This window comes from Wolbachia endosymbiont of Oryzaephilus surinamensis, assembly GCF_025617515.1.
Classification (GTDB): Bacteria; Pseudomonadota; Alphaproteobacteria; order Rickettsiales; family Anaplasmataceae; genus Wolbachia.
In genome coordinates this window covers 1,499,457-1,614,799 of the sequence record NZ_CP092526.1, presented here as the reverse complement: position 1 = coordinate 1,614,799, position 115,343 = coordinate 1,499,457, and the positions used below count along the sequence as shown (strand labels likewise).

At 34.1% G+C, this 115,343-nt stretch carries 97 protein-coding genes, 3 tRNA genes, 1 other RNA gene and 4 pseudogenes (2 of these 105 cut by a window edge); 51 read left to right on the top strand and 54 right to left on the bottom strand.

The window, feature by feature from the left end:
• Position 1, bottom strand: a 1-nt sliver of a protein-coding gene (locus tag MJ631_RS07480; RefSeq protein WP_006014603.1) for a polyprenyl synthetase family protein. It extends 782 nt beyond the left edge of the window; only 1 of the gene's 783 nt is visible here; its start codon straddles the left edge of the window (only 1 of its three bases is visible, at position 1); its stop codon lies beyond the left edge, outside the window.
• Positions 2–128: 127 nt separating this feature from the next.
• On the opposite strand from MJ631_RS07480, the gene acpP reads away from it, so the two are divergent.
• The 4 genes from acpP (at position 129) to thyX (ending at position 4,342) form a co-directional block, all read left to right on the top strand.
• Entirely contained in the window at positions 129–389 is a 261-nt protein-coding gene (gene acpP / locus MJ631_RS07475) for an acyl carrier protein (RefSeq protein WP_007302173.1), read from the top strand.
• Positions 390–395: 6 nt separating this feature from the next.
• Positions 396–1,658 (top strand): beta-ketoacyl-ACP synthase II, encoded by a 1,263-nt coding sequence (fabF, locus tag MJ631_RS07470; RefSeq protein ID WP_019236756.1) that lies wholly within the window; start codon positions 396–398, stop codon positions 1,656–1,658.
• Positions 1,659–2,212: 554 nt separating this feature from the next.
• On the top strand, positions 2,213–3,490 hold the full coding sequence (gene murA / locus MJ631_RS07465; RefSeq protein ID WP_214303196.1) for a UDP-N-acetylglucosamine 1-carboxyvinyltransferase: 1,278 nt from the start codon (positions 2,213–2,215) through the stop codon (positions 3,488–3,490).
• 9 nt (positions 3,491–3,499) lie between these two features.
• A complete protein-coding gene (gene thyX / locus MJ631_RS07460; protein WP_007302176.1) occupies positions 3,500–4,342 on the top strand; it encodes an FAD-dependent thymidylate synthase in 843 nt (280 codons plus the stop codon).
• A gap of 24 nt (positions 4,343–4,366) precedes the next feature.
• Here thyX and MJ631_RS07455 read toward each other — a convergent pair whose 3' ends face one another.
• The 6 genes from MJ631_RS07455 to MJ631_RS07430 all read right to left on the bottom strand — a co-directional run bounded on the left by MJ631_RS07455 (position 4,367) and on the right by MJ631_RS07430 (position 12,490).
• The gene (locus tag MJ631_RS07455; RefSeq protein ID WP_262986317.1) at positions 4,367–5,005 is read right to left on the bottom strand and encodes a hypothetical protein; all 639 of its coding nucleotides are present in this window, start codon (positions 5,003–5,005) and stop codon (positions 4,367–4,369) included.
• A 107-nt stretch (positions 5,006–5,112) separates the two neighbouring features.
• Positions 5,113–6,867, bottom strand: coding sequence for a reverse transcriptase domain-containing protein (locus MJ631_RS07450; RefSeq protein ID WP_214303292.1), 1,755 nt, complete (start codon positions 6,865–6,867; stop codon positions 5,113–5,115).
• A gap of 255 nt (positions 6,868–7,122) precedes the next feature.
• On the bottom strand, positions 7,123–7,254 hold the full coding sequence (locus MJ631_RS07445) for a hypothetical protein (protein WP_255521118.1): 132 nt from the start codon (positions 7,252–7,254) through the stop codon (positions 7,123–7,125).
• Between the two features lie 35 nt (positions 7,255–7,289).
• A complete protein-coding gene (locus tag MJ631_RS07440) occupies positions 7,290–7,838 on the bottom strand; it encodes a hypothetical protein (protein WP_262986316.1) in 549 nt (182 codons plus the stop codon).
• Positions 7,839–8,173: 335 nt separating this feature from the next.
• Positions 8,174–11,512 (bottom strand): ankyrin repeat domain-containing protein, encoded by a 3,339-nt coding sequence (locus MJ631_RS07435; RefSeq protein WP_262986315.1) that lies wholly within the window; start codon positions 11,510–11,512, stop codon positions 8,174–8,176.
• Between the two features lie 9 nt (positions 11,513–11,521).
• Positions 11,522–12,490 (bottom strand): hypothetical protein, encoded by a 969-nt coding sequence (locus tag MJ631_RS07430; protein WP_214303194.1) that lies wholly within the window; start codon positions 12,488–12,490, stop codon positions 11,522–11,524.
• A gap of 98 nt (positions 12,491–12,588) precedes the next feature.
• Between MJ631_RS07430 and priA the strand changes: the two genes are divergently transcribed.
• The 7 genes and pseudogenes from priA (at position 12,589) to MJ631_RS08180 (ending at position 22,908) form a co-directional block, all read left to right on the top strand.
• Positions 12,589–14,562 (top strand): replication restart helicase PriA, encoded by a 1,974-nt coding sequence (priA, locus tag MJ631_RS07425; protein WP_214303193.1) that lies wholly within the window; start codon positions 12,589–12,591, stop codon positions 14,560–14,562.
• 114 nt (positions 14,563–14,676) lie between these two features.
• On the top strand, positions 14,677–15,462 hold the full coding sequence (locus tag MJ631_RS07420) for an ankyrin repeat domain-containing protein (RefSeq protein ID WP_214303192.1): 786 nt from the start codon (positions 14,677–14,679) through the stop codon (positions 15,460–15,462).
• A gap of 559 nt (positions 15,463–16,021) precedes the next feature.
• Positions 16,022–17,410, top strand: coding sequence for an ankyrin repeat domain-containing protein (locus MJ631_RS07415; protein ID WP_007302183.1), 1,389 nt, complete (start codon positions 16,022–16,024; stop codon positions 17,408–17,410).
• Positions 17,411–17,542: 132 nt separating this feature from the next.
• Complete coding sequence (gene recR / locus MJ631_RS07410) at positions 17,543–18,130, top strand: recombination mediator RecR (RefSeq protein WP_180708353.1); 588 nt, start codon at positions 17,543–17,545, stop codon at positions 18,128–18,130.
• Positions 18,131–18,144: 14 nt separating this feature from the next.
• Positions 18,145–19,339, top strand: a pseudogene (locus MJ631_RS07405) (KAP family P-loop NTPase fold protein).
• A 158-nt stretch (positions 19,340–19,497) separates the two neighbouring features.
• The gene (htpG, locus tag MJ631_RS07400) at positions 19,498–21,402 is read left to right on the top strand and encodes a molecular chaperone HtpG (RefSeq protein WP_026097246.1); all 1,905 of its coding nucleotides are present in this window, start codon (positions 19,498–19,500) and stop codon (positions 21,400–21,402) included.
• A gap of 38 nt (positions 21,403–21,440) precedes the next feature.
• Positions 21,441–22,908, top strand: a pseudogene (locus tag MJ631_RS08180) (hypothetical protein).
• Positions 22,909–23,358: 450 nt separating this feature from the next.
• Here the strand turns inward: MJ631_RS08180 and MJ631_RS07385 are convergent.
• Positions 23,359–24,378 (bottom strand): IS110 family RNA-guided transposase, encoded by a 1,020-nt coding sequence (locus tag MJ631_RS07385; protein ID WP_214303242.1) that lies wholly within the window; start codon positions 24,376–24,378, stop codon positions 23,359–23,361.
• 224 nt (positions 24,379–24,602) lie between these two features.
• Between MJ631_RS07385 and MJ631_RS07380 the strand changes: the two genes are divergently transcribed.
• The 3 genes from MJ631_RS07380 to hemA all read left to right on the top strand — a co-directional run bounded on the left by MJ631_RS07380 (position 24,603) and on the right by hemA (position 29,511).
• A complete protein-coding gene (locus MJ631_RS07380) occupies positions 24,603–26,267 on the top strand; it encodes an ankyrin repeat domain-containing protein (RefSeq protein WP_399489208.1) in 1,665 nt (554 codons plus the stop codon).
• A gap of 150 nt (positions 26,268–26,417) precedes the next feature.
• On the top strand, positions 26,418–28,250 hold the full coding sequence (locus tag MJ631_RS07375; protein ID WP_262986312.1) for an ankyrin repeat domain-containing protein: 1,833 nt from the start codon (positions 26,418–26,420) through the stop codon (positions 28,248–28,250).
• Between the two features lie 64 nt (positions 28,251–28,314).
• A complete protein-coding gene (gene hemA, locus MJ631_RS07370; RefSeq protein WP_214303449.1) occupies positions 28,315–29,511 on the top strand; it encodes a 5-aminolevulinate synthase in 1,197 nt (398 codons plus the stop codon).
• A 321-nt stretch (positions 29,512–29,832) separates the two neighbouring features.
• Here hemA and MJ631_RS07365 read toward each other — a convergent pair whose 3' ends face one another.
• From MJ631_RS07365 to rimM, 3 genes are read right to left on the bottom strand one after another with little or no spacing between them, the layout of a single operon-like run.
• Entirely contained in the window at positions 29,833–30,525 is a 693-nt protein-coding gene (locus tag MJ631_RS07365; RefSeq protein WP_214303190.1) for an inositol monophosphatase family protein, read from the bottom strand.
• A complete protein-coding gene (gene efp / locus MJ631_RS07360) occupies positions 30,526–31,092 on the bottom strand; it encodes an elongation factor P (protein ID WP_214303189.1) in 567 nt (188 codons plus the stop codon).
• Positions 31,093–31,151: 59 nt separating this feature from the next.
• Complete coding sequence (rimM, locus tag MJ631_RS07355) at positions 31,152–31,652, bottom strand: ribosome maturation factor RimM (RefSeq protein WP_052264685.1); 501 nt, start codon at positions 31,650–31,652, stop codon at positions 31,152–31,154.
• A gap of 97 nt (positions 31,653–31,749) precedes the next feature.
• Here rimM and MJ631_RS07350 point away from each other — a divergent pair, with 97 nt between their 5' ends.
• A complete protein-coding gene (locus MJ631_RS07350; protein WP_214303187.1) occupies positions 31,750–35,400 on the top strand; it encodes a DEAD/DEAH box helicase in 3,651 nt (1,216 codons plus the stop codon).
• On the opposite strand, the gene MJ631_RS07345 is transcribed toward MJ631_RS07350, so the two are convergent.
• Positions 35,397–36,566: an aspartate aminotransferase family protein gene (locus tag MJ631_RS07345; RefSeq protein ID WP_052264687.1), complete on the bottom strand. Its 1,170-nt coding sequence runs from the start codon at positions 36,564–36,566 to the stop codon at positions 35,397–35,399. The two genes, MJ631_RS07350 and MJ631_RS07345, sit on opposite strands and share 4 nt — an antisense overlap.
• 64 nt (positions 36,567–36,630) lie before the next feature.
• On the opposite strand from MJ631_RS07345, the gene MJ631_RS07340 reads away from it, so the two are divergent.
• The 7 genes from MJ631_RS07340 (at position 36,631) to MJ631_RS07310 (ending at position 47,198) form a co-directional block, all read left to right on the top strand.
• On the top strand, positions 36,631–38,058 hold the full coding sequence (locus MJ631_RS07340; protein WP_010403276.1) for a sensor histidine kinase: 1,428 nt from the start codon (positions 36,631–36,633) through the stop codon (positions 38,056–38,058).
• Positions 38,059–38,234: 176 nt separating this feature from the next.
• Positions 38,235–38,972, top strand: coding sequence for a WD_0702 family putative metalloprotease (locus tag MJ631_RS07335; protein WP_012481913.1), 738 nt, complete (start codon positions 38,235–38,237; stop codon positions 38,970–38,972).
• A 72-nt stretch (positions 38,973–39,044) separates the two neighbouring features.
• The gene (gene tsaD / locus MJ631_RS07330; RefSeq protein ID WP_007302199.1) at positions 39,045–40,055 is read left to right on the top strand and encodes a tRNA (adenosine(37)-N6)-threonylcarbamoyltransferase complex transferase subunit TsaD; all 1,011 of its coding nucleotides are present in this window, start codon (positions 39,045–39,047) and stop codon (positions 40,053–40,055) included.
• A gap of 111 nt (positions 40,056–40,166) precedes the next feature.
• The gene (locus MJ631_RS07325) at positions 40,167–40,949 is read left to right on the top strand and encodes an ankyrin repeat domain-containing protein (protein ID WP_262986309.1); all 783 of its coding nucleotides are present in this window, start codon (positions 40,167–40,169) and stop codon (positions 40,947–40,949) included.
• Positions 40,950–41,155: 206 nt separating this feature from the next.
• Positions 41,156–42,103, top strand: a complete 948-nt coding sequence (locus MJ631_RS07320) for an IS110 family RNA-guided transposase (protein ID WP_262986230.1) — start codon at positions 41,156–41,158, stop codon at positions 42,101–42,103.
• Positions 42,104–42,261: 158 nt separating this feature from the next.
• A complete protein-coding gene (locus MJ631_RS07315) occupies positions 42,262–45,168 on the top strand; it encodes an ankyrin repeat domain-containing protein (RefSeq protein WP_262986308.1) in 2,907 nt (968 codons plus the stop codon).
• 284 nt (positions 45,169–45,452) lie between these two features.
• Positions 45,453–47,198 (top strand): type I secretion system permease/ATPase, encoded by a 1,746-nt coding sequence (locus MJ631_RS07310; RefSeq protein WP_262986307.1) that lies wholly within the window; start codon positions 45,453–45,455, stop codon positions 47,196–47,198.
• A gap of 99 nt (positions 47,199–47,297) precedes the next feature.
• On the opposite strand, the gene MJ631_RS07305 is transcribed toward MJ631_RS07310, so the two are convergent.
• The 5 genes from MJ631_RS07305 to MJ631_RS07285 all read right to left on the bottom strand — a co-directional run bounded on the left by MJ631_RS07305 (position 47,298) and on the right by MJ631_RS07285 (position 51,533).
• Positions 47,298–47,810, bottom strand: a complete 513-nt coding sequence (locus MJ631_RS07305; RefSeq protein WP_262986306.1) for a hypothetical protein — start codon at positions 47,808–47,810, stop codon at positions 47,298–47,300.
• Between the two features lie 198 nt (positions 47,811–48,008).
• Complete coding sequence (locus MJ631_RS07300; RefSeq protein WP_262986230.1) at positions 48,009–48,956, bottom strand: IS110 family RNA-guided transposase; 948 nt, start codon at positions 48,954–48,956, stop codon at positions 48,009–48,011.
• Positions 48,957–49,170: 214 nt separating this feature from the next.
• Positions 49,171–49,434, bottom strand: coding sequence for a hypothetical protein (locus MJ631_RS07295; RefSeq protein WP_262986305.1), 264 nt, complete (start codon positions 49,432–49,434; stop codon positions 49,171–49,173).
• A 57-nt stretch (positions 49,435–49,491) separates the two neighbouring features.
• Positions 49,492–50,754 carry a pyruvate dehydrogenase complex dihydrolipoamide acetyltransferase gene (locus MJ631_RS07290; protein ID WP_007302203.1) on the bottom strand — a complete coding sequence of 421 codons (1,263 nt, stop codon included), beginning with the start codon at positions 50,752–50,754 and terminating at the stop codon, positions 49,492–49,494.
• A 284-nt stretch (positions 50,755–51,038) separates the two neighbouring features.
• The gene (locus MJ631_RS07285) at positions 51,039–51,533 is read right to left on the bottom strand and encodes a WBM0748 family T4SS-associated protein (RefSeq protein WP_149168710.1); all 495 of its coding nucleotides are present in this window, start codon (positions 51,531–51,533) and stop codon (positions 51,039–51,041) included.
• Between the two features lie 236 nt (positions 51,534–51,769).
• Here MJ631_RS07285 and MJ631_RS07280 point away from each other — a divergent pair, with 236 nt between their 5' ends.
• Complete coding sequence (locus MJ631_RS07280; RefSeq protein WP_214303185.1) at positions 51,770–52,720, top strand: hypothetical protein; 951 nt, start codon at positions 51,770–51,772, stop codon at positions 52,718–52,720.
• Between the two features lie 124 nt (positions 52,721–52,844).
• Here MJ631_RS07280 and ftsH read toward each other — a convergent pair whose 3' ends face one another.
• The 3 genes and pseudogenes from ftsH to MJ631_RS07270 all read right to left on the bottom strand — a co-directional run bounded on the left by ftsH (position 52,845) and on the right by MJ631_RS07270 (position 55,203).
• Positions 52,845–54,674, bottom strand: coding sequence for an ATP-dependent zinc metalloprotease FtsH (gene ftsH / locus MJ631_RS07275; RefSeq protein WP_214303184.1), 1,830 nt, complete (start codon positions 54,672–54,674; stop codon positions 52,845–52,847).
• A 12-nt stretch (positions 54,675–54,686) separates the two neighbouring features.
• A pseudogene (locus tag MJ631_RS08175) lies at positions 54,687–54,849 on the bottom strand (tRNA lysidine(34) synthetase TilS); the annotation flags it as partial.
• A 42-nt stretch (positions 54,850–54,891) separates the two neighbouring features.
• Positions 54,892–55,203 (bottom strand): hypothetical protein, encoded by a 312-nt coding sequence (locus MJ631_RS07270; RefSeq protein WP_262986304.1) that lies wholly within the window; start codon positions 55,201–55,203, stop codon positions 54,892–54,894.
• A 142-nt stretch (positions 55,204–55,345) separates the two neighbouring features.
• Between MJ631_RS07270 and MJ631_RS07265 the strand changes: the two genes are divergently transcribed.
• Positions 55,346–56,138 (top strand): IS5 family transposase gene (locus tag MJ631_RS07265; protein WP_395460333.1). Its coding sequence is split into 2 segments (ribosomal slippage): positions 55,346–55,609 and positions 55,611–56,138, totalling 792 coding nucleotides; the frame shifts between segments, so codons are not numbered across the junction.
• Here the strand turns inward: MJ631_RS07265 and MJ631_RS08095 are convergent.
• The 3 genes from MJ631_RS08095 to MJ631_RS07250 form a co-directional block, all read right to left on the bottom strand.
• Complete coding sequence (locus MJ631_RS08095) at positions 56,133–56,771, bottom strand: AAA family ATPase (RefSeq protein WP_318032087.1); 639 nt, start codon at positions 56,769–56,771, stop codon at positions 56,133–56,135. The genes MJ631_RS07265 and MJ631_RS08095 overlap by 6 nt on opposite strands.
• A 129-nt stretch (positions 56,772–56,900) precedes the next feature.
• Positions 56,901–58,193 (bottom strand): tRNA lysidine(34) synthetase TilS, encoded by a 1,293-nt coding sequence (tilS, locus tag MJ631_RS07255; protein WP_214303182.1) that lies wholly within the window; start codon positions 58,191–58,193, stop codon positions 56,901–56,903.
• 142 nt (positions 58,194–58,335) lie between these two features.
• Entirely contained in the window at positions 58,336–58,815 is a 480-nt protein-coding gene (locus tag MJ631_RS07250) for an OmpA family protein (RefSeq protein ID WP_017532347.1), read from the bottom strand.
• Between the two features lie 272 nt (positions 58,816–59,087).
• Here MJ631_RS07250 and MJ631_RS07245 point away from each other — a divergent pair, with 272 nt between their 5' ends.
• Both MJ631_RS07245 and MJ631_RS07240 read left to right on the top strand, forming a co-directional pair.
• Positions 59,088–60,506: a gluzincin family metallopeptidase gene (locus MJ631_RS07245; RefSeq protein WP_214303181.1), complete on the top strand. Its 1,419-nt coding sequence runs from the start codon at positions 59,088–59,090 to the stop codon at positions 60,504–60,506.
• 20 nt (positions 60,507–60,526) lie between these two features.
• The gene (locus tag MJ631_RS07240) at positions 60,527–61,594 is read left to right on the top strand and encodes a rod shape-determining protein (protein ID WP_064085834.1); all 1,068 of its coding nucleotides are present in this window, start codon (positions 60,527–60,529) and stop codon (positions 61,592–61,594) included.
• A 658-nt stretch (positions 61,595–62,252) separates the two neighbouring features.
• Here MJ631_RS07240 and MJ631_RS07235 read toward each other — a convergent pair.
• Positions 62,253–63,272: an IS110 family RNA-guided transposase gene (locus MJ631_RS07235; protein WP_214303242.1), complete on the bottom strand. Its 1,020-nt coding sequence runs from the start codon at positions 63,270–63,272 to the stop codon at positions 62,253–62,255.
• Positions 63,273–63,356: 84 nt separating this feature from the next.
• Between MJ631_RS07235 and MJ631_RS07230 the strand changes: the two genes are divergently transcribed.
• Positions 63,357–63,935 carry a hypothetical protein gene (locus tag MJ631_RS07230; protein WP_262986303.1) on the top strand — a complete coding sequence of 193 codons (579 nt, stop codon included), beginning with the start codon at positions 63,357–63,359 and terminating at the stop codon, positions 63,933–63,935.
• A 157-nt stretch (positions 63,936–64,092) separates the two neighbouring features.
• Positions 64,093–64,441, top strand: an RNA gene (gene rnpB / locus MJ631_RS07225) — RNase P RNA component class A.
• A 326-nt stretch (positions 64,442–64,767) separates the two neighbouring features.
• Here rnpB and MJ631_RS07220 read toward each other — a convergent pair.
• Positions 64,768–65,538, bottom strand: a complete 771-nt coding sequence (locus tag MJ631_RS07220; protein ID WP_007302014.1) for a response regulator transcription factor — start codon at positions 65,536–65,538, stop codon at positions 64,768–64,770.
• 323 nt (positions 65,539–65,861) lie between these two features.
• On the opposite strand from MJ631_RS07220, the gene MJ631_RS07215 reads away from it, so the two are divergent.
• Genes MJ631_RS07215 through MJ631_RS07200 form a run of 4 tightly spaced genes read left to right on the top strand, consistent with a single transcriptional unit; the run spans position 65,862 to position 69,294 of the window.
• Positions 65,862–66,839, top strand: coding sequence for an NAD(P)H-dependent glycerol-3-phosphate dehydrogenase (locus MJ631_RS07215; protein ID WP_007302013.1), 978 nt, complete (start codon positions 65,862–65,864; stop codon positions 66,837–66,839).
• 19 nt (positions 66,840–66,858) lie between these two features.
• A complete protein-coding gene (locus tag MJ631_RS07210) occupies positions 66,859–67,341 on the top strand; it encodes a phosphatidylglycerophosphatase A family protein (RefSeq protein ID WP_012481861.1) in 483 nt (160 codons plus the stop codon).
• Positions 67,331–68,122 (top strand): GNAT family N-acetyltransferase, encoded by a 792-nt coding sequence (locus MJ631_RS07205; protein WP_262986302.1) that lies wholly within the window; start codon positions 67,331–67,333, stop codon positions 68,120–68,122. The genes MJ631_RS07210 and MJ631_RS07205 overlap by 11 nt, the downstream gene beginning before the upstream one ends.
• Positions 68,123–68,157: 35 nt before the next feature.
• A complete protein-coding gene (locus MJ631_RS07200) occupies positions 68,158–69,294 on the top strand; it encodes a hypothetical protein (RefSeq protein WP_052264787.1) in 1,137 nt (378 codons plus the stop codon).
• A gap of 3 nt (positions 69,295–69,297) precedes the next feature.
• On the opposite strand, the gene MJ631_RS07195 is transcribed toward MJ631_RS07200, so the two are convergent.
• The 7 genes from MJ631_RS07195 to MJ631_RS07165 all read right to left on the bottom strand — a co-directional run bounded on the left by MJ631_RS07195 (position 69,298) and on the right by MJ631_RS07165 (position 76,004).
• On the bottom strand, positions 69,298–70,086 hold the full coding sequence (locus tag MJ631_RS07195) for a succinate dehydrogenase iron-sulfur subunit (protein ID WP_019236657.1): 789 nt from the start codon (positions 70,084–70,086) through the stop codon (positions 69,298–69,300).
• A gap of 54 nt (positions 70,087–70,140) precedes the next feature.
• A complete protein-coding gene (ybeY, locus tag MJ631_RS07190) occupies positions 70,141–70,599 on the bottom strand; it encodes an rRNA maturation RNase YbeY (RefSeq protein WP_007302008.1) in 459 nt (152 codons plus the stop codon).
• Positions 70,593–70,991, bottom strand: a complete 399-nt coding sequence (locus MJ631_RS07185) for an EVE domain-containing protein (protein ID WP_019236656.1) — start codon at positions 70,989–70,991, stop codon at positions 70,593–70,595. Before MJ631_RS07185 ends, ybeY begins: the two co-directional genes overlap by 7 nt.
• Positions 70,991–72,175 (bottom strand): cell division protein FtsZ, encoded by a 1,185-nt coding sequence (gene ftsZ / locus MJ631_RS07180; protein ID WP_214303261.1) that lies wholly within the window; start codon positions 72,173–72,175, stop codon positions 70,991–70,993. Before ftsZ ends, MJ631_RS07185 begins: the two co-directional genes overlap by 1 nt.
• Before the next feature lie 245 nt (positions 72,176–72,420).
• The gene (locus MJ631_RS07175) at positions 72,421–72,909 is read right to left on the bottom strand and encodes a hypothetical protein (RefSeq protein ID WP_246485247.1); all 489 of its coding nucleotides are present in this window, start codon (positions 72,907–72,909) and stop codon (positions 72,421–72,423) included.
• Positions 72,910–72,985: 76 nt separating this feature from the next.
• Positions 72,986–74,443: a YifB family Mg chelatase-like AAA ATPase gene (locus MJ631_RS07170; RefSeq protein WP_246485246.1), complete on the bottom strand. Its 1,458-nt coding sequence runs from the start codon at positions 74,441–74,443 to the stop codon at positions 72,986–72,988.
• Positions 74,373–76,004: a recombinase family protein gene (locus MJ631_RS07165; protein WP_262986300.1), complete on the bottom strand. Its 1,632-nt coding sequence runs from the start codon at positions 76,002–76,004 to the stop codon at positions 74,373–74,375. Before MJ631_RS07165 ends, MJ631_RS07170 begins: the two co-directional genes overlap by 71 nt.
• 224 nt (positions 76,005–76,228) lie before the next feature.
• On the opposite strand from MJ631_RS07165, the gene MJ631_RS07160 reads away from it, so the two are divergent.
• Positions 76,229–77,641, top strand: coding sequence for an IS4-like element ISWosp2 family transposase (locus tag MJ631_RS07160; protein ID WP_214303148.1), 1,413 nt, complete (start codon positions 76,229–76,231; stop codon positions 77,639–77,641).
• On the opposite strand, the gene MJ631_RS07155 is transcribed toward MJ631_RS07160, so the two are convergent.
• From MJ631_RS07155 to MJ631_RS07140, 4 genes are all read right to left on the bottom strand, one after another.
• Positions 77,594–78,313: an ankyrin repeat domain-containing protein gene (locus MJ631_RS07155; RefSeq protein WP_262986299.1), complete on the bottom strand. Its 720-nt coding sequence runs from the start codon at positions 78,311–78,313 to the stop codon at positions 77,594–77,596. The genes MJ631_RS07160 and MJ631_RS07155 overlap by 48 nt on opposite strands.
• Positions 78,314–78,570: 257 nt before the next feature.
• Positions 78,571–79,626: an ankyrin repeat domain-containing protein gene (locus MJ631_RS07150; RefSeq protein WP_007302147.1), complete on the bottom strand. Its 1,056-nt coding sequence runs from the start codon at positions 79,624–79,626 to the stop codon at positions 78,571–78,573.
• A 247-nt stretch (positions 79,627–79,873) separates the two neighbouring features.
• Positions 79,874–80,956: an ankyrin repeat domain-containing protein gene (locus tag MJ631_RS07145; protein WP_007302146.1), complete on the bottom strand. Its 1,083-nt coding sequence runs from the start codon at positions 80,954–80,956 to the stop codon at positions 79,874–79,876.
• A 90-nt stretch (positions 80,957–81,046) separates the two neighbouring features.
• A complete protein-coding gene (locus tag MJ631_RS07140) occupies positions 81,047–81,325 on the bottom strand; it encodes a J domain-containing protein (protein WP_231834391.1) in 279 nt (92 codons plus the stop codon).
• Between the two features lie 142 nt (positions 81,326–81,467).
• Between MJ631_RS07140 and MJ631_RS07135 the strand changes: the two genes are divergently transcribed.
• On the top strand, positions 81,468–82,040 hold the full coding sequence (locus MJ631_RS07135; protein WP_006015115.1) for a NifU family protein: 573 nt from the start codon (positions 81,468–81,470) through the stop codon (positions 82,038–82,040).
• Complete coding sequence (hisS, locus tag MJ631_RS07130) at positions 82,037–83,260, top strand: histidine--tRNA ligase (protein WP_214303205.1); 1,224 nt, start codon at positions 82,037–82,039, stop codon at positions 83,258–83,260. Before MJ631_RS07135 ends, hisS begins: the two co-directional genes overlap by 4 nt.
• Here the strand turns inward: hisS and surE are convergent.
• Together surE and MJ631_RS07120 are read right to left on the bottom strand one after the other, a co-directional pair.
• A complete protein-coding gene (surE, locus tag MJ631_RS07125; protein ID WP_262986298.1) occupies positions 83,257–84,027 on the bottom strand; it encodes a 5'/3'-nucleotidase SurE in 771 nt (256 codons plus the stop codon). The two genes, hisS and surE, sit on opposite strands and share 4 nt — an antisense overlap.
• A 223-nt stretch (positions 84,028–84,250) precedes the next feature.
• Complete coding sequence (locus MJ631_RS07120) at positions 84,251–85,690, bottom strand: hypothetical protein (RefSeq protein WP_214303207.1); 1,440 nt, start codon at positions 85,688–85,690, stop codon at positions 84,251–84,253.
• Between the two features lie 145 nt (positions 85,691–85,835).
• Between MJ631_RS07120 and MJ631_RS07115 the strand changes: the two genes are divergently transcribed.
• Both MJ631_RS07115 and MJ631_RS07110 read left to right on the top strand, forming a co-directional pair.
• On the top strand, positions 85,836–87,110 hold the full coding sequence (locus MJ631_RS07115) for an APC family permease (protein WP_149168685.1): 1,275 nt from the start codon (positions 85,836–85,838) through the stop codon (positions 87,108–87,110).
• Positions 87,111–87,180: 70 nt separating this feature from the next.
• Positions 87,181–88,467: an APC family permease gene (locus MJ631_RS07110; RefSeq protein WP_019236733.1), complete on the top strand. Its 1,287-nt coding sequence runs from the start codon at positions 87,181–87,183 to the stop codon at positions 88,465–88,467.
• A gap of 28 nt (positions 88,468–88,495) precedes the next feature.
• On the opposite strand, the gene MJ631_RS07105 is transcribed toward MJ631_RS07110, so the two are convergent.
• Positions 88,496–88,921, bottom strand: coding sequence for a hypothetical protein (locus MJ631_RS07105; protein WP_019236732.1), 426 nt, complete (start codon positions 88,919–88,921; stop codon positions 88,496–88,498).
• A 138-nt stretch (positions 88,922–89,059) separates the two neighbouring features.
• On the opposite strand from MJ631_RS07105, the gene MJ631_RS07100 reads away from it, so the two are divergent.
• Positions 89,060–90,082, top strand: a complete 1,023-nt coding sequence (locus MJ631_RS07100; protein WP_052264832.1) for an aspartate-semialdehyde dehydrogenase — start codon at positions 89,060–89,062, stop codon at positions 90,080–90,082.
• Position 90,083: 1 nt separating this feature from the next.
• On the opposite strand, the gene MJ631_RS07095 is transcribed toward MJ631_RS07100, so the two are convergent.
• Complete coding sequence (locus MJ631_RS07095; protein ID WP_029237555.1) at positions 90,084–91,160, bottom strand: 5-(carboxyamino)imidazole ribonucleotide synthase; 1,077 nt, start codon at positions 91,158–91,160, stop codon at positions 90,084–90,086.
• A 106-nt stretch (positions 91,161–91,266) separates the two neighbouring features.
• On the opposite strand from MJ631_RS07095, the gene apaG reads away from it, so the two are divergent.
• Positions 91,267–91,671, top strand: a complete 405-nt coding sequence (gene apaG, locus MJ631_RS07090) for a Co2+/Mg2+ efflux protein ApaG (RefSeq protein ID WP_012481895.1) — start codon at positions 91,267–91,269, stop codon at positions 91,669–91,671.
• Positions 91,672–91,873: 202 nt separating this feature from the next.
• Here apaG and MJ631_RS07085 read toward each other — a convergent pair whose 3' ends face one another.
• Positions 91,874–93,472, bottom strand: a complete 1,599-nt coding sequence (locus tag MJ631_RS07085) for an ABC transporter permease (protein ID WP_052264833.1) — start codon at positions 93,470–93,472, stop codon at positions 91,874–91,876.
• A gap of 130 nt (positions 93,473–93,602) precedes the next feature.
• Between MJ631_RS07085 and trhO the strand changes: the two genes are divergently transcribed.
• On the top strand, positions 93,603–94,448 hold the full coding sequence (trhO, locus tag MJ631_RS07080) for an oxygen-dependent tRNA uridine(34) hydroxylase TrhO (RefSeq protein WP_012481894.1): 846 nt from the start codon (positions 93,603–93,605) through the stop codon (positions 94,446–94,448).
• Here the strand turns inward: trhO and MJ631_RS07075 are convergent.
• Positions 94,445–94,861, bottom strand: coding sequence for a hypothetical protein (locus tag MJ631_RS07075; RefSeq protein ID WP_214303209.1), 417 nt, complete (start codon positions 94,859–94,861; stop codon positions 94,445–94,447). The genes trhO and MJ631_RS07075 overlap by 4 nt on opposite strands.
• Before the next feature lie 137 nt (positions 94,862–94,998).
• Here MJ631_RS07075 and MJ631_RS07070 point away from each other — a divergent pair, with 137 nt between their 5' ends.
• Entirely contained in the window at positions 94,999–95,157 is a 159-nt protein-coding gene (locus MJ631_RS07070) for a type II toxin-antitoxin system RelE family toxin (RefSeq protein WP_019236727.1), read from the top strand.
• Between the two features lie 294 nt (positions 95,158–95,451).
• Here the strand turns inward: MJ631_RS07070 and MJ631_RS07065 are convergent, their stop codons facing one another.
• The 5 genes from MJ631_RS07065 to MJ631_RS07045 all read right to left on the bottom strand — a co-directional run bounded on the left by MJ631_RS07065 (position 95,452) and on the right by MJ631_RS07045 (position 99,644).
• Entirely contained in the window at positions 95,452–95,736 is a 285-nt protein-coding gene (locus MJ631_RS07065) for a type II toxin-antitoxin system RelE family toxin (RefSeq protein ID WP_250147194.1), read from the bottom strand.
• On the bottom strand, positions 95,717–95,926 hold the full coding sequence (locus MJ631_RS07060; RefSeq protein WP_007302130.1) for a DUF6290 family protein: 210 nt from the start codon (positions 95,924–95,926) through the stop codon (positions 95,717–95,719). Before MJ631_RS07060 ends, MJ631_RS07065 begins: the two co-directional genes overlap by 20 nt.
• Before the next feature lie 354 nt (positions 95,927–96,280).
• Positions 96,281–96,367: transfer RNA gene (locus MJ631_RS07055), tRNA-Ser, on the bottom strand.
• Positions 96,368–96,398: 31 nt separating this feature from the next.
• The gene (locus MJ631_RS07050; protein ID WP_213863801.1) at positions 96,399–97,196 is read right to left on the bottom strand and encodes a DUF2163 domain-containing protein; all 798 of its coding nucleotides are present in this window, start codon (positions 97,194–97,196) and stop codon (positions 96,399–96,401) included.
• 384 nt (positions 97,197–97,580) lie between these two features.
• Complete coding sequence (locus MJ631_RS07045; RefSeq protein WP_262986297.1) at positions 97,581–99,644, bottom strand: WD0745 family porin; 2,064 nt, start codon at positions 99,642–99,644, stop codon at positions 97,581–97,583.
• Between the two features lie 331 nt (positions 99,645–99,975).
• On the opposite strand from MJ631_RS07045, the gene MJ631_RS07040 reads away from it, so the two are divergent.
• A complete protein-coding gene (locus tag MJ631_RS07040) occupies positions 99,976–101,289 on the top strand; it encodes a lipase family protein (protein ID WP_007302125.1) in 1,314 nt (437 codons plus the stop codon).
• A 42-nt stretch (positions 101,290–101,331) separates the two neighbouring features.
• Here the strand turns inward: MJ631_RS07040 and MJ631_RS07035 are convergent, their stop codons facing one another.
• The 4 genes from MJ631_RS07035 to MJ631_RS07020 form a co-directional block, all read right to left on the bottom strand.
• Entirely contained in the window at positions 101,332–102,159 is an 828-nt protein-coding gene (locus tag MJ631_RS07035) for a 3'-5' exonuclease (protein WP_019236725.1), read from the bottom strand.
• A complete protein-coding gene (gene era / locus MJ631_RS07030) occupies positions 102,152–103,036 on the bottom strand; it encodes a GTPase Era (protein WP_052264868.1) in 885 nt (294 codons plus the stop codon). Before era ends, MJ631_RS07035 begins: the two co-directional genes overlap by 8 nt.
• Before the next feature lie 44 nt (positions 103,037–103,080).
• Positions 103,081–103,530 carry a hypothetical protein gene (locus MJ631_RS07025; protein ID WP_214303211.1) on the bottom strand — a complete coding sequence of 150 codons (450 nt, stop codon included), beginning with the start codon at positions 103,528–103,530 and terminating at the stop codon, positions 103,081–103,083.
• 102 nt (positions 103,531–103,632) lie between these two features.
• Positions 103,633–103,705: transfer RNA gene (locus MJ631_RS07020), tRNA-Gly, on the bottom strand.
• A gap of 159 nt (positions 103,706–103,864) precedes the next feature.
• Here MJ631_RS07020 and MJ631_RS07015 point away from each other — a divergent pair.
• From MJ631_RS07015 to MJ631_RS07005, 3 genes are all read left to right on the top strand, one after another.
• Positions 103,865–104,485: a ribonuclease D gene (locus MJ631_RS07015; RefSeq protein ID WP_213863798.1), complete on the top strand. Its 621-nt coding sequence runs from the start codon at positions 103,865–103,867 to the stop codon at positions 104,483–104,485.
• 79 nt (positions 104,486–104,564) lie between these two features.
• Positions 104,565–104,891, top strand: coding sequence for a thioredoxin (trxA, locus tag MJ631_RS07010; protein WP_007302120.1), 327 nt, complete (start codon positions 104,565–104,567; stop codon positions 104,889–104,891).
• A gap of 39 nt (positions 104,892–104,930) precedes the next feature.
• Positions 104,931–105,007: transfer RNA gene (locus MJ631_RS07005), tRNA-Ile, on the top strand.
• Between the two features lie 831 nt (positions 105,008–105,838).
• Here MJ631_RS07005 and MJ631_RS07000 read toward each other — a convergent pair.
• A complete protein-coding gene (locus MJ631_RS07000) occupies positions 105,839–106,960 on the bottom strand; it encodes an alpha/beta hydrolase family protein (protein ID WP_214303212.1) in 1,122 nt (373 codons plus the stop codon).
• A gap of 181 nt (positions 106,961–107,141) precedes the next feature.
• On the opposite strand from MJ631_RS07000, the gene MJ631_RS06995 reads away from it, so the two are divergent.
• The 4 genes from MJ631_RS06995 to MJ631_RS06980 are packed head-to-tail and all read left to right on the top strand — an operon-like array spanning position 107,142 to position 109,927.
• Positions 107,142–107,801: a CADD family putative folate metabolism protein gene (locus MJ631_RS06995; protein ID WP_149168679.1), complete on the top strand. Its 660-nt coding sequence runs from the start codon at positions 107,142–107,144 to the stop codon at positions 107,799–107,801.
• 22 nt (positions 107,802–107,823) lie between these two features.
• Positions 107,824–108,201: a dihydroneopterin aldolase gene (locus MJ631_RS06990; protein ID WP_007302114.1), complete on the top strand. Its 378-nt coding sequence runs from the start codon at positions 107,824–107,826 to the stop codon at positions 108,199–108,201.
• Complete coding sequence (gene folP, locus MJ631_RS06985) at positions 108,198–109,451, top strand: dihydropteroate synthase (protein WP_019236720.1); 1,254 nt, start codon at positions 108,198–108,200, stop codon at positions 109,449–109,451. The genes MJ631_RS06990 and folP overlap by 4 nt, the downstream gene beginning before the upstream one ends.
• On the top strand, positions 109,448–109,927 hold the full coding sequence (locus tag MJ631_RS06980; RefSeq protein WP_019236719.1) for a dihydrofolate reductase: 480 nt from the start codon (positions 109,448–109,450) through the stop codon (positions 109,925–109,927). Before folP ends, MJ631_RS06980 begins: the two co-directional genes overlap by 4 nt.
• Positions 109,928–110,206: 279 nt before the next feature.
• Here MJ631_RS06980 and MJ631_RS08265 read toward each other — a convergent pair whose 3' ends face one another.
• The gene (locus MJ631_RS08265; protein ID WP_458695374.1) at positions 110,207–111,118 is read right to left on the bottom strand and encodes an alpha/beta hydrolase family protein; all 912 of its coding nucleotides are present in this window, start codon (positions 111,116–111,118) and stop codon (positions 110,207–110,209) included.
• Positions 111,119–111,643: 525 nt separating this feature from the next.
• Entirely contained in the window at positions 111,644–112,900 is a 1,257-nt protein-coding gene (locus tag MJ631_RS06965) for an iron-containing alcohol dehydrogenase (RefSeq protein WP_052264778.1), read from the bottom strand.
• Positions 112,901–112,942: 42 nt separating this feature from the next.
• Here MJ631_RS06965 and dapE point away from each other — a divergent pair, with 42 nt between their 5' ends.
• Together dapE and MJ631_RS06955 are read left to right on the top strand one after the other, a co-directional pair.
• Positions 112,943–114,139: a succinyl-diaminopimelate desuccinylase gene (dapE, locus tag MJ631_RS06960; protein ID WP_019236715.1), complete on the top strand. Its 1,197-nt coding sequence runs from the start codon at positions 112,943–112,945 to the stop codon at positions 114,137–114,139.
• A gap of 355 nt (positions 114,140–114,494) precedes the next feature.
• A pseudogene (locus MJ631_RS06955) lies at positions 114,495–115,343 on the top strand (IS5 family transposase) (it continues 100 nt past the right edge of the window).

Here is a 115,343-nt window from a genome sequence, read left to right as displayed (position 1 = left end):
TTTTTAAATTTATTAACTATCGAGTGCTAAGAGATAGGAAGTTTTTAATAGTTTATATAATCATAAAAGCTATTGCAAACATCAAAATTTCTTATAACATCAGAGAATAGGTTATTTTTTAGTAAGAAATGAACGAATTGGCAAAAAGCACTAGAGAAGATATAGAAGAAAAAGTAAAGAAGATTATACTAGAGCACATCAGTAAGGATGTAGAGGGATTTAGTAGTTCTTCAAAGCTTTCAGACCATGGCACAGATAGTTTAGATGCAGTTGAAATAATCATGGCAGCTGAAGAAGAATTTGGTATAGAGATTCCTGATGAAGATGCGCAAAAAATGGAAACTATGGAACAGATAGTTGAATATGTAGTAAACAAAGCAAACAATTGATGTTGAATGAGCAAAAGAGTAGTAGTTACCGGTGTTGGCTTAATTACTCCACTAGCAGCAGATGTTAATAACACCTGGTTAAAGCTGAAAGAAGGTAAATCTGGCATAAAAGCAATCAGTACAGATAGGTTCAACTCTTCTGATCTTGCTTGCAGGGTTGCAGGACAGGTATCCTACAACGCTGAAAGCTGTTTTAATCCGCTAGATTATATTTCTGAAAAAGACCTAAAAAGAACAGATCGTTTTATTCACTACGGAATTGCAGCAGCTGTTCAGGCAGTAGAAGATTCACTAATTTTGGAAAATAAAAATATTAATAAAGAGCGAATAGGTGTAGCTATTGGTTCTGGTATAGGTGGTCTTCCATCAATTCAGGAAAATGTAATTACCATGCAGGAGAAGGGGCCTAGACGTGTTAGCCCATTTTTTGTTCCTGCAAGTCTAATAAATTTGATATCTGGTCATATTTCTATTAAATACGAATTTATAGGTCCAAATGACTCAGCGGTTACTGCATGTGCAACAGGTGCGCATGCGATTATAAACTCAGCAAGAGCTATAAAACTCGGTGAAGCTGACATTATGATTGCAGGCGGAGCAGAAAGTGCGTTATGCAGAGTTGGAATTGCAGGTTTTGCATCGATGAAGGCGCTATCAACTAAATTCAATGATAAGCCTGAAGAGGCCTCAAGGCCATGGGACGAAGAACGCGATGGATTTGTCATGGGCGAAGGGGCCGGTATATTAGTTCTGGAAGAATATGAACATGCAAAAAAAAGGGAAGCAAAAATATATGCAGAACTCACTGGATATGGACTCACAGGAGATGCGCACCACATTACAGCACCACATCCAGAAGGAAGAGGCGCACTTAAGGCAATGGAACTTGCTTTAAGGAGTGCACAAGTAAGCCCAAGTCAAATTGGGTATATCAATGCACATGGAACTTCAACAAAACTTGGGGATAAAGTTGAAGTAATAGCAATGAAGCAGTTATTCGGTGACTATGCCTATAAAATACCTGTTTCCTCGACTAAATCTTCTATAGGACATTTACTTGGTGCCGCAGGAAGTGTTGAAGCAATATTTAGTATCCTTGCATTAAACAATGGAATTGTTCCACCAACTTTAAACCTACACAAACCTTCAGAAGGGTGTGATTTAAATTTTGTACCACTTAAAGCTCAAGAGCATAAAATTCAATATGCGCTTTCTAATTCATTTGGTTTTGGTGGTACCAACGCGTCTCTCATCTTTGGAAAGGTGTAGTTAATTATGCTATTTTGAATCGACTACGAAAATGTCATTCGAGTAGCTGAAACTGGAATGGCTTTGTTGCATCGCTACCTATGAAAGGCTAACTATACAAGCAACTTATTGAAAATCTTATTTTTTTTGCAGTCAATCTGATCAAATTTAAGAATAGTAATTTATTGTTTGTATTAGTAAATTTAATTCTACTTAAAATAGCTAAAGCATTGAAATTCTTGAATTTTAGCTAGATTAGTGAATGGTAGTAAAATTTCTTTTACTCAAATTTAGATATTCACTGACCGTCCTTACTATAAATGCTAGAATAATAAGCTACTGATATTCTTCATCTTTTTTATCTTTAATCCGCCGTAGATAGCGATGCAACAAAGCCAACTGGAATCCAGTTAAATTGGTCAGCATAAAAGTAATGTTGAAATATAACATTTTGATGATGATGAAGAAATGGATCCCAGTGTCAGCTACTCGAATGACTGAAGAAGAAAAAGCAAAATTTTGCCTTTTACCGCTAACCTATTATACTTACTTGATAAGTTCTATCGCTTGATTAAATGCATAAAATATTAGTAAGAAGTAACCATAAGCCCTTGATTGGAAAAATCAAGATTAATGGTTCAAAGAATGCAGTCTTGCCAATAATGGCGGCAAGCTTGTTTAGTAATTCTTCAATAACTTTGCATAACGTACCTGATTTAATTGACGTGCATTTGATGTCTGAGCTGCTTAAGAGTCTTGGTGCAGAAGTAAATTTTATATGCAATAAAGACTATAAAGCAAATCATACTTTGGAAATTGACTGTAGCAATATCAATAACCATTTAATATCACATGAAATTGCAAGCAGACTGCGAGCATCTTTTTTAATGCTAGGTCCAATGCTCAGCAGATTTGGTAGAGTTTCAACAGTATTTCCTGGTGGATGTAATATTGGAAAACGTCCTGTTGACATTCATATCAAGGCACTTGAAGCAATGGGAGCTAAAATTGAAATTGATAGCTGTAATATAACTGCAACAACAAAGGGAAAATTGCAAGGCAAAGAAATAACATTTGAAAAAGTAAGTGTTGGCGCAACAGAAAACATAATCATGTCAGCAACACTTGCAGAAGGAGTAACAACAATAAACAATGCCGCAACGGAGCCGGAAGTTCTTGATTTAATAGAGTTTCTGAAGATTATGGGTGCCAATATTGAAGTTAATAATACAAAAATCACAATAGAAGGTGTTGAAGCATTAAATGGGTGTGAGCATAAAATAATACCAGATCGCATAGAGGCCGGTACTTATGCTTTGGCTGCTATCATTACCGACGGCGAGCTAAAGTTAGAAGGAGTAAGTTTGTCTGATATAGAATGTATTGCAAATGAATTGAAGACTATAGGAGCCAGAGTTGAGTTACATGATGATGGTATTATTATTTCTAGAAAAAATGGCTCTATTAAATCTGCTCACGTTGCAACAAATCCATATCCCAACTTTCCCAGTGATATGCAACCACAACTAATGTCTGCTATGTCAATTGCAGGTGGAATATCAATCATTGAAGAGAACGTTTTTGAAAGTAGATTTGCACATGCAAATGAGCTAAGAAAATTAGGTGCTAATATCAGCATCGAAAAAAATAAAGCTACTATAAGTGGAATAAAGAGCTTATCTGGAGCTAATCTGCATGCTAATGACTTAAGGTCAACAGCAGCTTTAATTCTCGCTTCTTTGGTAGCTAAAGGAGAAACTACAATAAATAACTCACATCATTTATGGAGAGGCTATGAAGCAATGGACGAAAAACTCAATTCATGCGGGGCTGATATTTTCGTTTCATCTTGAGGATATATTATGAATGAGACAACTAAGCGAACTACAGTAAAAGAAATAGATGACATTCTATACGAAGAACATAAAGTATTAGATCATGGATTTGTTCGAGTAATTGATTATATGGGCTCTGATAGCGCCATAGTTCAAGCTGCTCGCGTTTCTTATGGAAAGGGAACTAAACAGATAAATCAAGATGAGGCGCTTATAAAGTATTTGATGAGGCATCATCATACAACTCCATTTGAAATGTGTGAAATTAAGTTTCACGTGAAACTTCCAATTTTTATTGCAAGACAGTGGATAAGACATAGAACTGCAAATGTGAATGAATATTCCGGAAGGTATTCGATACTTGATAATGAATTTTATATACCAGAACAGGTTGCAAAACAATCTGATAATAATAAACAAGGCAGCGGTGAAGCTTTTGACTCAAGTACTTCAAAAGAAATAATAGATTCTCTAATAAATGATTCTAATTTAGTATATTCTCATTATGAGAAATTTATTGAACAGGGCCTTGCAAGGGAAATTGCCCGAACTAATCTAACACTTAATTACTATACTCAGTTTTATTGGAAAATAGATTTACACAACCTTCTTCACTTTTTAAGGCTTAGAGCTGATCAGCACGCCCAATATGAAATTAGAGTCTATGCAGAAGTTATGTTGGACATAGTAAAGAAATGGGTCCCGCTGGCCTATAATGCTTTCATTGAATACTCCTTAAAATCAGCCTGTATTTCAAAAACTGGTCTTGAAATAATTCGCAAGCTAATAAAAGGAGAAAATGTTGCGAGAGAAGAAAGTGGCATTGGTAAAAGAGAATGGAATGAGCTGATGTCTATACTTGGTAAATAGCCAAAAAGATCGAGTTATGTCCTTTCACAGACTTGCAGGTGTGAGCAACAATTTATTCATACCTTTATCAACTGATATATCAATTATTTTTGAATTTGTTCTTTCTGTTGTTTCATAAAGTTTTTCAGCTTTCTTTGAAATCAGTGTTGCATTTCTAAGTCCAATACGAACTTCGCAATAATCTGCAAAATTTTCAACATACATATCATATGAATAATGGTTTACAGCAAGTTCCATTACCCTACAAACTTCCTCTAATGTAAAATTAGCAGCTCCTGTATCAGGACAAAAGCCAACCGCTCCTTTATTAGGGTCAAAAAATATGTATTTATCATTCTCTGCTTTATACACCAACATAGAATGCCCCTCATCCTCAATGACATCTTCTTCATTACAAGCATAGCAAAAATAACTAAATTCTAAGTAGCATCCTATCTTCACATCATTTAAGAAACGTTTGATTTGTTCTTGGTTAGTATAGACCCATACTTTTGTTGAAGATAGATCGTTACATAATTGCTTATATATTATCTCATCATAATAAAATGGATCTCCTTCTCGCTTTTCAATGCTCTGAATATCAAGAATAGGTAAGAATTGCGATAAAAACTGCATCATTAATAACTTTTTCGTTTGTTCTTTTTTTCCATCAATATAATTCATAAAATCTTGTTCGTTATCTAAGTGGGAAAAGTCGCCTCTCCCCACTCGACTTCAGAACCGTACGTGAGACTTTCGCCTCATACGGCTCCTCTATAATTTGGTGCTTGTCATGCACACTTTCTATGTAATTCATCGTGACAATGTCCATGTAACAAGGATAAATTCTTTTTCATATTATTACGTCTGTTTCGGTCAATATGATGTGTTTCTAAGATATCATCATTTTTAAACCAAAGTTGACAATGACCACATTTACCTTGTTGTAACTTCAACAATTTTATTACTCTTGGTAGTTTATCTGGTATCTTCCTTAAACGATTACCCCAATAAACCCAATCGCCATCATATGGAGACTTGGTTCCTTTCACTTTGACATGCCTTTTAATAGCATGATCTCCGTGCTTAATAAGAAGAACTTTGTTATTTGTCATAAATCGCCAATTATCGTTTTTATACTTTTTAAAGTATTTATTTTTAATCCAGTATTTTCCTTTGGTTGGGTGCCTGTAGACTGCCCACTTCCAGATGTTTCTAAACATTACACTGTCAATAAACCTAAAGGTCTTGTTTGACACAACCGAAGAATAATATTTGCTCCACCCTCTAGTAATTGGGTTAAGCTGTCTTATTACTGTTTCTTGTGTTGATCCTCTTAATCCTCTAATCTTATGTTTTATAGTGAGTGTATGCTGTTTTCTGGATTCACGACTTGGTTTGACTAATAATTTATAACCCCTCTTATTATTTTTCGTAGAGTAATGCCTTATTGAGAAACCAAGAAAATTAAATCCTGGCTTTTCTCCATTTTGAGTATGAGAAATCTTTGTTTTTGAAGGTTTCAATTCTAGTCCAATGGTTTTGAGCCATTCTTCAACTATCATTTTTGCCTTCAGAATGATTTCCTTACTCTCATGTATGATGATAAAGTCATCTGCGTAGAAAATTACACTTAATGAGCTTTTTGCTTCTCTACTGCTTGCAACACCACATTTCATCTTCCTATATTGAAGAAGTTCACTCCATAACGTTTCTTTGATATATTGTTCTAATCCATTTAATGCAACACAAGCAAGTAACGGTGAGATCGTCCCTCCTTGAATTGTACCACGTTTTGTGGATTCAAATTTTCTGTTTTCCATTACTCCAGCTCTTAACCATCCTTTTATAATTCTTCTAAAGGTTGGTGTAGTGTTAAGTTTTTCCAACAGAGCATTTTGATTAATATTATCAAAACATCCAGAAATATCAGCATCTAAACAGTACGCTGTTTTCCAATTCAGTGAATTAAATATGGCTTCAATAGCATCATGACATGACCTACCAGGTCTAAAACCATACATGTTCGGTTCAAATCCTACCTCCCACTCTGGCTCTAGTGCCATTTTCATAAGTGTTTCTTTTGCCCTATCTGAGATAGTAAGTATACCAAGAGGGCGATATTCTATTGGTTTTCCAGGTTTTGGAATCCAAACACGTTTTGATGGTTTCGCTTTTTCTCTAACATTTAAAGAATATGCTAATTGCAATCTTTCTTTATGATTAAGATTTGCTTTTCCATCAATACCTGCAGTTTTCTTCCCTCTGTTATCTTGAGTTACTTTTCTGACAGCAAGTAGTTTTGCACTTATTGAATTGAGTAATAATCTTTGAAGTTTATGTACCTTCTTCTTATCATTACATATTGCAGCTTGGTAAATTCGCTTTTGTAGCTTAAATACAAATTTCTCAACTTTACGCCAAGGAATTGTATTCCATTCATACCTAACAAATTGTTGGTCTATAACATATTTACTACTATTCACAACTTTACCCTCCAAATTATAGTGTCCACGTCTGCATATCCCAAATATTACTTTGGGCATTAGCTTCTTGGACAATCCCTCCAATGTAAGTGCTTATGGCTGGCTGCCTACTTACATTCAAATGAATATAAGAGCACCTATATGGTTATCCCGTTTCACGATTTTGTTTCGTGTTAGACTTAGGTTCTTACTTTTTACCGGAAGCTGAGAACATCTATAATCAAAGACATCTAACTTTAATTCCTCGTATGCTTCATACCATTTTGGTCTATGCGTAAAACAACCTTAATTTCGCATATTCAATATAACGACAATTCAATCATAAGTTTCTCTTGTAACCATATCTAACTCTGTTTGCAGGAGTTTGCTATAAGGTTTAGCATTACCTGCTTTTATCTCATGCTTGCATCCTAAAGGTTGCCATTCTTTAAAATGTGAGACATACATTATCCCTGATGTCTAGGGAAGATGGAATCTAACCATCACAAAATCGCAACTTCGGGTCGCACAGATATAATATTATCAGACTCGAGAAATCCAACAAAATCTTGCCTATTCTCTAATTTTAGAAAAGTAACAAAGTAATTTAATGAGTGACATAACCCTCTTTCGAGAGAAAAACCTAAAATTTCTTCAAATCTATCTTTTAATTCTACAATTTTAGATATACTATCTGACATAAAAGTATTCAAATTAAATTGAATAGCTTTCTCACTTTCAAATAATTTATCATATTGTTCTTCAGCTGATAAATCCGGTGCTTTGTATACATATCTACCATTTTCTCTACGTATACCTTCTATATCTTTAATTATACCTTGTTCTACATTTTTACTGATAGAAATTTGGTGCTTTCCTTTATTGGCAAATTGATTTAAAAACTCCGCAATTTCCTGTTTTGAGAGTCTTGTTTCAACTTGTCCATCTTCTCTATCTTCAGTTTTACAAAACACTTTAACTCTAGGATGTTCCTTATCAGTATAGACTTTTAATACAATAGATTGAGCAATGCGATTAACATATTTTGGCATATTGATTATTAAGATATTAACTATATATCTTAATAATAGTATAACCCACGCCACCTGTCAATTAATAAATTAATATTATTTGTTATATAAAAAAGTAAATTGCATAGTAGATTCCAGTGCTTGACACTGGAATCTAGGAATTTTGATTCTAAATTGGGTATTGGTCTAAAATTAAAATAAACGTTTGTGATGAGATTATATGAACACTGGATCCCAGTGTCGGGGCACTGGGATGACAGGAGAAGGAAACGCCGGAATGGCAGGGGAAAGAAACACTGGGATGACAGTGAAAGATCTAATTCCTTATATCAATTAATTCTCATCCACCTTTTACATTACATAAACTCATCACTTTTATAGAACATCTCATTAAAATCATTCAAAATTCCAAAATCTTGATTTTTAATAAATAGATGCCCATCTGCAATATAGGACTCAGCAAGAGTAAATGGTTCATCATGATGCTGTGATGCTGGCCTAACAATTTCATTGTACAAAACCATTACTTGCTCATAATTGTATCCACTACCATCATGATATTTACCACGTATAGTGTCATAAAAATTTCTTACATCATCATACGTAACTTGCAGTTCTACCTTATATTTCCCTATTTCAACAGCCTCACCCACTTTGATTTTTAAAGGATGTTGTTTCACATTATCTATAACAATTGTTTCCTCTTGCTTCTCTTCGTCTCCTCTTATCGATCTTTTACTCCTTTCTTCACTCGCAGGTTGATCTGCTGGCATTTGGTCTATATCGTTAGATTCTTCTTCTTGCATAGTAATTTTTTTGAGATAGCTAAGCATATCCTTTCCAGCTTTTTCCCAAGTTGCAGCTTCTTTTGAAAGCTCACGATAATAAGAATCATTACCGCCTTTGCTATCTATTACATCTCTTGCTAGTCCTTTCTCTTCTGCCCATAACTCAGCATGTTCAACAAGTGTCCTGCCATCTTTGCCTACAACGTCAACGTCAGCTTTGTTTTTTATTAGATATTCTATTGTATCTAACTTTCCATGCCTCACTGCATGAACTAAAGGTGTCCAACCATCATTATCCTGAGCATTAATATTCGCACCTTTTTCAACTAACTGCTCTATCATCTTCTTATTCCCAAGATCAACAGCAAGATGCAAAGGTGTTAAGCCGTAGCTATCCTGAATATCAATATCCGCATTATGCTCTATGAGATATTTAACTACTTCCATATTTTTCATGTACATGGCAAAATGTAGTGGAGATTTACCAGAGCTAATATCACGGGTATCAACATCTATACCACGATCTATTAAGTATTTAGCAATTTCCGTATGTTTTAGCTCAATTGCATAGTGCAGCAGTGTTTGAGCTGACGTGTTTTTGATACCAAGATCTGCGCCATGCTCAATTAAACTCTTAACTATTTCCGCATTCCCTAGCTTAATAGCAGCAAGTAACGGAAAAGTATAATAACTTTTACTATTAGGATCTGCGTTATGATCTAATAGATACTTCACTATTTCTGTATTACCTGAATAAATAGCACTGTATAATGGCGTTTTGGAATAAGCATCTTGAATATTAGGATTTGCACCACGATCTATTAAGTATTTAGCTATCTCTATATTTCCAGACTCAATAGCATAGTGTAAAGGTGTCTTATAATACACATATTTAGTATTAGTTTTCTGATAATAATTGTCATGAACATTAAGATTTGCTCCATGATCAATAAGATATTTTGCTACTTCCGTATTTCCTGACTGAATGGCATAATGTAGTGGCGTTTGTCCATTATGGTCTCTTGTATCAGTATATGAATTGTGTTTTAGTAGCATTGCTACTTTGCTTAAATCTCCCAATGAAGCAGCAAAATGTAAACTCGTCGCACCTGTTACCTTATTTATCTCGTTTACTTTTCCTATAGTGTTTTCTACATTATTGTCATCAATATTCACCTTTAAGAAAGGCTGTTTATTATACTTCATAACTTTTGTTGTAACAGCTTTTCCTTGTTCGTCTTCACTCACTTTTTTAGCAGGTTGCATAGAATCTTCTCTACTGACACTTTCTATCTTGGTTTTATCACCACTTACATTATGTACTGGGCTATAACCATATAGACCCTTGCCTGCACTTTGTTGGCTTGTTGAACTTTCAACACTGTTAGATTCAACAACATTATATTCCATATGTTGTTCACCACTCAGCTCAGCCTTAACCCATTGTTTAAATTCTTGATCATAACCTTTCAGCTCAGTCAAAAAATCCTCAACTAATTTCTTACCTTGATCCCTATCATGATATCTCTTATAAGTGGAGAGGCTCTTTAGTAAATTATCAATTAAGTCCGGGTGTTTATTTTCAAGAAACTTTACTACTTGCTCTGCTTCTGAATAGTAGTGATTTCCTTGATAATCATTACGTAATATCTCATCTAGTTTAAGATTCTTATTTTTTATTGCAATTAAAGCTTCTTTATCTCCGTGATCATTAATGTGTTTGCCATTTTCTAAACCAGCAACATAGTTAGCAATAGCTTCGTGCATTGCTTTTGGCAAGATATAGCTTAGACCAAGATTTGCAAAGTGCATTGCATGCCCTATCTCGTGCTCTAACGTATGTTGATTTAAATTCCCTTTACTATCTAGGTAGACATAAACGTCAGCAGCATTTCCCTTATTTAGATCGATCATTCTTGTGTAGCCATTAACACCGTCGCCAGCATCGAATCCAACTTTTTTCAAGTACTCTTTAAACTCATTTTGAGTGTTGAATACATAAGTATTGATCCTTATATCATGGTCAGAGGTATTAAAAGCACCCTTAAAGTCTCGTACAGCATCTTTAATGCTTTTTTCTATTGTATCTAGCTTATTGGCAGCTAAGTCATACTTGATATTTATATTAGTGTTATCAAGGGATACAGTTTTGCTACGTGAAAGGTTTGACATTACACCATCCATGTAATTTACTATTTCCACTTGCCCTTGCTGTTTAGCATAAGTAAGAGGTGTACCATCGCATGCTCTTTTAATATAAAGATCAGCACCATTATCTATCAGACATTTCACCATATCTAAATTTCCACGTGTAATAGCTAGGTGTATCGGAGTGTAGTTATGAGTAAGATTTATATCTGCACCGTTTTTTATTAAATAATCTACTACTTCTGTATGACCTTTATTGACTTTTACATTTGCAGCAACATGAAGAGGAGTATCATTCCATTTATCTAAAACATCAAGCCTAGCACCTTTTTCTACTAAAAATTTCACTGCAGCTAAATTTCCATCTTCAGCAGCTTTATGCAGAAAGGTTCTGCCGATACTGTCTTGTCGGTTTATATCTGCACCTTTGTCTATCAAATATTCTGCTAATTCCATACGTCCAAGTGAAATAGCCATGCCAAGAGGATTATTATATTTACCCAGGTTAACATCGGCATTACCTATTTCGACTAGAAATTTTATCATTTTCTCATCATTATTCATAACAGCATAAAAAAGTGGAGTGAGCTTATGTTTATCTTCCACGTCCACTCTAGCGCCTTTATCTATTAACAGTTTGACCTCATCGAAACGCCTACTAAAAACAGCTTTATGTAGAGCAGCATAGCCTGCAGAGTCTTTAGCATCTAAATCTAAATTTTTTGATTTATCATATTCAGAATTTGTTTTAAATTTCATATTCACCTCTTAAAAATTTTCACTATAAATAAGTCTTGAGAAAAATGCGTTAACTGTAGATTCAGCCTTTACCTTGTTTTTGCATAACTGCTTAGATAGTTGATCATCGCGAAAAAGCAGATTCTTAGTATCGAGATATTTAGCATAGTTGCCAGCAGGTATTGAGTAGAAACCGCTTTCAAGTTCAAGATAAGAGCTGCTATTGAGAACAAAAAATAAATCGCTCTGGTCAAGCAGTATGTCATAACCAGAGCTCGTGCAATGTAAGTATTCATTGCCTTCATACTCTGCTATGTAGTACTTACTTGCATCAAGATCACCATCAAGCTGCAAAATTGCCGCTGAACGTCCATTCCCAATACTATGGCCTTTTATTACTTTAAGTACTTTAATCTCATCATTTTCTATGAGTTCCCTTAACTTTTCATTCTTTTTATTTAATTCTTCCTCTGCTTTTCTTCTGTCTTCTTCTAATTTTGTTTCTTTTTCAACAAGCTCATTTTGTATTTGCAAAAACATATCTTGAACGGTTAAGCCATTTAGAAAGTAATCCAATACACTTGATACAAACGGCTGCAATTCACCATTATCTTCAAAGCTCTTTTCCTGCTTTTTGTCATATTGAGTGGGGTTATAGATTGCATAGAGAGGATAAAAACCATAATTCACCTCGTCGAATGATAACTCTATCGAAAATCCGCTCTGATCAAGTGGAAGTTTAGTAGCTAAATATCTACCATTATTATCTCTGACATATAGCTCATCTCTACCATAGTGCCCAAAATATTTATTGTAATAAATGTAAAAATTTTCAGGATTAAGATTAAAGTAATCATCTAAATTGTTAAGTTTATCGAGCTTTTCACATAGAAGACTCTTGCTCTTATCTGTAAGTTTGATGCGTGTAGAGAAATAACACCGATCTATTCGGTCACCTTTTTCTATTTCAAAGTCTAGGACTATTTTATCGCTAAACATACAGAATTTCCTCACATTTCTAATATTTATGATTATAAATTGTGTACTATGAAAAAAGCATTAAGGCTTCTCTATGTATCTAAAAACAGCGCTAACTTATGACAAAAACAGTTGACGTATTACTACCACTTCCAATTGATCAGCTATTTTCATATGCAATTGAGAAAGATACTGAAACTTCAATTGGAGATTACGTAGTGGTACCATTTGGCAGAAAGCGTTTGATTGGAATAGTTTGGAAATATAGCGGCAAGAGTGATCGAGAATTAAAATGCATTGAACAAAAGATCGAGTTACCGAGTATCAGACCAAAACTGATCGAATTTGCAGAGTGGGTTGCGCAGTATAATGTAATACCTATCGGTATGCTTGCCAAAGTAATAATGGGAGGAGTATTAAAGGTAAATCAGATAGATAAGTTAGTTTTCACTAAGCAAAAGCAGGAAATAAGTGAAATAGATTACCAATTAAGCCCTGAGCAGCAAGCAGCTCGCGATAAGATAATAAGTAATTTGAATGAGTATTCAGTGACTTTGCTTGACGGTGAAACCGGGTCTGGAAAAACGGAAGTTTATCTCTCTGTGATTGCAAGGTTAATTGAAATCGTAAACGATGCACAAGTCCTGATCCTTCTGCCAGAAATTGTCCTAACTTCACAATTAGTAAATCGTGTTCACAGTCAGATATCTGGAAATATAGCTGAGTGGCATTCAGGACTTACTCCCAAAGCTCGCCGAAATAATTGGCTTAATATAGCAAATGGAAGTGCGCAGATAATTATTGGGGCAAGGTCATCACTTTTTTTGCCTTATAAGAACCTAAAATTGATCATCGTCGATGAAGAGCATGACTCATCCTTTAAACAGGAACAAGGAATTATATATAATGCTCGAGATATGGCAATTATCTTAGCCAAACTCGAAAATATTCCGATTATTTTATCATCCGCTACTCCGCTGCTTGAAACAATTTATCATGTTAAAAAAGGGAATTACAACCATGTAAAGCTAACCGAACGATTCGGTGGTGCAGAGTTGCCGCACATAAAAGTAGTGAATAATAAACAATGGATTTCAAATGAGCTTTTCGAAGGGATAAAACAAACCATAGAGAAAAAACAGCAAGTTATGCTCTTTCTAAACCGCAGGGGGTATGCGCAACTTGCAGTTTGTAAAAAATGTGGATATAAAATTTCCTGCTCAAATTGCACTGTATGGCTTACGTACCACAAGAAAAAGAACGTCCTTTTGTGTCACCATTGTTCTTACCAATCAAAACTTCCAGAAAAATGCTCGAATTGTCAAAGTCAGCAGTCATTATCCCTTTGTGGTATAGGAATTGAGAGGTTACTTGAAGAAATAGTAAAATTAATACCAAACGCAAAGACTGCGATTATTAGCAGCGACCAGAAGTCGCTTGGTAGCGTAATTGACTCAGTGCTCAAAGAAGAAGTGAATATTATAATCGGTACACAAGTGATTGCTAAAGGGCATAATTTCCCTAAGTTAACTTTGGTTGGAGTGATCAATGCAGATTTAGGACTTGAAAATTCTGATCTTAGGGCAGCAGAAAAGACATATCAATTATTGCATCAAGTTGCAGGAAGGTCGGGAAGGTTTAATGAAAAAGGAATGGTAATAGTGCAAACTAATAATCCTGAAAGTTTGATAATAAAAGCATTGCAGCAGCAAAAAAGGGATTTGTTTTATGAAATTGAACTTGAGTCAAGAAGCAAAGCTAAAATGCCCCCATTTAGTAGATTAATAGCGCTTATAGTTTGCGGTAAGGATCAATTTGCAACACAAAAAGCAGCAAATGAGATAACAAACTTTTTGCATAATCAATTTTCAACTACCTCTCAGCACTTGACATTGAAAGAATTTGAAATTTTTGGCCCATCACCAGCAGCAATAAATTTCTTAAATAATAAATATCGGTATAGAGTGCTACTCAAAATACACAATAAACATAGTTTATCTATAAAGAAAAAGCTAAAATATTGGATTAAAAATTACAACTTGAATTCAAATATTGCAGTAACAATAGATGTTGATCCTGTGAGTTTCTTTTGAATTTATTTGACATTTGTAGGAATTGCTAATAAGTTCTATTAATTTTTTAATTAAAAAACTTGACTTTTATTAGAATTTATTGTATTATTGATATAATTAGAATGGGTAAATAATATGACTACTTTACTTGAAATCGTCTGTAAGAAAGGGATAGGGTATGAAGACAAAACTAGAGAATTGAAGGGGTTTCTTGGTGAGAATAACGAAATATTAATTAACAAAGAGTTATTTAAATCAGCTTTATCTATAAAGGATGCTGTAGATATAAGAAAAAAGATGGTGTATCTTATTTTGCACCACTGCATTGAATACAATAGTGCAATATCTGAGAAAAAAGAGAAATTATCATTTCAAGACGTGATGAAGATTTTAGATGAAACTGTGAATAGGTTTATTACTCCTCAGTATTTCTACAAATTGATAAATTTTCAAGATCAAAGTAGTAAAAATACATTATTACACCAAGCTGTTATAAGTAATAACACTGAGGCAATAGAAGCCCTTTTAAAATATGGTGCAAATCCTTTGATAAAGAATGAAGAAGGTAACATTTCACTAGATTTAGCTCATGGAAAAACAAAAAAAGTACTCATCGAATGTATGAAAGACCAAGCTAAATCGAAAAAAGAAAGTGCTAGATGTAATAGTTTGATTGGCATTATACCTGGCGTTTTTCTTGGCATTGGACTCGGTGTTGGTAGTGCTTTAGTCCCTTCAATGACTATTATATTATGCACACTCGCAGTATCTGCTCTTGTTGCTGGAATAGCAGTTGGAGTGGCTATATATTTCCTAAGTCAAGACTATAAACAGGCTAAATCAATAGAAGAAGCTGTTAATCCTCAACTCTCTTCTGTCAAGTATGAAAAGACTGTAGATAATAAAGCAGTACTAGGATAACTGTGAGTTTTTTAACATTAGATTTCTTGCATAACTGGAATTCGAAAGTTCCAGCGCATTTTTCTTATTGGATCCCAGTGTCAAGCACTGGGATGACATCTTATTATGCAAGAAATCTATTCATTTAAAACTTATTTGAGAAAACGTAGCTATAAAAACCGCAGGTACCAGTTGGTTTTTATTAGCTAAATTAAAGGTCAAGTATCTGGAATTCTGAACATAAGATCCCCCTGTATAAAAAAGATTAGAAAAAATGCAGTGCACATACGACAGATATGCTCTGAAGAGGATACGCTACATTTTTAGTGAGTGTGATTTAAAAGTCTGCAGACCGAAGATAGATTTTTGAGCTCAATAAATATCTCTAACTGTAATTGTAATCAGATTTAAAATATGCGGAAGTAATTTTTTAGCTATAAAATCTTCTAAAAAATTAACACAGAAGTTAGTTTCATAAGTATTTTTATCAAAAACTATTTTAAAAAAATTTAAATAGAGTTGAAAAATTTTAAAGATGAGATACCCTACCTGAAATGCAATCCCTGTAAAATAAAGAAATATGAAAGGTGAAATAAACACTGCAGCAAATTTTCAAGCAGAAGACCTTGAGTCTAAAAATGCTACAGATCTTGATTGTTTAGCTAACTCTCTAAATTCTTTGAATGCAAAGAGTGCTGAGATTAAAGATAAAAGGAACGATGTGCCTTTTTCCAGTAGAAAAAGCAACTCGCATGTTTTAGAACTTTTTTCTAGTGAAAATGTTGAGATTAACATTCCAGATGAAACACCTTGTGCTGCTCGGAGTGAATCAGGTATAGCTGTAATATTTAGAGGTATAGCTGGGTTGTTTAAAGGTAGGAATAGTATGGACGTAACCCTTTATCAATCTAAAGTGCAACGTAGCTCTGCAATTGATTACAGTACTACAGAAAGTATAGGGTTACGGCTACTAAATATCTGTAAAGGAGAAGAAGATATCTCTTTTGATCAAGAGATTAATTTTTTATATAAAGAGGGTTATTTGTATGATGTCTTATTGTTGCAAGACGAGGAGAATCATGACACACCTTTACATGTAGCTATAAAAAGAAATCGTACTTGTTTTGTAGAAAAACTTTTGTGTATTCTTAAGGAACCATACTGTTCAAGTGAGTTTTACAAACGCAAATATTTTGAACATAAGCAAGAGAATGAAAAGCCGCTTTTCAAAGTTATTAATACTAATAACAAGGATGGAAAAGATGCAATTACTCTGGCTATTGAAAGCAATAATTCAGAATGCATTTCAGCTCTTTTTAACTACTTAACTCGTGAAAATATTAACAGAAGAAAAGATGTTGAAAATGAGTACACACCTCTACACGAAGCTATGCTTCTTAACAAAAATGAAGCAATCAAAGAGCTTCTCAAATCAAAGGATATAGATACTGAACTCATAGATAAGGAATCTTACAAAGCATATAATTATGCTAATAACAAAGAGGCCATAGAATTGTTTATTCAGCACTATAGTAGTAAAATTAGTGAGTTGCGTATAAAATTAGAAGATAATAATAAAAAACTAGCACGAATTAAGTGCGTCCTAAACAAAACAAAACTTACTTGTGTATGCTTAGCAGCCTTCGGCTCTTGTTTTAGAATGTATAGAAATTCCCATGACATAATAAATGAAGAAGTGAGTGAAGATATGTTATATTATTCTCTTGCATTGCTTGCCAACACTACAGGTCTAATATTATTTTTTAATTATTTGATCGATACAATACTTTCCAAGTATGAAGAAAAAAATTCTAGTTTGAATAAAGAGTCAGACAGTTATGTAGAAGAAAGAAATATGTTGAAAAATAAATTACGTCATTTTCAAAAAAGAAGTACCGTAGTAACTACGCAAATGTGTGAGATAATTTCAGTTATACCTGAATCAGAGTTAGGTTACAGTAGATTGTGATTACATTAATTTTTTCAAGACAGTTCTAAAAAAAGTGGGAAATCTTTTTCATAGCCAATCAAACTAAGCTTTCTTTACGAAAGGTTTGATGTTATCATTTTATAAACTATATCCTGAATTTGTTAAATGAACATTAATATAAAGAATTTAGTTCATGCTTTTTCTAAATTGCCAAGTTTAGGTCCATCATCATCACGAAGATTAGTTATACATTTGCTCCAAAATAAAGAGAAAGTCATGCTACCGCTTGCATCTTTGATTAGAGAGCTAGCGGATCTTATAATAGAGTGCAAAATTTGTGGAAACCTAGATACTAAATCGCCGTGTTCTATTTGTACTAACCCAAAGCGTGACACCAAGTTAATGTGTGTAGTAGAAGAATTGGGTGATCTATGGGCATTTGAAAAAGGGAATATATATTCAGGTATGTATCATGTTTTGGGTGGAAGGCTATCAGCAATAAATGGCATAGGTCCAAAAGAACTGAATCTTGATAACATTCCCAAAAGAGTTACAGAATTTAAAATTGAAGAGGTCATTATTGCAATCAATCCGACATTAGAAGGCCAAGTTACTGCGCAATATATAATTGAATTGCTAAAGAATTCGAATGTAAAAATATCGCGCCTTGCTTGTGGTATACCGATAGGTGGAGAAATTGACTACCTAGATGAAGGGACTCTGAAGATAGCGCTTACTTCAAGACAAGAGTATGAGTAAATACAAAAGAAGGTATGTGCTTAAAAAAACTTATATCGCTAATAACATTAAAAAAAAAAGAAGAGGAGCAATTGCCTAAGGTAACAACTTGGGAGAATGATTGCTTAGGCTATAAACAAGTTGCAAGTAAATTTAGTTCTATAATCAAGACAATTGGTAAGTCTTTTTCTATTGTATCCTTAGAAGGATATGATAAATGGGGTAAGACGTTTTTTTTGAAAGAATGGGTAAAGGATCTAGAGCAGCAAAATGAAATTGCAGCTTATTACAGCGCATGGGATATTAGTGCGCTAGATCAACCATTGCCTTCTTTTTTGCATTTCCTGTTTGAGGATCTATTCGCATCATACAAAGTAAAAAGGAGTGTTATACAGCAGTTCAAAAACATAAACCAAGAACTATTTTCTCTCAATACATTAGGAAAGCTAATCAGTAAATCTCCACTTGTTATGCTTTCAGTATTTCTCGATGCTGCAAAAGAGGCTGATAAGAAAGACATTGGTTTTGTCTTGGGTGAGTTAAATCTTCTCCAAAGGAGAAAAGAGAACATTAGAGATTTTAAAATACAACTAGCAGATGTGGTTAATAAAATCAGGAAAGACAAAAACATTTATATAATGGTGGATGATCTTGATATATGCCGCCCTAAATTCATTGTTGATTTTTTAGAATCCATAAAGTATATGCTCGATGTGGAAGGACTGGTTTTCATTATCTCTGTTAGTCAAGATAAAAGTAACGTGCAAAGAGCAATCAGCACAATACTTGGACCAAATTTTAGCCTAAAATCTTTTACTGATCTCTCTTTGCATTTGCCAAAACAGCCAACAGAGCAGTTTATAAGAAAACTGTTTGAAAGTTCTGAATTACCGAAAAAATCAAAGAGTTTAATAATAGATAGCTTTATATTTTACGCAGAAAGCTTCTCATTATCATTAAAAGCAATACAGTACTGCGTAAAGAAAATAAAGCTATGTTATGTGAAAGTTGATCCAAATTTATTTACATTTTTAGTAATACTACAGTCAGTAAACACTGATTTGTATGAGGAATTATATTCATCACCTCAGAAAGCACTGGAGAAGATTAAGAGCGCTTTGATTCTAAACAGTTCGAAAGAATGGGAAAAGCTTAAAACTTCTCTTGAAACTACTTTTAAAGAAAAAGAATCATAAATCTTTGAAGCAAATAAGAGATATTATATTCTAGCACTTTCTTTTTAATTTGCATGACACAATGATTGTACTTATTCCAGTTTAGCATTGGAACCATAAGTTGGCCCACATAAATTTTAGCATGTGTGACCTTGAAAGATCGCAGTGCAATACTTAAATTATTAGAGTAGTAGGCTAATAATGGAGCTCAAAATGCACAACATACAAGAAACTGAAAGTTTAAAATTTGACGCTGAAGTAGGCAAAGTACTAAATATAGTAATTCATTCACTTTATACTAATAAGGATATTTTCTTGCGTGAGTTAATATCAAATGCATCAGATGCATGTGATAAATTGCGCTATGAATCACAATTAAATGCTGATTTATTAGATTCAAGTGATGAGTTGAAGATTACTATTAGCTCCAATAAAGATAAGAATGAGCTGTATATAACCGATAATGGAATTGGAATGAACAGGCAAGATTTAATAGATAATCTTGGCACGATTGCAAGTTCTGGTACGCAAAAATTCTTGGATGCAATTAAGAATAATAAAGATTCGAGCCAAGCTGTAGAGCTGATTGGAAAGTTTGGTGTTGGTTTTTATTCAAGCTTCATGGTTGCTTCAGAAGTTATAGTAGAATCAAGGAAAGCCGGAGAAGAAGAGTCTTGGGTGTGGAAATCTAAAGGAGATGGAGAGTATTCAATCAGCAAATTAGATGGTCAAATCTCTCGTGGCACAAAAATTACGCTCATCATGCGTCCTGAAGAAAGCGAATTTTTAGACAAATTCCGTATTGAAAACATCGTTACTACTTACTCTGACCACATAAATTTTCCCGTTGAGTTTGTAAATGAAGAAGGAAAAAGTGAAAAATTAAATAGCAAAGCTGCAATTTGGACTAAGCCAAAAAATGACGTTACTCCAGAAGAGCACAACGACTTCTTCCGTGGTGTTGCACATGTGGGCGGTGAGCCTTGGATGATATTTCATAATAAAAATGAAGGTGCAATAGAGTATACGAACTTGCTTTATGTTCCTTCTATCAAGCCTTTTGATTTATTTCATCCAGATAGACGCTGCTCTGTAAAATTGTATGTAAATAAAGTGTTTATCACTGAAGATAATGTGCAGATTATACCGCAGTACTTGCGTTTTTTGAAAGGTGTGGTTGATTCACCGGATTTGCCTCTCAATATCAGCAGAGAAACACTGCAGAACAATCGCGTTGTTGAGCAGATTAGGAAATCTTTAACTAAGCGCATAATATCAGAGCTCGGCAAAAAAGCAAAAGAGAATTTAGAGGAATATACAAAATTCTGGGGCAATTTTGGTGCGGTGTTAAAAGAAGGTCTTTGCGAAGCTATGCCAACTGATGAAAGAGAAGCATTGCTTTCCATTTGCAGATTTCATAGCACCAGTGATGGTAAGCTAGTTAGCATTGATGATTATATAAGCAGAATGAAGCCTGAACAGGAACATATCTACTATCTCACAGGTAATAGTCTCGATTCAGTAAAAAACAGTCCACAACTTGAAGGATTCGTCAGCAAAGGATTGGAAGTGCTTCTATTTGTTGATCCAGTTGATGATTTCTGGACTAGCGTGATTCATGAATATAAAGATCAAAAATTTAAGTCTGTGACCCGCGCTGATGTTGATTTAGAAAAATTTTCTTCAGAAGAAGGCAAGAAAGATGAAGAAAATAAATCAGATGAAAACAAAAGCGAAGAAAACGCGGATTCTATACTCGAATACTTCACCAAGGTTCTTGGAAGCTTAGTAAAAAGTGTAAAGATCTCTAAGAAATTAACCGATAGTCCTGTGTGTCTAGCAGTTGATGAAGGAACTATGGATCTCCGTATGGAGCGTTTTTTACGTGAACAGAAGCAGCTAAATTACCGCACGCCAAAAGTACTTGAAATTAACATTAAGCATCCTTTGATAAGAAACATAATGGAATCTCACGCTAAAAATGGTGAAAATCCAACACTTGGAGATATGATTTACTTATTGTTCTATCAAGCTTGTATAGTGGAAGGTGAAGAGATGGAAGACGTAAGTCTATTTGCTAAAAGGCTCAATAACTTGCTTGGCAAAATTTCTATTTAATGCTATACTTAGTTTAGCTAATAATTAGGGGGTAAAACATGGGGTGGAATTTACTTGGTGGGCTCATGCCGCCAGCAGTAGATACTGCAGAAGAAAGGGAGCGTCGCCATTCCAGAGATTCAGGTGCTGAAGAAGAATTTGAAGTTTTAGAACAAGAAGAAATTAAGGAGCATCGTCATTCTGGAGATTCAGGCAATTGTTCAGAAGTTGAGGAAGGACAAAATACTAACGAGCAATTGAATTGGAATTTCAGCTAACACAATCTTTGCTAAGTCAAGTAAAGGCAGGTGAGAATAATAGGAATGCAAATTCTGGCAAGCAAGCACAACTTGATTTGGAAAGAATGGATTTTGTAATTAATGGGTAAACAATAAGCAAAGCGTATGTTCACGAGTCATATTGCCAGCACAATCACTTAATTTCGAGTGAAAATGCAAATTACCGCCTGTTTGCTAAGCAAGTTTTCACAGAAATGTTTAAATATGCTAAGGCAGAAACTCCAAATGACAATATATTAGAAGAGTTAATTACTAATTGCAATCAGGCTGGGTATGATGGCTCTTTGTTAATGCAGCTCTCTCCTATATTCTCTAAGCATAAACTAAGCTTGCCTCATGCCAACGATAGAAAGATAAGTATTGTATATAATAGCCAAGGTTCTCTCAATATTCAGTATTGTCCAAGTATGCCTGTTAGAGAACTTGATACAAATAAGGAAATATGCAGGTTTGATGCTATTTTAGAGTTCACCCTTAAGTTTCGAGATAGTAAGGTAGAGTATGAAAACGGCAAAGTAACACTTGCTATTCCTGAACAATTAGAGAATTACAAAGTTGATGGCAAAAGTTTGTTAGATGAAATAAATAGGCATTTCGAAGATGAGGATAATAGAATTACAGAGACTCTTGAGAAAAATATGAATGAAGGACCTAAGTCATTTGCTGCTGAAGACTTGTCTATTACTGAGAGTTCATCTGATAGTAGTGAAGTAGCAAACAAAGTAGTTACTGATCCAGGCATTTTAGGTAATGTTGCGAATGTATTGGTAGGTGTTGCAGAAGTTACAGCAGTTGTAGCAACAGAGTTATTTTGGCCTCAAGATCAGGTTAATATAGAACCAAGGCATAATGAAGAAGAATTTACCATTACCCCTAAAATTTAACCTTTGATGGATTAATAGACGTTATAAATAAAGCAAAAAATTATGGTGATTATGCAGATTTAGATAAAACTATAAATAATATAGAGGAAAGCGATAGATTTATTACTGATTTAAATTGTGGTAATTTGAAGGATTTTTGCTCTCAACAGCTTAATTTGACTGATCATATGCACAATGTGCTGTTGAATAATAGCTATGATGAAACAAATGGTTATTATAATTATTCAGTAAAAGAGCTTTCACTACTAGCCATTGCAGCTGATGACACACTTGTGGAAAGGTTCTCTAATTGCATAAAAGTCAACAATAATTTTTTGTATCATGAAAAATATTTTTTGATGTAAAATTCAGCTCTAATACAACCTTTTATTTATTATTGTATTATCTTATTCAATCAAAAGAGGTTTTATTGGCAATAAAAACATCAACACTAATTTCCAATTAATCTCTTTTAAACTATGTAGCCAATGAATATGTGGATAAATACGTCCACACAAACTTAAAGTATTTATCCACATATTCATTAAGCTTATAAAAACTAAGGTATCATTCTTTTCCTCTATAGTCTTAATGATTTTACATAAGTTAAAAGTAGCATGCTTCCATTGTTCTCTCCGCGGTCTAATATGGCTAATTCATATTGTAGCCAAGCCGCACTATACTTGTTAGGCGGAAGTGGACGGCAACATGTACGCCACGAAGTCTATGCTTCAACTTATCCTCTTGCTTATCCCTTCCATCGGCATTGCTATCTTTACTTTCAGTAAAATTATTGTTTTATACTTCTTTAGTGTTTATTGATAGCAAAACTCTTTTCTATCGATTAGCATCTTATGCATAATCACGGCTAATTTTCTTGCTACTGCAACAATTGCTTTTTTCATGCCCTTTTTCTTTTTAAGCTTCAATCCCCAGCTTCTTAATTTAAATGTCCTTTTACATTTTACCAGTAAGACCTGCGCGGCTTCATATAACATATTCCTACAGTCCACTGGTCCCATTTTTGATATACTTCCGTGTCGATCAATCTCACCAGAAGCGTACTGTCTTGGACTTAATCCCATATAGGCTCCAACTGTATAAGATGTTTCAAACCTATGCAGATCATCTATTGCAGCTTTATATGTCATTGCTACTATAATACCAACTCCTGGAACAGTAGTTAATAATTTACAATCCTCATCTTTTTTGCTTTGTTCTGAGAGCATTTTATCAAGTTTTCTTATTGATTCTTCTATTATTTCTAAACTATGTACTAATGATTCAATTGAGGTTTGGCTAATTTCATCTAGATTATTAACCATTTCTTGCACTTTTAAAGCAAAGTTTGCAGAACTAAGACGTTGATTAACTTTTATCCCGTATATTTTCAGTAATCCCCTTATTGTTCCCGCAATTTGCTCTCTGCAACGTATTAATTGTCTTCTGCTTCCAAGTATTATTTTAACCTGACAAGCTTCGTCTGATTTTACTAATACCTCCTTAAATAGCCCAACTCTCATCATTTGTGCTATGCCTCTTGCATCATTTTTATCATTCTTATTGATTCTCGCAGATAATGCTGCTGCCATATGCCTTGCATCTACACAAGTTACTGGTAATCCAAGATTCCTCAACTCTTTGCACATCGATATTGATAATTGCCCGCTTTCTATTCCTATGGACTCGTATTTTTTGTTTTGACCAAGCAGAAACTCAGCTATTGCACTGCTTTCACTTGCAACAACCCCTTCTTTAACAATTTTTCCTTTCTCATCAATGATACTAATAAAAGTTTCTTTGAGTGAGACATCTAACCCGCTATAATGTTTCATGAGACTACTCCTACTGTAAAAGTTTAAATTATTCTTGAAGAACTAATTCATTGAATTTGTTACTTCGTGCTAAAATAATGGAGTATGTCTCTCCATCATTCAATAGCAATTACAGTATGTATGCAGAAACGCATAAAAGTATATTATTTACGCAAGATGAAGGTCTCGATAGGCTACTTATTGGTGTTGGTGGACAGCGCTATACTAAGCTTTTATTAGAAGATTTGGAAAAAAATCGAAGTACTATTCTACCTTGGCATAGCATATGTGAAAAACTTCGAAGGGCGTTGTCTATTCGTAATCAAGAATGCGTGAAAGCGGTATTAGATAAATTTAAAGATACTGAAGCCAGGTCTAGAGTTTCTGATATGTCAGAAAAATTTTTGCACTATGCTATACAACAAGATTTTATAGATGTAGCAAAGACTATTATTAATCATAAAATTGCTGATATTAATAGTATAGACAATTCAGGGCATGCACCTTTGCATTGGGCTGTGGCACGTAATAATTTAGAATTAATGGGCTTGCTTATTGGAAATGGCGCTGAGATTGATATTCAAGATGAGAGGCATGGCAGAACAGCTTTACATTGGGCTGCTTACCATGATAAATTTGAAATAGTAAAATTACTTGTAAACAAGGGAGCTGATTGGAACATTCAAGATAGAGATGGCAAAACAGCTTTAGATCTGGTAGGAACGAAAAGTTTATATTTGGTAAGGGAAGAAAACAGGGAAAAATCTTCTAGTGAATCAAAAATCACAAAATTTCTTGAAGGTTTAGATGATAAAACACCTTTGCATTTAAATATTAAAAAAGATCCAGAATCCAAAAATATTGATAATCAACAGCCGCAAAGAAACATTGTTGATAAAGTAGAGAATATTATGAATAATGAAGAGGCTTCAATAGAAGAAGCTATAGGTAATAATTGTGAGGAGGGTAAAATGCCTGGAAATGAAAAAATTATAGGAGAAAAATTGTCTAATGCTGTCGATAGAATCAATCTTACTCGTTTGATACATTTATTAAAGAAATTAGAAGTCAGCACATATGAACCTACTGTACAGAAGCTCTTGGACCAAGCAAATGACAAAATTACAAATTTGGAAGAGGGTGAGCAAAAAGAGGCTCTTGAACAAATAATACTATTTCTTGAAAATGAGCTCAAGCACACTGCTGCTACATTACCAGTAGACAACAATGTAGAAGCTGCTGCAAGTAGCCAAGAAGCTCCTTTGGTAGAGTCTAAAGAAAGCTCACCATCACTGAGTTCTGAGGAGGATGATTTTTCTAAACTTGAAGGTAATAAAAGTGATTGCTCTGCCGGAACTTCCTCAGACTCTAATAGTAATTCTCCATTTGAAAAAATTAGTGAAGAAGGTCATGAAACAAGAATATCTGTAATTGACACAGTGGAAGCTGAAGCAACAGCTAATGGTACTGTTTCTAGTAATTCTGTTCCTTGTACTTTAAGAGTAGAATTAACAAGTGATGATGAAGATGAATTTCTTTCGATTGAAATTGAAGATGTTAATAATGATATTAACGTTAATCAACCTACTGAGCATGTAGAACAAGTTGCTAACGGAAATGGACAGCCAAAAACAGAATTGCCAAGAATTAATGAGCAAAGCAGCAAAAGTGGCCTCAAAAAAAATCCACAAAATACAAAGAAGTATGTTGTAGCTGCTTCTGCGCTTGCAATAGCCGGTATTGTTTCAGGGGTGGCTGTTGCAGTTTACTTGGAAATGTTAGCGGTAGGAATAGCAGTTGCAGCTTGTTGTCTTATTGCAGCTACAGTTACATACTGCTGTAGACCTAAAAGCTTAATTGAGAATGGTGAGCCTGCAGAGATTGTGTTCAAGGAAAGGTCTGTATACTAAATATAGTAGTCTATTATTTAATAATTTATTATAATTATATTGATTATTAATAGATAAAAACTTGGTAGACTACGAAGAGATGCTTGCTAAGTTGACAAAATTGCCATTTAATGCTACACTTAGCTTAGCTACTAATTAGTGAGGAAAAACATGTTAGGTTCAGATTTTGTATCACAGGAATCAAACAAAATTTTAAAGAAATCAGATTCTAGGGATTCGGGAACTGAAGAAGGGTTTGAAATTTTAGAACGAGAGGAAAAAGAGCGCCGTCGTTCTGAGGATTCAGGTAATGAAAGTCAAGAGGAATCTGGCGTTAATAATTCTGATACTAAATCTAGTGCAGTAACTACGTTAGAATTTCAGCTAACACAATCTCTGCTGGGTCAAGTAAAGGCAGATGAGAATAATGAAGATGTAAAGTCTGGTAACACAGCTTATCAAGACCTATATAGAACGGATTTTTTTGTAATCAATGATCGCACTATAGATAATAGTTTCATTAAAGGGTTATATGATAAATATAATGAGGGAGATGATAAACGTCTGTTTGCAAAGTATGTTTTTACGGAAATTTTTAAACATGCTAAAGCAGAGGTTCCAAATGACTATATACTGGAAGAGTTAATTACTAGTTGCAATCAAGCTGGGTATGATGGCTCTTTGTTAATGCAGCTCTCTCCTATATTCTCTAAGCATAAACTAATCTTGCCTCATGCCAATGATAGAAAGATAAGTATTGTATATAATAGCCAAGGTTCTCTCAATGTTCAGTATTGTCCAAGTATGCCTGTCAGGAAACTTGATACAAATAGGGAAATATGCAGGGTTGATGCTATTTTAGAGTTCACACTTAAATTTCATAATGGTGAAGTAGAGTATGAAAATGGTAAAGTAACACTTATCATTTCTGAGGAATTAAAAGCTGGTAGGGAAAGTTTACTAGACGATATTAATGAACGTTTCACAGATTATGATAATGATGGATTTATTCATTTACACGTTGCAGCACAAAAAGGTAATGTTGAGCTTGGCAGGCATTTACTAGAATGTGGTGCAAATATTGAGATTAAATCAAAAACAAAAGTAGGTGGTGACACTGCACTTCATTTAGCTGCCAAGAGTGGTCATAAAGATTTTGTGAAGCTTTTACTTGATAATGACGCAAATGTTAATTCAGTAAGCAGTACAGGCAGCAGAGTAACTCCTTTACATGAAGCAGCATATAGTGGACATTCAGATGTTGCAGAATTGCTAATAGAGCGTGGCGCAACAGTTGATGCTAAAGAACGATATAATCTTACTCCTTTGATGTATGCTTCTGCAGAAGGTAATTCGGCAATGGTGGAATTACTTTTAAAAAAAAAGGCAGATCTTTATTTACAACATCATAATGGTGAAACTGCATTGCACTTAGCTGCTGATAATGGTCATTCTGATGTAGTTGCCATTTTGATAGGTGCAGCAAAAGATAAAAAAAAGTATGTTAATACACAAAGTAGGGATATTGGTACTGCGCTACATGTTATAGCTTATAATCGAAAAATAAATGAAGGGCATAAAAAATCTGCAAAATTGCTAATAGACAATGGTACAAGCCCGTATTTAGAAAACGATCCAATTATTAATAAACCATCAGATACTCTTTTGAAAGGAAGCTCTTTAGATATGGCAAAAAAGCGAGGAAATAAGGGATTTTTGGAATTTATGTCATCTTTAGGCTATTCAGCAACCGTACCAAGCAATTCAAAGAATGATCCACAAAACACAAAAAAGTATGTCGTAGCTGCTTCTGCGCTTGCAATAACTGTTATTGCCTTAGGAGCAGCTGTTGCAGTTTACTTGGAAATGTTAGCAATAGGAATAGCAGTTGCAGTTTGTTGTCTTATTGCAGCTACAATTACGTACTGCTATAGGCCTAAAAGCTTAGTTGAGGATAATCAGGTCAAAAAGGTTATGCAGACAGAAGAATGTCAGTCTAAGTAATAAATATAGTAGTCTATCATTTAATAATTTATTATAATTATATTGATTGTTAATAGATAAAAACTTGGTAGACTACGAAAAAATATTCTTAAATAAAATCAAAGATATAAAAGAAGAAGGGCGCTATCGTGAATTTACGCATTTTGCGTCATTACCTGGCAAACTTCCCTATATTATGGATTATGAAAGAAATAGAGAGGTTATTGTCTGGTGCAGTAATAATTATCTGGGAATGTCACAAAACGATAGTGTCATTGCTGCTATTCAAAATTCATCTGTTGGTGCTGGAGGAACAAGAAATATATCAGGTACAACAAAGGAAGTTGTTGAGCTCGAGAAGTCTTTGGCTGACTTGCATCAAAAAGAAGCTGCTTTAACTTTTGCTTGTGGCTATCTTGCCAACCAAACTACACTTAGTACTTTATCGTCTGTTATTCCGGGCGTGGTAATTTTTTCAGATGAGAAAAACCATTCTTCAATGATAGAAGGTATAAAATCAGGAAAAAGACCGAAGCACATATTTAGGCATAATGATGTTGATCACTTAGAGCAGTTGCTAAAGTCTATAGATATAAAAACGCCGAAAATAATAGCACTTGAATCTGTATACTCAATGGATGGTGATGTAGCACCGCTTGAAGCGATATGTGATCTAGCAGATCAGTATAATGCAATCACCTATTTGGATGAGGTACACGCAGTTGGCATGTATGGACCGCGCGGTGGCGGAATTGCAGAAAGAGAAGGTTTGATGGATAGAATAACTGTTATTCAGGGTACATTATCAAAGGCTTTTGGAGTGATGGGTGGATATATAGCGTCTTCAAAGAGCTTGGTGGATGTAATAAGAAGTTCAGCCCCAGGATTTATTTTTACTACTGCTATGTCACCCGTTTTAGCAGCAGCAGCAAAGGCAAGCGTTGAGCATTTAAAATCGAGCAATGTTGAAAGAGAGAAGCAAAAGCAGTCTGTTGAAAAGGTAAAAGACTCACTGAGAAACGCAGGAGTGAATTTTATGCAAACAGAAACTCATATAATTCCAATCATAATTGGCGATCCTGAGTTGTCCAAAAAAGCATCAAAATTGTTATTTGATGAGTATGGAATATATGTACAACATATAAATTACCCAACAGTTTCAAAGGGGACTGAGCGCTTCCGTATTACTCCTACGCCTTACCATACAAATGAAATGATAGAGCATTTAACAAAATCTCTTGTAAAAGTTTTTGAGAAATTATCTGTTTGTGTCTGTTGTTGAGTTTAAAGTTGCCAAGAATAAGGTATCTATTTAAAAGCATAGTTAATGTACAAAATCAGTGCTTTATTTCTTATCATGAAAGTAGCTAACACTGGGATCTATAGCTCACACAGGTAAAGTTTACTCTTTTGTCATCCTATGGCTTGACCATAGGATCCAGTCTAAACAATCTGGATTCTAGTGTCACGTGCTGGAATGACAGCTATTTGTTCCTATAGTTGTCTTTTCTCGTCTATCTTATTTTGCCACCCTGCTGCAATGAGGGGTAGGTAAGACCATTTATTATTTTCACTACGTGACTTTTGCTCTTTTGAATGAACTTTAGTTTATATCTCCAGCAATGACAAGCGCGTTATCTTCCCTTAATCTCCCACCGCTTTCTTGTAGAAAAAGCCTACCGAGTGAAGTTTTATATTTATTAATTCCAGAGTAAATTATTCCATTGTATCTTCCGGCAGCAAGATATGCAAAACCTAGTACCGTTGAGCCAAGGGAGCGTAGATTATTATTGTCAAGTGGTAATTTATTTAACAAATTACCACTTATGTCTATTATTCCCCCTTCACGAGCTTTCATCCGCATTTTTACATGGCGAGATTTGAAATCTTCAAGAAAAGCTCCTTTCTTTTCCTCTGCCCAGAAAGTTTCTCTAAGGGCTGGAGCATCAATCACAGCTGCTACAACTCTGTTTTTATGAATGAGACAAACTGATACTGCAAAATAAACCATACAACTAAAAAGGTTTTCCTTGCCTTCTATAGGCATAATAAACCAAGTATAACCGCCGTCTTTTAGATCTTGGCCCACATCGTCTTCAAAAATAAAGTCATAGTTCTGGTTGTAGTTTTTCAAGCAATCGTACATAAGTTGCTTGGATTTCGAATAAGTTTTATTGATAAAGTCTGCTGACTTAACGCTTGAAATTTGCAATTCATTAAAATCACGTATAAGCTGCTTGGAGGCACTGCGTACAGAATCAAGCATCACATTGATTCGTGGTGATGAAATGGCCATTTACTCTTTTACTCTTTCGTAATAGCTGTTATCAGGAGTATGTACTACAATTTTATCCCCTTCTTTTATAAATTGAGGCACGTTAACACGTATTCCGTTTTCCAAAATTGCAGGCTTATAAGAAGCAGTAACAGTCTGCCCTTTGATAACAGACTCTGTTCCTTTTACAGTTAGTGTAACGTGATCAGGCACATGTGCAGAAATTATTTTATCTTGATAAGTTACTACTTTAATTTTCATATTATCTTGCAAATAAGCCTTCTTTTCCCCTAATAAGTCTAAATTTATAACAATCTGCTCGTAACTACTTGGATGCATAAGATTTACGATATTCCCTTCAGTAAAGAGATAAACATATTCCTCTTCATCTAAAATTGCCCTTCTGATTGTTGCATCAGAGCGGAATCTTTCATAGTGCTTTGCTCCAGTTTTGATATTTTTCATTTCAGCTTGTATGTAAGCACCACCTTTACCAGGTTGAGTATGCATAATACTTACAACCAAAAACAATCCACCGTTATGTTCTAGTACCTGACCTGGCCTGATATTATTAGCCCTTTCTGCCATAATTACACTTTTAATTTGGTCTGATTATTATAAATAACTTTATACAAATATCAAAATTTTTATCGGCCAATGAATTCTGGCATGTTGATTACTATATACCTTTCCTTCATGTTGATGTATGGAAATACTTCTTTAGTAAAAGATAACATAATGTTTTTTTTTGTGCTGATAACCAAAATTTCTAATATATCCCCTGAGCCGAAATTATTCACAGACTTCACATAGCCATATAATTCATTACTCTCTAGTCTTACTTCCATATTCACAAGATCATCTTGGTAAAATTCATCCTCATCATTTAACTGTGGTAGCTTATCTCTTTCTATATATAACTTTTTATTTCTTAAAAGCTCTGCTTCATTACGGGAATTCACACCGCTAATTGTTGCTATTACTAAATTATTACTGACAACAGACACCAAGCTTATTTTATAATTTTCACTTCCGATTATTAGTTCACCATATAGGAAAATATTTTCGGGCTTTTCAGTAAAGGTTTTTATTTTGACAGCTCCTTTGATTCCATGAGGAGAAGTAATTATTCCGAGGCATATATTCATATTAATATGATAGTTGAAATCAGCTTTTTGTCCATAGAATTGACAATTTACTGAATTAACATACAATTAATATTGTAATAATTATAGCGGGTAATGTGTGAGTTCTATCAGCAATCAAGAAAAGCAAAGTATTATAAGTAGCTTAGAAAAAATCAACTGCAAGCTAAAAGGTGAATCTATAAAACTTGATGATACAAAGAAATCTATAATAGTAGCACGTCGTAAACCTGTTGTTGAAGAGGCATTAGAACATTTACGCAACCCTTCTACTACTAACTGTAATGTTCTGATCGATGCAGAAACTGGGTTTGGCAAGACTTACGATATTGGAATGTGGAGCCATGTACTAGCCCAAGCAGGGTTTCATCATCTGGTTGCAGTACCAAACAGTGATCTAGTAAACCAAGCTAAAAAAATGATGAGTAGTGCATTTACTGTAAACATTAGGACACCCAAAACTGCTGAGGAAATTAAAAATGCACTGCAGGAAACTGAACCTACAATAATTATAATAACACATGACCTGCTATTACAGCAAGAAAATGATCGGAAATTAAAAGACCAAAATACCAAGTTGTGGATTAGTGTTGATGAAGCAGACAGTATTAATAAGCAGCAGGATTTTGAGAACATGTGCAAGCTTGATGAGAAATATCCTACGACTTACCTCACTGCAACACCAAAGAGAAGGATTTTAAATAGATGCGGAAAAGTTATCAGCCCGACAAGATTGAGTAGACGTTGTATTGCAAACGCCATCGAAACAGCAAGTGTTATTGCAAAAACCAATAGGAGAACAAATTTCACTCTAGCATTTGTAGTGAATATTGCTGTTACTATAATACCTATGATTACATTATTTCCTGTTATAAATAGTAATGTTGCTGCTGTAATTGGTCTAACTTCAGATTATTGGCTGTATTCTGCTTTGATTGGAAACTTATATTATACAATTTCTATGTTTATATTTGGTATAGTAATGTTGCCAATTTGGTGGGTACTAACTAAAGCAACTGGTGTAGAGTCAAAAGAACTGCTTTCTAGATTTCTTGCTAACGTGCGTAGCTTATTTACTAGAGAAAAATCGAGCCCAGCTTATGAATATGTTGAAGAGAGCGAAGAAGTTTTTAATTACAATAAGCTTGTTGATACCGATGATTTATTAACTTCTATAAGATGGAATGTGCAAAGCCCAATTGGAGAAAGTGCTCTGCTTTTAGCTGATGATGTAAATAGTATAGTTAATCTTAACTTTGCGTTGCAGGGTAGAGATAATTTAGTATATGAAGGTAGTACACGTTATGAAGTGTATAATAAATTTCAGCCTGAAGGGATTTCTTATCAAGACTATAGGCTCAAGTTACGCGAAGCGAACTTTATAAGCTGCGTTAAAAAGCAACATCCTAGTCTGACAGAAGAGCAGATATCTGAATTAAAAGAAAAGGTGGATTTCAGTAGTACTGCTGAATATCTAAAATATAGAGTAATGCATTCAATGATCGATCTTACTCTCTCATATTTAATGAAGTGTGATAATATTACTTTAGATAAAAAAAGAAGAGAAGGTTTGAGTGAATTGATAGAAGATGTTAAAAAGAATGTTAGCACCACTAATGATAACAATATTATAAGCTACCTAGAGAGAAAAGGCTTTAGTGAGCAATTTGCTAGAGATGAGCTCTTACTGCAAATAAAGACAGTAATTGAAGCACTGAGTAAAAGTGATAATGAGCAATGCAGCTTAATAGTTGATAATTGGCGCTTAAGCAAAGAGCTCCATGACCTCATGGAAAGAGAGGAAGGTATACTACATAGTCTCATTGATTTCTGCAAACAAAATAAATGTATCTTTGCAGGAATTGGGAAAAATGATCTTGGTATTGGAGAAAATAGACCCTTTTCAGCGATAATACGTAATCAAATAGGTAAATATCGAACTATTTATTGTGATTATGAAAAAAGAGATTTTGATTCATTGGCTAAATATGCGTTGACAACGGTTATAGATGGATCGAAAGGTCGTGGATTTGATAGTGAATATAATCATGTTGCATCAATATTTGCAGATTCGGTTAGTCAGTTCAATAATCCATCTGAAGCCCTACAGAATCTTGGAAGAAATAGAGAGCGTAATGAGAGCAGACAATCATGGTTTTTCGCTGCTGCAGGTGAAGAAGTTGAGCTATTTGTGAATAAGATCTTAGCAAATTTTAAAAAGGAACCACAGAAATTTTGTCAGAAAGTTTTGTTTCCAGCTACTAATAAATACAATAAGTTGCTAAAAAATAGAATGGGAGAAGAACTTGGAAGAAAAATAGAAATCTATATTAGTAAAAATATTGATGCATTAGGAAATATTGATGATTCAGCTCTGAAGAAGTTTTCTAGTGATTTGATAAAAGAAACGTATGAAAAAGTTCATGATATAAATGATTTTGATGTCAAAAAGACAGAACAAGATTTACATAGGATTTTAAAAAGTACAGAGGCATACCTTCGTTCATATGAGAACAGAATTAAAAACAACGGTAAATTATCTTGCACACGCTCAGCTTTATTTTCTGTGGGGAGTGCTATAACAAAGGTAATGTATTATCTTTGGGCAGGGTTTGACTATTTAGTCTTTTTGGCTAAAGCGTACAATATAGATAAATCTGGAGATACCAGTGCAAGAGCGTATGTACACATAATCAGAAACTGTCACTGTGAAAGTAGTGTGAAGGCGCAAAATGTATTGGTTCATGCATTAGAAATTGCCAAAGAACATGACAGCAGTTTCAAAAGAAATAGTTTGTACGAAGGCAATGAGGATAGATGTAAAGAAAAAATCATCTCATATTTTCAATCCAAGCAATATATACGTGCATTAGATAGAACAATTGCTCAAATTGAAAATGAACACTTAGCAGCAATTTTGAAAGCTGTAGGCTACAGAGGTGATACTGATAAAATGGCACAAGAAATTAAAGATTTTTTATCTGATTTAAAGAAATTAGACTGTGTGAAATTTAGAGAAAAGTATTATCAAGGAGATTTATATCAAGAAAGCAAATTATGCAAGATCAATGATCGAATTAGTATGGTAATTAATGAAGTTGTAAGGTGCCATAAGTGGCGTCATGGAATAGAGAACTTGGAGCTCAAATTAAAAAATGGCCATAATATTTTTGACGTAAGAGTCAATAATGATTTTTCTAAGTTACGTGAGAAAAACTTTAACAAACGCTCTAAAGAAAGGACATATCTAGGTAGAGCTATGTTACTTATTGGGTTTATAATTTCAATGGAGCTTATAGGTAGAATATCATCAGGTCAGACCATGCAATTGCCTTTACTTTGCGGTTTTATAGTATTTGGACCACTGGCACTCTTGTGTGGTGCATTGTTATATGAAATAACGACCTATTTAGTGAGAGGAGCATTTTTTATTTTTGGAGTGCCAATTCTTTTAGGAGAACTGTCTAAATGTGTTTTGAGAAACGGCTCAATGAAAAGTTTGTTAGATATGACATTATCGCTTGGTAACTCGGCTTTTCTCAATATTCCGAAAGACATCGTGCAATCGTTTATATTTGAGGATATAACAAAATTTGACTCACTAAGTGATATAAATGAGCTTACACTGATAAGAGAACAGGAAAAGGCAAAGTGTACAAATGAAGTAGCTGATAAAGTTGTATCTACTGCTTTATCTGCAATTTTGATACAGCCAACAACTAGTGAGCAGGAAGGTTTAGTTTTTAACTAGAACTTTTCAGATAAATACTGAGTGAGGATTTCAATGCCTTCATCAATCTCTTTTTCAGTGATAATGAGTGGAGGCAAGATTCTTACAACGTTATCTGATGTTACTCCAACAGTGAGTAAACCACGGTGACTTAGCTCTTCTGCAAATTTTTGGTTATTCATTTTTACTTTTATTCCTAGCATCAACCCTTTTCCTCTCACTTCTTCTATCATTGGAAACTTGCTTGCTAAGTCCTCTAGTTTGTTTTTTAAAGACTTACCTCTAACTTCAACATTTTCTAAGAAGCCAGGGCCGAGCAATTCATCCAATACAGCATTACCTACTGAAGTTGCAAGTGGATTACCACCAAAAGTAGAACCATGCATACCGACCGCCATGTACTTAGCAACCTTTTCAGTTGCAAGACAAGCCCCCAGAGGGAAACCTCCTCCTATTCCTTTTGCAAGAGCACATATGTCAGGCTTAATTCCTATGTGTTCAGATGCAAATAACTTTCCTGTCCTGCCAGCACCGCACTGAACGCAATCAAAAAATAGCAGTATGTCGTTTTCGTTACATAGTTCTCTTAGCTCTTTCATGAAGACTTCACTCATTACTTTAATACCACCTTGTCCCTGTATTGGTTCTATTAATATAACACCTATGCCATTAGAAATTGCTTTCTTTACACTCTCAATATTGGGCTCTATGTTATCACACCAGTCAATATAAGGATTCAGTAATTCAGAAAATTTCTGTCTATCGTTTGTTGCACAAGTTAAAAATGTCCTTCCATGAAATGCACCATGAAATGTTAGAATTCTATAGCGATTTTTATTACCTTTTCCATTTTGATAGGCCCTAGCGATTTTAAGTCCACATTCCACTGCTTCTGATCCAGAATTTGCAAAAAATACAGTATTAGCAAAGCTGTTGTTTATTAAATTTTCTGCAAATTTGTTGGCAGTAGATATATTATAGGTATTTGATATATGCCATAGTTTTTCTCCTTGTAATTTTAGGACATCAGTTAATCGTGGGTTGGCATGACCTAAACTGCTAACAGCTATTCCAGAGTGAAAATCTATATAGCGCTTATTATCGATATCATACAAGTAAATACCTTTGCCATAAGAAAAATTTATGTTAATAGGAGAATAAACTGGCAAGATAGGAGAAATTGTCATAAAAGTATGATATGCTAATTTTTTATTAATACCATAAAAGACGTTATTTCACAATGAGAAGAATATGTATAAATTAAGTAAATTAATTTTTACTACACTAAAAACAAATAGATATACAAAAATTATCTCGCTATTCTTATTAATTTTTGTGGTTTTATTGGGCACAATATACCGCAGTTATTCATTAAAGAATAATTTTCTTTCTTTTTACCGTAATTCAAATGCAAACTTAAAAGATCTATTGGAAAATAGTATAATAAAAAAATATCATTATTTACTAATAGAAAAACATCATATTAAATATAACAGTTTTGATTACATAAACCAGTTGGTAAAATTGCGTGCTGAATTGTTACAATCAGTAAGCAAAGTAAGAAATTTTAGCTTAATACTGTATGATCAAAATGCCAGAGTAATTTTCAGTAATTTTAATACTCAAGGTCATGACTATGAGCAGTTGCTTACAAATGATGAAATTGATAAATTGCTAAGCAATCAAGAAATATTTTACGCTACAGGAAATACATTAACTTCTACTTTCCCTATATTTCATGAAGATGACATTAAGCCTTCATTTTTTTTGAAGATCATTCAAAGCTATAATGACTCTTATATTATGGTATATAGTCTATTTTCAATATTAATGGGCTTATTACTGGTTATCTTAATACTAATAATGCTTTATTTGCACTTTTCCAATACCCAAATGCTAGCCAAGCAGCATAAAACTAATATTGAATTACAAAGGGTTAAAGAGGCATTAGAGCAAGAAAATGCAAATAAGATAAAATTTTTTGCAAGTGTTACACATGAGTTGCGTACACCTCTTAATGCTATTATTGGATTTGCAAAGTTGATCAAAAATGAAACTTTAGGTTCGGTAGATCACTCTAAATACAAGGAATACGTAGACGATATATATAATGCTGGTACACATTTACTTGCTTTGATTAATGATGTGCTCGATTTTTCTAAAGCTGAATCAAGTAGTTTAACAGTAGAGAAAGTGAAGTTTAATCTGAATAAGATAATAGATTCGTGCTTAAAAATGTTATCACCTAAACTAAAAGAAACAGGGATTAGTTTAAAGAAAGAGATATCTGATAAACAATTATTAGTTATCGCCGATCCCAAAAGAATGAAGCAAGTTATAATAAATTTGTTATCAAATGCAATCAAGTTCACTCCTCAAGGTGGTTTAATAAGAATGATTATTAAAGAGAATATAGAAAAAAATTTATTAACTATTGAGTTTCATGATAATGGAATAGGGATAATGCAGCAGGACATATATAAAGTTATGTCCGTTTTTGGCCAAGCAGATTCGGGATATAGAAACGAAGGCACAGGTATCGGATTACCTCTAAGCAAGAAATTAGTAGAGTTAATGGGTGGGACTTTCAACATTCAAAGTGAAGCAAAACTTGGTACTACGATAACATTGAGCTTCTTTTATGAAGAGCAAACATGTGAAAAGTTGATTGATTTTTAGTAAAATATATTTGATATTGCACTTTTATATCTAGTACATTCCTAAGTCATACTGACGTGATACCTCTTGGCTAATAATAAGTAGCGGAATGTAAGTAAATTAAACTTTTTTAGCTATACTTCCTGAAAACACTTTATAATTCTTGAGCATAAAGAAAATTCCTTTAATAATGAAGCATGCTAATCAGGAACTTAATAAAACAAGCAACTCAAGTAGGAAATAGTGAAAACGTAATACAATATGTCAAATATCTCTATCAATTTGAGAAGTTTAGAAATACATTAAACCTCACTTTGTCAATAATAAAGCAAACTAGACTCTCGTTTGAAATATATCAAGAAGGATTAGTGGATATGGAAGAGGGAGTGTGTAAGACAATTCGTTCTTCTGGTTTAAATAAGTATGTTATTGTGCTAAGAAGGTCAAATCCTTACATCATAGTACATGAACTTTCACATATGGTTGAAAATGAACTGAACTTAAGCTTAGAGCAAGAATTTCTCTATAAAGTTTATCAGGATATTGAGCAGAACTTAAAGCAGTCAAATATTCTGGTACAAAAAATTATTGGTCAAATTATATTTAAGGAGATACAAGTTTACCAAACTCCAAAATCACGTGCGTCTGAGTTATTCGCACGCTATTTTGAGCTGTTTGCTTGGGCTCAGGAAGTTTATCCTAAAGATAAAGAATATCTAATTCGCACTCAAGATTTAAACAGAGTATTTCTTGCTACTAACCAATGGAAAAAGAGCTACCTGGATCTACAAATAATGGAGAGAATAGATAAAGAAGTAAAGGAATATAGCGATAAAACTGCTTTTAAAGATATAAACAAAGTACAAAGCAGTTGGACTAATAAATTTTCTCCTGGAAGCAAAAAAATTGGTTCTATATTTGAAGATGATAATTAGCTCAGCAGAACAAAGTTCACTTCTTCAACATTTCAAGTTATAGTTCTCGCAATTTAAAGAGTTCAAATATATATGAAAACCATTTTAGCGATTGAAACAAGTTGCGATGAAACTGCAGTTGCGATTGTAAATAGTGATAAGCAAGTGCTTGCTAACGAAATTCTTTCTCAGGTAGAGCACAAAAAGTGCGGTGGAGTGATTCCTGAAATAGCATCACGTGCTCATATGAAGCATTTAAGTGGTTTAATAAAAAGTGCTATGGAAAAATCTAACCTTAACTTTTGTGATCTAGATGCAATTGCAGCAACATCAGGACCAGGACTCATAGGTGGATTAATAATTGGTACAATGATGGCTAAAGCAATTGCACACGTAACACAAAAACCGTTTATTGCAGTTAATCACTTAGAAGCACATGCGTTAGTTGTTAGGCTACTATATGAGGTTGAATTTCCGTTTTTAGTCCTGCTGATATCAGGTGGTCACTGCCAATTTTTAATTGCACAGGATGTAGGTAAATACATCAAACTTGGAGAAACGCTTGATGACTCATTAGGAGAAGCATTTGACAAAGTCGCTAAAACGCTGGGTCTAAGCTATCCGGGAGGTCCATTAATTGAAGAGTTAGCTAAAAAAGGTGATGGTATGAGATTTAAGCTGCCAAGAGCAATGATAAAACGTTCTGGATGTGACCTTTCATTTTCTGGAATTAAAACAGCGGTAAAAAACTTAGCACGAGAATTTGTAATGAGTGAACAGGATGTGTGTGATATGTGTGCTTCGTTTCAAGAGTGTATTAGCGACATATTACTCGATAGAGTCAGAAATGCTATTGGTATCGCTGTATCTTTAAATATTAAAATCAATGATTTTGTAATTACTGGTGGAGTTGCAGCAAATAATTTCCTGAAAGAGAGATTAAAAAAGCACATAGACTTGAACGTGCTTTCTCCTCCAAGCAATTTATGTACAGACAATGCAGTGATGGTTGGATGGACAGGAATTGAAAGGTTACAGAGAAGCTATGTAGACTCTCTTGACTTTGCACCAAGGCCAAAGTGGGAATTAGAAAAATATTACTAGCACAAAAAATTATCTACTATATAATGCGGCCGCTGGTGAATTTTTGTAGGCTTAAAAATTACAGTGGTATCTACTAAAGCCTTACCGGCATTATTATTTATGAGGTACAGTATGTTCAAAAATAAATTTGACACAGTTATTAGTGTTTTCAAAGCTAAATCTAGTACAAGCGCAAAGACACTCAGTTCAGGTTTATTTGTTGCGGGAAACGTTGTTATGGCCAGAGCAATTAGTGAGATAGACCTCTCTTCATTACAAGGCAATTCAGAAGATAAAGTCAATAAGCAAGACCTAATAATCATATATGATTATATTAATAAAGTAACTCAAGAAGAAAACTATAATATATGTACTAATAATCTTGATTGTATAAAAAGCAGGATTTTAGCAGAAAATATAAGTGATTCATTAGCTGAAAAATTTCGTCAAGATGGATGGAATATAATAAGTAATGATGGTTCTTCGCTATTAACAGTGGCTATTGAAAGAATTAGGAAAGAACAAAAGAAAAATAGGAATTATGATATTCATGTTGAAATAGCTGTATCTCTAATTCTTAGTATGGGCAGAGAATTGATTATAAAATTGGAGAATTTTGCAGATAGTAATGATAAAACACTTCTACATTATTTAGCTGAGTCGGGTAAAGAAGATATTTTATGTTTTGTGATAGAAAATTCTAATTTTGACATTAAAGAAGCAGTAAGGAATAAAGATAGAGATGGTAAAACACCACTACACTATGCGGCTAAATCTGGCAATAAAGAATGCTTGAAAATTCTCATAGAAAATGAAGCAGATTTTAGTTGCACTACCAATAATAAAACCGAGTTACACTATGCTGCCAGAAGCGGAAATCCTAACCTCCTAGAATATTGTAAGTTGAAAATGTGATATAAAAGAGGATAAGAGGGAAAGATAGCCCTACTCACTATAGGAATAGGACTATCATGGGCGTGTGCGACCGGAAGAATATTGGTACTACAACCGTTTAAATCAAGGTACACTAGCCCATCTCTCGATACGTTTGAATAGTTGCTTGGGACATATATATGCACCCGTTTACAATCTTAAATTAACTAAAACTATCGAGGTTTATTATGGTTACATCTTATCAAAATTTTATTGGCATTGACATCGGAAAATTTAAAAATGTCGTTGCAATTCACAAACAGAAGAACGCTGTCAAATTTGACAATGATTCTGATGGTTGGCAACAATTATTTCAAAAGTTTTCAGATATTCTACCTAATTCTTTAGTAACTTTGGAAAACACAGGAAAATATGAGCTTGGTTTGTCACATTTTCTTATTGACAAGAATATTGCAGTACATCGAGCTAATACTCGTAAAGTAAAAAGCTTTATCTTGTCTCACGGAACTGTAGCAAAGTCTGATAAATCAGATGCGAGGGCTCTTGCTCAATATGGATTTGAACGCCATAGAACTCTCTCTCTATTTGTACCTACATCAAAAGAACAATTAACCCTGGTTGCACTTTGTCAACGTCGTGATGACATTACGCAAATGAGAGCTCAGGAAAAGTGTAGACTGGAAGCTCCTGAAAATGATCATATAAAGAAAAGTTGTCAGAAGACCATTGAATTTTTCGATAGTCAAATAAACGAACTCAATGATACTATACAAAAAATTATTGATGGAAGCCATGAACTACAACAACGTCAAAAAATCCTTAAAACAGTTTCTGGAATAGGTAAAAAGTTATCACAAGATTTTCTGTGTTTAATGCCAGAGCTTGGTTACTTAAGTAGAAAAGAAGTAGCAAGTCTTGCCGGAGTTGCACCTCATCCTAGGGAAAGTGGTAAAACTGTTGGTTACCGAAGGATTATAGGAGGTAGAAGTAATGTTCGTTCAAAGCTCTTTACATCTGCCATGTCTGCTGCAAGGTCCAAATCTGCACTTGGCACCTTTTATTCTAAGCTTGTTGAAAGTGGTAAGAAGAAGATGGTAGCTATAACAGCTCTAATGCGTAAAATTATAGTAATTGCTAATGCAAGGCTTAAAGAGGCAATTAATTTGAATGTTTAAAAATTTACATAGCAGTAATTGAAATGAATATTGTGCATCCACATAAACTTAAAGTGCTTGTTCACATAGCTTAAACGAAAATTGTTGCAGTAGCTGTTTGATATAGAATTCTGTTTCTATGACAAACGGGTTTTTATTATCTATATGGTTGGGTAAAGTTGCAAAATTATACAAATGAAAAATTAAAAAAAAACATAGTTGATTTAAAAGAAATATTGACAGCAAAAGGAATTTTTGATAGGGAGAAAATTAAAACAGATAAATATGGAAATAACGCATTACACTATGCTGTGCAATCTGGAAATGCTGAGTGCATAAAATTCTTCATTGATAATCAAGTACAATTTTTAAAAAATAAATATAATGAGAATCCTTTTCATAAGATTGTAGGTAACTCAGAAACTCAAGAAAATGCCATAAATTTTCTTATAGAGCATCTAAAATTTTTAGGTAGACGAAAAAGTGAAATTAATCAAGAAAATGTAGATGGTAACACCCCATTGCATATAGCTGCAAAACATGGAAATAACCAGCTAATGAAATTGTTTACTCAATCAGGTGCAAAAATTGTTCAGAATAAACAAGGTAACACCCCCTTACATATTGCTATTATACATGGTAATTCATATTGTATAGACCTATTTTATGAAAATATAGGAAATAGCATACTTCAATCCAAAGGTGATTATGGAAGAGATCTTGTACATTTAGCTGCAATGTACGGGAAGTATGATTGTCTAACATCTTTACTCAAGAAATTTCCTGATTACGATTTAAGCACAGAAACACACAAAGGAAATATGGCCCTACACTTAGCTCTATCGAGTAATACAGAAACAGAACTAAGAAAAAAATGTGTGAGTCTATTAATAGACAGAAGCATGCAAGTAAATAAGAGTAATAATGAAGGAAACACCCCTTTACATTTTGCTGCCCAACTTGATTTATCGTTTTTAAGCATGATAGAAAAAAAGTTGGAAGAGAAGAAATTTGACGTTTATCAAGAGGTTTTGCGTGAGAATAGCAACGGTGACACCGTCTTTCATATGGCAGCACGTGTTGGTAATAAATCATGCCTTGAGCACCTTTTTAAAAAAGAGAGAGTGGGAGAAATATTAAGTAAGAAAAATAAGGATGGACAAACTTTACTACACTTATCTATCCTCAGTGGAAGAGTAGAATGCGTTAAGTATTTGGTAAAAAAAAGCCCAAAGGGTATTTTTTTAGAACAAAATACACAAAAAAAGTTGTTATTTGCAGCTATTTTGAGCGGCAATAAGGAATGTCTTGAATTTGTGTCAAAAGAACTTGTAGGTAAAAAGGTGGCTGCTAGCATCAAAGTGTTATATGATGAAAATGACAATACACCGTTACACATGGCTGCTCTTGCCAACGACATAGAATTCTCTCAGTATGTTATTGAAAGTATTGCTAAGTCAACTATTAGGAACACAGTACCACTTTTTAACACAAACAGTCAAGGGCTTATACCTCTACATTTAGCTGCCATGAGCCTTAATGCTGAGTTAATAGAATATTTTATGAAAGATAATCATTACCCCTATAATAAGAAAATGTTAAATGTTGTATCTAAATCTGGAAGAACAGCATTACACTATCTTGTAATGAGCGATAATGATTTTGAAAAAACTATAAATGAGGATTTTAAGCAAGGTCAATTTTTGAAAAAGTTAGTTTTAGAAAAGCGTAAACAAAATGAGCACTTAAGGGAAAAAGCTATTAAAGCCTTATTCTACCTAACAATCAGCACCGGAGAGAAAACTTTAAATGAAAAGATAAATTTTGATATAAAGGATAATGCAAAAAAAACAGCTTTAGATTATGCTTTTAAACATGGTGACACAAATATCTTGAGGTTATTTTTAGATTTCTTTTATGAAATAAGGGAAAACAAAAAAAGGAAATATGATAAACTTAACATGGAAGATCAAGAAAGAAGCAAAAAGCTTCTAGACTACTATAATCTGGCCATGTCAATATCAAGTGTGATTATTTCTGTTTGCATTAAGTATAATAATGCAGAATCTGAAAAGGAAGAAATTCCTACCTGGATTTCCATTGCATTTTCTTCGATATCATTTTTACTTATCTTATACAACTTAGTGATTGGCCTTCAAAAAGAACCTGTTAAACGTAAGATAGAAAACTATACTGAAAAAATGAACAGAATTGAAGAGGCTACAGGAAAGTTAGCTAAGACAAAAGTAGGGGATCATGATTTGGAGGAATACAACTCAATATTGGAACTATTAATAAAGAATGCAGAAGATATTTCACGATTGGAAAATGAACTTTACAAGTTTACGCATGAAACTAGATTAGAGAGTAAAGACAAACTCAATATTTCTCCTCAGAAAATGAGTAGGGGTGGTAGTGCACTACTATGTTCGAATAAGTCTTTAGAAGGTAAAAAAAGTTCACCTGTTTTGAATGATTTAACAGCAAAACTTAGTCTGTGTTCAAGACGCAACAGTAGAGTACAAAATACAATGGACAAGTTAGATAATCCATCATGTGTAATTACTATAAATGAGAATTCAGAAATTAAACCAAAAGCTCCGAAAAACAAATTCAAGAATGTTGCAACTAAGCTAAAAATAGGCAATATCTTTAGTAAGAAAAAAGAAGATCTTATCGCTTCATCAAGCTTATCAGAAGGTGCTAATCACGAGAATATTACAAAAATGAATGAAGAAAACTGTGGGTTGATAAAACGATTTGGTGATACCAATGGGTATTCAATATTTTCGACTCCTTTTAATCCAAGCAGTTCAACCTCAAGAGAAGAGTGTGGTAACAATCATAGTGCAGCGCGTCATGTGAGTTATGGTAGTGCAAATAATCCTGTGAGTGATAAGGAAGTTAGTAAATCTCCATCTCTAATACTTTCTAACTTTGAGGAGGGGATTACTGTTGACTGTTTTAAATTCGAAAGATATAGACCAAGGGTATATTCAAGTCCATCTTGTGTGAGAAAAAGAGCAATTACAGCTAGATCATTGGAATATGTAATACTTCCTGATCATATAGAAAGAGGAAAATAGATGCAGATTGTAGTCACTGACTCTGATAGCATCAACTTTCAGAGGAGTGATAGTAAGAACTGTCATTGAGTAGTAGATAAGAAAAACGTAGAACAATTGGCAAGGCTATCGTATAAGGTTATAGTAGAGAAGAAATTATATAGCCTTGCTAAATTTCCATGAAAAAGTTTATATTCGCATATCATTAATATTTTATTACATTAATGATATGGTAAGGCAATAACTGTTAATACTTTTGAAATAAAAACTATATATGGTACATATAATTAAATAAAAGGAAGATTGTGGAAATCACTCCGTCAATAAAAAAGGAATTAAAGCAAAGTATACTATATACTTGTCTAGAGAAGTGCAAGAGTGCGTTTTGGTTCATTTTCTGGTTTAGCTCAGGGATTAATGCGTTAATGTTATTTTTGCCACTTTATACCTCTCAGGTACTTGATCGAGTGATATCGAGCGAGAGTGTGTCAACACTAGTTATGCTGACGATTATTACTTTATCTGCGTTTGCATGTTCTGCAATGCTTGAAACTTGTCGATATTTAGCTATGGCTAAAATTGGTGATTGGATTGATAAAACTGCAACACCAGATCTAATAGTAAGGTCAATCAGGTTAACATCAGTACAAAGCTCAACTTCAAGTGGTGAAGCAATACGAGATCTTGGAGTAATAAAAAATTTCATTACAGGAAATGGTATATTTTCACTGTTCGATACTCCATGGTCGCTAATTTACCTTGTTGTGATCTTTATGATACATACCTCTACAGGGTTTATAGCTATTGCCGGAATTATTATATTAGTTTCAATGGCAGTATGGAATGAACTTGCTACTAAGCGTATATTGAGAGAAACCAATGAAGAAACTATACGTAATATTAATGCTATAGATGTTGCAACACGAAATGCAGAGGTGGTTGAAGCTATGGGTATGTCAGAATTTATAGTTTCTGATTGGTGTAAACGGAATGATCAAAATCGTGCAATGCAAGTTACAGCGCAGAATCGTTCTAATGTGATTACTGGGATTACTAAGTTTTTACGCTCGACTCTCCAAATTTCAGTAATTGGAACAGGTGCATTACTCGCAATCACAGCTCACAAAACTGCTGGTAGTATCATTGCTGCCTCAATTTTGATGGGTAGAGTATTGGCTCCATTTGATGCAGCAGTTCATACTTGGAAATTTTTAAATCAAGCCAAAATGTCATATGGCAGGCTGCAAAGACTTATCCTAACATCACCAAAAAGAGAGCAAACTATGGCTCTACCAGAGCCTGAAGGGAAGTTGGAATTTGATAGAGTATTCTTTACTCCTTATGGGAGTAATAAGCCAACAGTAAAAGGAATATCATTTTTAATAGAACCAGGGGATGTTGTTGGTGTTATTGGTGCAAGTGCTTCTGGTAAGTCGACCATTGCAAAACTAACCGTTGGTGTTTGGAAACCCATATCAGGTGTAGTCAGACTAGATGGCGCTGATGTATATACTTGGAATCGAGAGAACTTTGGTAATTATGTTGGTTACTTACCTCAAGATATTGAGTTATTTAACACGAGCGTTAAAGCTAATATTGCCCGCATGAGACCAGATCCAAATCCTGAAGAAATAATCAAAGCAGCAAAAATTGCAGGAATACATGAATTAATACTGAGCTTACCAAATGAGTATGATACAACAATAGGAGGACCTGGAGGAGTAATACTCTCTGGTGGCCAAAAACAGCTTCTTGGACTTGCAAGGGCTTTTTATGGTAATACTAAGCTTTTAGTGCTTGATGAACCGAATGCTAACTTAGACAGTAATGGAGAGGCGCGCTTGATTAATGCAATCAATGTTGCAAGAGAGCAAAATACTACCACTGTTATCATCACTCATAAGCTACAGCTACTATCTGTAGTCAATACAGTGATCGTCATGTCAGATGGGGTTATTTATGCTATGGGACCAAAAGATGAGATTTTGAGTAGATTAGTTGCTCCATCACCAGATGCCACAGAAGATAAACGTTCTTCAGCAAGTGGTTAAGAAAGAGAGAAGTTGTCACACCTCTCTTTCTCTTATAGAGTACTATATGCACAGTTTATAAAATCTTAAGCAATTGTTATTCGAAAAATCCAATAATGATTAGCCACGGAACCTATTTGCTAATTCTCTCACATTAACCTTAGACATTTCTGATGTAGGCTCTTGTGTATATGAGACATCAGATTTAACGCCTTTTTTGTCATGACCTTTAGTAATAGAACATACTACAGTATCAGCCTTTACATGCTTAACACTTGGATCTGATTGAAACCCATGCTTTCTTTCCATTTGTGCTTCAAGCTTACTGCTATCATGTGTAACCCTACACCTTTCTAGATTACGGTCACGTTTGTCAGGAGCTACATATCCATCTATATCACTACATAAGAACGGGCGCACTTTGAACCTGTCTGAACTAACACCATTTTCAACACTTGCAGAATTATGAGCTTTTCTATTATTGCGCATTTTATCTACAGCTTCCTTTATTTTTTCTTTTGATGGTTTTGGCAGCAGTGCTGGCTTATATGCACATGCTGGTAGTTCTGGAAATGAGTCCTCCTGAAACAGCAAATGACTTTGGTTTCTCTTACTATCTGATTCTTCAATCAACTATGTTTTTTTTTAATTTTTCATTTGTATAATTTTGCAACTTTACCCAACCATATAGATAATAAAAACCCGTTTGTCATAGAAACAGAATTCTATATCAAACAGCTACTGCAACAATTTTCGTTTAAGCTATGTGAACAAGCACTTTAAGTTTATGTGGATGCACAATATTCATTTCAATTACTGCTATGTAAATTTTTAAACATTCAAATTAATTGCCTCTTTAAGCCTTGCATTAGCAATTACTATAATTTTACGCATTAGAGCTGTTATAGCTACCATCTTCTTCTTACCACTTTCAACAAGCTTAGAATAAAAGGTGCCAAGTGCAGATTTGGACCTTGCAGCAGACATGGCAGATGTAAAGAGCTTTGAACGAACATTACTTCTACCTCCTATAATCCTTCGGTAACCAACAGTTTTACCACTTTCCCTAGGATGAGGTGCAACTCCGGCAAGACTTGCTACTTCTTTTCTACTTAAGTAACCAAGCTCTGGCATTAAACACAGAAAATCTTGTGATAACTTTTTACCTATTCCAGAAACTGTTTTAAGGATTTTTTGACGTTGTTGTAGTTCATGGCTTCCATCAATAATTTTTTGTATAGTATCATTGAGTTCGTTTATTTGACTATCGAAAAATTCAATGGTCTTCTGACAACTTTTCTTTATATGATCATTTTCAGGAGCTTCCAGTCTACACTTTTCCTGAGCTCTCATTTGCGTAATGTCATCACGACGTTGACAAAGTGCAACCAGGGTTAATTGTTCTTTTGATGTAGGTACAAATAGAGAGAGAGTTCTATGGCGTTCAAATCCATATTGAGCAAGAGCCCTCGCATCTGATTTATCAGACTTTGCTACAGTTCCGTGAGACAAGATAAAGCTTTTTACTTTACGAGTATTAGCTCGATGTACTGCAATATTCTTGTCAATAAGAAAATGTGACAAACCAAGCTCATATTTTCCTGTGTTTTCCAAAGTTACTAAAGAATTAGGTAGAATATCTGAAAACTTTTGAAATAATTGTTGCCAACCATCAGAATCATTGTCAAATTTGACAGCGTTCTTCTGTTTGTGAATTGCAACGACATTTTTAAATTTTCCGATGTCAATGCCAATAAAATTTTGATAAGATGTAACCATAATAAACCTCGATAGTTTTAGTTAATTTAAGATTGTAAACGGGTGCATATATATGTCCCAAGCAACTATTCAAACGTATCGAGAGATGGGCTAGTGTACCTTGATTTAAACGGTTGTAGTACCAATATTCTTCCGGTCGCACACGCCCATGATAGTCCTATTCCTATAGTGAGTAGGGCTATCTTTCCCTCTTATCCTCTTTTATATCACATTTTCAACTTACAATATTCTTTATTGGTGTCTTGAAAGAGTTTTCATTTTTCTTTCTTAGATCCAACTCATTTAATCCGCTTCCAACATTATTTTTTCTTGTTGTAGTGTGAATAACACCTGGAAGTTTCACTTCATACTTAAATTTTTTACCAATGGTATCTATTGACTCATTAGATGAGGAATCTATTTGAAACCTATCGTTTGAAAATTTTGATTTTGTAGCATCAAAAGATATACTACGTTTTTCTATCTTTTTATAAGTCATATTTTACCTCTAAACCTATTAACTAATAAAAGTATAAACTAAGAGGTATTAATTTTATTATAATAATAAAGGCTCAAGAAGCATCACCGTAGGGTTTTCTATATAGTACTTAAAGGCATTTAAAAATTTTGCTCCGAGTGCTCCATCAACTGCTCTGTGGTCAACAGAGAGAGTAACTGTCATTACCTCTGCTATCTCTATTTTTTCACTTATGACAACTGGTTGTTTTTTAGATGCGCCGACAGCCATAATGCAAGACTGTGGTGGATTGATTATAGCACTGAAAGTTTTTATACCAAACATGCCTAAATTAGAAATGGTAAACCCTCCTCCTTGAAATTCTTCAGGCCTTAATTTTCCAGATCTTGCTCTATTTACTAAATCTTTCACTTCTTTTGATATAGATAAAACACTTTTTTCATCAGCATTTTTTACTATAGGAGTAATCAGTCCATCCTCAAGCGCTACAGCAATTGAGATATCTATATTTGAGTATCTTACTATTTTAGTATCTATCCACGATGAGTTTATATCAGGAAATTTTTTCATGCTGAAAGCCACAGCTTTTATAATTAAGTCATTAATTGTTACTTTATTGTTCTCATTTGCTGAATTAACCTCATTTTTGAGCGATATTAGCTTATCAACGTGGCAGTCTACAGTTAAATAAAAGTGTGGAATATTTTGCTTAGATTCAACTAGGCGCTGCGCTATCACTTGGCGCATATTACTTACTTCAACTGTTGTATTTTCCTCAAATCTCTCATAGCTTTTAGTTTGATCTAAAAATTCTAATACATCAGCTTTGATGATACGACCATATGGACCTGTACCTTTTAATCGCTTTATATCAACACCTTCATTTTGAGCTATTTTTTTAGCTAAGGGGCTTACTTTTATTCTATTTTCTGTTGCTCTATCCTCTTTTTTAGATCCCAGTGTCACGCACTGGGATGACATTAAAGAGCTAGATGAAATCGAAGGGTTGGATGATACTGAAAAATCGGCTTCAACCTCCTTCTCAACCTTGGTATTGATGGCAGAAGCTAAATCAAGTGCGCTTTTATCTTCCCCTTCCTCTAACATTAGAGCTATCAGTTGATTTACAGGCACGCCACTTGTTCCTTCCGACACTAAAATTTTTGCCAAAACTCCTTCATCGACAGATTCAAACTCCATTATGGCTTTATCAGTCTCAATTTCAGCGATTACATCACCTATTTCAACTTTATCTTGTTCTTTTTTACACCACTTTACAATTTTTCCTCCAGTTTTACTCATTGTTGGGGAAAGAGCAGGCATCAATATTTCTATAGGCATTTATTCTGTATTAAAAGATCTATTTAACTTTTAATTTACTCTTTACCCTATGTCAATCTAATCGTAAATTATGATACTTATATCATCCTAGTACGTGATGCTGGAATCTTGGTTGACTACTGTTATCCTACTATTTCTATTGCTTAGTCCTAGACAGAGTACAAATAGTAAGATCATCATGAAAATAGACGAATCTGTTATAATGGAAATAGAAAAATGTAGTGCTTACTATCCTCTCACAAACATATAGCTTGGGTACAGAAAAAATTTATATGAGGAGCTGGTTAAATTGATAAAAGATCAGAATTAATAGTAGTTTCCGAATCTTCTGTAGCAGGCTCTTCATGTGAAGCAGAGGACAGACTAACTTCTTTATCCTCTGTTCTCTGTATAGAACTACCACAAAAACTCCTTAACATCTCTTCAGCAGATGAATTTAAAATCTGTATAATAGACTTTTCACTTTGTTCTTTCAGCGATTGATCCATTCTAGAAATCAACTCGGAAAATTCACTACCTTCTTTTCTAGCTTCACTTTCTATCTTATTTTTTATGCTTTCTATATTACTTTGGTTAATTTCTTCTTTCGTTATGTTAAATGAATTAGCAATACCTTGATACTTAATCTCACAATCGCCACAGCCAACTATGCAAAGAGCAATAGAATCGGATATTTCACCTGCAGCCGAATTATGGATAGTGTAAGCTAAGCAATTGTCATGATATTTAATGCCAAGCTGTTGCTCTATCAATTCAGAAATTTCATTTTTTAAAGACATAAAGTACCTCCTTCTTACATTACTGTACCTTCTGATTAAAGTACAACAGCTGCTCCTAAATAGCAATCCATATATGGTTTACTTTAATAAATTATTAAAGTAAGAAGCTTTTACATCCTAAAACATAACTGAGATAAGCCAATGTAAAAAAATTTTTAAACGAGAATTATTGTATATATATTACTTATTTGGTAAAATTATTTTGGCAAAATAGCATATAAAAGTTGAGGCTAATTATGAATATTAAAGAAGGAAAGGATTTACAACAGGAGTTATTAGGAATTGTTTTCAATATACTCATAGAAAGTGAAGATAGCGCCATAGAAGCTATGGAAACAAGAGCAGTAGAGATAATTAAAAAACTAAAGGAACACATTAATGATTATATAGAGTATGGTGGTCAAAAAAAGCCAATTTTAGATTGGGTTATTGTTTGTGATTCTCAGAATAATGTCAGACTAAATAACAAGTCGCTATTAAAATTTGAGAAGGCAATTAAGGATATTGGAGGAAGAGCAACGCTAAATGAAATAGAAAGTATAATAAGGTTGTTAGTAGAACAAGCACAGCTAAATCATGTTAGAATTAGAGGTGAAAGAGAAGTACCACTAAACTTCTTTGAGGAAAACATAATAATGAGAGAACGAAGAAGGGCAAGAGAACAACAAATGCGGCCAAATTTTGTTAGAGAAAGAGAAGCGTCATTGAATCTCTCTGGAAACAGGAGTGAAAATATAAGAAGACCAGGAGAACAAATGCAGCCAAGTAAAGTATCACTAAATCTCTCCGAAAATAGGGATGAATATACAATAATGAGAGAACGAAGAAGAGCGGGAAGGCGAATGCGGCCAAATTTTGTTAGACGTGAAAGAGAAGTACCACTTAGTTCAAAAATAGGACAATTAATTGGTGTAGTTTCATCCATAATTGTAGGTGCTTTCATTGGTATAATGGTTGGTATGGTCATTGCTGGTTTATGTATTGAGCTTTGTGTAATCACCACTGCAGAACCGATTCTTCTCATCATGGGTGCTACTGCTGTTATAGGAGCTATTGTAGCAGGAACTGCTCCTGTATTAAAGCTAATAGAGATGTTTAAAGGTCAAGAACCTAATCTTTCTCCTAGTAGCGGTCTGGAAAGCTCTAATACTGAACATACTTATTTAAATAGGCAAAGAGTTATTTAGAAAAAAATTGGAAGAATGTTCAAAAAAGTCCATTTATAAAATACATCGGCTTAACTATGATCTTATAACTTAAGCTAATTAATTAAAAATTTTTGTTTTAGCGGTTAAATAAAGCCAGATCTTATTAGAGAGAGGATCTTCTTATCTCTTCTTTACCTTCATTTTCATTTCTAACAATTTTTTTTCCACTTAATATGTCTCTTATTTCATCTCCTGTTAAAGTTTCAAACTCCAGTAGATTTTCAGCAATGAGCTCCAAGTCTTTCCTACGCTTGGTTAAAATGTCTTTTGCTTTTTCATAGCAAGAAAATACAACTTTCTTTATTTCCTCATCTATAAGTCTTAACGTATCTTCAGAAATTGTCTCAGAATCATGTGTGATTTGTTCACGATTGTGATATATTGGCCCTATTTTGTCGCTCATTCCCCATTTTGTCACCATAGCACGTGATAAATCTGATGCTAGTTTTATATCTGAAGATGCGCCGCTTGTGACTTTATCATAGCCAAAAATTAGCTCTTCTGCCACACGTCCACCCATTGCAACAGTTATATCTGCTAGCATCTTTTCTCTTGTGAGGGACACTCTATCTGTTTCTGGTAGTCTCATAACTAAACCAAGTGCTCTACCACGTGGAATAATTGTTGCTTTGTGTATAGGATCAGAAGCAGGCATATTAACTGCAACTACTGCATGACCAGCTTCATGGTAAGCAGTAAGCTTTTTTTCTTCTTCTGTAATGACTAAGGACCTTCTTTCCATGCCCATCATCACTTTATCACGTGCATACTCAAAATCATCCATGGTAACAATTTTCTTATTTCTTCTTGCAGCAATAAGCGCAGACTCATTCACTAAATTTGCTAGATCAGCCCCTGAAAAACCTGGCGTTCCCCTCGCAACTGTTTTTACGTTTACATCTGGTGCTATCGATATTTTCTTTATATGCGTATTTAATATTCTCTCACGCCCATTTATATCAGGTAAAGAAATAGTAATCTGTCGGTCAAAACGACCAGGTCTAAGTAGTGCTGGATCTAGGACGTCTGGACGGTTAGTTGCAGCAACTATTATCACACCTTCATTAGACTCGAAACCATCCATCTCAACCAGTAACTGGTTTAATGTTTGTTCCCTTTCGTCGTTACCGCCACCAAGACCGATGCCGCGATGCCTACCCACCGCATCTATTTCGTCTATGAAAATTATACAAGGAGCATTTTTCTTGCCTTGATCAAACATATCCCGGACACGGCTTGCACCAACACCGACAAACATTTCAACGAAATCAGATCCAGAAATACTAAAAAACGGTACATTAGCTTCACCTGCAATTGCACGAGCAAGTAGAGTTTTACCAGTTCCAGGGGAACCAATTAAAAGACATCCTTTTGGTATCTTCCCACCTAACACTTGAAATTTTTGCCTTTGTTTAAGAAAATCAACAATTTCAACCAACTCTTCTTTTGCTTCATCAATCCCAGCAACATCATCAAATGTCACTTTTTTTCCAGTAGTCATAAGCCTAGCTTTTGATTTGCCAAAGCTTATAGTTCTATTACCTCCTGCTTGCGTTTGTTTAAAAAGGAAAAGCAATAAACCGATAAAGATAAGCGTCGGAACCCATTGAATAAGTAATCCACCAATTATACCTATTGCAGAGTCTCCAATTGAAAAGGAGAACTTCACTTTCCTATCATGCAAACTTTTTATTAAGTCACTATATATAACACCACTTGAGTTAAAGGCTGACCCATCCCTAAACTTTCCTTCGATGCTTTGGTTTCTTATTGTAACATTTTCTATATCATTATCTTCTAGTCTAGTTAAAAATTCTGAAAAAGGTATGGTTGTTTTACTCTTACCTATACTTCCGCTAAATTGAATATAAGCAACTGAAATAAGAATAATAATCACTAACCAGATCAATAAGCCTTCTAAAAATTTTTTCATTTACATTTCTAACTAAACACTAATCAAGCTTACCAAATTTTGTTTTATCGTGCTATTAATAATCATCGAACCTTATCATCACAGTATTTTTCCGTTATAATTTACATCAGGATAAGCAACCACCTTTCCATTTTTTCACTGTTGGAAAAGAGTAGTAAACTTTAGAAAAATAATTACAAATTTAAAAAGTTGTTTTTCACTGCAATAAGTATATGTGTTATGTACTGGTAAGATGCTGCTGCATATAATTTTCTACAGCAGGTTGTAGTAATGCACTTATTACATTATTACCTGTATTGCTCGCTTTTCTATTCTTGAATTTTTTATGTGTACTATTAAACTCTTCAAGTGCTTTTGTAAAATCACCCATGCTAACAACAGGTTCTTCTATTTTTTGCTCTTGAGTACGCCTTACGGCATTATGCTTGGCCTCATTTACTAAATTAGATAACTCAGCGCCTGAATAGCCTTCAGTTTTTTCTGCAATTTCTTTAAGGTTTAGATCTGATCCAACTGGCACATTCTTCATATAAAGATCTAATATCTTTTCTCGTGAGCCCAATTCTGGTAGGGAAATATAGATATGCTTAGAAAAACGGCCAGGCCTAAGAACCTGTACATGATCTCAAGAAAAGGATAAATTAAGAGATAGTGAATATAGATTAGGATATATGAGAAGTTTATACCCAAGCGACATAAGTCGAGAAAAATTCAAGATTATTCTACCAGATCTAGAGTCCTGCAGAAGAAAGACAAAGCCAAGAAAGCTTGATTTATATGAAGTATTCTGTGCAGTATTGTATGTCTTAAAAAGTGGCTGCCAGTGGAGAATGTTGCCACAAGAATTCCCAAGATGGAGAAGTTGTTACGACTACTTTAAAAAATGGAGTGAAAAACCAAGCGAAGACAAAAAAAGTACTTTGGAATGTGTGTTAAAAAAAATTAGTTGGCGTGGTCCGACAAAACAATGGTCAGAAAGAGAAAACCAGTTTCTGTATAATTGATGCTCAGAGCGTAAAAAATGCAGATACTGCTCAAAATAAGGGCTACGACGCTGGTAAAAAGATTTCAGGAATAAAACGCCATATTGCAGTTGATACTGAAGGTTTACCACACGCAATTTATATCACAACAGCAGAAATAACTGACCGTAGCAGTGCTGTAAAAATGATCGAAAATGCAAGAGAAAACCTCTCTGAAGTCCAAAATATACTGGTTGATGCGGGTTATACGGGAGAAAAATTTGCAACTCAAATAAAAGATATTATTGGAGCAACTGTTGAAGTGATAAAGCGCAGCGAATTACACACCTTTGCTGTATTGCCGAAAAGATGGGTTGTTGAGAGATCTTTTGCTTGGTTGGAAAAATGTAGGCGATTGTGGAAAAATTGCGAGCGGAAACTCAATACTAGCCTGCAAATGGTTGTTCTAGCCTTTACTGCTTTACTCCTGAAAAGATTATGAACAGGCTCTAAGAAGCGCTTCATCTAAAACTTCACGACGATTAGTTGCAGCAATTACTATTACACCTTTGTTAAAATTAAAACCATCCATTTCGGTCAATAGTTGGTTTAAAGTTTTAGCGCAATTTTCACTTACGTGATGACCAATAGAATTGCGCTTTGCACCTATGGAATCTATTTCATCTATAAAAATTATACAAGGAGCATTCTTTTTTGCTCTTTTAAAAAAGTTGCGTACATGATATACACCTTGACCAACATACTCTCCAACAAGCTCAGAGGCCGAAATACTTTCAAATGAGATATTAGCTTCACCTGCAACAGCGCGAGCAAGAAGTGTTTTACCATTTCCTGGTGGACCATATAAAAGGTAACCCTGTGGTGGTTTAAAACCAACTTTTTCAAACATTACCTTCTTCTCTTGTGATATATCATTACAAATCATACGTAGCTCTTCTTTTATTTCATCTGATAAGATGACATTATTAAGTGTTACTTTTTGCTCACCTTGCTCACCTTCTATTACTTTAGATGGTTTCATTAAATAAATAGCAAAACAAATAGCAAGACCTAATACAACCGCAGTGCATATTACTGAACATGTCACTACAGCAGATGTTATAATAATAGGCATGAAGGATATAGTGGCCGCAGCAGCTTTAATTTTTAAAAAAAGAACATACATAAGATAAATAAAAGCAGCGATTGTTAGACATAATAAAACAAATTTAAAAAATCTTGTCCCACTCATTCTAACCCTTAATTAAATATTAGTTAACTTTAGCAAATTTTCCTTTATTATACTAGCGATAAAATATTTAATCTCGCCATCACTAGTGCTCTTACTATTATGTTTCATACATGGATAAGCAAACATCTTTCCATCTTTTAGGACTACAGGTAAAGAGTAAAAAACTTCAGGGCAGCAGTTGTAATCTTTTAGAAATTCAGGAATTTTTTGTGTTTTCTTTAGCGGAGCAAGAGTTACTGAACACTTCTGATTGCTAAGTATTGTACAGCCAAATCTATTGTCCCATGTAATGGGTTCGCACATAGGCAAATTTACAGTAATTTCTTGTATCTTTGACGATTCTCTAATTATTAAGATATTTTCTCCATATTTTCTTATTTTGCACCCAGAAAGTGTACAGTTAACATTACTACCCTTTTGCAATATTTTATTAAATATTACGATAAGGCTGTTGTACCTTGGTTTATAATGTTTGCTGGCAATTGCCATTATAGAGTAAAGAAGAAGCCTCAAGGCTATTTCCTCTGGCAATTGATAAAATTCACTTAGTTTAATTTCAATATAACCAAAATCATGAACATTAACACAATCATCAAATGCAAGGCGTGTGTAGTGCATCAACGCTTTTGCAGCTCTTTTCATATGAAGTGCTGTAAGGCATATTCGCTCTGTTAGAACATCTTGATTATCACTTGCTTTAAGTAAGTTACGGTATAAAGTTCGTCTGTATTTTAAGTCATAATTGCTTCTATCTTCGATCCATTTTAACCGGTGAAGATTAGCGTGCTTTTCTATTTCACTACGACTAAAATTTAACAACGGCCTAAATATATAAATACCATTTAAGAAAGATTTGTAATCCATTGATGATAATCCATCTACGCCACTACCTCGCTCCAATCTTAATAAGAACGTTTCTGCTTGATCATCTTTGTGATGAGCAACGAGCAAACATTTAACATTATTGTTTTTACACCACTCTGCTAGTAACTTATATCGTGCTTTTCGTGCCTGTAACTGAATATTACCTTTAATATTTTGCTTCTCCCAATTTAATATGAACGATTCCTTTGCTCCAAGTTCTTTTGCATAACTTATAACAAAATCAGCTTCTTTTTGAGACTCTGAACGTAACCCATGATTTACTGTTAATGCTATAGGAAGTGAAAGCTTGTTTTTTTTTGCCCAGTTAGTCATTAAATGCAGTAAGACTATACTATCTACACCACCTGATACTGCAACTGCGATTTGGTTATGGAAAGCAAAGCTATTAGCTATATTTTGAAATAATAACTCTAATTTCATTATGTTTCTTGATGGCCAGATAGTCTCTACGTCATACAGCGACTTATTTGTGGTATATATAGATCCCGCTAACAAGCAGCGGAATTGCTCTCTTTTGTCATCCCAGTGCTTGACACTGGGATCCAGGTTTTAATGCAAGAAACTACTTCTTTATTCCAGAAAATGAAAATTCCACTCTACGATTTTTAGCATGCTCTTTTTCATATTTGGAATTTCTAGAATCATCTTTTACATTAACCAAAGGCTCAGTTTCACCTTTAGAAGCAGTTTTTATTCTATTTTCTAGATAAGGTGTACAGCTGACCATAAATTTTTTAGCTGCATCTGCTCTTCTAGCTCCTAGTGCAAGATTATACTCGTGAGAACCACGATTGTCAGTATGACCAGTTAAAGTGACCTTTGCGTCAGGATTATTTTGTAACACTTCCATCACGTCAAGTAATGCATCTGCACTCACTTCACCGATACTAGATTCATCATAACCAAAGAAAACTCTTTTATCACCTATCTGCTTAACAACAGCATTCATTTTATTTGTCGTATTTACTCCTTTTTTAGGGCAAGAACTTACACCAGTAAGCAGTAAACAAAAACAACACATTATAATCAGTCTACTCCACATCACTAAACCTCCATAAATTTAAAATATAGTGCGTAATTTTAATTTTAGTACTAATAATCCCTCTATACTAGAATAGAGTCAAGGGAAATAAAATACTAAATGTTTTCTTTACAATCTTATAATTAATTTTCTGATAAGATGCTCAGTTCTTAGCAATGAGGTACAATAAAAGAATAAAATACAATTTTTTATTGTACTTTAAGCAAATATACTTTTAACTTTATTATTAATCTATTACGATATTAAGCAGATGTTTCAAAGCAATGATAAAAATGGAATCTTATAAGTTTTTAGAGGAAGTATTACATAAGGTAAGGAATATCGAAAACACACTAAAACTACTAAGCAAAAGCCAATTGAATGTAGAGGACAAAGTTGAACAAATGTGTCTTCTAGAGGAAATCAGACATGAAATTATCTCTCATGATGCAATAAAGGAATCATTAGCGAATGCTCTTAGGAATAAAAAGAGTGCTAATATTCAGCAGCTAAAGTTAATAGAGGGGATACACAAAAGCAGCAGTGCTATTCCTGTTGATTTAGTAAAATCTTTGTCCAAAGCTAAGATTGAATGCCAAAACTTATGGAGGCTAACTAATTCTGAAATTAGTAACTTAGAAAAGCTGAAAGAATGCTTTACTAACCTAATTAAGCTTACTCGTGAAGCAGCTTCTATAAAATCGCAGCAATTAAAGCGCTCAAACTATGAGTCATTGCTTGCTGACTATGACTCTAATATCACAGAAAAGAACATAAAGGAAATATTTCCTAAGCTAGGTAAATTTTTTAGTGAAAATGTAGAGAAAGTAACTCAAAAGCAGAAGAAGGATAAGGTTACTAATATACAAAAAGTTACGGTTCAGAGACAGATTGAACTTGGTTCCTTATTCTTACAGCAAATGAGTGTTACACCAAATGAGATTTCCATTTCTTATTACGATTCTATCGATTATGATGAATCTGACCTTTGTTATGGTTTATTTTTACTTTTACGGCATACTGGTTATGCAATTCATCAAAAATGTTTAGCGCAAAATTCTATAAAGAGCTCAATTACAAAACATATTATGTATGAAACTCAAGGGTTATTCATGGAAAAGATCATTGGAACATCGAGAGAATTTATTGAGTTCATTCAACCACACATAAAGGAGAAACTTTCTACAAAAGGCAAAATTAATAGTAGTGTTGAAAATTTGTATTTGATTTTCAATAAAGTAAATCTTTCATCTTTTTTGAAGAATGCGGATGAATTTAGTTTATTGGCTCACATTATGCTAAGAACTAAATTAGAACAAGATCTAATAAATGGTACGTTAGAAGTTAAAGATCTACACGATAAATGGCTGGAAGGTATGAAGCATTACAAGATTTCAGTAAAAGCTAAAAATGAGCTAGACACTTATTTTCAAGATGAGTATTGGATAAGTGGTGTTATAGGCTACTTTCCTATTAAAGTCATAGCGTTAATCGCTGCTGTGCAGTTTTTTTCTTTCATTAAGAAAAATCATTACGAATTTTTAGATTCTATAGTAAAAGGAGATTTCAGTTTACTTATCGATTGGTTCTCTAAAAATGTATATAGTGCAAATTATGGCTTTTTGGAACAGCTAAAAAAGGTAACAGGTAGGGATTTAGATATTGAGTGCTACACTAGTTACTTATCTGAAAAGTATAATTTGTCTCAATAAATGGTTTTCTTGAGTTGTGTATGAGTTTTGTTCAGAATTTAATCAGAAATTTTTTTACTTTCAAAGGTTTATTTGCTAGCGATATTGCTATAGATCTTGGTACTGCAAATACTTTAGTTTATCAGAAAAGTCAGGGGATAGTGCTTGATGAACCCTCAGTTGTAGCAAGAGTAAAAGAAAAAGGAAGTTACGTTCCTTATGCTTTTGGCAAAAAAGCTAAGATGATGCTCGGAAAAACACCTGGAGAAATAGAAGCGATAAGGCCCTTGAAAGACGGAGTTATTGCTGATTTTAAAAGCGCGGAAGAAATGTTAAAATATTTCATACGCAGCGCAAACACAAGATTCACTGTTAATAAGCCTAATATTATCATATGTGTTCCATCTGGATCTACCCCAGTTGAAAGGCGTGCTATACAAGATGCAGCAGAAAGTGCTGGTGCAAATGAAGTATTCTTAATTGAAGAACCAATGGCTGCAGCAATTGGGGCTGGACTTCCAGTTACCGAACCTGAAGGTTCTATGATTGTTGACATAGGAGGTGGTACAACTGAAGTTGCAATTATTTCTTTAGGTGGAATTGTTTATTCACGTTCTGCCAGAGTAGGTGGTGATATTATGGATGAGGCAATAAAGTCATACATTCGTGAAAATCATAAGTTATTGATTGGCGAAACAACTGCTGAAAAAATTAAGAAAAACGTCGGTTCAGCCAGTCTGCCAGTTGAAAACAACAAAGAGGGAATGATAATTAAAGGCAGGGATTTAGTGAGTGGTATGCCAAAAGAAATGCTTTTATCAGAATATCAAGTTGCAGAGAGCCTAATAGAGCCTGTACATCAGATAATTTCTGCTATTAGAACTGCACTGGAGAGTACTCCACCCGAACTTTCTTCTGATATAGTTGATAGAGGAATAATTTTATCTGGTGGAGGTGGGTTATTGCGCAACTTGAGTAAAGTTATTAGTGAAACAACAAAATTACCAGTTCGTGTTGCAGATGATCCACTTTGTTGTGTTGCCCTGGGTAGCGGAAAAGTACTTGAAAACATGGACTATTTTGGCCATGTTTTATTCAAGCAAGATTAAATTGTTTTTGAAGATCGAATTGTTTTGATGGAATTATGTAATATAAATGAGATCCCAGTGTCACGCACCAAGTAATTTAAAGGCAACTTCCAGCAGGAAGGGGTGTCATCCCAGCGCTTGACACTGGAACTTGACTACAAATAAGTTCTCTAATTGCATAAAAGTCAACAATAATTTTTTGTATCATGAAAAATATTTTTTGATGTAAAATTCAGCTCTAATACAACCTTTTATTTATTATTGTATTATCTTATTCAATCAAAAGAGGTTTTATTGGCAATAAAAACATCAACACTAATTTCCAATTAATCTCTTTTAAACTATGTAGCCAATGAATATGTGGATAAATACGTCCACACAAACTTAAAGTATTTATCCACATATTCATTAAGCTTATAAAAACTAAGGTATCATTCTTTTCCTCTATAGTCTTAATGATTTTACATAAGTTAAAAGTAGCATGCTTCCATTGTTCTCTCCGCGGTCTAATATGGCTAATTCATATTGTAGCCAAGCCGCACTATACTTGTTAGGCGGAAGTGGACGGCAACATGTACGCCACGAAGTCTATGCTTCAACTTATCCTCTTGCTTATCCCTTCCATCGGCATTGCTATCTTTACTTTCAGTAAAATTATTGTTTTATACTTCTTTAGTGTTTATTGATAGCAAAACTCTTTTCTATCGATTAGCATCTTATGCATAATCACGGCTAATTTTCTTGCTACTGCAACAATTGCTTTTTTCATGCCCTTTTTCTTTTTAAGCTTCAATCCCCAGCTTCTTAATTTAAATGTCCTTTTACATTTTACCAGTAAGACCTGCGCGGCTTCATATAACATATTCCTACAGTCCACTGGTCCCATTTTTGATATACTTCCGTGTCGATCAATCTCACCAGAAGCGTACTGTCTTGGACTTAATCCCATATAGGCTCCAACTGTATAAGATGTTTCAAACCTATGCAGATCATCTATTGCAGCTTTATATGTCATTGCTACTATAATACCAACTCCTGGAACAGTAGTTAATAATTTACAATCCTCATCTTTTTTGCTTTGTTCTGAGAGCATTTTATCAAGTTTTCTTATTGATTCTTCTATTATTTCTAAACTATGTACTAATGATTCAATTGAGGTTTGGCTAATTTCATCTAGATTATTAACCATTTCTTGCACTTTTAAAGCAAAGTTTGCAGAACTAAGACGTTGATTAACTTTTATCCCGTATATTTTCAGTAATCCCCTTATTGTTCCCGCAATTTGCTCTCTGCAACGTATTAATTGTCTTCTGCTTCCAAGTATTATTTTAACCTGACAAGCTTCGTCTGATTTTACTAATACCTCCTTAAATAGCCCAACTCTCATCATTTGTGCTATGCCTCTTGCATCATTTTTATCATTCTTATTGATTCTCGCAGATAATGCTGCTGCCATATGCCTTGCATCTACACAAGTTACTGGTAATCCAAGATTCCTCAACTCTTTGCACATCGATATTGATAATTGCCCGCTTTCTATTCCTATGGACTCGTATTTTTTGTTTTGACCAAGCAGAAACTCAGCTATTGCACTGCTTTCACTTGCAACAACCCCTTCTTTAACAATTTTTCCTTTCTCATCAATGATACTAATAAAAGTTTCTTTGAGTGAGACATCTAACCCGCTATAATGTTTCATGAGACTACTCCTACTGTAAAAGTTTAAATTATTCTTGAAGAACTAATTCATTGAATTTGTTACTTCGTGCTAAAATAATGGAGTATGTCTCTCCATCATTCAATAGCAATTACAGTATGTACGTCATCAGAACCAACAACAGTAGCTGAAACTATTGCGACCTCACAAGCGACTATGATTACTACAATGCCAACTAATGTGACAACAACAAACTCAGAGGCAACTATACAAACAGTGTCCACTATATCAAATACTGGAACAAAGGTAACAACTCCTTTGTTCACTACAACTTTACTTCCTCAAACTACTCCTTCACCACAGCCCGCTCAGCTTGCTATAGAGTCTAATAGGGCAGGAATGATAGGTGGGTCTTTGGTTGGAGCGATAATAAGTATTGCTGGAATTATAGGATTCATAACATACAAATATGTTAAGGGTCGTAATTCTGCCCCTGTGTTAGAACTAACTAATTTCAATGATAGAAGGCGATCATCTTCAAGTGGCAATAGCGATGAAGAAATTTTTATCGCTAATAACAGAATGAGACATATATCTATGCGAACTATGGATCAATCTGAAACAGTGCTAAACAGTATATCGGTGGAGAGTAGTAGTCGGTCAAGAAGTAGCTCATCGTCTTCAAGCGGTGGACCAGGATCTTGACTGACTGAGCTAGAGTCTAAAAGTGAAAAAAGCTTATCTTGGGATAGCGATGATGTACCGGAATATCACCTTTAGCTATTTGTCTGAATGTTTTTAGTATGTAGACTGTTAGGAAATTTTCTTTTGCTTTTATGATTTTAATGTTAAAGTATAATTCCTAGGTGCAATAAGTAGCTGCTGTTGTGTGATAAACACAGCAGAGGAAAGTCCGAGCTCCAAGAAAAGGTAGTGACGGGTAACGCCCGCCGGAGGTAACTCCAGTTATAGGGCTACAGAAAATTACCGCCTAAATATTATTAGGTAAGGGTGAAAAGGTGTGGTAAGAGCACACCATAACAATGGCAACATTGGTAGTCAAGTAACCAACACTAGGAGCAAGATTAAATAGAAGTAGATTTTATGTTTTTCTCATATCTACTCGGGTAAATCGCACGAAGTAAATGGTAACATTTACTCCAGATAAATAGCTACATAAACAGAACTCGGCTTATATTTCACCTAGGCAATGCATGAATGTCAGCCATACCCTGTACGCTCAATTTGACCACCTATATTCCTTTTACTTCTTGGCTTATCTCTTTATTTTATTTCCTTTTGAACTTAACAAAGCTTGAATTTTAACCGAGCTTTTCCTTTAACTAGTCATTCTCTATCTCTAAAGCCTTACTTTCTTACCTATAACTTTTTAGCTCCGCTTCCAACTTTTCTATCTTTTGTTGCAAATCTTTGTAAAGTTCTAAAAGACTGACCACGTTACCTCACTTTTAGGATTAGTTTTTATCTTACTAAATCTACCTTTTCGCTTCTTCAATCAACAAGTAAATAAAGCATTTCATGCGCTGTCCTTGACTTGTTCTGCTTGATAGTCACTACTGCTTTCGCTTATATTAACACTAGAGTATTCTTCATCGTCAACATACTCTTTTAGAACATATCCTCTACCCCAAACGGTTTCTATGTGGCTTATTCCGTCATTTGCACTTTCAAGTTTTTTACGTAATTTACACATAAAAACATCAACTATTTTGTTGTCTGAAGGTTCGTCCAAGCCATTGTAAAGATGGTTTAAAAACATTTCTTTTGTCAACACTGCTCCTTTACGCAATGCCAGCAATTCTATCATGGAATACTCTTTGTTAGTAAGGTGAACTGTTTTGCCTTTTACCTCAACAATCCTGTGATCAAAATTGATATTCATATTACCAATCTTTATCACTGATTCGGGATGGCCTTTAGTACGTCGTACTATGGCCTTAATTCGAGCTAATAATTCGCTCTTGTGAAATGGCTTGGTTAAGTAATCGTCGGCACCATACCCAAGTCCTTTAGCTTTATGGTTGGCAGCGGAGATACACGAAAGTATTAAAACAGGAACTTTGATTTTTGCACTTCTTAATCTTAACAGTATATCATATCCATCAATATCACCAGGCAGGTGTATATCTAGAATAACTAGATCGTAACAGTCTCCACCCGAGGAAACCATATTATTGTTATAATCTTGTGCAGAAGTAACAACGTCGCAAAAATGTCCATCAGAAGTTAAGGCATTAACTACAGTCCTTGCACTTACTTGATCATCTTCAATTAATAATATACGCATATTTTACACCCCATAAATAATTTATAATTTTAGTAATATATATAACCAAGGAAAGTAACAAATCAAATTTTTATTAATGAATAATAGAAATTACACTTATTAATTAATAGTTAATGTGTCGTTCCAAAATTATACAAATAGATCTAAAATACAATAGATATACTATAATAATACTATTTTTAGTAAATATTGAATAGAAGCTATTTTTATTAAAAGAATACTTAGGTTAATAGATATTTAAACTATTTTATACTTTTATGTTATATTTTTAATTTACTTATTCTACAGTTTTAAATTATAAGTAATACTTTCAGGAATATTGAGTGGTAATATCAGTTTTAGGTGCTGGCGCATGGGGTACAGCAATTGCGATTTCATTAAGTGGTAAGAAAAATGTAATTTTGTGGACTCGCAATAAGGCCATATTTGAATCAATTAAAGAGAAAAGAGAAAGTGACAAGCTACCTGATTGTCCAATTTCTGATAATGTATCAGTAAAATTAGCTATTGAAGATGCAGTGAATGCTTCAGTAATAATTCTAGCTGTTCCCACTCAGTCTCTAAGGGAGATATGTCATCAATTGAATGATTGTAACCTAAAAAAAAATGTAGCAATAATTTTGGCTTGTAAGGGAATAGAAAAATCTACATTAAAATTACCTAGTGAAGTAGTCAATGAAGTTTTACCTAATAATCCTCTTGCTGTTTTTTCTGGTCCTAGCTTTGCTATAGAAGTTGCAAGAAAATTACCATATTCGATGGTTCTTGCATGTCAAAATGAAGTATTAGGTTTAAAATTAGTATCAGAGCTACAGCAAGAAAATATTAAATTGTACCTTAGTAGCGATGTTATAGGAATACAGGTTTGTGCAGCGTTAAAGAATGTTTTTGCTATAGCATGTGGGGTTGTTCTAGGTAGGTTTGGGTTTAATGCTCATGCAGCATTAATTACGAAAAGTATGAGTGAAATTAAGGCTTTATACTCAGCAAAAGTTGGTGACGGCAATGTAGATATAAATACACTACTTGGACCAGCATGCTTAGGCGATTTGGTTGTGACATGCACATCATTAAATTCAAGAAATCTATCTTTTGGATCTAAAGTAGCTAATAGTAATGGTTCTAGTGCTCAGCAGATTTTATCAGAAGGTAAGTCGGTAATTGAAGGTTTTAACACTGCTAAGTCTGCATTTGATTTAGCAGAAAAGCTAAAGATAAAAATGCCCATATGTGAAGCGATCTATAGATTGCTATATGAAAATACTTCTATAGAAGATACTATTTCTGTTCTTGTAAATTAGTTTTATATTTCGGTATATTGTGAAATTTTTATATAAATTAATATCAACATGGTGGCTATCTGGCACGGTAAAACACATGCCAGGTACTATAGGCAGCTTGGCTGCTTACCCAATTGTTCCTATATTACTCAATGACAGAATTTTAGGTACAGCAATTATTTTTTTTTTATTCTTAGTTGGATTATGGTCTACAGGCAATTATATACAACATTACAAAGCTCCGCATGATCCAAAAGAGGTAGTAATTGATGAAGTAGTTGGTCAATTGCTGACAGTACTTCTAGTTTCAATATTATTAGAACAAGAAATGAATAGCTCTGTATTGTTGGTGTGCTTTTTCTCCTTTAGGTTTTTTGATATAATAAAAGTGTGGCCTATAAATTTGATTGATAAAAATACAAAAGGTCCTTTAGGTATTATGCTAGATGATGTTGTAGCTGCAATTTTAGCCTTTGTTTTTATAGGAGCCTTTTATTGTTTATTGTTGATTTATGCAGAATAAAAAAATTTGTTATTCAAGCTTAATTATTCAGAACCTAAAGGATTATATACTTTATGCAACGAATTTGTCCAAGTGGGAAATACATGACGAATTTGATAATGTTATATTTACAGTAAATGGTACCAGAGAATCGTTATTTAATTTTGTGTTTTGTGAAGATCAATGTACTGAGCTTTCCATATGCAGAACTCTAGATTATCTCAAAGCACGAAATATAGAAGCAACATGGATAATAAGTCCACGTATAAAAATAGGGGATATTTTAGAAAAATGCGAAATAAAACACGTTAACGCACCAAAAAAAGTTTTACTCAATATAAAAGATTATTTTTTGCCTGATGATGCTGTTCCAAATTTGAAGTTCAATGTTGTAAATAGTAGTGAGCTCTTAGAGCAATTAGATTTACACACTTCTAAAATTTTTTATCATAGAATTAGTATTGTTAGCACATTTTTTCGCCAATTATCGAATTATGATGATAAGAGCTCAAGGTTAAGATTTTTTCTTGTAATGCTAAATAACGAAATTGTTGGAACATGCGGTCTTTATATTCAAGACAGCATAGCTGGTTTTTATAGCGATGGAGTTTTACCAATTTACAGGGGTCGTGGAATAGGAACTCAAATGGTTCTAGAAAGAATAAAGATAGCTAGGCAATTTGAGTGCAAATACATAGTAGCACATTGCATGAAACCTTCTGTAAACCTTTATAAGAGATTAGGCTTTAGGGTATTGGGCAATCTTCACTTATATACCTCTTCAGTACAATCTCTTTGCTGAGAGGTTACAAATTTTTATATTTGTTTTAGAATACTATGTTTTTTTTGTATGAAATAGTTTTACTACTAATTCTAGTATTCTTCTTTTTCTCATATTCTAAATTAAAAATTAGTAATAAAATTAAGGACTTACAACATCAAAATGTTATCATAAATAATTTAATAGATACTGTGAATGATGGATTTTATATTTGGGACGCAAAAAAACGTATAGAAAAATTTTCTCCCAATTTACTAATTTTGCTTAATACTGTTTTTTATTCATTTAATGAGTTTGTAAATTTTTTTGAGCAATCAGAAAGCTTAATTAAAAGTTTTGCTGAGGCAAAGGAAATAAATAAATCTTTTACTCTAGATTTAAAGTCAAAAGACAGTGAGGTTTATTGCACATGTTATGGTAAAAGCATAATAGATTATTCTAATAATGTGATTGGTGTGTTGTTATGGATAAGGAATATCTCCGATTATAAGATAAAAGCTAATGAACTTGAGTTAGAAAATAGTAAGCTTATGCGAGAATTGGAGAACTATAAAAAAATTTTTGACTCTTTACCATTTCCAATACTGAAGTACAATAAGAATAAAAAAGTAAGGTTTTATAACTTATTTTATGATAAATATATAGGCAGCTCTAAAAAATTTACTGTTGCAAGTGGCTCCTATAACGTAAAACCAGGAGAGTGTGTAATAACTTACAAGAACGAACCTAAGGTTTTTAATTTTGTTGAAGTTCCAATGCAAAATTCTAATAGCATAGTAATGTATGGAAAAGATATTAGTGATGAAAAAAAATTACATACTGAGCTAAGCAATTGTTTAGCTGCACAAGAAAGTTTGCTTGAGAAGCTATCGATTGCTGTAGCGATATATAGTAAGAATCAAAAGCTAAAATTTTATAATAATGCTTTTATAAAAACTTTTCAGTTTGATCCAAAATTTTTGGAGTCTTATCCAACTTATCACGAGATTATGCTTCACCTATTTGAATCTAAAAAGCTTTTAGGAAAAAAGGATTTTCAAACTATTAATAATCAAAGACATGAGTTGTTTAAAAGATTACTGGAATCATATGGTGAAACAATACATTTCATGAATGGAAGAACGTTTAGAGTATTAACAATACCCTATGCTTCAGAGGGTCTACTATTTTCTTACGAAGAGTGCCAGAAATAACACTCAAATTCCTTCTCTCTCTACCATAAGCTGTTTTACTTTCGCTATCGCTTTTGCTGGGTTAAGCCCTTTCGGGCAGGTTTTTGTACAATTCATTATTGTATGACAACGATACAACTTAAATGGGTCGTTTAAAGAAGCAAGTCTTTCTTCTTTCTTATTATCACGACTGTCAGCAATCCATCTATAAGCTTGCAGTAATACCGCTGGCCCTAAAAATTTATCACCATTCCACCAATAGCTTGGGCAACCAGTCGAACAGCAAGCACATAGTATACAATCAGACAGACCATCCAATTTTTTTCTATCTTCAGGAGATTGAAAGTATTCTTTATTTTGTAAGGCAGATTTATCTGTTTGTAACCAAGGTTTAATCGATTTGTATTGCTCATAAAATTGGCTTAGATCTGGAACTAGATCCTTTACTATATACATATGAGGTAGTGGATATATTTTTACTTCACCTTTTATATCATGTATAGATTTAGTGCATGCAAGAGTGTTGGTACCATCAATATTCATTGCACAAGATCCGCATATTCCTTCTCTGCAAGAGCGTCTAAAAGTTAAGGTTGAATCTATTTCATCCTTTATTTTTATTAATGCATCAAGTACCATAGGGCCACAATTATCCATATCGATAAAAAATGTGTCTATTCTTGGATTTTTATCATCATCAGCAGACCAACGATAAATTTGAAATCTTCTAATATTTTTTGCTCCAGTAGGAGTAGGATAAACCTTGCCCTTTTTATTAACTTTAGAATTTTTTGGTAAAGAAAACTGAACCATATTGCTTACCTTTTACAGCTAAAACCCCTTTTTTGTAAATAACATATTTTGGTATTATCTACCATACTTTTCCTTTTCAAATTCAAGCAAAGCTAAAATCTTGCTCTCTAAACTTTTCATTATAATTTCTTCATCTTCTTTTTGATGATCATAGCCAAGTAAATGCAGCAATCCATGAACTAACATGTGTGCAGTGTGAGTGAGGATAGATATACAGTACTCATGAGACTCTCTTTCTATTGTATCTACTGCAATTGCTATGTCTCCTAGATCACATTCACTAGATAACTGTTCGCATGGAAATGATAGTACATTAGTTGGCTTATCTATTTCTCTAAACTTAAGATTAAGTTGATGTAGCAAGTTATCATCAGCGAGAGCTATTGATATATTTGGTTTATAATGATCTATTTTTAATTCTTTTAGAGAAGCATTAATAATATTTAATACAAAACTCTGTGGGTCCTTCGTAATACTATGCCACCTCTTATCAAGAATGCTCACTTCTAACATTCGCTCATCCTTATTATTTCATTCCACTCAGTCTCTAAAACTGGAGAAACTGATAAACGTGATTGTTTTAATATAACCATATTTTTCAAAAGTGGGTTTTGTTTTATACTGTTTAACGTCACTTGGTTACTTAAAGGTTTCAAAAATTTTACATTCACTAGTCCAAATTTGGAATTATAAACATGATAATACTCCTTTAATACTTCAACTATTCCAAGTATAACTCTCTCTTTACCTGTATGATAAAAAAATGCAAGATCGCCTAATTTCATAGCTCTCATGTAATTTTGAGCTTGATAATTGCATACACCATTCCACTGCGTCACCTGCTCCTTTCCCATTTTTTGCCACGAGTATTCACTTGGTTCTGACTTTAGTAGCCAAAATTGCATTATTTTTTTCTTCTTAAATAAGCTGGTATATCATAAACATTGCTGCCCCACTTAACTCTTTCATTTGTTTGCTCAGTTGAAGCATATTCTTTTGTTTCTGATATTGGAATTTGATTATAAGGCCATTTAAAATTTTTTTCCTCTGCTGGGATCTTGTTTTGATTAACAGATGAATTGTCGTTACAGCTATCAATGCCAGTTGCAAGAACAGAAACTCTAACTCTTCCTTCCATCGCCTGATCAAAAGTAGCACCAAATATTATATTTGCATTTTCATCCACTTCTTCACGCACTCTATTTGCTGCAGAATCAACTTCAAATAGAGTCATATCTCCACCACCAGTAATATTAATCAATATTCCTTGTGCACCTTTCATTGATACATTATCAAGTAATGGATTAGATATCGCAGCCTCTGCAGCACTAATTGCCCTATCTTCTCCTTCTGCCTCTCCAGTACCAATCATTGCTTTACCCATCTCACTCATTACTGTTTCTATATCAGCAAAATCAAGATTAATCAGTCCTGGCATGATCATCAAATCAGTTACTCCTCTTATGCCAATATGTAGAACATTATCGGCGAGTTGAAATGCGTCAGCAAATGTAGTTTTCTCGTTAGCAATTCTAAATAAATTTTGATTGGGAATGACAATAAGTGTATCTACGTATTTTTGCAACTCTTCAAGTCCAAGCTCTGCAATGCGCATACGTCGCACACCTTCAAAACCGAACGGCTTAGTTACAACTCCAACAGTCAGTATCTTTTTTTCTTTTGCTCCTTTATCTTTAACTACCGCTCTTGCTTCTCTGGCTGCTTTTGCAATTACCGGTGCAGCACCTGTTCCAGTACCACCACCCATCCCTGCTGTGATAAAGAGCATATGGCTATCTTTTATATGCTCCATAATTTCATCAATTGATTCTTCTGCTGCACCTTTACCAACATCAGGCAAAGCACCAGCACCAAGGCCCTTAGTTAAGTTAATACCAAGTTGAATTTTTTTATCACATAATGACTTCTCTAACGCTTGAGCATCGGTATTTGCTACAACAAAATTTACTCCTTGTAAATTGGATTGAATCATGTTGTTCACAGCATTTCCACCAGCACCACCCACTCCCACAACGGTAATCCTTGGGTGCAATATGGGTAATTCTGGTAAACTAAGGTCAATTGACATTTAAATTTTACTCAAATATTAGTGAATTCACTTGATAACAAGTTACTGCTTTTTTAACAATATGCAAACATTTTTCATTTTGATATATGCAAATAGTAAACAAGATTTACTTATTCTTAACATTATTAATCAGTAGATGTAATAATTATAGACTTTCAAATAACACTGCTTAAGATGCAAAAAAAACAGAAAGTACTTGTAAGTAAAAAAGGACAGAAGCCTGTCCTTTTTGTCGAAAGCATAATTTATACAGGGCGAGTATTCGCCAAGCAAGGCATTACTTTAAGTTCATCAATCATAGTTTTTGGGTCTGTATTATCTTTGTTTACTTTTGCTGCTATTTCGTTAATGTTGCTATTGAGGGCTTTAATTTCCTCTGATTTACCACTGTTTTTATATGCATACACAGGTGCAGTTATTAAAGCTGCTACTGCAGCAAGAACTACCAAACTAGCAATGAGTGGATGAGCAACTGCAAATGCAGACATTGCAGTAATAGCAGGACTAACAAGTGTTGCAGCTTTTGTTCCAACTGTACCAACAAAGGTTGCATAAGCTGGACTTAAAAAATAAGCAGCTGTAAGTGAAGCTACTGCTATAACTGCTAAAGAAATACCAATTGTCTTGCCTTTATGTTCTTTTACGAGATCCCAACCTTGCACAGGCACTTCTTTAGCTGCTGACCAAAGTCCTTCGTCTCTATATTTATTTTTTATTGCTTCAAGTTTTCCCATAACTATACTCCAAAAATATTAAAATTTCACTAAGGGTAGTATATGGCAAAAAAAGTTTTCTGTCAAGTAAATTAACTTATTTATACATTCTTATTCTGTAATTTAGTGCTTCTGCAATATGTGCTCTTTTTATTTCCTCACTTTTTGCAAGATCTGCAATGGTTCTTGCAACTCTTAATATGCGTATGTAGCCTCGATTGGAAATGTAATTTTCTTTCAGTACGTATTTTAGTAATTCTAATCCTTCCTCGTCTGGCTTAGTTAATGCTTCACCACTTACTTCTGCATTACAATAAATATTCAATTTACTATAACGCTCAGCTTGAATTTTCCTCGCTGCTATCACTCTTTTTCTAATATTTTCAGTGCTTTCTCCTTCTGAAGAAATTTCAGGAGAGAGTATACTAACGTTTGGCATTTCAATGCATATGTCTATTCTATCAAGCAAAGGTCCTGATATTTTATTTCTATAATCTGTGCCGCATTTTGGAGCTTTGTTGCACGATCTACTTGCATCACCTAAGTAACCGCACCTGCAGGGATTCATTGCAGCTATAAGTTGAAAATTAGCTGGATAAGTAATGTGAGCATTTGCCCTTGCGATAGTGACTTTTCTATCTTCAAGTGGTTGGCGTAGAGAATCAAGCACAAGCCTTGGAAATTCAGGTAGCTCGTCAAGAAATAACACACCATTGTGAGCCATGGTAATTTCCCCAGGCTTTGCATTTTTTCCTCCTCCTATCATCGCTGGCATGGAACATGAGTGATGAGGTTCACGAAAGGGACGAGTTACTTTAAATGTTTCGTTACTGGCTTTTGTTATGCTAGAGATAATATTAACATCAATCATCTCTTGTTCAGTCAAATCGGGTAATAGCCCTATAAATCGCTTAGCAAGCATTGACTTTCCAGTACCAGGAGGTCCAACAAGAAGCATATTGTGTCCACCTGCTGCTGCAATTTCAGCTGCTCTTTTTGCAACAACTTGACCTTTAATATCCTTTATATCTGGAACTGAATTTTTTTCTTTGGGCGCAGCGCTATAGTTAAAAGTTACCGGCTGAATTAACTGCTCACCCTTAAAATGTCTGATAATATCGGTTAATTTCTCTATAGCCAGAATAGAAACATTCTTTACCCATGAAGCTTCTACTCCATTTCCCCTTGGGCAAATTACTCCTTTATTTGCCTGTTTTGCATTGATTGCTGTTGGAAGTACTCCTGAGATTGGTATGACTCTGCTGTCTAGTGCAAGCTCGCCCATAATTATATAAGACTGAACTTTTTCAACTGGTATCACATTCATTACAACAAGTAATCCAACAGCAATAGCTAAGTCATAATGACTACCTTCTTTAAGCAAATCCGCAGGGGAAAGATTAACCGTAATCCTTTTTGGAGGTAACAGAAGATTGATTGAATTTAACGCTGCTCTGATACGCTCTCTGGATTCTGCAACAGTTTTATCCGGCAGTCCAACAATATTGACTGCTAGTACAACATTGCATAATTCTATTATGGCTATTTTGATCAAAATTTGCAAGATTTTTTATGCGAAATACTATATACAAGTGGTTGTGATTAATTTCAATTTGATGAATTAACATTCTAATAATATTTTGTTTAGTCTGCCAATCCACTTGATCAAGCTGTGATTCAATGCTTAAAGAAAAGTTTTTCAAGCTATCTGTAACAAGGCTCAATTCTTGTTGTAACTTCTTTTGATCGAGTGCTCTTTCTTTCTCTTCTTCAATTTCTTTCAAATGTTGTTTCATTGTTGTGATTCTTGGTTCAAATTCTTCTTGGCTTATAAACCCTTTGGCATAGCTATCAATAAATTTTTTGATACTTAATCTTAGCTTACTTTCTTGTTTTTCACGTGTTTGATTATGTAAAGGCTTTTTGTTCTCTGACAATCTACGTTGATATTCATTTGCAATCCTATCTGGCTCTTTCAAGATACTCTTGACTTCTTCCCATATAACTCCATCTAATATATCAGTGCGTATTGATTTATTATCGCAGATTTTATTGCCATTAAATTTGCTAGAGTTTGTACCAGAGCAACGATAGTAATAATATGTCGACTTTTTATGAACGTGGTTTGTACCACAATAAGTATATTGACAACGTTGGCATACCATTAAACCTTGCAATAAATATGTTTCTCTTCTTTGTCGTACTCTTGCTCTTTGTTTATTTTCAGCTAGTTGTGCTTGCACTGAATCAAATAAATGTTCATTGATTATTTTTGGTACTGGAATATAAGTCCAGTTCTCTTTATCACTATTAAAGCGACCACTTTTAAATTTACCAAAAGTTCCTTTTTTTGACTTTTTTACTTGTGGTTTTGAGCATGTCCTAGTTTTACCATAAGCTGCTTGTCCTATATAAGCAGGATTTCTTAACATGTTCCAAATAGTGCTCCTTTTCCAATAGCTTTTCCCTGTTCGTGTTATTACTGGTATCTTATTCAGTTTATGTACAACTTCTCCTATACTTGCTCTTTCTTGGCCAATCCAACTAAATATTTTACGCACTATATTTGCCTCTTCTTCATCAACCTCAAATTGAGCACTTCCTTCACCTACATGTTTTGCTATGTAGCGATAACCGTAAGGTGCCCTACCCATCACACTTATACACCCAGCTTTAGCTGCATGAAGTTTTCCTCTGCGATTTCGTTCCATAATCTTTGCACGTTCATACTCTGCTATTGCTCCCTGAATCTGTAGAAATAAATGGGAATCAGGATTATCATCAAACTTATGATTCAAAAATACTATTTCAGATCCAGCCTTTTTAAACTCTTCGAGTAAGATCATTTGATATGAAAATTTCCGTGATAGCCGATCAGGTGAATGAATGTATATCTTATCAATCTTACCTTCTGCTACTCTATCACGTAAACTCTCTAAGCCAGGACGTTCTAAATTTGATCCACTATAACCATTATCGACAAACCTGTGCTCATCTAATAACTCATGTCCATCACTACTAATGCGACGCTCCAACTCTACAATCTGACTCTCTATTGTATTCTCCTGTGCCTGTTGTCTTGATGAAACTCTTGCATACAAGCTTACCGTTGTCATTTTCTTCTACCTCCTTTGTTTTACATTTCAATAATTGTTCATAAGCATTTGCCAAATATGTACCCGCCAACCTGTGAGGTTCATAACGGCAATAAATAGTTAAATCCCCTTTTTGCATGTTTTTCTTCCTGTGAATTTTCTAATCTTACTATTACCCACAAATATAAATGGACATAAAAATAAAGTATTACAACATTAAAGTTTGCAAACATTGAGGGTAAAAAATGGCAAACAGGAATAATGAATGGGCTGAAAATGAATTTGGAGATGCTGTACTTGGAGATAAAAGGTTAACTGACCGATTAGTAAATATTGCTGATAGTTTTACAAGTTTACCTGAAAGCTCAATCAATCAGGCGTGTGGAAGTTGGTCAGAAGCAAAAGCAGCATATCGTTTTTTTCAAAATGAGAACGTGAAAGAAGGCGATATTCTAGCTTCACACGTTGCTAAAACAGTTGAAAGAACAAAAGCCCATAAAAAAATTTTTGTGATCCAAGATACAAGTTATATTTCATACACAGACCATGAAAAAACAAGTGGATTGGGAGTTATTACAAGAAAACATAGTCAAGGTATTATAATGCATACAGCTCTAGCTGTTAGTATAGAAGGTTTGGTACTAGGGATACTAGATCAAAAAATTTATTCAAGACCTGAAGAATCTGAAAACATAAAAAAAAAGAACAATGACAGTATCCGCATTGAAGATAAAGAGAGTATAAAATGGTTAGAAACTTTAAGCAACACAAACAACATTATTGATTCAACTCAAACTGAGACTATAACTATATGCGATAGAGAAGCAGATATATATGAGTTTTTTGAGCTTGCATATAATCTTAATTCGGCAGTGTTAGTTAGAGCTTCCAAAGATAGGGCAGTAAATAGAAAATCTCGATATCCTGAAAAAGGTGAGCAGAAGTTATGGGAATTTATTAAATCCTCTCATTGTGCAGGTACGGTAAAAGTTGAAGTTCCTGCAAAAGATAATAAGCCAAAAAGAACAGCACATTTGGAAGTTAGATTCGGAAAGTTTATTATGCATCCATCTAAGAATAGTATTAGGCATAAGACAGAAGAATTACTTAAATTACCACACTATGCAGTTTACGTTGTTGAAAAAGACTTTCCTTCTGAAACAAATCCGCTAGAGTGGATGCTTTTAACAAATCTTCCAGTCAATACCTTTGATGAAGCTGTTGAAAAAGTTAGGTGGTATTGTCTTAGATGGAAAATAGAAATATTACATAAAATTTTAAAATCTGGTCTCAAAGTTGAAGAATGTAGGCTTGGAACAGCAGAAAGGTTGATGCGATATTTAACAGTAATGAGTATTATTGCTTGGAGAATTTTCTTTATTACAACAATTGCAAGAACTGATCCAACATTACCGTGTACTACCTTATTAGCCGAAGAAGAATGGAAAGTTCTATATGTAAAAATACATAGAAAACCATGTTCAAATGCAACTCCTACTATAAAAGAAGCTGTTTCATGGATTGCTCAACTTGGAGGACATTTGGCTAGAAAAAATGATCTAGAACCAGGCCCCATTACTATTTGGAAAGGATGGAGACGTCTCTTTGATCTAGCAGAAGGATGGCGACTTGCTCACGAACTTTATATTTGTGGGTAATAGTAAGATCTTAATTGCTTTGGTAGGGGATAATTGAAGACTCGCTGCACTACTTACAAAATCTGTGCTGTCGTTAGCGTCTTTAATACCTGCTTTTATAGAAGTTAATTTTGCTTCACAGTCAGCTTCAGTAGAACTGCTCAATACAGATTCTATTTTTTGAATTTCACTACTACTACATTCATCTTTTCTAGCATTTCCAACAACATCTAATGCTGTTTTGCCATACTGACTTTGAATACTAGCATCAGCACCCTTGCAGAGTAGGAGTTTTACCATATTTAAATGACAGTGGTCAGATGCTAAGTACAGAGGTGTAAAGCCTTTATAATTTGTAGCATTGATGTTAGCATCACGATCAAGTAAAAACTTTGCTATTTCTAGTTTATCATGTCTAGCAGCAATGTGCAAGGGAGTACTCAAATATCGATTACTAATAGTAGTATTAACATCAGCACCGCTGTTACATAAAAACTCTAATATCTTTAAATTACCCAAGAGAGTAGCATGATGTATAGGTTTCATATAGTATCTTTCATAATTCAAAACTTCATTTTTTATTTGTTCATACTCTATCTCTTTAATACATTCTTTAACTTTCTGAAAATCACCTCTGCTTATAGCAGAAACTAATTTTCTTCCTAAAATCTCAATTATTTTTTGTTTTTCCATCAAATACCTCCTAAAAGAGAATCTCCCGGGTTTATATCATGCAACTTAATATGTGCAAGCAAAATTTACAGAGAAAAATTTCAATAGTTAAAAATTAGGTCTTCAGCAACCTACCACGTTAACTTTTGTACAAAATATGCTGAGCTTCATTATTCAAATTTTTTTGCTCTTAATAAGAAGCAATCTGCTTTAGAAAAGGAAATAAGGGATAAGTTTTGTAAATAAGCACTCGAATTAGAGTGCTTAGTTTAACTGATTTAGAGGTGCTTTTGATGATGCACGCCTTTAGATATTGTGAAGTTGCTCAGTGAGCTTTCAGGATGCTGATGAAGCTTGTCACACTTGCTAAGTGCCATCTTGACATCTCTTTCTAGAGAATTAAGTTTTCTTTCTTTAACCTGTCTTATCGTTAAAAGTGAATCATCCAGTGGCATTGAATATCTTTTCCCTGTGAACTTACTTATTGCTACAGCAGTTAGCAGAATTATTCCATTACAATCAACTTGTGAAGAACCAATTGAGCTTCCAGTTGAATGTGCAATAGATTGCTGTGCAGGAGGTAAAGCAGGGGTACTTTGAAATAGGCTACTGAGTACAGCAGTAATTGAAGTTCTCACATAACTAAACATACTATTAATAAAAGAAGAAGGTTTTACTGCGCTGCTTAACGCATTTGTACTATTATCATGATAGCTAAAGTAATTCCTAGCTTCTATTACCTTAGGATTTGCTCTAGAAGCTAATGTCTGACAATTAACTTCTTTATCAGCACATTTTAATGTAGATATTATTTTTTGCCTTGTATTACTAGTACATATAGATTTTGGATCATCTCCAACAACATCTAGTGGTATTCTACCACCCGCATCTCTTATATAAATATTAGCATCATGCTTGATAAGAAGTTCCACCATTGCCACTTGGCAATGGAAAGACGCTAAGTGCAAAGGCACCTTACCCGTTATATCTTGCAAATTGATCTTAGCATAACGACTAAGTAGAAGCTGTCCTGCATCTTCTCTGCCATATTCAGCAGCAACGTGCAATGCAACTCTCAAGCTTTCACTACTAGCAGCATTAACATTGGCGCCGTTATTAACCAAAAACCTCAATATCTTTAAGCTATTTTCTTTCACAGCAAAACTTATAGGTTTCATACCGTATTTTTCACCAATAAAAATCTGCTTTCTTAGGTTCATGTACACTGCACTTCTGATACATATGTTAGCTTTTAGAAGACTATGCTCTTTTATGGCAATAAATAACTCATTTACAAAGTTCTCAGTTTTTATCCGTTTTTGCATCCCTTGCATCAAATATCTCCTAAAAGACAACGTTCCCGATTTTGTATCACACAATTTGATATATACAAGCAAAATTTACAGAGAAAAATTTCAATAGTTAAAAATTAGGTCTTCAGCAATCTATCACGTAACTTTTTTGCAAAATATTTTAAGCCCCTAATTCATAATTTTTATTACTTGATAATAAGCAATCTGCTTTAGAAGAGGAAATAAGGGATAAGTTTTGTAAATAAGCACTCGAATTAGAGAGCTTATTTTAACTGATTTGAAGGGACTTTTGATGCATACTTTTAGATATCGTTAAATTGCTTAATGAACTTTCAGGACATTGATAAAGTTTTTCACAACTACTAATTGCCGTCTCGAGTTTTTTTTCTATAATATCAAGTTTTGTCAGAGGTGGATTGTCCAGTAGTCTTGAATACTTTTTCCCTGTGAACTTTTTGACCACTACATCAACTAGTAGAGCTGTTGCATTAAAATCAACTTGTGAAGAACCAATTGGGCTACCAGCTAAGTGATCAACAAATTGCTGTGCAGGAAGTAAAGTAGGAGCACTGCTGAATAAGCCATTGAGTGTGGCAGTGGTTACCCAACTAAATATACTATTAATAAAAGAAAAAGGTTTTACTGCACTGCTTGGTGCAGGATTTGGAGTATCACCAGCTTCCAATCCTATCTTAGTATTTGCCCTGGTGGAGGTTGAAAAAGGGTTTGCTATACTACTTGCTGCATCTGGAGTATCACCAGCTTCTAACTCTAATTTAGTATTTATTCTAGCAGAAAGTAATAGTTCTGTACAATTATTTTTATGAAATCTTAACACAGCTAAGAATATTTTTTCTATGTCACAGCCATCACTGCAAAGACTTTCATAACCAGGGATAACCTCAAATGCCGTTTTGCCATTTGCATTTTTAATATTAATAGTGTTATTATTGAGCAGAAGATTCGCGATATCTAATCGACAATAAAAAAAGGCTAAGTGTAAAGCTGTAAAACCTTGCATTACTTGGGAAGTGGTACTACTAGTACAATGATATATCATTTCTTTTATTTCTGCTTTTCTATTCATGGCAGTAACGTACGAGTAAGGAACAAGACATCCATCACTAACAGCATTAATATTAGCATTATTTTTAAGCAAAAACCGCACTATCTCTAAGCTACCTCTATAAACAGCAAGATGTATAGGTGCCATACCATCTTTTTTACCATTAATAATCTCTTTTTCTTTATTTATATATCTTGCCTTTTTAACATATCTTTTAACTTTATTAATATTAAGCTCATCTATAGCCGCAAATAAATTCTTTCTCAATCTCTCAAGTTTTTTCATCAAATACCTCCTAAAGAATAATGTTTCCGGTTTTATATCATGCAACTTAATATGTACAAGCAAAATTTACAGAGAAAACAATAGTTAAAATTAGGTCTTCATCAACCTATCACGTGCTGCGTTTAACTTTTGTGCAAAATATTCCGAGCCTCCCTTGTCTGGATGGACCAGTTTCATTAAATTTTGGTATGCCTTATTGATTTCATTTTGGCTTGCCTCGGAATTCAGCCCCAGTATTTTTAATGCTTCATCTTTGGACATATTATCACCAGTGTAATTTTTGGTGTAACTTTTACTGCTGTTAAATTCGTTCAAAAACTTACTTAATATAGAGTGCATCATAAAACTTATGTTATTTCTCTTTGCCAAAAAGAGAAAAAATACAACAACGCTAGGTAAAACAAACGTGATTATTGTGAATATCAAAAAAAGGAAGAAGATGAATGACATGTATATTTTTTTATCATTTTATGATTAAATAGTAACAATTATAATTGTCATGGTAAATAACATGTTTATCCAGATTGAAGAAACACCAAACCCAAACACGCTGAAATTTCTTCCTGGTTTTGAAATTCTGAGCGAAGGAGAAACAGCTGATTTTTCAAATGCAGATGAAATAAAGAACTCCAAACTAGCAGTAAATCTTTTTCAAATAGAACATGTTGTAAGAGTATTTTTTGGTCATGATTTTATTTCGGTAACAAAATCAGATAGAATGAATTGGGATATAGTAAAGGTGGAAATTTTAACTACAATTATGGATCACTTTACTTCTGGTGGAAAAGCATTTGATAAAGAAGGAGTAAGTGATAATAAAATGCTAGAGGAAGAATTCTTTAATGAAAATGATATAGAAATTGTAAATAGAATAAAAGAATTGATGGAAAGTTATATTAAACCTGCAGTTGCTCAAGATGGTGGTGATATCAAGTTCCGTGGCTATAAAGACGGAATAGTTTACGTTGAACTGCAAGGAGCTTGCTCTGGGTGCCCAAGTGCTGCAATTACCTTAAAACAAGGAGTGCAGAATATGCTAAGCTATCACATACCAGAAGTTTCAGGTATAGAGACTATGCTATGACTAATCAAACAGTTAGAGGAACAAAAGATCTCCTGTTTGATGAATGGTACAAGTTTAAACACATAGAGCAAACAGCAAGCAGAATCTCAAGTTTATACGGCTTTTTACCTGTTCAAACTCCGATATTTGAATACACAGAAGTCTTTACAAAGACTTTAGGTGATAGCTCAGATATTATCACTAAAGAGATGTATACCTTTATTGATAAAGGGGGAAAGAGCATAACTCTGCGTCCTGAGTTCACTGCAGCTATTGTTAGGTTACTCATTGAAAAAAAACTACAAGCGCCGATAAAATTATTTTCAATAGGGCCTGCATTTCGCTATGAAAGACCGCAAAAGGGAAGACAAAGGCAATTTCATCAGATAAATTTTGAGGTTTTTGGCATAGAAGATCCAAAAGCTGATATTGAATTGATATCACTCGCTCAGCACTTACTAACTGAATTTGGCATCAATGAGAATGTAAGACTGGAAATCAACTCTTTGGGTGAGAGTGAAACAACAAGTAAGTATAGAGAAGCTTTGATATCGTATTTAAAAAAGTTTCAAAATGACCTATCAGAAGATAGTCAAAATAGATTGATTAAAAACCCACTCAGAATATTAGACTCTAAGGATAAGACAGATAAAGAAATAATCTCTGACGCACCAAAAATCAGTGATTATTATACAAAAGAATCTTCATATTTCTTTGACCAGGTGTTAAATGGACTGCAAGCTCTTGGCATACCTTACACTGTAAATAGCAAATTAGTTCGAGGTCTAGACTATTATTGTCACACAGTATTTGAATTTGTCACAGAAGATTTAGGTGCACAAGGAGCAGTTTTTGCCGGTGGAAGATACGATAATCTAGTATCTTCAGTAGGTGGAAAACACACTCCAGCAATAGGATTTGCAGGAGGTATTGAACGCATAATGGAGTTAATCAATTATTCTCCAAAAGAAGAGCGACCTATTTACCTAATTCCAATTGGTGGAGAAGCTGAAGAACATGTTCTAACACTTGCAAGTGAATTACGCAGAAATGGTTTATATGTGATTTACGAATATAGTGGAACTCTAAAAACCCGAATGAAAAAAGCAAATCAAGCAAATGCAAAAGTTGTATTAATCTTTGGTGATGAAGAGCTAAGCAGTAAAACTTTAAAAATTAAAAACATGGACACGGGTGAAGAAAAAATGATTGCTCGCGATAAAATCGTAGAAAATATCTAATCAGAAGCAATAGGAGTGTTAGCTATAGAAGAAAATTCCTCTGCACAAGAATTTTTCATAGCATTTAATATATCATAATCTGTAAAATCTAATTTTATCGGTGTAATAGTAATAAAACCTCCTTTTATTTTATCTACACTACCACTGCCTGAGTGTTCCCGAGACCAATTTAAGCTCAAAGAACCATTTAAATTTTCAGTAAAAGTTAAATCACCATCAATGTTATATTCACCTTGTTCAGCAAATTCTACTCCTTTCACTTTTTCTGTAGCAGGAAAATTTATACTCATCACTATATTTTTAGGCCAACCAACTTTAACTAGCTTGTCGATAATCTTTGATGCAAAAATCCTTGTATTGTACCAGTTTATTTCGTTACGATAAGCTTGGCTTAGTGCAATAGAAGGTATAAATCTTGCAGCACCTTCCATTGCAGCACCGATTGTGCCTGAATAACAAATATCATCGCCGACATTTGATCCAATATTTACTCCAGATAATATTAAGTCTGGTTTTTTATTCATAATTTTATTTAACGCGATAATGACACAATCTGCGGGAGTACCAGATACACTAAACTCTCTTTCACTATGCCGATTTATTTGAATAGATTGCTTCACTGGGTAATCAAGAGATCTTGCAGCTCCACTTCTATCAGTATCTGGTGCCACTACCCATATTTCTGATGCAAAACTATGTGCAATCTCTTTGAGTAATTTTATTCCTTCACTTTCAAAGCCGTCATCATTTGTTATCAGTATTATCATATTCAATACTCATCCATCAAAGTATACTGATGAGATTTTAAGTTTCTTTTCATAACCATAACAAAGAATCTGCTACAAATCAATAAGGAAAAATTAGAAGACAACCAGGTTGCCGCCGCAACTTTCTTTGATTAAAAACATTATTGTAAATTAACCATAATAACTTGTAAACACCAGCTTCATATATAATCTACAACAAAAGTTTAGATAAGCATATTTTATGCTAAGCAACCGAAAACCTTGCTACATCTCCCAAAAATGCTTTCACTCTTTCAAGATAAGTGGATGGTTCTGCAGGAACTTCTATCTCGTCTATCTTATAAGATATTGCTGCATCTATGACTTCATCTGTTATTAATTCTCTCAGCCTTTGTTTTATTTGCCCTCTTCGAATATGTTCTCCATAGTCATTATAAAACTTCACATATAATTCTTTAAACACAAATTCTTTTATAGCATCTTTCATATGAGAAATTCCTTCCTTTACTTCATCATTTGCATTGCTCAAATCCACTCCAGAATCTAGCGAATATAAGTCGTCAAACTTTTCTTTTAAAATCTTTATTTTAAAGTAGTGTCTATCTACAGATTGCTCAAGAAATTTTTTAGTAGCATTACCTGCTAGCTCTCCTATTATCTGAGGTTCTAGTTGAGCTGCAAAATTATTTTCTGCTTCAAGGCCACTTAATGCATAAATGATACGATTAAGCATTCCAGGGCCACACTGGCGATTACTTTCCTCAAAACGAACCAGCAATATGGATTTCAACAGCTCTACATCTGCATTTTGCTTTGTTGCTGCAATTAAAACTAGATTTATGGCCTGTGTTAATGTCAGTCCGGTTTTGGAATCTACCCACCTTACCCATTCTCCTTCTCTATAATTATCTACCTTCAAATAAGGCGCTATCAGTTCTTTCTGCTGATTTGTCAAACCGCCTATATAGTTTTTAAACTCTTCATCCAGCTCATTTGACGGAGTCCCATATTCTTCCTTTAATTTTTTGGCACACTCAATAACACTTTGCTCAAAACTTCTAGTATGAACATTCTGATTACCAGTACCTACATCACTTACATTAAACAAAAAGCTCATTTGCTTTACACTTAAACCCAGAGGCGAGAAGAGCTTTATTAATGGATACTTTATTAACTCAAGAAGCGCTACAGGGATCAATAATATAGTATTGATAAGCACTAAACATATTCTAAGACCGAGCGCTCTACTCTCTGATAACATTCTACTAAGTTCTGATATCTTTGATGCACAATACAAAAATGGTAATTGAATGTAGTATATTGAGTATATAGAAAAAAATAAAATCTTATCTTTTAACCCTACTGTTGGATCATTATATACTTCAGAAAAAATGTTATCATCACTATTTTCATTTTTGAAAGACTGATAGCTGCTTGTAATTTTTTCTGTAAAAATAGAACAGAGCTTATGCAGTCCGTAGCATGAAACGCCAACAGCTAAAAAAATTGCAAGTGTTCCAAAAACAGCTAACACCTCACTTGAAGTTTTGGCAAGAAGGAATGCATAAAGCGCATCAATAAAGATCTCAAGTAAGTAGTCAAATAAAAAAATTGCTCCAATAGCAGCACCAACTAATAGAACATACCCACAAACAACCAAAAATGTTTTTAACCTCGGATTCATAAACCACTTCTTAATAACCTATTAATATACTTCTCATTATATGCTTAAATTAAAAAAATGCAAATTTTTATACAAAAAAGATCAATTGAAATTTTCGAGCTTCAGCTATATTGTTAATATATTCAGATAAAAATTAAACATTGTCGTGTCAAATAAAATAGGCTTTTTGGCTATTTTCGCCTTGGTGATCAGTAGCCAAATCGGCTCTGGAATTTTTATGCTCCCAATTAGCCTTGCGCCATACGGCGCTTATAGCCTCATAAGCTGGATTATATCAGGATTTGGTGCTATATCTCTTGCTTTAGTTTTTGCTTCACTCTGCGCAAAATTTCCAGAAACGGGTGGTCCTCATATTTATGTGAAACATGCCTTTGGCTCTACAGCAGCTTTTTTTGTTGGCTGGACATATTGGGTAAGCTCGTGGGTAAGCTCAACAGCTGTGACAATTGCAAGTATCGGTTATTTAGCCCCGCTTTTTCATAATGATATACAAGATATACGTTTGCTTTTAGAAATAACATTAATTTTAGCTATTATGCTAATAAACTTAAGGGGAGTAACTACTGCTGGGCATGTTGAGCTTTTGCTGACCATTGTTAAAATTATTGCACTTCTCGCAATACCTATCGCAGGGTTGTTTTTCTTTGATAAAAATAATTTTATTGTAAGCGAGGAAGTATCAAACTTTACAATATCACAAACTCTTGCTCGTTCTACACTCCTTACTCTATGGTGTTTTATTGGACTTGAATCAGCAACGGCACCTGCAGGATATGTCAATAATCCAGCTAAGACAATACCAAGAGCTATAGTGCTTGGAACAGTCTGTGTTGCTGTGATATATTTCATCAATAGTCTTTCAATTATGGGATTGATAAGTGGTAATGAACTAGCTAGTTCAAAAGCACCATATGTTGATGCGATAAAAATTATGTTTCCAGGTAATTGGCATTTAATTATTTCTGTTGTTGCCTTTATCGTTTCTGTAAGTAATTTAAATGCTTGGTTTTTAGCTGATGGACAGGTCACCTTAGGCCTTGCAAAAGACAAGTTAATGCCGCAATTTTTTGGCAAAAAAAATAAGCATGATGCTCCATTATGGGGAATAATACTCAGTACTTTGGGGGTGTTAGGTTTACTTATCCTAACGTCAAACAAAAGTTTTGCTGAGCAAGTAACTTCAATAATTGATATCTCTGTGGTGTCATTTTTGTTTATCTACTTAGCATGTAGCCTTGCTTTTCTCAAAGTTAATATACAAGACAAAAGCTACTGCAAATTTTTAATTGGAGGTGTGGCTGTATCTTTTTGCTGTTGGGTAATATACGAGACTTCTATAAAAACATTGTTAATATCAAGTCTATTCCCTTTAAGCGGAACACTTATTTATCTACTTTGGTATCATAAACTAAAAACTTAACTTAAATTTTTTATTTGCTAAAATTCTTAAGCTATACTACTGGCTTACATTAATAGAATTAAGAGGTATTGTGTCAAATAAAATAGGTTTTTGGGCTGTTTTTGCTTTAGTCATTAGTAGTCAGATCGGCTCTGGGGTTTTTATGCTTCCAATTAGCCTTGCTCCATATGGCGCTTATAGCCTTATAAGTTGGATGATATCAGGAGCTGGTGCTGTGTCTCTTGCGCTAGTTTTTGCTACGCTATGTGCAAAGTTTCCAGAAACAGGAGGTCCTCACGTTTATGTGAAACATACTTTTGGTCCTGCTGCAGCGTTCTTTGTTGGTTGGACATATTGGGTAATCTCATGGGTTAGTACAACAGCTTTAATAGTTGTGGGTGTTGGCTATCTTACACCATTTTTCCATGAAGATATCAAAAGTATGCGTTTATTTTTAGAGCTGTTGTTATTTACAATCATTACATTAATAAATTTAAGGGGAATAGCTACTGCAGGGCACGTTGAGTTTCTGCTCACGGTTGTGAAGGTTGCTGTATTGCTTGCAATACCTGTAGCAGCGTTGTTTTTTTTCGATAGAAATAATTTTATCATAAGTGAAGAAATATTAAGTCTTACAACATCGCAAATTCTTGCCCGCTCTACACTCCTTACTTTATGGTGTTTTATTGGACTTGAATTGGCAACAGCACCTGCAGGGTCAGTTGATAATCCAGCTAAAACTATACCAAAAGCTGTGGTGCTTGGCACAGTTTGTGTTGCTGTTATATATTTTATCAACAATTTTGCAATTATGGGATTGATCAATGGCAACAATTTAGCAAGTTCAAGAGCACCATATGTTGATGCGATAAAAATTATGTTTTCTGGTAATTGGCATTTAATTGTTTCTATAGTTGCATTCATTTTTTGTGTTGGCAGTCTAAACGCTTGGGTTTTATCTAGTGGACAAGTTGCTTTTGGTCTTGCAGAAGATAGACTAATGCCAAAATTCTTTGCTAAAAGGAACAAGCATGGCTCTCCTTTTTGGGGAATAACAGTTAGTTCAATTGGAACTGCAATTTTACTAATTCTCACTTCAAACAACAATTTTGCCCAGCAGATTACGTCGATTATTGACTTTTCTGTAATTTCATTTTTATTTGTCTATCTTGCATGCAGTCTTGCCTTTCTAAAGGTTATTATACAGGAGAGGAGTTGTTATAAGCTTTTAATTGGTAGCATAGCAACAACCTTTTGTTGTTTGGTGATATTAGAAACCCCTGTAGGTACTCTGCTGATTTCGAGCCTGTTCACTGCAAGTGGCATACCCATTTATTTATTTTGGTACTGCAAAACTTCTGTGCAACAAATTCAGTAGTGAGAGATACACTTTAAATGGTTAATATTTATGGGACAAGATTTTTTTTCTCTTTATCTACTTGTTCAATATTACCATTCTCAAGTTTGCTACCTACTTCTTCTGTGCGTTTATTATCTATGTAGATCTCATTTTTTGCTTTATTAGAAAGACCTATTTGCGATTGCAGTTTTTTATACTCTTCTTTTTCAGGCGTGAAAATTTTCACTAAAAATCTTCCTATTATTGGTATTGAACTTAAAAAATCTCTTAATCCAAAAGATTCTTGCTTCTTGTTTGAAAGATGCTGGTCTATCTTAGAAATTTTCACACCATACTTTTTATCATCAAAATTTATCGCTGGCTTGCTTTTTTTCGAAAGAACATTTTGAATCTCTAATCTATTGACTTTTTCAGGCTTTTGAAATGCAGATACTGCAGGTTTGACCTTAGTGTCATCATGTTTTTTACTCATTTCATTCTACCATGCAATATTATTAGTGTCTTATAATTATAACTAAATTATGGTTAATTGCAAGGTAAAAATATTAAAGTAATTGTAAATTTTATCAGTAAAAATATAATATAGCTTTAAAATCAGAGGTTTATTTATATGGGATGTAAGATTGCAGTTATTGGAGCAACAGGAAGAGTAGGATATGAGGTATTGACCATGCTTGCTGAGTTTCAAAAAGAGGGAAAATTTTCGATAGATTCTGTTGTTGCTTTTGCATCGAAAAAATCAAAGGGAAAAAAGGTAAGTTTCGGCGATGAAGAATTAACTGTCTTAGACCTTGAGAACTACGATTTTGTTGGAATTAATATAGCAATTTTCTGTGCTGGGTCTCATGTTTCCGAGAGATACGTACCGATTGCAACTGAAGCTGGATGTATTGTCGTAGATAATACCTCTCGTTTTAGGATGAAAGAAGGCGTGCCACTAGTGATTCCAGAGATCAACAAAGATAAAATTACGGAGTATAAAAACCATAACATAATATCTAATCCAAACTGTACTACAATACAAATGTTGCTGGCATTACATTTATTACACCAAAAAGCAAAAATAAAGAGAATCGTTGCTTCAACTTATCAATCAACTTCTGGTGTAGGTAAAGCAGCAATGGATGAGCTTTACAATCAGACAAAAAAAATCTTTATGAATGAAGCTAAAAAACCTGAAATATTTCCTAAGCAAATAGCATTTAATTGCATTCCTCATATAGGAGAGTTCATGGAAGATGGTTCTACAAAAGAGGAGTGGAAAATGCAAGAGGAGGCAAAAAAAATTTTAGAAGAGGATATAAAAGTAACTGCAACTTGTGTCCGAGTACCTGTTCTTGTTGGTCATGCTATAGCAGTAAATGTAGAATTTGATCAGCATATAACTGAAGAAGAAGCTCGTGAAATGCTCAGTGAAGACGATGGAGTTTTAGTGCAAGATAAGCGCGAAGATGGTGGATATATGACTCAGATTGATGTTGTGCAAGAGAATGCCGTATACATATCGCGTATTAGACAAGACGATACCGTTAAACACGGATTAAATATGTGGATAGTAGCTGATAATCTACGCAAAGGTGCAGCACTAAATATAGTGCAGATCTTGGAGATCTTGATCAAAGAGCATTTATAGCTCAATAGCTTAAATCTATATTGACATGTCCCATTTTACGCTTGTCCCTAACCTCTTTTTTCCCATATATGGTTAAACTAGCTTTTTCGTTGCTCAAATATTTGTGAGAATTATATATATCATTACCTATTATATTTTTTGTCATGCAAGGAAAGCGTAATACTACTTCCTGCATAGATAGCCCGCATATTATCCTAACTAGCTGCTCGAATTGACTAACGTTGCATGCATCCAAGCTCCAGTGGCAAGAATTGTGGGGTCTTGGGGCCAGTTCATTAACTAGTAATTCATGATTTTGAGTGATGAAAAATTCAATAGCTAGAATTCCTACTACATCAAGTGCAGTTGCTATTTTCTCTGCAGTTTTTTGTACCTCTTGGGCTAATTTATTATCTATTTTAGCTGGTGCTATTGAAGTATTAAGTATTCCGTCAACGTGGTGATTCTCTGCTATAGGAAAAAAAGCTACTTTACCGTTTTTATCTCTTGCAACGACTATTGAAACCTCTTTCAGTAAATCAACACTTGCTTCAAGAATGTACTCTTTATTCCAATCGAAGGAAGCAAATTGCTTCAGTTCAGAATCATTTTCAATCATATATTGTCCTTTTCCATCATAACCCATTTCTGTTGTTTTTAGCCTCACTGGATAGCTAAAAGTTTCACTACTTTCTAGTAGCTGATTATAATTTTGTATACTTTTGTAATCAGCAGTTTTTATGCTTAAATCTCTAATAAAATCTTTCTCTCTCAGCCTATTTTGCGAAATGTGTAACGCCTTTTTACCTGGATAAAAATCTGTATGCTGCGACACAATATCAATTGCACTACATGGAATATTTTCAGACTCAATAGTGACTAAATCCACACTCTGTGCAAAAGATTCAAGTGCCCTCTTATCACAGAAGTCTGCTATTGTTAAATCATCAGCAACAGAACAAGCTGGATCGTTTTTAGCACTGGCAAAAATATGCGTTTTGTGCCCAAGTTTTATTGCAGCGATAGCAGTCATTTTACCTAATTGCCCACTTCCTATTATTCCTATCACTTTTTTATCCAGTGGATCTGTTTTGTTCATCATGTAGATTAATATTTCCTAGTTAGAGTACGATAATATGCTTGGAAAATCTATGAAAAAAGTGTATAATTGAAGTGTGTTAAACTTTTATCATGAACACTTTACGATGACCATGAAATACACACTTATTACTAATTCTGTTGAAGTTACAGTTTTGCCAATTTACATTGAAGAGCAATCCATTCCTTATGAAAATTGTTACGTATGGATGTATAATGTTAAGATAAAAAACAAAAGCTCATCAACCATTCAATTATTAAGTCGCTATTGGCAAATAATAGATCATAAGGGGAAAATAAATGAAATTGCCGGAGTTGGTGTTATTGGAGAACAACCTGTAATAAAATCTGGAGAGGTATTCAAATATACAAGTGGAACATACTTAAATACACCATCAGGAATAATGCAGGGTAAATATGAATTTCTGAACGAAGAGAGCATAAAAACCTTTGATGTTATGGTACCACCCTTTTCCTTAGATAGTCCATACGTTAACACTAGACCTCATTGATCATCAAGATAGTGTATTTGTTTAAGTGCATCTGAAACCAGTGCTTCTTGTTTTGTCATTTGAGCTTCCATAATGTCATCCGAGTAGCTGATACTGAGATCCAACTAAGTTGATAAACACGAAAGCACTGACCATTTGCTTCTATAGTTGTCTTTTTTCGTCTATCTTATTTTGTTACTCTGCTGAACAGATGCAAAATAGTTTATTTTTGATTCTTATCATCAAGTGTGAATAAGATTATTGTAGAGGTTAAACCTATAATAACTATCATTAACGAAAATGGGGCAGCTTCTCTGTAACGCTCATCGCTGACAAGTTCATATATTCTAGTTGATATAGTTTCAAAATTAAATGGTCTGATAATTAGTGTTGCCGTGAGTTCTTTTACCGTATCCATAAACACGAGCAGAAATCCCGATAGTATGCTTTTCTTGATAAGGGGAATATGAATATTCAGGCACGTGGAAATAGGCCCATGACCCATAGTATATGCAGTCCATTCAATTTCATTTGGTGTTTTTTTGAGTCCCGACTCTATTGCTTTGAAAGATATAGCAAAAAAACGAAATAAATATGAGTAAACTAATGCACCAATAGTTCCTACCAAGCTAATTTCTACAATATATTGAGTAATGAAAGAAGATATTCTGCTTAAAAACATTATTATGCTAATTGCAATAATTGCATTTGGAATTGCATATCCAAGAGAAATTAGACGTGCTATATTGCTTATTAGCTTATTTTTACGTGCTGTATATCCAATAATTATTGCAATGCTGATCGAGATTAGCGCGGTAATAAATGATAAACTAATACTGTTTGTTATTATATTGTAAAATCTTGCTTCGTATATGAAAAAGCCTTTCTCTATGCTCCAATATATAAGTGGAATCATTGGTAAAATAAAGCCTATTAATATCGGCAATAAACACATAAGATAAGAAAAGATCAACGATATAGAACCGTTTATACTACGTTTATTGTGATAATCTGCATTAGTATTGATTGAAGAGTAAGATATTTCTCTTTTTTGTAGTTTTTTCTCGATAACTATTAGTGTTGCAACGAAAATCAGTTCTGCAACTGCCAAAACAGTAGTTGAATATTTGTCATGCAGTAAAAACCAAGTACGGTATATTCCCGTCGTGAAAGTATCGATAGCAAGAAACTGTGGTGTGCCGAAATCTGTAATTACTTCCATTAGTACCAAGGATAACCCAGCTATAATTGATGGACGTATGGAGGGTATGATGACAGAAAACAGACTCTGTAATGAGGAGAACCCAAGTGTTGATGCAATAGTGACTGAGTTACTAACGCTCTTTAGACTTGAGCGGACCAACATATAAACGTATGGATATAGACTAAATCCCATTACTAATATTCCACCACCTAGGGATTTGATCTCGGGAAACCAATAGTCACCTTTGCCCAATTGAAAAGTATCTCTTAACAAGCTCTGAATCGGACCTGAAAACTCTAGCGTATTTACATAAACAAACGATACTATATATCCAGGAATTGATATCGGAAAGAATAAGGCAATCTCAAAAATTCTACTTCCGGGAAACGAAAAAAATGTAGTAAGCCAAGCTGGAATTACTCCAAATATAAAGGATATTAACCCTACTCCTACCATCAAAATCAACGTATTGAGTATATATTCAGGAAAAAGTCTACTAATTACCCATCCAGAGTTTGCTGATTCTGTAAATAGAATCGATATTAACGATAGTATAGGGCAGACAAATAATACACTTACTAAAAACAAGAATATATTTTTAAATACTCTCAGAAACATTAACTTGAATCTATATTTGATATTAAAATGTTATATGCAAAAACTAAAGATATCCAGTAATTAACAGCCGTCCTATTGAATATCTTCATAATTTTATATATTATGTTTTAAATCGATAAACTAATTAATTATGAGTTTTGTCATTGCAACTTTCTATCATTTTGTAAAACTCTCTAATTATTATGACATGAAAGATGAAATAAAAGTTGCATGCGACAATGTCGAATTAAAGGGTACTATACTCCTTGCAGAAGAGGGTATTAATGCAACCGTATCTGGTGAAAGAAACGCGATTGATAAAATATTCGATTTTCTACGTTCTGATTATAGACTAAGGGACCTTACATGGAAAGAGAGTGCAGCAGAATATCAACCATTTAGTAAGATGAAAGTGAGATTAAAAAGAGAAATTGTGAATCTTGGTGTAAGTAATCTCGATACTTCCGTTAGAGGTCAGTACATTGATCCAGATTATTGGGATGATTTTATCTCTCAACCTGATGTTTTAGTGATAGACACACGAAATGATTACGAAGTAAAACTAGGCAAGTTTAAAAATGCAATCAATCCACATACTCAGCGTTTTCGAGATTTTCCTCAGTGGGCAGAGTCTTTCTCTGAGAGTAAAGATCTGAAAGTGGCTATGTACTGCACTGGTGGAATCAGATGCGAGAAATCTACAGCATATATGAAAAGCCTTGGATTTAACGATGTTTATCACCTTAAAGGCGGTATTCTTTCCTACCTTGAAAAAACTCACAACAAAAGTGGTAATTGGGAAGGCGAGTGTTTTGTTTTTGATGATAGAATTGCTGTTGATCACTCACTCGCCCCAAGTGATAAAATAAAATGCATATTCTGCTCAAGTAAAGTTTCAACTGATGAGCTGAAATCAGTTCCACGTGGCCAGGTAGTTTGCTCTGATTGTAAATCTTTAAGTATTGAAAGAAAGCTAGAATTCAATACGAACCTCTAAGAAAATCTGCTTATTGCACACTTACTAACCTCAATTTTATCAAGACATTTACCTACGACATAGCCCGCTCCAGCTCCAAGTAACGCACCAACTATAGCAAATGCAATCAACACTACACCAGAACCGCCAATAAGAGCTAAAGTTTCTTGCCATAAACAACATGCTGCAACTAGACCAGCAGCTAAACCAATTCCTACACCTATGCACCTAAGTTTCATGTTATTACTAATATTGTAACCTCTTCTATGCTTTAGGCTATGACTAGTATTGTTACTTATCCAATCAAAGATTTTGACATTTGGGTTTTTGTCCATAAAATCGATAAGCTCACCTATTGTTTTGTTACGCAAACTATCTAAAAATATAACTTTATCTTCTACATATTGTTCAAATACATTTTTTTTACGTGTCATTTATTTTTCCATACTATTAGAATATGTTTTTACTACACTGCACATCTTAACAATTGGTAAATTCCCATACAAGAATAAGTAGATAATCTTACCACTATAGGTGGGACTAAAGCGCTATAAGATTAAATTCCTGAAAAATGTTGGTAAGAAGAGCTTTTCCAAAAACAATAAAGTTAAGAGTTGAAGAGATAGTAAAAGAGCGACTTACAGTTAATCCAATTGATTTTGGTGAATCGTTTTGTTACAAACTCAAAGGATACAGAAGACTGAGAACTGGCGATTATCGTATCATGTAAATGCTGCAAAGTATGAAGTGTTTCAATAAAACACAGAAAAGACATTTACGAGTCTGAGGCTCCATACTAATATCCTTCCAGTATTAACTTACTGTAACCTTTCCGGTTGAGCCACTGCGATTCTTTGCAACGTTTATCTCTAATCCGTTATTAGCATCGATTTTATAGTCTGTAGAGTAGTAAAATTATAGGGGTATAGTCAAAAAATGAGTTATTTTTGAGCTGAGCAAAGCCACCTAAGGTGAAGAGGAAGGAGGGCTGTATAATGAAATATACAATGCTTATAGGAAGGTTCTAACTTTTATAGATGTATTCTCTATGCTCTATTGCAGTAATTATTACTGTACGTTCTAATTTACTTATCCTATAAACCAAACGATAATCACCAGATCTTATTCTACGATGTCCTTTGAACTCACCGAGCAAGGGATCTCCTGCCTTCTCAGGAGAAAGTGTAAGACGCTCTTTTACGATTTCTTTTACCCTTGACCATATTGTCTTTGGAAGATTTGGAATGTCTTTGTGAACTACATTTTCCTCATAGCAGATTAAATACTTATCACCAGTTGATGTCTTCATGCCTGATGAATTTTGCATTTCGAGTGTCACGTTGAATAGCAAGTTTGGCTATTGCCATATCTTCTTCATTTTCAATTGCTTCTTGTATAAACTGCTCTGCTAGCTCTTGAGCTGATTGATTCTTTACTTTAGCTAAACGAGTAAGGTTTTTTAAAACTTTTTCACTAATGTTAATACTTGAATCAGCCATAAGTTTTACCGAAATCTACTGCATAATTATACAACATTTTCCTAAAATTTTCAATAAAGAATTGTATTGACGGATTATGGTAGATTGAGTATATACTAGTATTAGATTTTAGGGAGAAATGACACAGACGTATTGCAAGACATCATTAGGAATAAGGAAGGTATGCTGGCTACTGGATGTATTTCTATGATAACAACTACTCTTCATCATCAAAAATCAAGAAGGCTCTGCAACTTGATAACTCTATTCTTTTATTGACGTAGATGACTCTGAAAAATTGCGGAGCTGAAGTGCTATGGTTATTACGGTTTAAGAACAAAACGGAAAATCCTATGTTACACTAGAAATAATGTGCGGAAAAGGGGGGATTCGAACCCCCGACATATTTTCATATGTGCACGCTTTCCAAGCGTGTGCTTTAGACCGCTCAGCCACCTTTCCATACTTATTCATAATATTAAAAATTATGCTGCTAAACAACTGGTATATATGGTTCGCCACGGAAATTCACAGTATTGTTAAACTTGTTTTTGCACGTTAAAAACGCTTTATCACAACCTGCAAGTATCGAATATTTATCTCCGGTAGAAATTTGATATGGAGGAGAAGCAAATAATGTAACTACTTTATTTTTGTATTCTTTAACTACAACTTCAAATGTTGCTGAACTAAAGAATTTTACCACTCCGTGCTTATAATATCCATCACTTTCGATTAAATTAGTGTCTTCAAATCTTCTTTCATCTATCACTTTAGTAATTGTGCTCATTCTACTAAACTTTTTAGCATCAGCTTTACATCTATCATCGCAAAATTGTGCCCTGCATACAGGAGAATATAGCTCTGTTATGCTTCTCTCAAGCTTTGTCGCAAGACCTCTAATTTCAGCGATAAACCTCCCACTATTTAATGTTACTTTACCAAAAGTTCCTGCATGCAAATTCATAATTCCCTGACTCAAATCTTTATAATTCACAAGAAATATTTCAATATTTGCAAAGTCATACCTTCCTGATAAAACATCTTTTTCTTTAATATCAGCACTATTTAATATTCCTTCAATTTCTAAATTATCAGTTCTCAAATCGCTATTTAATATTATACTGCTGGCTATAAAACCGCTTGAAGATTTATAGAATACATTATTGAGATTTAAATCTTCATCATAGTCAGTAAATCCCATTACTTCTCCACTTACAAGTGTTAATTTCCAGCAAGTAGCGATGGTAAGTAATTCTCCAGTTAAATGGTTTTTTAGTTTGGTTTGCATACTGCTTAATTGATTGAATTTGAAAACGTTCGATAGGTAAGGGATTATATCCATTATCTGAGTAGCCATAGGGTGTCATGCCAGCGCCCAGACTATTGGCATCCAGTTAAATTTACGAGTATAAAAGTAATGTTAAAATACAACGTTTCTGATGATGATGGAAAAATGGATCCCAGTGTCAAGCACTGGGATGACACCATTTACTATGCAAATTGCCACAATTTTCGTACAGCTGTGACTGGGATGACATTACTTATTGTGTGAATAAAATAAATACTCGTAGAGTTTATTACGCACTGGCTTATGTTTATTTGATCGATGAGTAAATGCTAACAGATAAGATACACACCACATTCAAGTTGTGGTGTGTATTACTAGAACAAATTAGAAAGAAAACTTCACACCAGTGAGGAGAAGAATTCCTTTGTTGGAAGGTACATCAGCATTATTTTTATCTTTCAGCGCACCTTTTTCATCAGTCATAAAATAATGTAAGGCTGCATAAGGAACAAATTTGCTCTTATTGCAAGAAGATAGATCATACTGAACACCAAGTGCAACATCATGAAGCATATCTTTGTCGCTCATTCTGCTACCAAAGTATGTCAAGCTTGTGTAGATATTATCATATTGATAACCAGCACCTGCAGTCCAATACATAGTGTTTTTACCGTTCCCATCAAACTGAGCTTTCAGCCCTTTTACTCTTTTGTCATCATCAGTAGTACCGTTACCATCAATTTCTGTATAGGTATCACCGACTAATTTTTTAATACCCTTCGGTTGACCAGATTTGCCTAAATATGCAAAAGAAGCAGCGAATTTTATATTTTGACCTTCATCAATCTTATAATCAGCGCTTGCACCCAAATTAACACCCATCAGGTCATTGTACTCTACAAATTCCTTATAAAGATGCTTATCTTTACTCGGTTGCTTTGAAACCCCATATTCACCAACTACGGAAGTTTTAACTTTTACATTATGTTTACTAAAGTCATATTCATATGACGCACCAGCACTTATTATATGCTGGTAATCTGGTCCAACATGTCTTAACGTTTCCTCATTCTTTACCCCTGTTACCTTATTACTTGAATCTTTGAGGAAATCTGGAGCTATTTCTTTTACAACGGATAAACCACTATCGTAGCGAGGTGAGTAGCTAAGACCAAATCTTGCACCCATATAATTCGGCGAGTAGTAAGCAGCTCTAAATGGCAATGTGGTCATAACCTCTTTGTTGTATTTTCCTGCCATACGGAAGGAGAGTTTTTCGCTCTCGCTCGAGAAGCTTTCAGTGTAAAGACGTGGTGTTACGTAAAATGGGAAGTTTGCAGCACTTCCTTCTAAGTTTACTTTTCTGAACCAGTCACTATCTGCAGCTCCATCAACAGTTGCAATTCTTGTTGCATCAAGTCTCATCAGAGACTCAGGACCAAACTGATAACCAAGTTTCAGATCACCATATTTTGAATTCAAAAACACATGTGCACTTCTACCTCTTGCAGCATTCACGCCTTGTGAAGCTCCTTTACCTTCAGTAACTGGAACATGGAATTGTACATCGGCACCATAACGAAGACCAATATCCTCATTTTTATTTTCAGCTCTTAAGTGCAATATTGCATCTGAAATCATGCCCATGTTTTCACTGTAATCACCAATATTCCCTATCCCTTTAGGAAATATTGGATTTGCTCCTTTTATACTATCTGGAGTATTGTTAAAATAATCTGTAGATTTACCTGGCATAACATTATAATGGTTATAGCCACTTAGCCCATGGTTACCATAACCTTGAGAATCAACAACGCCACCGAAAGTTATTCTTAAACCATCCCCTTGATTGGTATTGATAATATCAACCCCACCAACTGAAACAACAGGACTTGCCTTACCTTTTTCCTCTGTATTGCTGTTAACAACTTTTACATCCTTTTTTATATCTTTAGCTTCAATTTTAGCATTCTTAGTTTTAGAACCCTTAATTTTTGACTTTTCTACATTAGAATTTTTAGTGCTTAGAGCTTTCGCCTTTGAATCCTCTATAAGCTTTGCTTTTTTCTCTTTTGCTAGCCTAATTTCATCTTTTTTCTTTTGTTTTGCTACTAATTTTAACTCTTCTTTTTTCTTCTTTTGTTCAGCTGCTAATTTTAACTCCTCTTTTTTCTTCTGCTCAGCTGCTAATCTTAGTTCTTCTTTTTTCTTAAGCTCCTCGGCTTTTTTTCTTGGATCAGCATTACATATCCTGTCCATTTTTTCTTTTAGTTTCTTATTTGACGTCTTCATCACTTCCATCTTTCCAGAAGTTTTGATTGACTCGTTACTCTCTTGCTTTTTTACTTCCTTCATACTCTCGTCAGAAAAGTCAGCAGCAAAGCCACTGAAAGAACATAAAGTCAATAGAGAAGCTAGAGCAGTTCTAGTATAAATAGATTTTTTCATGAAGTGCCCCCAAAAAATTTTAAAATCATAACATAAATAGTATAAAGGTGTTGAAAATCCAACTTAAAGCAACCTTATAGCGAAAATAAAGGTAAAATGCAATACTTTAAAAGCAACTTTCTTAATACGCTCAACGTGTATATTAACCAAAATTTAGTACAGAGGTTTGCTTGTTAGTGTATTATAACTCTATACTTATTCTATGGAAGTAAAATTTACTCAAAGTAAAAGCATAAAAAGATTAAATTATTAATATAAATTGTTGACAATAATATTAATTTGTATTATAGTTGGTAGATTATTGTTTTATTTTTGATAGATTAGGGTACTTATGGATTTTAGTTTTTTACGCAATTGGTTTAGCACTACAGGTGCTGCTACAGGCTCAGAGCCAGGTAATACTGAACAGCCAGACTCTATTTCAGTAGATGATGGCAAATACGAGATGAAAGAATATGACGATGAATTTGAGATCATTGAAGATTATGAATTTATAAATCGTGCTGATCCAAATGAGCCATGTTCTTTACCTTCTGACTATAAAATAGATGAAAGTATTGTAAAAATTGCAGGATTTGATAGAGAGAAATTATTAGAAATGGGTAATTTCTGCAAGATAAGCTATGGCGATGATGATGGTAAATTAAGTAAAAAAAGATGTAACAACCTAGCTCAAAGAGTATACAAAACTGAATTTGAAATTGTAGAAGATTTTGAAATTGTTCCATCTACTGAAAAAATGTATAAAACTAGAGCTGAACTCATCAGCGAAGGTTATGAAATTATTCCATTTGGTAATAGCTTTGAAAAAGATGCTGGTCACGTTTTTATAAAAGGTAAAGAAATAACAATAGCCTACCATGGTACTCGTCTGAGCCAGAGTTTTAATGATGGAATTACTGATATAAATGTACTTTTTGCTACTTCGGAATTTTTACCTGAAGGTGGAAGAATTCATTGTGGTTTCTATAATTCATTTATGGATTCATGGCCTAATCTGTATGGCATTTTGAAATCTCATGCTGAAAAACAGGGATCAGAAATCAAGGATTTTAAAATTAATCTCACAGGTCACAGTATGGGAGGAGCTATTGCTAAGATAGCTGCTTTATGCCTCAATAAAACAGAAGGAGCTGAAGATGTTCATGTTGCAACTTTTGGTGATCCACGAGTTTTTGATCTTACTGCTAGTGAATTTTATAATGATGTTCTTCAAGAAAAAACCATTAGAGTAACTCAACATAGACAAGACCCAGTACCAGCGGTATCACCTGGTATTTGTGGTTATGCTCATGTAGGTGCACAATTGAGAATATCAGTACCTGAAGGATATTTTGTTCATCAAATAGATGGTTATCATGAAGCCATTAAAATAATGGATGAAAAAGATTTCCGATCGAACAATAACGTTTCTCTCTTTTATTACCCTTCGAGAATATTAAGTCGAATTAACTGTGCAGTTTTAGGTAATGCTCAATATTATGCTGCTAATTTAGGTAATTATATTCTTGGTGGACAAAATTTTTTCGAGAAAGTAAAAAAGGAATACCAAGATAAAAACTTAGAAAATTTTTCTAAGCTTGAACAAGCAGAAGTTAAGCAAAGGGCACATCAAAATGTCTTTTCTACTACAAGGAGTTTATAACTACTATACAGAGCAATCATTAGATTGCTCTGTAGCATCTATTCATTTAAATTCAATATAAAAATTTTCACCAGAAGTTATTTTCCATTCTTCTTTAAATTTCTTTAGGTGTTCTTTTTTTTCGCATTCTAAAAGCAGTTCTTCTATGCTCTTATTATAGCTTTCTGTAGTAATTCTTCCTTGATGATGCATAAACCTCAAATAAATCAAATAAGTGTTAATCACATCTGTTTCACAATAATCGCGAATCTCTTGTATTTTGCCACTATCATATAAGTCCATAACTTGTGAACCATCAACTCCAATCTTACCGGGAAGATTAAATGCTGCGCAAACTTCGTTCATCTTCATTCTTGCAGAAGCTCCAAAATCAGAGAGAGATTCAAGCAAATCACAATGCCAATCACTACTGTACCTCTGATTGTAACTATTCCACTTATCGCCAGCTTTGTGAAAATATTCTGCTTGAATGCCATGAACCATAGCACGGTACTTCAGTACCGGTATATCAAAAGTGCGTCCATTGAACGAAACTAGTCTTGGCTTTTTCTCTGATATGTAGTTAAAAAATCCCTTTACTAGCTCTTTTTCATTGGAGTTTACTGTGCCTCCAGATCTTATTTCTTGTAGTGTGAACATTTCATAACCGCTCTGGCGTGTTATATTACAAAGTAAAAAACTAATGACTACAACAAGGTGGAAGGGCTGACGCAGAAAAGAGTTTTGCCCGTTTGTTATTTCAAGATGATATTTTGTTAATGCGTTCCTCTTTTCTTCTACACTGCTATCATCACTAATATTTAGTAAATTCTTGCAGGAATTTACATCTGGTATAGTTTCAATATCAAATACTAACAAAGAATTAAGCATTACTTATATATTCCTCAGGGCGATCAGTCCAAGGTCGCACTTTTACGAACAAAAAGAGATGAACTTTACACTCAAATAACTTTTCCAATTCTGTACGTGCCTCGATATTAATTTTTTTTATGCTACTGCCGTCTTTTCCTAGCACTATTTTCTTATGATTATCTTTCAATACAAATATGATCTGTTTTATGACTAAACTCTTATCTTTTTTTTCCTCAAATTGTTCAGTTATAACAGCTGTAGAGTATGGCAATTCTTCACGTAGGTTCAAGAATAACTTTTCTCTCGTAATTTCCGCTGATAAAAAATCAGCTGAGGAATCAGTTATTTGATCTTTTTCATAAAACCAAGGGCCTATCGGTGCAATTTCAGACAAGTAACTAGTCAGATCAGAAAGTCCATCATTCTTCAGTGCCGATATCGTAAAAATTTTTTCAAACTTATAAAGCAAATTTAGGTGCTCATGTGCCATCTTGAGCTCTGATTTCTTTACTAAATCAGTTTTATTGATAACCAAAATGCATCTGCCTTTTGTGCGCTCCAGTCGTGCAAATATCGTTTTTATTCTTTCTATATTTTTTAGGTAATTGTTTACATCAACAAGCAACAAAGTAATGTCACTATCCTTAACTGCTCCCCATGCAGATTTGACTAAAGCTTTTTCAAGATTTGTTTCTGCTGAAAACACTCCTGGAGAGTCAGTAAAAACAATTTGCGCATTGTTGCATATAGCAACACCCCTTACCTGCGTCCTTGTTGTCTGCACTTTAGGGGTGACAATTGCAATTTTCTTGCCTACGATGCTGTTAATTAGCGTTGACTTTCCAGCATTTGGCAAACCAGCTATCGTTACAAATAAGCATTTTTGTTCTTTCACAAAGGAAATTATAAAGAAAACTAAATGCTAACGTCAATTGATTATTATATAGCTTTCTCTTCCCCTTTTGAAGAAAAACGCTCAACTATAGGTGATATAATATACTCATTCACTTTCTGAGCTATTGGTTCAATAATATCATATGTTATAAGGAACCCTGCAATTACTGCTATGGGTGCTATTATTGCACCTGCTAAAGCTGCCGATCCCATTCCAAGCATTGCACCAGGGAAAACAGCAGTTGCAGCTGCAGCAAGACCAACTCCAATTGCAGTACCTACAGAACAAGAACAAGCAGTCCGAAAAAAGACTTCTTTGGAGAGTCTTCCATTAGAGATTATCCGACATGCAAGTAAGGCTGCCGGAACCGCAGCAATAATTCCACCCATCACCAAAGGTGACAGAGCTGTAAAACTGAGCGCTAAGCCTGTAAGTGCTCCTATTGGTATATCTGTACCTAAGATAAATAACATTGGTTTAGTCTTGTTGTCCATATAATCCTCCTAAATAATAATTTTCTAAAAAGCTTTTAGCTACTTTTAGTATAGCTGAACTAGTTGAATAGGGGAAGGAAATTTTTTATGTTAAAATTAAAGAGCGGGAGAAGGGGTTCGAACCCTCGACCTCAACCTTGGCAAGGTTGCGCTCTACCAACTGAGCTACTCCCGCAGTTAAATTCTGCTTAGGTTCTACTTCTAATTATAGGTACATATTACAATTTGTAAACCCTACATGCATGAAAATCATGAGAGCCAATTTTCTATGATCTTTTCGTATACTTAAAACTCATTTTTGATTATTATATGTGTCATAAAATATATTAAATTTATGAGAATATTTGTACATAAAGATGACTTGCCAGCTAGTGCAATACCGAGAGATGTAAAATCTATAGCTGTTGATACAGAGGCAATGGGGCTACTGCATAGCAGAGATAGATTATGCCTTGTTCAGCTCTCTTTCAATGATGGCAACGCTCACTTAGTTCAATTCAAAAACGATTATACAGCTCCAAATTTGAGAAAAATATTAGAGGATAAAAATATAACCAAAATATTTCACTTTGCGCGATTTGATGTGAGTATAATACATTACTACCTTCAAACTTGGTCACTGCCTTGCTATTGCACGAAAATAGCCTCACGTTTAGTTCGCACCTACACAGATAATCATAGCTTAAAAGAGTTGTGCTTAGAACTACTTGATATAAAATTAAATAAGCAACAACAATCTTCTGATTGGGGAAATGAAAATTTAACAGACAAGCAAAAAAGTTATGCTGCATCTGATGTTTTATATCTCCATAAAATAAAGGAAAAGCTAGATTTAATGCTAGAACGTGAAAATAGAAAAGAATTAGCCGAAAAGTGCTTTGAATTTCTTCCTACTCGTATTGAGCTAGATTCAATGGGTTGGGGGAGTGTAGATATCTTTAATCATCATATGTAATCACTTCACTTGAATCCAGAAAAATTTAGTTGATCAGCTGTTAATTGATACGCTATATTTATAAAAATTTAGGTATTTTATGAGTGATGATATTAAAGCGGTAAATGATCAAAATTTCGAATCTGAAGTTGCTAACCACAAAGGATTTGTGCTGGTAGATTTTTGGGCAGAATGGTGTGGACCATGCAAAAGTCTGATGCCACGTATCGAGCAATTGGCTGAGGATAGAAAAGGCAAGATCAAGATCTGCAAGTTCGACATAGATGGAGAAACTGAGGTGCCAAGTAAGTATGGAGTTCAATCTATACCTACTTTAATCATATTTCAAGATGGTAAGGAAATTGCACGCAAAATTGGCGCAATAAATGATTTACACAGTTGGGTTGATAGTGAAATAAGCGAGTAGACAAATTTCCTTTTGCGTGTATTATAGGTGTTGATAAAAGGGATTGTAGCTCAGTCGGTTAGAGCAGTTCGCTCATAACGAATTGGTCGTAGGTTCGAGTCCTACCAATCCCACCACTATTGATACAATTGCAAGGCCTACTCTCTTAGATAAGCTTTTTGCCTTATTAAAGTACTTGGTTGTTAGTGTTTGAAAACTCCATGATATTAGATTTCTTGCATAACTGGAATTCAAAAGTTCCAGCGCGGTTTTCTTATTGGATCTCAGCTGGGATGACGCCTGGTTATGAAAGAAATCTATTGTCAAAAAAAATTACTTCCGCGTATTTTGAATCTGATTATAATGACAATTAGAGATATTTTAAGAGCTCAAATTTGTCTGCAGACTTTCAATTAATCTTTCAATAAAAAGCGTGCTCTTCAGCTTATATCTGTCGTGTGTGCGCTGCATTTTTTTCTAATCTTTTTATACAGGAGGATTTTATGTCCAGAATTCCAGATATTTGACCTTTACCTTAGCTAATAACAGGCGCCTGTGGTTTTTATAAAGAAAGTGTAGGAAATAACCAAAAACTTTTTCCAGGCATAAATTTGCCATGTATACCTAAAAAGTAATTATATTAGCATAATGTTCATACTTATATGCTAATGTTAATATTATTAAAATTGAAGAATATTATGGAACAATAAGCATCAAACAAAGAGAAAGGGATTAATTTTAGACAGAATCAATGTAGGCAGAAATGCTATATCCACACAAAAAAATGGACAGATCCTGACTGCCTAAACAAATGCCTTGATAAGTACAGTTCTGAAGTTTTTAAACCTTATTCACAAGTTAGTGAGAAATTAGCAGCTAGTGAAAACAATCTCTATGATGAAAGCACAAAATTATCACTTATGGCAGATACTCTAGATGCAATGTTTTTTTAATCACAAAAGAAACACTTATTTCAATATTTGCGGGGATGTTAGCTTTTGAGGTATACTCTGACTTATTGAATAATTCTTTAAATTGGTAAAATACTGTTTCTTTTCCTCTATTTCTTTTTCACTATTCTTTCCACATATCGCTTCTGTTTTTATCTCTTGATTGAGCGAGCCCTTCTTTTCAAAATAATTATCTGTGGATTCTAAAAAGAGTGAAATTAACTCAGGAAGAGTGTATTTATGTTCACTTGATGAGCACAATTCTGTAATCGAAGAAAAGTGAATATCATCTGCCTTAATAGGTAGTAACGATAGAAACTTATTCCAGCATTTTCTCATTATTCCAACTTCAGATTCAAGGTTTTTTATTTTAGCTAAATCGGTATGCTCCATGAAAAACTCTTTGTATTGCTCAAAACCTTCAAAAGTTTCTTTTTTTTGGTAGTTTTTTTTCCTATGACTTTTTTCTATGTCAGAAATTTTAGTACCTATATTTGCCTGCTTACTAATAAAGCCATCGTTCTCTAGATTAAAACAAATTGTGTATGGAGTAATATCGTTTACTATTGTATGTGGCTTAAAGTGCCAACCAAAGCATTTGAGTATGAATTTTATTATAGGAGGAAATAGCCATTTAGGTTTTGATATGTGTAGTAATTTCACTACAAGTTTTTTGAATGAGCTAAAGGATTTATTGATAACGCATCTTAAATGAACATTGTCATCTTTTTTAAACTTTTTATAAACCTCTGCAGCTATTGGTCCTCCAGCACAGCTTCCATACAGTACTATATTGTCTGGGTGAATGCCTTGCTTTAGAAGATCTGAAATGACTGCAATTCCTGCATTTACTCGATTTTGACCGTTTAAAGAATGACCTTTGCTTTTTCCAGAACCAGGAAAATTAATAAGGTGAACATCCATACCTGCTTCAGCTGCCCAATTCCATTCACTTTTGTCTTCATCTGGCTCTTTTTCAAAAGTATATGTAAGCCCTGGAAAGTAAACTATATGCTTTTTCTTTCTGCTATCTGCACTGCTCTTCGAGTTTGACATCACTATCTTTTGAATTCGCATTCCATTTTGAACTTCTACGAACTCTTCCCTAATTTTTATTGTATTTTCTTCTGTTACTTTCATTTTGCGTTTTTCACTATATTGATTTAATAATACATGAAATTTTAGAAAAAATCAATTTTTACTAAAAAATTAACTTATAGCGTATCTATCTTTATATTTATTGGAATTAAGGTAGTAATGGGAAATGTCTCTTGACATTTGATAAACCTAAACGTAGCCTAAAACAATTTAGTGTTTATTTATGACATTTGTTCAATCACTTAATAATCAATTAGATAGTTTACACTTATTAAAACACCCATTTTACGAGTCATGGAATGAAGGTAGCTTAAGCCTGCAGGCTCTTCAAACCTATGCTAAGGAATATTATCACCATGTTGCTGCTTTCCCTCGTTATATCAGCGGTATACATTCTTTATGCCCCAATCTAAAGATGCGGCAAGTTTTACTTGGTAATTTAATAGAGGAAGAACAAGGCGATGAGAATCACCCAGAATTATGGCAGCGTTTTGCTGAAGGGCTCGGAGTAGCAAGGGTTGATCTTCTTGAAGATGCACAGGTTAAGGAGACGCAAGAATTAGTTGACGGTTACTTTGACATTGTAAAATCAGATTTTGCAGCAGGTCTTGGAGCTCTGTACGCTTATGAACGTCAAACTCCAGAGGTTTCTAAATCTAAAATTGAAGGTCTAAAAAAACACTATTCAATAAATGATGAGCGTCCTCTCAAATTTTTTACTGTTCATATGGAAGCTGATGAGTGGCATTCTGAAGAATGTGCAAACCTTATTGCAGATTTAAACGAAGAAGAACAAGAGAAAGTTATGCAAGGCGCTGAAAAAGGAGCAAAACTCTTATGGGGTTTTCTTGATGGCATGATGAATGTTGATGTTTGTCATTAATTATAAGTAGATACTAAATTCAGTGGTAGCATGTAATCTTCTTATATCTGATTTACGGCTTTGGGTTCATTTGGGATGTAGTGCAGAAGAGAAGTTTTCTCCCCAATTGGTGAGTATTGACGTTGATTTCACTTTTAAATCTCCTCCTTCAGGGCTTACAACTGATCAACTTAAAGATACTATCTGCTATTTGGAAGTAGTGCAAAATATTCAATCTCTTGTTCAGGGCAAGCAATTTAATTTAATCGAGCATTTAACTCATGATATATACAGGATGATTAACGACCTTTTTATGCAAAAAGAGCATTCTGTCAGGGTGACTACTCACAAAATCGCACCACCAGTTCCTGGTGTGCATGGGGGCGTTTTTTTTACTTACTGTAATGAATTGCAAGAATGATCTATATTTCTATTGGATCAAATATAGGGAATCGCCTTTCCCATTTACAAAGAGCTACTGAGTTACTAAAGAAGCGCTATTTAAAAGACTTAAAGTCTTCGATCATTCTAGAAACTAAGGCTATTTTACCAAATGGTGCTCCACCTGATTGGAACAAGCCATTTCTCAACATGATTGTCTATGGAAGTTGTTCTTCTTCTCCTGAGGAGCTACTAAAAGGCTTAAAACAAATCGAATGTGATATTGGTCGTCCACAAGTCTACGAAAAATGGGCACCTCGTGTTATTGATTTAGATATTTTGTTATGGGATGATCTAACGCTTGATACACCTGATCTTAAAATTCCTCACCCAGAATTGGTAAACAGGCCATTTTTGATCCACTTGATGGCAATGGTTAACAAAACATTTGCTTTCAATGTTCAAGACTGTTTTTCAAAGAGTTTTACGATTTCACCAAAGCTTATGGGTATTGTCAACATTACCCCTGATTCATTTTCAGATGGTGGTCTTTATTATGATGCGAATCGAGCAACCAAGCAGGCATTGCAGCTGGTATCAGATGGTGCAAGCATAGTTGATCTTGGAGCTCAATCAACAAGGCCTGGAGCTTCAATAAAGACGCCAGAGGAAGAGTATGAACGTCTAAAACCAGTACTTGATAATCTTAGCGACTATATGAAAAATGGTGATATTGAAGTCAGCATTGATAGTTTTTGGCCAGACGTTATTTTAAACGTTTTGAAGCACTACAATATTGCCTGGGTAAATGATCAGAAGGGAGATCTGAGTAGTAATACCTTAAAAGAAGTTGCTAGCAGTGGGTGTAGTGTCGTTATTATGCATTCACTTTCGATACCACCACATAAGGACAATATTATTCCACATGATATTGACCCAATTGATATCATAAATAATTGGGCAGAGGAGAGCATTAATAGGTTACTTGCCCTTGGTTTTGATGAAAGTTCAATAATTATTGATCCTGGTATTGGTTTTGGCAAATCTATGTATCAGAATATTCAGATTTTACGCAGTATAGAAACTTTACAAAATTTTGGCTGCAAGGTTTTAGTTGGCCATTCCAGAAAGTCATTTATTTCCTCTTTTTCCATAGAATCTCCCTCTAATAGAGATTTAGAAACAATTGCTATATCTGCTATACTGCAAAATAAGGTTGATTTCCTTAGAGTGCATAATGTACGCGACCACATGAGATTTTTTGTAGCCCAAGCTGTCTTAAAGGGATGAAGATTATTGGAATTATGGCTGTTGACCCTAATGGGGTAATTGGAATAAATAATGATTTGCCCTGGCGTTATCCAAGTGAGTTTAAACATTTTTGTCAAGTAACCGACAAGCAAGTTATTGTGATGGGAAGAAAGACATTTGAAACCGTGCCTCAGAGTATACTAAAGAATCGTACACCTATTGTTTTCTCCCGTAACAAGTGTTTTAATAGAGGCCCAAAATGTACTGTTGTCTCTTCCATGAAAGAATTTCTGTCAATTCAAAGTAGTTCTCAAGTCTTTGTGATTGGTGGGGCACAAATAGCACACCTTTTTTTAGAGCATAACCTAATCTCAGAATTTATTATGACTGAAATGCATAAAACTTATAAAGGTGATACGTATTTCAATTTAGCACTCCTTGATCAGTGGAATAAAACTATTCTCACTAAAACTAAAGACTATACTATATGCAATTGTGTCCGTTCAGCAGAGTAGTAAAATAAGGTAGGCGAGAAAAGACAACTATCAGTGCATGACACTGGCTCCTTTATGATGGTCAGTGCCCAGAAACTGGCATCCAGTTAAATTTATGGATCTCAGTGTTAGCTACTTAAATAACAGGGGAGAGCTACTAAATGACATCTTCAATTTCTGTACAGCTACATCGCAAGAAAGGAAGCACTGGCTTTCACATTAGCAAATTCCCTGAATAGATGCATACAATTTAATGCATAATGAAGTGTGACCTTAGCCAAAAAAAAAGCAGCAAAAAAGTTAACGCGTTCTAGACGTAACTTTACTAAGTACCATTTCTCTTAATTCTTCAGTCAGTGTGCCACTATCCAAAACACTGTTATGAGGATCATCTCCATATATACACAGATCATCACGAATCTTGATCGGATTACCATTTAATAATCGATCATCTCTCATTGCATTTGCCAACTGTGCAGGAAGTGGTATTAATTTGTCTCTTGCGTGATTAATAATTACTATTGGCGTTTTTTCATTTTGTGACTTTTGTAAATTATCTACTATATCAAAGTCTAAATCGAAGGCTTTTAGTATTCTTTTTAGTAGGAATGAGGGCAGTATACTCAAAATTTTCGTCTGAGGTATTGGAAAATGCTCTATTGCTGTATGAAAAGAACTAAAAGTGCTAGTGAAGACAATTCCTCCAAGTTTAACATCTCTATTCGCAAAATGCCTTGATACTTCTGATGCAACTGCTCCTCCAAAAGAATGACCGAAAAGTATAATATTTTCGGGTTTTACACCTTGATTTATTAGTTGATTAATTTTCTCTATTGAAGACTTGAATAAGTTTTGATTCTTATTTAGAAACGGAATCATGAGTAGCAATATAGATAAAAAAACACAAGCTGAAGCTGATAAGACTGCCAATCCAGCTGTTCTAGCTGTTCTAGCTGTTATTGGATTAGTGAGCAGTATGACAGTAGGTGGCAATATTGATGCTAGTAAGCATACGAAGCTGGTTAAGGCATAAGTTATATAATTTTGAAATGCAGCCGGGTATTTGTGTGCATGAGTGTGAAAATTAGGTATATCATGGTGGTGCATGAGCTCAGATTGCATATCTTTACAGAATGTAGTTGCATTTTTATAATTATCCCCTAACCCATGAAAGAATATAAGATGTATTTCTTTTTCTTTAGTGTTAGGCATTATTTTCACTATTAAATATTTTCAATTATATACTATTCTTATAATTTTGTTGAGCTTTTTCTATGTTAACTAGTGAACCGGCAATCTTAAAATGCTTGCAAGATCTACTTACATCAAGGTGCATGAGTTTTTTTTGTATCCGTTCATCAGAGTAGTAAAATAAGAAAAAGAGAAAAGAAGACTAAATGAATTTCATCCGAGTAGCTGACACTGACATCTATATAAAGACAATCTAATGCACTCATTTAAAGTGAAGTTTTCTGGATCCCAGTGTCTAGGCACTGGGATGACAAGAAAAGAGTTGACTTGAATGACACCGAATAGGTACTGGGACAGAGGCTACTTGAATAATATTTCACCATGTCATTCCAGCACTTGATGCTGGAATCCAGAAGTTTTTTGAGCACAAAAGTCATGCTAAGTTTTTGTTGTTAAGAAAGGCTGGATAGCTACTTGAATGACACCATTTGTTACTGTGTTTTTGTCTATCTTATTTTGCTACCCTACTGAACGAATACACAAAATCTAACTTTTTTCTATACAACCAGCTAGGTCAAGAAAGGTGAATCTATCTCTTGTTGCAAATGTAAGATTGACTACCTTGCAATATTGCTCTTTGTTCCAATTAAGATGCTCCGGTAAGTACGGAATTGATAGATCTTCAAATACTTTCTGCAGGTGTTTTGCAGATAGTAAATTTTGCTTAATTAAACTAGAAATATTACTCCATTCTTTGTAAATAATCTCTTGAATTTTTTGCTGCATAATTTGCTTCTGCTTTAGAATTTTTATAAATTCGGTATTACCAAAGCACTGAGTTATATGTTTTACATCTAAAGTGATCGGTTTGGTAATCGGGTTTTGTATTGACAATATCTCCTCTTGCAAGTTAGCCATAGTAATCGTCGTAACAGCAATTTTTTCGCCATGTAACGAGGAGGAATAATCTTTTGTTACCGTCTCCATTGCATGAGCTATCATATGTTCTCCTTGGCTTGCAGAGTAGCTGCCTTTTGACATCACCATTCCAAGTCCTGAAATCAATAAGGCTTCCATAAGTAATAAAACTACTCTTTTATCTTTTTTAGCAAGTGCCAAGTGTTCTCTGAGCAAAATTTCCTCCAGATTGCGAACAAGTTTAAAGGGGAGTTCATTATATTCTGTGCCAAGTAATAGATGAGATAATAGCCAATCGGCTTGTACTGTTGAACGGCAGATGAAATCTGCAAATCCACTTAATGTGAGGCGTGGTGGTGCGTTGGCAATTATATCGTTATCAATGTATATTGCCTTTGGAAGATGTGCTCCGAACGATTTTTTATATCCATCAACTAATATTGAAGCGTTTGCAGAGCTATACCCATTCATGGAAGCGGCTGTTGGGAACGATATATAATCTTTTTTCTCGAGGTAGCTTGCATATTTGCAGATATCATTAACAGTGCCACTACCAAATGCAACCATTAAGTCACTATCTTTTGCTTTATTTCTAACTAGGTTTACAGTTTGGAGGGAAGCAGCGCTGTTCAGTCTATTTGGTGTCATCCAAGTAGCGTGACACTGCGATCCATCATAGTCACGCGCTGGAATGACAGTTGTGGCTGGAATAATTAAATGAGAAACTTTATTAAGTATGTTTTTGTTTAAAAGTTTTGCTGTATTTTCATCTGCAATCAGAAAAATGTCATTTCCATATTGTCTACATATTTCATAGATATTATCAGCAACTTCCCTAATAAGAACTTGTTCTGTGTGCTGTAATATTTGTTTTAAATATCGCATAGAATGTTTACAATACGGTAATGTTAGTATTTCAAGATTGATATGAAGATTGACCCTGTAGAACTAACTAAGAAATTAATTTCTTTTAAAAGTATAACACCAAAAGACGATGGGGCAATAGAGCATATAGCAGCCATTCTCAAGAAAAGTGGTTTTGAATGTGAGATTTTAGAGTTTGGTGATAAAGTTAAAAATCTTTATGCGAAATATATAAATGGAGTACCAAACTTGTGTTTTGCTGGACATGTTGATGTTGTACCACCAGGTGAGTTAAAAGATTGGATATCTGATCCATTTAAGCCAGAAGTTAGAAATGGAATGCTATACGGAAGAGGAGCAGCTGATATGAAAGGCGGAGTAGCTGCATTTATTGCTGCTATCGTAGATTCAGTTGCAGGTAAGTTTCGATTCAGTGGTTCAATCAGTGCATTGATTACCGGTGCTGAAGAAAGCACGGAAGAACATGGAACAAAGGCCGTTTTGGAATGGATGAAAAGTAAGCAAAAAAAGATAGATTTTTGTATAGTTGGAGAACCAACGAGTAGTGAGAAATTAGGTGATACCATAAAAATAGGTAGAAGAGGTTCTGCAACATTTAAATTGATTTGCCATGGTAAACAAGGGCACGTTGCCTACCCAGATCTAGCAGATAATCCAATATATAAAATGGTATCGATACTAAGTAAGATAAAAGATACCACTTTTGATACTGGTAATAAATACTTTCAGCCTTCACATTGCGAAATTACTACTATCGACGTTGGAAATAATACTAATAATCTAATACCTAGTTCAATAGCAGCAGGTTTTAATGTTCGATATAACAATACACAAACACCGGACGTTTTATATAAGATGATTGATGCAATATGCACCAATGTGACTAACGATTATAAACTGTCTATGCAGAGCAGCAGGGACGTTTTTCTCTCTACTCCTGATAGAAATACTGATATTATGCTTGATGCGATAAATAAAATTACCGGTATTGATGCTGTGCTGAGTACAAATGGTGGCACATCTGATGCTGCGTTTATTAAAGATATTTGTCCAGTAATTGAATTTGGTATGATCAACAAAACCGCACATCAGGTAAATGAATGCGTATCAATAGACGATATACATAAATTAACAGCTATATATAAGGAGTTTATAAAAAATTATTTTTACCCCACTAATAAAATATTAAACCAAATCAATGTAATTGGTAATACGCCTGATGGTCCATTATTAGCTTGAGGTGCAGTTGCATAGAGAAGAAACTTACTAGACACATTTTACCAACCCCTTATTATAATATTAAGGGTATTTTTGACTCAAAACTTGTCTTTGATCTGTGCGAGCTTAATAACAAAAATTCAGTAGAAAGCTTATTGGCGAAAATTATCTGTTCAGCAGAGTGACAAAATAAGATAGACAAAAAGGGTGTAAGAACAAATAGTGTCATGCAACACTGGCTTTTGTACACAAAACGTTGTAAAGCGCTTTTGTCAACCTGGATCCCAGCTGGCTTTGTTGCACCACTCAAGGAAAGAACAGGCAGTTACTGATGGAATTTGTTATAAAATAGATATTTAGCCGACAAAGGAAAAATATGCCAATAAGAATGAAAGTCAGTAACTGCAATGAATATAACAAATTTCTTCAAGAAAGGGGAAATGTTTTTCATTATATCAACGATGCCATTGAAAATTGGTACGAAAATAGTCCAAAAGTAGCAGGTGGCAACAATGTCTACAGCGACAAAGTAGTGATTCTAATTCACATAATAACCTATCTATTCAGGATTGGTCTTAGGCAAACAGTGGGATTTATAGAGAAATATCTTGAGCAAATAGGGAAAATTTTGCAAATTATCAGCTATTCGCAGGCTTCAAGAAGGTTTAAAAAGCTTAATATCAAAATCAACGACTGCAGAGTTGATAAGAACGATATGGAAGATATTGAAATTGCTATAGATAGTACAGGTATCAGCATCTACAATAATATTCCAGGCCATAGTAAGGCAAATGGTACAGATAGAAAGTATCGCCGCTATGAGCAAACAAGAAAGCTACATGTAATGCTAGAGATAGGTAGTAAAAAAGTTATAGCTGCAAAATACAGTAGTGGAGTTTATTCCGACCACTATGGAGCCTGTGATCTTATTGAAAGAGTGGATACCAAGTATAACATAAGCACGATATATGCAGATAGATCGAAAGAAGTTATACAAACTGTGCGATGAGCTTGACATAAAGACAAGGATTCCTCCGCAAAATAATGCAGTAGAGCATCCAAAGTTGGATTATATGAATGAGAGAAATTCTACAATCAAGCTCATAAAGTCATATGATGAAGATGGTATGAAGAGGTGGAAAAAAGAGATAAATTATTGGAAGAGATCTTATATAGAAAGTTTTTTCTCGCGACTGAAGCAAATATTTGGATTTAGTTTTAGGAA

Coding starts and splice junctions, on each gene's coding strand:
- acpP (WP_007302173.1), top strand. CDS start 129: ATGAACGAATTGGCAAAAAGCACTAGAGAAGATATAGAAGAAAAAGTA.
- fabF (WP_019236756.1), top strand. CDS start 396: ATGAGCAAAAGAGTAGTAGTTACCGGTGTTGGCTTAATTACTCCACTA.
- murA (WP_214303196.1), top strand. CDS start 2,213: ATGCATAAAATATTAGTAAGAAGTAACCATAAGCCCTTGATTGGAAAA.
- thyX (WP_007302176.1), top strand. CDS start 3,500: ATGAATGAGACAACTAAGCGAACTACAGTAAAAGAAATAGATGACATT.
- MJ631_RS07455 (WP_262986317.1), bottom strand. CDS start 5,005: ATGAATTATATTGATGGAAAAAAAGAACAAACGAAAAAGTTATTAATG.
- MJ631_RS07450 (WP_214303292.1), bottom strand. CDS start 6,867: ATGCCCAAAGTAATATTTGGGATATGCAGACGTGGACACTATAATTTG.
- MJ631_RS07445 (WP_255521118.1), bottom strand. CDS start 7,254: ATGTATGTCTCACATTTTAAAGAATGGCAACCTTTAGGATGCAAGCAT.
- MJ631_RS07440 (WP_262986316.1), bottom strand. CDS start 7,838: ATGCCAAAATATGTTAATCGCATTGCTCAATCTATTGTATTAAAAGTC.
- MJ631_RS07435 (WP_262986315.1), bottom strand. CDS start 11,512: ATGAAATTTAAAACAAATTCTGAATATGATAAATCAAAAAATTTAGAT.
- MJ631_RS07430 (WP_214303194.1), bottom strand. CDS start 12,490: ATGTTTAGCGATAAAATAGTCCTAGACTTTGAAATAGAAAAAGGTGAC.
- priA (WP_214303193.1), top strand. CDS start 12,589: ATGACAAAAACAGTTGACGTATTACTACCACTTCCAATTGATCAGCTA.
- MJ631_RS07420 (WP_214303192.1), top strand. CDS start 14,677: ATGACTACTTTACTTGAAATCGTCTGTAAGAAAGGGATAGGGTATGAA.
- MJ631_RS07415 (WP_007302183.1), top strand. CDS start 16,022: ATGAAAGGTGAAATAAACACTGCAGCAAATTTTCAAGCAGAAGACCTT.
- htpG (WP_026097246.1), top strand. CDS start 19,498: ATGCACAACATACAAGAAACTGAAAGTTTAAAATTTGACGCTGAAGTA.
- MJ631_RS07385 (WP_214303242.1), bottom strand. CDS start 24,378: ATGAAACATTATAGCGGGTTAGATGTCTCACTCAAAGAAACTTTTATT.
- MJ631_RS07375 (WP_262986312.1), top strand. CDS start 26,418: ATGTTAGGTTCAGATTTTGTATCACAGGAATCAAACAAAATTTTAAAG.
- MJ631_RS07365 (WP_214303190.1), bottom strand. CDS start 30,525: ATGGCCATTTCATCACCACGAATCAATGTGATGCTTGATTCTGTACGC.
- efp (WP_214303189.1), bottom strand. CDS start 31,092: ATGGCAGAAAGGGCTAATAATATCAGGCCAGGTCAGGTACTAGAACAT.
- rimM (WP_052264685.1), bottom strand. CDS start 31,652: ATGAATATATGCCTCGGAATAATTACTTCTCCTCATGGAATCAAAGGA.
- MJ631_RS07345 (WP_052264687.1), bottom strand. CDS start 36,566: ATGACAATTTCTCCTATCTTGCCAGTTTATTCTCCTATTAACATAAAT.
- MJ631_RS07340 (WP_010403276.1), top strand. CDS start 36,631: ATGTATAAATTAAGTAAATTAATTTTTACTACACTAAAAACAAATAGA.
- MJ631_RS07335 (WP_012481913.1), top strand. CDS start 38,235: ATGCTAATCAGGAACTTAATAAAACAAGCAACTCAAGTAGGAAATAGT.
- tsaD (WP_007302199.1), top strand. CDS start 39,045: ATGAAAACCATTTTAGCGATTGAAACAAGTTGCGATGAAACTGCAGTT.
- MJ631_RS07325 (WP_262986309.1), top strand. CDS start 40,167: ATGTTCAAAAATAAATTTGACACAGTTATTAGTGTTTTCAAAGCTAAA.
- MJ631_RS07320 (WP_262986230.1), top strand. CDS start 41,156: ATGGTTACATCTTATCAAAATTTTATTGGCATTGACATCGGAAAATTT.
- MJ631_RS07300 (WP_262986230.1), bottom strand. CDS start 48,956: ATGGTTACATCTTATCAAAATTTTATTGGCATTGACATCGGAAAATTT.
- MJ631_RS07295 (WP_262986305.1), bottom strand. CDS start 49,434: ATGACTTATAAAAAGATAGAAAAACGTAGTATATCTTTTGATGCTACA.
- MJ631_RS07290 (WP_007302203.1), bottom strand. CDS start 50,754: ATGCCTATAGAAATATTGATGCCTGCTCTTTCCCCAACAATGAGTAAA.
- MJ631_RS07285 (WP_149168710.1), bottom strand. CDS start 51,533: ATGTCTTTAAAAAATGAAATTTCTGAATTGATAGAGCAACAGCTTGGC.
- MJ631_RS07280 (WP_214303185.1), top strand. CDS start 51,770: ATGAATATTAAAGAAGGAAAGGATTTACAACAGGAGTTATTAGGAATT.
- ftsH (WP_214303184.1), bottom strand. CDS start 54,674: ATGAAAAAATTTTTAGAAGGCTTATTGATCTGGTTAGTGATTATTATT.
- MJ631_RS07270 (WP_262986304.1), bottom strand. CDS start 55,203: ATGAAGAATGTGCCAGTTGGATCAGATCTAAACCTTAAAGAAATTGCA.
- MJ631_RS08095 (WP_318032087.1), bottom strand. CDS start 56,771: ATGCCTATTATTATAACATCTGCTGTAGTGACATGTTCAGTAATATGC.
- tilS (WP_214303182.1), bottom strand. CDS start 58,193: ATGAAATTAGAGTTATTATTTCAAAATATAGCTAATAGCTTTGCTTTC.
- MJ631_RS07250 (WP_017532347.1), bottom strand. CDS start 58,815: ATGTGGAGTAGACTGATTATAATGTGTTGTTTTTGTTTACTGCTTACT.
- MJ631_RS07245 (WP_214303181.1), top strand. CDS start 59,088: ATGGAATCTTATAAGTTTTTAGAGGAAGTATTACATAAGGTAAGGAAT.
- MJ631_RS07240 (WP_064085834.1), top strand. CDS start 60,527: ATGAGTTTTGTTCAGAATTTAATCAGAAATTTTTTTACTTTCAAAGGT.
- MJ631_RS07235 (WP_214303242.1), bottom strand. CDS start 63,272: ATGAAACATTATAGCGGGTTAGATGTCTCACTCAAAGAAACTTTTATT.
- MJ631_RS07230 (WP_262986303.1), top strand. CDS start 63,357: ATGTCTCTCCATCATTCAATAGCAATTACAGTATGTACGTCATCAGAA.
- MJ631_RS07220 (WP_007302014.1), bottom strand. CDS start 65,538: ATGCGTATATTATTAATTGAAGATGATCAAGTAAGTGCAAGGACTGTA.
- MJ631_RS07205 (WP_262986302.1), top strand. CDS start 67,331: ATGCAGAATAAAAAAATTTGTTATTCAAGCTTAATTATTCAGAACCTA.
- MJ631_RS07200 (WP_052264787.1), top strand. CDS start 68,158: ATGTTTTTTTTGTATGAAATAGTTTTACTACTAATTCTAGTATTCTTC.
- MJ631_RS07195 (WP_019236657.1), bottom strand. CDS start 70,086: ATGGTTCAGTTTTCTTTACCAAAAAATTCTAAAGTTAATAAAAAGGGC.
- ybeY (WP_007302008.1), bottom strand. CDS start 70,599: ATGTTAGAAGTGAGCATTCTTGATAAGAGGTGGCATAGTATTACGAAG.
- MJ631_RS07185 (WP_019236656.1), bottom strand. CDS start 70,991: ATGCAATTTTGGCTACTAAAGTCAGAACCAAGTGAATACTCGTGGCAA.
- ftsZ (WP_214303261.1), bottom strand. CDS start 72,175: ATGTCAATTGACCTTAGTTTACCAGAATTACCCATATTGCACCCAAGG.
- MJ631_RS07175 (WP_246485247.1), bottom strand. CDS start 72,909: ATGGGAAAACTTGAAGCAATAAAAAATAAATATAGAGACGAAGGACTT.
- MJ631_RS07165 (WP_262986300.1), bottom strand. CDS start 76,004: ATGACAACGGTAAGCTTGTATGCAAGAGTTTCATCAAGACAACAGGCA.
- MJ631_RS07160 (WP_214303148.1), top strand. CDS start 76,229: ATGGCAAACAGGAATAATGAATGGGCTGAAAATGAATTTGGAGATGCT.
- MJ631_RS07155 (WP_262986299.1), bottom strand. CDS start 78,313: ATGGAAAAACAAAAAATAATTGAGATTTTAGGAAGAAAATTAGTTTCT.
- MJ631_RS07150 (WP_007302147.1), bottom strand. CDS start 79,626: ATGCAAGGGATGCAAAAACGGATAAAAACTGAGAACTTTGTAAATGAG.
- MJ631_RS07145 (WP_007302146.1), bottom strand. CDS start 80,956: ATGAAAAAACTTGAGAGATTGAGAAAGAATTTATTTGCGGCTATAGAT.
- MJ631_RS07135 (WP_006015115.1), top strand. CDS start 81,468: ATGTTTATCCAGATTGAAGAAACACCAAACCCAAACACGCTGAAATTT.
- hisS (WP_214303205.1), top strand. CDS start 82,037: ATGACTAATCAAACAGTTAGAGGAACAAAAGATCTCCTGTTTGATGAA.
- surE (WP_262986298.1), bottom strand. CDS start 84,027: ATGATAATACTGATAACAAATGATGACGGCTTTGAAAGTGAAGGAATA.
- MJ631_RS07120 (WP_214303207.1), bottom strand. CDS start 85,690: ATGAATCCGAGGTTAAAAACATTTTTGGTTGTTTGTGGGTATGTTCTA.
- MJ631_RS07105 (WP_019236732.1), bottom strand. CDS start 88,921: ATGAGTAAAAAACATGATGACACTAAGGTCAAACCTGCAGTATCTGCA.
- MJ631_RS07100 (WP_052264832.1), top strand. CDS start 89,060: ATGGGATGTAAGATTGCAGTTATTGGAGCAACAGGAAGAGTAGGATAT.
- MJ631_RS07095 (WP_029237555.1), bottom strand. CDS start 91,160: ATGAACAAAACAGATCCACTGGATAAAAAAGTGATAGGAATAATAGGA.
- apaG (WP_012481895.1), top strand. CDS start 91,267: ATGACCATGAAATACACACTTATTACTAATTCTGTTGAAGTTACAGTT.
- MJ631_RS07085 (WP_052264833.1), bottom strand. CDS start 93,472: ATGTTTCTGAGAGTATTTAAAAATATATTCTTGTTTTTAGTAAGTGTA.
- trhO (WP_012481894.1), top strand. CDS start 93,603: ATGAGTTTTGTCATTGCAACTTTCTATCATTTTGTAAAACTCTCTAAT.
- MJ631_RS07075 (WP_214303209.1), bottom strand. CDS start 94,861: ATGACACGTAAAAAAAATGTATTTGAACAATATGTAGAAGATAAAGTT.
- MJ631_RS07070 (WP_019236727.1), top strand. CDS start 94,999: ATGTTGGTAAGAAGAGCTTTTCCAAAAACAATAAAGTTAAGAGTTGAA.
- MJ631_RS07065 (WP_250147194.1), bottom strand. CDS start 95,736: ATGAAGACATCAACTGGTGATAAGTATTTAATCTGCTATGAGGAAAAT.
- MJ631_RS07060 (WP_007302130.1), bottom strand. CDS start 95,926: ATGGCTGATTCAAGTATTAACATTAGTGAAAAAGTTTTAAAAAACCTT.
- MJ631_RS07050 (WP_213863801.1), bottom strand. CDS start 97,196: ATGCAAACCAAACTAAAAAACCATTTAACTGGAGAATTACTTACCATC.
- MJ631_RS07045 (WP_262986297.1), bottom strand. CDS start 99,644: ATGAAAAAATCTATTTATACTAGAACTGCTCTAGCTTCTCTATTGACT.
- MJ631_RS07040 (WP_007302125.1), top strand. CDS start 99,976: ATGGATTTTAGTTTTTTACGCAATTGGTTTAGCACTACAGGTGCTGCT.
- MJ631_RS07035 (WP_019236725.1), bottom strand. CDS start 102,159: ATGCTTAATTCTTTGTTAGTATTTGATATTGAAACTATACCAGATGTA.
- MJ631_RS07025 (WP_214303211.1), bottom strand. CDS start 103,530: ATGGACAACAAGACTAAACCAATGTTATTTATCTTAGGTACAGATATA.
- MJ631_RS07015 (WP_213863798.1), top strand. CDS start 103,865: ATGAGAATATTTGTACATAAAGATGACTTGCCAGCTAGTGCAATACCG.
- trxA (WP_007302120.1), top strand. CDS start 104,565: ATGAGTGATGATATTAAAGCGGTAAATGATCAAAATTTCGAATCTGAA.
- MJ631_RS07000 (WP_214303212.1), bottom strand. CDS start 106,960: ATGAAAGTAACAGAAGAAAATACAATAAAAATTAGGGAAGAGTTCGTA.
- MJ631_RS06995 (WP_149168679.1), top strand. CDS start 107,142: ATGACATTTGTTCAATCACTTAATAATCAATTAGATAGTTTACACTTA.
- folP (WP_019236720.1), top strand. CDS start 108,198: ATGATCTATATTTCTATTGGATCAAATATAGGGAATCGCCTTTCCCAT.
- MJ631_RS06980 (WP_019236719.1), top strand. CDS start 109,448: ATGAAGATTATTGGAATTATGGCTGTTGACCCTAATGGGGTAATTGGA.
- MJ631_RS08265 (WP_458695374.1), bottom strand. CDS start 111,118: ATGCCTAACACTAAAGAAAAAGAAATACATCTTATATTCTTTCATGGG.
- MJ631_RS06965 (WP_052264778.1), bottom strand. CDS start 112,900: ATGCGATATTTAAAACAAATATTACAGCACACAGAACAAGTTCTTATT.
- dapE (WP_019236715.1), top strand. CDS start 112,943: ATGAAGATTGACCCTGTAGAACTAACTAAGAAATTAATTTCTTTTAAA.